93 protein-coding genes (1 of these 93 running past the window's edge) are annotated in these 114206 nt (G+C 70.7%); 57 read left to right on the forward strand and 36 right to left on the reverse strand.

Annotation, left to right across the window (positions count from 1 at the left end; translation table 11 throughout):
• The 4 genes from tssI to G4D86_RS15425 all read left to right on the forward strand — a co-directional run.
• The coding region (gene tssI / locus G4D86_RS15410) for a type VI secretion system tip protein TssI/VgrG (protein ID WP_163994240.1) at positions 1 to 1523 on the forward strand (1523 nt) is incomplete at its 5' end.
• A gap of 2 nt (positions 1524 to 1525) precedes the next feature.
• Positions 1526 to 2998 carry a hypothetical protein gene (locus tag G4D86_RS15415; protein WP_163994242.1) on the forward strand — a complete coding sequence of 491 codons (1473 nt, stop codon included), beginning with the start codon at positions 1526 to 1528 and terminating at the stop codon, positions 2996 to 2998.
• A 449-nt stretch (positions 2999 to 3447) separates the two neighbouring features.
• Complete coding sequence (locus G4D86_RS15420) at positions 3448 to 3753, forward strand: hypothetical protein (protein ID WP_163994244.1); 306 nt, start codon at positions 3448 to 3450, stop codon at positions 3751 to 3753.
• Complete coding sequence (locus G4D86_RS15425) at positions 3753 to 4121, forward strand: hypothetical protein (RefSeq protein ID WP_163994246.1); 369 nt, start codon at positions 3753 to 3755, stop codon at positions 4119 to 4121. The genes G4D86_RS15420 and G4D86_RS15425 overlap by 1 nt, the downstream gene beginning before the upstream one ends.
• Here the strand turns inward: G4D86_RS15425 and G4D86_RS15430 are convergent.
• The gene (locus tag G4D86_RS15430; protein ID WP_163994248.1) at positions 4099 to 5541 is read right to left on the reverse strand and encodes a pyridoxal phosphate-dependent decarboxylase family protein; all 1443 of its coding nucleotides are present in this window, start codon (positions 5539 to 5541) and stop codon (positions 4099 to 4101) included. The genes G4D86_RS15425 and G4D86_RS15430 overlap by 23 nt on opposite strands.
• Positions 5542 to 5749: 208 nt before the next feature.
• Here G4D86_RS15430 and G4D86_RS52110 point away from each other — a divergent pair, with 208 nt between their 5' ends.
• On the forward strand, positions 5750 to 5986 hold the full coding sequence (locus G4D86_RS52110; protein ID WP_240360268.1) for a SelT/SelW/SelH family protein: 237 nt from the start codon (positions 5750 to 5752) through the stop codon (positions 5984 to 5986).
• A 77-nt stretch (positions 5987 to 6063) separates the two neighbouring features.
• Here the strand turns inward: G4D86_RS52110 and G4D86_RS15435 are convergent, their stop codons facing one another.
• Positions 6064 to 7737: a DUF1501 domain-containing protein gene (locus G4D86_RS15435; RefSeq protein WP_163994250.1), complete on the reverse strand. Its 1674-nt coding sequence runs from the start codon at positions 7735 to 7737 to the stop codon at positions 6064 to 6066.
• The gene (locus tag G4D86_RS15440) at positions 7734 to 10118 is read right to left on the reverse strand and encodes a carbohydrate-binding domain-containing protein (protein ID WP_163994252.1); all 2385 of its coding nucleotides are present in this window, start codon (positions 10116 to 10118) and stop codon (positions 7734 to 7736) included. Before G4D86_RS15440 ends, G4D86_RS15435 begins: the two co-directional genes overlap by 4 nt.
• 215 nt (positions 10119 to 10333) lie before the next feature.
• Here G4D86_RS15440 and G4D86_RS15445 point away from each other — a divergent pair, with 215 nt between their 5' ends.
• From G4D86_RS15445 to G4D86_RS15455, 3 genes are all read left to right on the forward strand, one after another.
• Positions 10334 to 10654 (forward strand): hypothetical protein, encoded by a 321-nt coding sequence (locus G4D86_RS15445; protein ID WP_240360269.1) that lies wholly within the window; start codon positions 10334 to 10336, stop codon positions 10652 to 10654.
• A 78-nt stretch (positions 10655 to 10732) separates the two neighbouring features.
• Positions 10733 to 11569: a 2,3,4,5-tetrahydropyridine-2,6-dicarboxylate N-succinyltransferase gene (locus G4D86_RS15450; protein WP_163994258.1), complete on the forward strand. Its 837-nt coding sequence runs from the start codon at positions 10733 to 10735 to the stop codon at positions 11567 to 11569.
• 64 nt (positions 11570 to 11633) lie between these two features.
• On the forward strand, positions 11634 to 12269 hold the full coding sequence (locus G4D86_RS15455) for a cupin domain-containing protein (RefSeq protein ID WP_163994260.1): 636 nt from the start codon (positions 11634 to 11636) through the stop codon (positions 12267 to 12269).
• Positions 12270 to 12282: 13 nt separating this feature from the next.
• On the opposite strand, the gene G4D86_RS15460 is transcribed toward G4D86_RS15455, so the two are convergent.
• Complete coding sequence (locus tag G4D86_RS15460) at positions 12283 to 13713, reverse strand: ankyrin repeat domain-containing protein (RefSeq protein ID WP_163994263.1); 1431 nt, start codon at positions 13711 to 13713, stop codon at positions 12283 to 12285.
• Between the two features lie 191 nt (positions 13714 to 13904).
• Between G4D86_RS15460 and G4D86_RS15465 the strand changes: the two genes are divergently transcribed.
• The 6 genes from G4D86_RS15465 to G4D86_RS15490 all read left to right on the forward strand — a co-directional run bounded on the left by G4D86_RS15465 (position 13905) and on the right by G4D86_RS15490 (position 19427).
• Positions 13905 to 14477: a hypothetical protein gene (locus G4D86_RS15465; RefSeq protein ID WP_163994266.1), complete on the forward strand. Its 573-nt coding sequence runs from the start codon at positions 13905 to 13907 to the stop codon at positions 14475 to 14477.
• Positions 14478 to 14597: 120 nt separating this feature from the next.
• Positions 14598 to 15686, forward strand: a complete 1089-nt coding sequence (gene dapE, locus G4D86_RS15470) for a succinyl-diaminopimelate desuccinylase (RefSeq protein WP_163994268.1) — start codon at positions 14598 to 14600, stop codon at positions 15684 to 15686.
• A 44-nt stretch (positions 15687 to 15730) separates the two neighbouring features.
• A complete protein-coding gene (locus G4D86_RS15475) occupies positions 15731 to 16828 on the forward strand; it encodes a sensor histidine kinase (RefSeq protein ID WP_163994270.1) in 1098 nt (365 codons plus the stop codon).
• The gene (locus G4D86_RS15480; protein WP_163994273.1) at positions 16825 to 17589 is read left to right on the forward strand and encodes a LytR/AlgR family response regulator transcription factor; all 765 of its coding nucleotides are present in this window, start codon (positions 16825 to 16827) and stop codon (positions 17587 to 17589) included. Before G4D86_RS15475 ends, G4D86_RS15480 begins: the two co-directional genes overlap by 4 nt.
• A gap of 145 nt (positions 17590 to 17734) precedes the next feature.
• Positions 17735 to 18865 carry a tetratricopeptide repeat protein gene (locus tag G4D86_RS15485; protein ID WP_163994274.1) on the forward strand — a complete coding sequence of 377 codons (1131 nt, stop codon included), beginning with the start codon at positions 17735 to 17737 and terminating at the stop codon, positions 18863 to 18865.
• A 124-nt stretch (positions 18866 to 18989) separates the two neighbouring features.
• Positions 18990 to 19427: a cell envelope biogenesis protein TolA gene (locus G4D86_RS15490; RefSeq protein ID WP_163994277.1), complete on the forward strand. Its 438-nt coding sequence runs from the start codon at positions 18990 to 18992 to the stop codon at positions 19425 to 19427.
• Between the two features lie 186 nt (positions 19428 to 19613).
• Here G4D86_RS15490 and G4D86_RS15495 read toward each other — a convergent pair whose 3' ends face one another.
• Together G4D86_RS15495 and G4D86_RS15500 are read right to left on the reverse strand one after the other, a co-directional pair.
• The gene (locus G4D86_RS15495; protein WP_163994280.1) at positions 19614 to 21191 is read right to left on the reverse strand and encodes a hypothetical protein; all 1578 of its coding nucleotides are present in this window, start codon (positions 21189 to 21191) and stop codon (positions 19614 to 19616) included.
• 216 nt (positions 21192 to 21407) lie between these two features.
• Entirely contained in the window at positions 21408 to 24983 is a 3576-nt protein-coding gene (locus G4D86_RS15500) for a DEAD/DEAH box helicase (RefSeq protein ID WP_163994283.1), read from the reverse strand.
• Between the two features lie 208 nt (positions 24984 to 25191).
• On the opposite strand from G4D86_RS15500, the gene G4D86_RS52115 reads away from it, so the two are divergent.
• From G4D86_RS52115 to G4D86_RS15520, 4 genes are read left to right on the forward strand one after another with little or no spacing between them, the layout of a single operon-like run.
• Positions 25192 to 27051, forward strand: a complete 1860-nt coding sequence (locus G4D86_RS52115) for a serine/threonine protein kinase (protein ID WP_240360270.1) — start codon at positions 25192 to 25194, stop codon at positions 27049 to 27051.
• Complete coding sequence (locus G4D86_RS15510; protein ID WP_163994286.1) at positions 27048 to 28061, forward strand: PEGA domain-containing protein; 1014 nt, start codon at positions 27048 to 27050, stop codon at positions 28059 to 28061. Before G4D86_RS52115 ends, G4D86_RS15510 begins: the two co-directional genes overlap by 4 nt.
• A 25-nt stretch (positions 28062 to 28086) precedes the next feature.
• A complete protein-coding gene (locus tag G4D86_RS15515) occupies positions 28087 to 28467 on the forward strand; it encodes a hypothetical protein (RefSeq protein ID WP_163994288.1) in 381 nt (126 codons plus the stop codon).
• A gap of 44 nt (positions 28468 to 28511) precedes the next feature.
• Positions 28512 to 29753, forward strand: a complete 1242-nt coding sequence (locus G4D86_RS15520; protein ID WP_163994291.1) for a hypothetical protein — start codon at positions 28512 to 28514, stop codon at positions 29751 to 29753.
• Between the two features lie 36 nt (positions 29754 to 29789).
• On the opposite strand, the gene G4D86_RS15525 is transcribed toward G4D86_RS15520, so the two are convergent.
• Positions 29790 to 30644 carry an alpha/beta fold hydrolase gene (locus tag G4D86_RS15525; protein WP_240360271.1) on the reverse strand — a complete coding sequence of 285 codons (855 nt, stop codon included), beginning with the start codon at positions 30642 to 30644 and terminating at the stop codon, positions 29790 to 29792.
• A 239-nt stretch (positions 30645 to 30883) separates the two neighbouring features.
• Between G4D86_RS15525 and G4D86_RS15530 the strand changes: the two genes are divergently transcribed.
• Entirely contained in the window at positions 30884 to 31468 is a 585-nt protein-coding gene (locus tag G4D86_RS15530; protein WP_163994295.1) for a Uma2 family endonuclease, read from the forward strand.
• A 12-nt stretch (positions 31469 to 31480) separates the two neighbouring features.
• Here G4D86_RS15530 and G4D86_RS15535 read toward each other — a convergent pair whose 3' ends face one another.
• The 6 genes from G4D86_RS15535 to G4D86_RS15560 all read right to left on the reverse strand — a co-directional run bounded on the left by G4D86_RS15535 (position 31481) and on the right by G4D86_RS15560 (position 38625).
• Complete coding sequence (locus G4D86_RS15535) at positions 31481 to 32335, reverse strand: DMT family transporter (RefSeq protein WP_163994297.1); 855 nt, start codon at positions 32333 to 32335, stop codon at positions 31481 to 31483.
• On the reverse strand, positions 32335 to 33597 hold the full coding sequence (locus G4D86_RS15540; protein ID WP_163994300.1) for a hypothetical protein: 1263 nt from the start codon (positions 33595 to 33597) through the stop codon (positions 32335 to 32337). Before G4D86_RS15540 ends, G4D86_RS15535 begins: the two co-directional genes overlap by 1 nt.
• Complete coding sequence (locus G4D86_RS15545; protein WP_163994302.1) at positions 33594 to 33905, reverse strand: 4a-hydroxytetrahydrobiopterin dehydratase; 312 nt, start codon at positions 33903 to 33905, stop codon at positions 33594 to 33596. The genes G4D86_RS15540 and G4D86_RS15545 overlap by 4 nt, the downstream gene beginning before the upstream one ends.
• Before the next feature lie 52 nt (positions 33906 to 33957).
• Positions 33958 to 35343 carry a hypothetical protein gene (locus tag G4D86_RS15550; protein WP_163994304.1) on the reverse strand — a complete coding sequence of 462 codons (1386 nt, stop codon included), beginning with the start codon at positions 35341 to 35343 and terminating at the stop codon, positions 33958 to 33960.
• Positions 35343 to 36833, reverse strand: coding sequence for a glycerol kinase GlpK (gene glpK, locus G4D86_RS15555; RefSeq protein WP_163994307.1), 1491 nt, complete (start codon positions 36831 to 36833; stop codon positions 35343 to 35345). Before glpK ends, G4D86_RS15550 begins: the two co-directional genes overlap by 1 nt.
• 166 nt (positions 36834 to 36999) lie before the next feature.
• Positions 37000 to 38625, reverse strand: coding sequence for a ligand-binding sensor domain-containing protein (locus tag G4D86_RS15560; protein WP_240360272.1), 1626 nt, complete (start codon positions 38623 to 38625; stop codon positions 37000 to 37002).
• Positions 38626 to 39064: 439 nt separating this feature from the next.
• On the opposite strand from G4D86_RS15560, the gene G4D86_RS15565 reads away from it, so the two are divergent.
• Positions 39065 to 40030, forward strand: coding sequence for an MBL fold metallo-hydrolase (locus G4D86_RS15565; RefSeq protein ID WP_163994313.1), 966 nt, complete (start codon positions 39065 to 39067; stop codon positions 40028 to 40030).
• On the opposite strand, the gene G4D86_RS15570 is transcribed toward G4D86_RS15565, so the two are convergent.
• Both G4D86_RS15570 and G4D86_RS15575 read right to left on the reverse strand, forming a co-directional pair.
• Positions 40005 to 40844, reverse strand: a complete 840-nt coding sequence (locus tag G4D86_RS15570) for an AraC family transcriptional regulator (RefSeq protein ID WP_163994317.1) — start codon at positions 40842 to 40844, stop codon at positions 40005 to 40007. The two genes, G4D86_RS15565 and G4D86_RS15570, sit on opposite strands and share 26 nt — an antisense overlap.
• A gap of 154 nt (positions 40845 to 40998) precedes the next feature.
• The gene (locus tag G4D86_RS15575) at positions 40999 to 42690 is read right to left on the reverse strand and encodes a hypothetical protein (protein ID WP_163994320.1); all 1692 of its coding nucleotides are present in this window, start codon (positions 42688 to 42690) and stop codon (positions 40999 to 41001) included.
• Positions 42691 to 42908: 218 nt separating this feature from the next.
• On the opposite strand from G4D86_RS15575, the gene G4D86_RS15580 reads away from it, so the two are divergent.
• On the forward strand, positions 42909 to 45281 hold the full coding sequence (locus G4D86_RS15580; RefSeq protein ID WP_163994322.1) for a tetratricopeptide repeat protein: 2373 nt from the start codon (positions 42909 to 42911) through the stop codon (positions 45279 to 45281).
• 39 nt (positions 45282 to 45320) lie between these two features.
• Here the strand turns inward: G4D86_RS15580 and G4D86_RS15585 are convergent, their stop codons facing one another.
• The 4 genes from G4D86_RS15585 to G4D86_RS15600 all read right to left on the reverse strand — a co-directional run bounded on the left by G4D86_RS15585 (position 45321) and on the right by G4D86_RS15600 (position 50702).
• Positions 45321 to 46580, reverse strand: a complete 1260-nt coding sequence (locus G4D86_RS15585) for a lipocalin-like domain-containing protein (RefSeq protein WP_163994325.1) — start codon at positions 46578 to 46580, stop codon at positions 45321 to 45323.
• Between the two features lie 3 nt (positions 46581 to 46583).
• Positions 46584 to 49124, reverse strand: a complete 2541-nt coding sequence (locus tag G4D86_RS15590) for an FtsX-like permease family protein (RefSeq protein ID WP_163994328.1) — start codon at positions 49122 to 49124, stop codon at positions 46584 to 46586.
• Positions 49121 to 49837 carry an ABC transporter ATP-binding protein gene (locus tag G4D86_RS15595; RefSeq protein ID WP_163994330.1) on the reverse strand — a complete coding sequence of 239 codons (717 nt, stop codon included), beginning with the start codon at positions 49835 to 49837 and terminating at the stop codon, positions 49121 to 49123. The genes G4D86_RS15590 and G4D86_RS15595 overlap by 4 nt, the downstream gene beginning before the upstream one ends.
• 64 nt (positions 49838 to 49901) lie before the next feature.
• Positions 49902 to 50702, reverse strand: a complete 801-nt coding sequence (locus tag G4D86_RS15600) for an alpha/beta hydrolase (RefSeq protein WP_163994333.1) — start codon at positions 50700 to 50702, stop codon at positions 49902 to 49904.
• Between the two features lie 81 nt (positions 50703 to 50783).
• On the opposite strand from G4D86_RS15600, the gene G4D86_RS15605 reads away from it, so the two are divergent.
• A complete protein-coding gene (locus G4D86_RS15605; RefSeq protein ID WP_163995127.1) occupies positions 50784 to 51074 on the forward strand; it encodes a DUF3467 domain-containing protein in 291 nt (96 codons plus the stop codon).
• 15 nt (positions 51075 to 51089) lie between these two features.
• Here G4D86_RS15605 and G4D86_RS15610 read toward each other — a convergent pair whose 3' ends face one another.
• The gene (locus tag G4D86_RS15610; RefSeq protein WP_163994336.1) at positions 51090 to 51830 is read right to left on the reverse strand and encodes a hypothetical protein; all 741 of its coding nucleotides are present in this window, start codon (positions 51828 to 51830) and stop codon (positions 51090 to 51092) included.
• Between the two features lie 227 nt (positions 51831 to 52057).
• Here G4D86_RS15610 and G4D86_RS15615 point away from each other — a divergent pair, with 227 nt between their 5' ends.
• The 8 genes from G4D86_RS15615 (at position 52058) to G4D86_RS15650 (ending at position 58104) form a co-directional block, all read left to right on the forward strand.
• Complete coding sequence (locus G4D86_RS15615) at positions 52058 to 52801, forward strand: hypothetical protein (RefSeq protein ID WP_163995128.1); 744 nt, start codon at positions 52058 to 52060, stop codon at positions 52799 to 52801.
• Positions 52802 to 52883: 82 nt separating this feature from the next.
• Entirely contained in the window at positions 52884 to 53735 is an 852-nt protein-coding gene (locus G4D86_RS15620; protein WP_163994338.1) for a TolB family protein, read from the forward strand.
• A 25-nt stretch (positions 53736 to 53760) separates the two neighbouring features.
• A complete protein-coding gene (gene hemF / locus G4D86_RS15625; protein WP_163994341.1) occupies positions 53761 to 54669 on the forward strand; it encodes an oxygen-dependent coproporphyrinogen oxidase in 909 nt (302 codons plus the stop codon).
• Between the two features lie 93 nt (positions 54670 to 54762).
• Positions 54763 to 55185 (forward strand): hypothetical protein, encoded by a 423-nt coding sequence (locus G4D86_RS15630; RefSeq protein ID WP_240360311.1) that lies wholly within the window; start codon positions 54763 to 54765, stop codon positions 55183 to 55185.
• Between the two features lie 137 nt (positions 55186 to 55322).
• Complete coding sequence (locus tag G4D86_RS15635; protein ID WP_163994347.1) at positions 55323 to 56231, forward strand: Immediate early protein ICP0; 909 nt, start codon at positions 55323 to 55325, stop codon at positions 56229 to 56231.
• A gap of 76 nt (positions 56232 to 56307) precedes the next feature.
• Complete coding sequence (locus G4D86_RS15640) at positions 56308 to 56922, forward strand: RNA polymerase sigma factor (protein WP_163994350.1); 615 nt, start codon at positions 56308 to 56310, stop codon at positions 56920 to 56922.
• Positions 56923 to 56995: 73 nt separating this feature from the next.
• Positions 56996 to 57652 (forward strand): anti-sigma factor family protein, encoded by a 657-nt coding sequence (locus G4D86_RS15645; RefSeq protein ID WP_163994353.1) that lies wholly within the window; start codon positions 56996 to 56998, stop codon positions 57650 to 57652.
• The gene (locus tag G4D86_RS15650; protein WP_163994356.1) at positions 57649 to 58104 is read left to right on the forward strand and encodes a hypothetical protein; all 456 of its coding nucleotides are present in this window, start codon (positions 57649 to 57651) and stop codon (positions 58102 to 58104) included. The genes G4D86_RS15645 and G4D86_RS15650 overlap by 4 nt, the downstream gene beginning before the upstream one ends.
• 62 nt (positions 58105 to 58166) lie before the next feature.
• Here G4D86_RS15650 and G4D86_RS15655 read toward each other — a convergent pair whose 3' ends face one another.
• Positions 58167 to 58985: a hypothetical protein gene (locus tag G4D86_RS15655; protein WP_163994358.1), complete on the reverse strand. Its 819-nt coding sequence runs from the start codon at positions 58983 to 58985 to the stop codon at positions 58167 to 58169.
• Between the two features lie 104 nt (positions 58986 to 59089).
• Positions 59090 to 59662 (reverse strand): hypothetical protein, encoded by a 573-nt coding sequence (locus tag G4D86_RS15660; RefSeq protein WP_163994361.1) that lies wholly within the window; start codon positions 59660 to 59662, stop codon positions 59090 to 59092.
• A gap of 983 nt (positions 59663 to 60645) precedes the next feature.
• Here G4D86_RS15660 and G4D86_RS15665 point away from each other — a divergent pair.
• The 9 genes from G4D86_RS15665 (at position 60646) to G4D86_RS15705 (ending at position 72753) form a co-directional block, all read left to right on the forward strand.
• Positions 60646 to 60885 (forward strand): chaperonin, encoded by a 240-nt coding sequence (locus tag G4D86_RS15665; RefSeq protein WP_163994363.1) that lies wholly within the window; start codon positions 60646 to 60648, stop codon positions 60883 to 60885.
• 71 nt (positions 60886 to 60956) lie between these two features.
• Positions 60957 to 62558 (forward strand): phospholipase D-like domain-containing protein, encoded by a 1602-nt coding sequence (locus G4D86_RS15670; RefSeq protein ID WP_163994366.1) that lies wholly within the window; start codon positions 60957 to 60959, stop codon positions 62556 to 62558.
• A gap of 377 nt (positions 62559 to 62935) precedes the next feature.
• Positions 62936 to 64348: a hypothetical protein gene (locus G4D86_RS15675; protein WP_163994368.1), complete on the forward strand. Its 1413-nt coding sequence runs from the start codon at positions 62936 to 62938 to the stop codon at positions 64346 to 64348.
• Positions 64349 to 64378: 30 nt separating this feature from the next.
• Positions 64379 to 65047: a hypothetical protein gene (locus tag G4D86_RS15680; RefSeq protein WP_163994371.1), complete on the forward strand. Its 669-nt coding sequence runs from the start codon at positions 64379 to 64381 to the stop codon at positions 65045 to 65047.
• Between the two features lie 129 nt (positions 65048 to 65176).
• Positions 65177 to 65560 carry a BlaI/MecI/CopY family transcriptional regulator gene (locus G4D86_RS15685; protein WP_163994373.1) on the forward strand — a complete coding sequence of 128 codons (384 nt, stop codon included), beginning with the start codon at positions 65177 to 65179 and terminating at the stop codon, positions 65558 to 65560.
• Between the two features lie 4 nt (positions 65561 to 65564).
• Positions 65565 to 67742 carry a M56 family metallopeptidase gene (locus tag G4D86_RS15690; protein WP_163994376.1) on the forward strand — a complete coding sequence of 726 codons (2178 nt, stop codon included), beginning with the start codon at positions 65565 to 65567 and terminating at the stop codon, positions 67740 to 67742.
• A gap of 81 nt (positions 67743 to 67823) precedes the next feature.
• Positions 67824 to 69542, forward strand: a complete 1719-nt coding sequence (locus G4D86_RS15695; RefSeq protein WP_163994380.1) for an aldehyde dehydrogenase family protein — start codon at positions 67824 to 67826, stop codon at positions 69540 to 69542.
• An 89-nt stretch (positions 69543 to 69631) separates the two neighbouring features.
• The gene (locus G4D86_RS15700) at positions 69632 to 70801 is read left to right on the forward strand and encodes a tetratricopeptide repeat protein (RefSeq protein WP_163994382.1); all 1170 of its coding nucleotides are present in this window, start codon (positions 69632 to 69634) and stop codon (positions 70799 to 70801) included.
• 173 nt (positions 70802 to 70974) lie between these two features.
• Positions 70975 to 72753 carry a cation:proton antiporter gene (locus tag G4D86_RS15705; protein WP_163994385.1) on the forward strand — a complete coding sequence of 593 codons (1779 nt, stop codon included), beginning with the start codon at positions 70975 to 70977 and terminating at the stop codon, positions 72751 to 72753.
• Between the two features lie 10 nt (positions 72754 to 72763).
• On the opposite strand, the gene G4D86_RS15710 is transcribed toward G4D86_RS15705, so the two are convergent.
• The 3 genes from G4D86_RS15710 to G4D86_RS15720 form a co-directional block, all read right to left on the reverse strand.
• The gene (locus G4D86_RS15710) at positions 72764 to 73897 is read right to left on the reverse strand and encodes an NAD-binding protein (protein ID WP_163994388.1); all 1134 of its coding nucleotides are present in this window, start codon (positions 73895 to 73897) and stop codon (positions 72764 to 72766) included.
• Positions 73894 to 75480, reverse strand: coding sequence for a cation:proton antiporter (locus G4D86_RS15715; RefSeq protein WP_240360273.1), 1587 nt, complete (start codon positions 75478 to 75480; stop codon positions 73894 to 73896). Before G4D86_RS15715 ends, G4D86_RS15710 begins: the two co-directional genes overlap by 4 nt.
• A gap of 78 nt (positions 75481 to 75558) precedes the next feature.
• The gene (locus G4D86_RS15720) at positions 75559 to 76725 is read right to left on the reverse strand and encodes a PQQ-dependent sugar dehydrogenase (RefSeq protein WP_163994391.1); all 1167 of its coding nucleotides are present in this window, start codon (positions 76723 to 76725) and stop codon (positions 75559 to 75561) included.
• A gap of 213 nt (positions 76726 to 76938) precedes the next feature.
• Between G4D86_RS15720 and G4D86_RS15725 the strand changes: the two genes are divergently transcribed.
• The 5 genes from G4D86_RS15725 to G4D86_RS15745 all read left to right on the forward strand — a co-directional run bounded on the left by G4D86_RS15725 (position 76939) and on the right by G4D86_RS15745 (position 82202).
• Positions 76939 to 78321, forward strand: coding sequence for a hypothetical protein (locus G4D86_RS15725; RefSeq protein ID WP_163994393.1), 1383 nt, complete (start codon positions 76939 to 76941; stop codon positions 78319 to 78321).
• Entirely contained in the window at positions 78311 to 79225 is a 915-nt protein-coding gene (locus G4D86_RS15730) for a DUF2380 domain-containing protein (protein ID WP_163994394.1), read from the forward strand. Before G4D86_RS15725 ends, G4D86_RS15730 begins: the two co-directional genes overlap by 11 nt.
• A complete protein-coding gene (locus G4D86_RS15735) occupies positions 79222 to 79692 on the forward strand; it encodes an NUDIX hydrolase (RefSeq protein WP_163994397.1) in 471 nt (156 codons plus the stop codon). The genes G4D86_RS15730 and G4D86_RS15735 overlap by 4 nt, the downstream gene beginning before the upstream one ends.
• Before the next feature lie 339 nt (positions 79693 to 80031).
• Positions 80032 to 80613 (forward strand): type 1 glutamine amidotransferase domain-containing protein, encoded by a 582-nt coding sequence (locus tag G4D86_RS15740; protein ID WP_163994398.1) that lies wholly within the window; start codon positions 80032 to 80034, stop codon positions 80611 to 80613.
• Between the two features lie 188 nt (positions 80614 to 80801).
• Positions 80802 to 82202 carry a hypothetical protein gene (locus G4D86_RS15745; RefSeq protein ID WP_163994401.1) on the forward strand — a complete coding sequence of 467 codons (1401 nt, stop codon included), beginning with the start codon at positions 80802 to 80804 and terminating at the stop codon, positions 82200 to 82202.
• A gap of 21 nt (positions 82203 to 82223) precedes the next feature.
• On the opposite strand, the gene yjjJ is transcribed toward G4D86_RS15745, so the two are convergent.
• Entirely contained in the window at positions 82224 to 83525 is a 1302-nt protein-coding gene (gene yjjJ / locus G4D86_RS15750) for a type II toxin-antitoxin system HipA family toxin YjjJ (RefSeq protein WP_163994404.1), read from the reverse strand.
• A 24-nt stretch (positions 83526 to 83549) separates the two neighbouring features.
• The gene (locus G4D86_RS15755) at positions 83550 to 84488 is read right to left on the reverse strand and encodes a DUF1684 domain-containing protein (RefSeq protein WP_163994407.1); all 939 of its coding nucleotides are present in this window, start codon (positions 84486 to 84488) and stop codon (positions 83550 to 83552) included.
• Between the two features lie 139 nt (positions 84489 to 84627).
• Here G4D86_RS15755 and G4D86_RS15760 point away from each other — a divergent pair, with 139 nt between their 5' ends.
• From G4D86_RS15760 to G4D86_RS15775, 4 genes are all read left to right on the forward strand, one after another.
• Positions 84628 to 85509: a 2-oxo acid dehydrogenase subunit E2 gene (locus tag G4D86_RS15760; RefSeq protein WP_163994409.1), complete on the forward strand. Its 882-nt coding sequence runs from the start codon at positions 84628 to 84630 to the stop codon at positions 85507 to 85509.
• 31 nt (positions 85510 to 85540) lie between these two features.
• Positions 85541 to 85774 (forward strand): hypothetical protein, encoded by a 234-nt coding sequence (locus tag G4D86_RS15765; protein WP_163994411.1) that lies wholly within the window; start codon positions 85541 to 85543, stop codon positions 85772 to 85774.
• A 78-nt stretch (positions 85775 to 85852) separates the two neighbouring features.
• Positions 85853 to 86188, forward strand: a complete 336-nt coding sequence (locus tag G4D86_RS15770) for a TipAS antibiotic-recognition domain-containing protein (RefSeq protein WP_163994413.1) — start codon at positions 85853 to 85855, stop codon at positions 86186 to 86188.
• 84 nt (positions 86189 to 86272) lie between these two features.
• Entirely contained in the window at positions 86273 to 86578 is a 306-nt protein-coding gene (locus G4D86_RS15775) for a cyclic-phosphate processing receiver domain-containing protein (RefSeq protein WP_163994415.1), read from the forward strand.
• 93 nt (positions 86579 to 86671) lie between these two features.
• Here the strand turns inward: G4D86_RS15775 and G4D86_RS52895 are convergent, their stop codons facing one another.
• Positions 86672 to 87766 carry a hypothetical protein gene (locus G4D86_RS52895; RefSeq protein ID WP_240360274.1) on the reverse strand — a complete coding sequence of 365 codons (1095 nt, stop codon included), beginning with the start codon at positions 87764 to 87766 and terminating at the stop codon, positions 86672 to 86674.
• A gap of 202 nt (positions 87767 to 87968) precedes the next feature.
• Between G4D86_RS52895 and G4D86_RS15785 the strand changes: the two genes are divergently transcribed.
• From G4D86_RS15785 to G4D86_RS15795, 3 genes are read left to right on the forward strand one after another with little or no spacing between them, the layout of a single operon-like run.
• A complete protein-coding gene (locus tag G4D86_RS15785) occupies positions 87969 to 88334 on the forward strand; it encodes an ArsR/SmtB family transcription factor (RefSeq protein ID WP_163994417.1) in 366 nt (121 codons plus the stop codon).
• 11 nt (positions 88335 to 88345) lie between these two features.
• Positions 88346 to 89479 carry an ACR3 family arsenite efflux transporter gene (gene arsB / locus G4D86_RS15790; RefSeq protein WP_163994419.1) on the forward strand — a complete coding sequence of 378 codons (1134 nt, stop codon included), beginning with the start codon at positions 88346 to 88348 and terminating at the stop codon, positions 89477 to 89479.
• Positions 89476 to 89907: an arsenate reductase ArsC gene (locus tag G4D86_RS15795; protein WP_163994420.1), complete on the forward strand. Its 432-nt coding sequence runs from the start codon at positions 89476 to 89478 to the stop codon at positions 89905 to 89907. The genes arsB and G4D86_RS15795 overlap by 4 nt, the downstream gene beginning before the upstream one ends.
• Before the next feature lie 11 nt (positions 89908 to 89918).
• On the opposite strand, the gene G4D86_RS15800 is transcribed toward G4D86_RS15795, so the two are convergent.
• Entirely contained in the window at positions 89919 to 92237 is a 2319-nt protein-coding gene (locus G4D86_RS15800; protein WP_163994422.1) for a TonB-dependent receptor, read from the reverse strand.
• A gap of 208 nt (positions 92238 to 92445) precedes the next feature.
• Between G4D86_RS15800 and G4D86_RS15805 the strand changes: the two genes are divergently transcribed.
• The 3 genes from G4D86_RS15805 (at position 92446) to G4D86_RS15815 (ending at position 103026) form a co-directional block, all read left to right on the forward strand.
• Complete coding sequence (locus G4D86_RS15805) at positions 92446 to 93312, forward strand: hypothetical protein (RefSeq protein ID WP_338050608.1); 867 nt, start codon at positions 92446 to 92448, stop codon at positions 93310 to 93312.
• A 200-nt stretch (positions 93313 to 93512) separates the two neighbouring features.
• The gene (locus G4D86_RS15810; protein ID WP_163994426.1) at positions 93513 to 100946 is read left to right on the forward strand and encodes a HAMP domain-containing protein; all 7434 of its coding nucleotides are present in this window, start codon (positions 93513 to 93515) and stop codon (positions 100944 to 100946) included.
• A 97-nt stretch (positions 100947 to 101043) separates the two neighbouring features.
• A complete protein-coding gene (locus G4D86_RS15815) occupies positions 101044 to 103026 on the forward strand; it encodes a hybrid sensor histidine kinase/response regulator (RefSeq protein ID WP_163994429.1) in 1983 nt (660 codons plus the stop codon).
• A gap of 15 nt (positions 103027 to 103041) precedes the next feature.
• Here G4D86_RS15815 and G4D86_RS15820 read toward each other — a convergent pair whose 3' ends face one another.
• From G4D86_RS15820 to G4D86_RS15830, 3 genes are all read right to left on the reverse strand, one after another.
• Positions 103042 to 103329 (reverse strand): hypothetical protein, encoded by a 288-nt coding sequence (locus G4D86_RS15820; RefSeq protein ID WP_163994431.1) that lies wholly within the window; start codon positions 103327 to 103329, stop codon positions 103042 to 103044.
• 2 nt (positions 103330 to 103331) lie between these two features.
• On the reverse strand, positions 103332 to 103604 hold the full coding sequence (locus G4D86_RS15825) for a hypothetical protein (protein WP_163994434.1): 273 nt from the start codon (positions 103602 to 103604) through the stop codon (positions 103332 to 103334).
• A 213-nt stretch (positions 103605 to 103817) separates the two neighbouring features.
• Complete coding sequence (locus G4D86_RS15830; protein WP_163994436.1) at positions 103818 to 104138, reverse strand: type II toxin-antitoxin system RelE family toxin; 321 nt, start codon at positions 104136 to 104138, stop codon at positions 103818 to 103820.
• 273 nt (positions 104139 to 104411) lie between these two features.
• Here G4D86_RS15830 and G4D86_RS15835 point away from each other — a divergent pair, with 273 nt between their 5' ends.
• A complete protein-coding gene (locus G4D86_RS15835; protein ID WP_163994439.1) occupies positions 104412 to 107402 on the forward strand; it encodes a PAS domain-containing protein in 2991 nt (996 codons plus the stop codon).
• A 9-nt stretch (positions 107403 to 107411) separates the two neighbouring features.
• Here G4D86_RS15835 and G4D86_RS15840 read toward each other — a convergent pair whose 3' ends face one another.
• Complete coding sequence (locus G4D86_RS15840) at positions 107412 to 108260, reverse strand: hypothetical protein (RefSeq protein WP_163994440.1); 849 nt, start codon at positions 108258 to 108260, stop codon at positions 107412 to 107414.
• A gap of 141 nt (positions 108261 to 108401) precedes the next feature.
• Here G4D86_RS15840 and G4D86_RS15845 point away from each other — a divergent pair, with 141 nt between their 5' ends.
• The gene (locus G4D86_RS15845; RefSeq protein ID WP_163994443.1) at positions 108402 to 108689 is read left to right on the forward strand and encodes a hypothetical protein; all 288 of its coding nucleotides are present in this window, start codon (positions 108402 to 108404) and stop codon (positions 108687 to 108689) included.
• A gap of 56 nt (positions 108690 to 108745) precedes the next feature.
• Here the strand turns inward: G4D86_RS15845 and G4D86_RS15850 are convergent, their stop codons facing one another.
• Positions 108746 to 110047 carry a Kelch repeat-containing protein gene (locus tag G4D86_RS15850; RefSeq protein WP_163994446.1) on the reverse strand — a complete coding sequence of 434 codons (1302 nt, stop codon included), beginning with the start codon at positions 110045 to 110047 and terminating at the stop codon, positions 108746 to 108748.
• A 207-nt stretch (positions 110048 to 110254) separates the two neighbouring features.
• Complete coding sequence (yedA, locus tag G4D86_RS15855) at positions 110255 to 111247, reverse strand: drug/metabolite exporter YedA (protein ID WP_163994449.1); 993 nt, start codon at positions 111245 to 111247, stop codon at positions 110255 to 110257.
• A gap of 233 nt (positions 111248 to 111480) precedes the next feature.
• Here yedA and hrcA point away from each other — a divergent pair, with 233 nt between their 5' ends.
• Positions 111481 to 112515: a heat-inducible transcriptional repressor HrcA gene (gene hrcA / locus G4D86_RS15860; RefSeq protein WP_163994452.1), complete on the forward strand. Its 1035-nt coding sequence runs from the start codon at positions 111481 to 111483 to the stop codon at positions 112513 to 112515.
• Between the two features lie 6 nt (positions 112516 to 112521).
• Here hrcA and G4D86_RS15865 read toward each other — a convergent pair whose 3' ends face one another.
• Positions 112522 to 114206: the 3' portion of a carboxypeptidase regulatory-like domain-containing protein gene (locus tag G4D86_RS15865; RefSeq protein ID WP_240360275.1), read on the reverse strand. It continues 1168 nt past the right edge of the window; the window shows 1685 of its 2853 coding nt (coding positions 1169-2853); its start codon lies beyond the right edge, outside the window; it ends in the stop codon at positions 112522 to 112524.

A 114206-nucleotide genomic window follows, 5' to 3' on the forward strand; every position in this document is an offset into this window, starting at 1 on the left:
ACGTGTCGGGAGGCAGCGAGTCGTTGCAGGGCCTGTACCGCAACCAGTTCCACCTGCTGCCCAAGGCGGTGCCCTTCCGGCCGCGCCGGCTGACGCCGCTGCCGCAGATTGCCGGCCCGCAGACGGCCACGGTGACGGGCCCCGCGGGCGAGGAAATCCACACCGACGCGCACGGGCGCATCAAGGCGCAGTTCCACTGGGACCGCGAGGGCAAGAGGGACGAGAAGTCCTCGTGCTGGGTGCGGGTGGGCCAGCCGTGGGGCGGGCCGGCGTGGGGCGACGTGTGGCTGCCGCGCATCGGCCAGGAGGTGATTGTCCGCTTCCTGGAGGGAGACCCGGACCGGCCGCTGGTGGCGGGGGCCGTCTACAACGGCACCAATTCGGTGCCGTACGCGCTGCCGGACGAGAAGACGAAGTCGACGCGCAAGAGCGCCTCCAGCCTGGGCAGCGACGGCTTCAACGAGGTCCGCATCGAAGACGCGGCGGGCGAGGAGGAGGTCTTCACCCACGCGCAGAAGGATGAGGACCTGCTCACCGAGAACGACAAGGACCAGGAGGTGCGCGGGTACGAAGACCTCCTGGTGAAGAAGGACCGCAAGCGCACGGTGGAGGGCAACCAGAAGCTGCGCGTCTCGTTGGATGACGTGAGCGTAGTGGAGGGCAACCAGACGCTGCTGGTGCAGCAGAACCGTCGTACCCAAACCAAGGAAAGTCACTCGGAAGCCGTGGAAGGCAACCAGTCCATCACCATCGCCAAGAACGAGAAGGTCGCCGTTTCCCAGGCCGCGTTTACTTCCGTGGGAGCTGCAAGCGCACTGACAATCGGCGGCGCCTATTCCGTCAACGTGGCACTGGCGTCCAACGTGGCAGTCGGCGGAGTGAGTTCCGTCGAGGTTGGAGCTGCGCACATCGAGTACGTCCGCGGGACACGCCAGCTCGCGGTCTCCAAGGATTACGAAGTCAAGACGGGAGCCGATAACATCATCAAGGTCGCCCAGGGCATGAACCTCGTCGTGGGAAAGGACCTGCGGGAGGAGATTAGCCGGGACTACCTCACCCAGACTCGCCAGCCAGCCGCATGGCTGGCGAAGACTTTCGAACTCAAGGCAGACACCTTCTCGCTTATCGTGAACGATCAGCTCATCTTCAAGGTCGAAAAGTCAGGGAACGTGCAGCTTTTCGGGAAGACCCTTACCTTGGAAGGCTCTTCGATTTCAATCAAGGGAGCCAAGGTCCAGAAGCTGGGGGCCGGCTCCATTCCAAAAGACAAGCGTACGCTGGAAACAGAGCCAAAGCTCTACAATGCCCAGTTCTGTGCCGTGGATCAGGGCTCTGGCAAGCCATTGGCGGGTCTTCCATATCATCTTGAATTGCCTGATGGAACGACCCTGACCGGGGTCACCGATGAGGAGGGCATGACCATGCAGATTGCCACGGCGGCTCCAGAGTCGATCAAGCTCTACTGGGATGTGGTAGCTGAGGACGACGATTCTGACGACCTCGTGGCTGGGGAGGGTTGCTGAGCATGACCACGTCGCCCGATGCCAAGGCCCAGACGAGCATTGCACAAACGCCTGTCCAAAAAGTCGCGGTCACTCCCAAGCGCAAGGTTACCTATTCCTTCGAGTTCCCCAACGATAAAAACAAGCTTGACAAGGTGAGACTGCCCTATGCAGTGGCGATCAATGGCAAGGCGGTCAGCGCTGCGAAGCCCAAGAGGGTTGAGACGAGTTTCACGGTCATGGTGGAACCGGGCAGCCAGGTCAGCCTGTTTTTAAATAGTGATGCCCATCCGGCATACCGTAAGCAGTCGGTTTATGCAGTCACGCCAAAAGACAGGGATGTCCACGTCCAGATCAAGCAGAAATGGGGCAAGCACTCCAACTCGGACACGCCGCGTCTCGAGAAAACCGTCGGCGAGGTGGACTACTACTCGGCACTCCTGACAGGGGACATATGGATGAAGGTGTCGCACAAATACACAGAGCAGGAAGCCGATGCCTTCATGCCATCCGGCATTGACTCAGGGATTCGTGAGGCCGTGTTATCCATTTATCGCGGGCTGAAGCAGAGCCCGCTCATCGTGGCATGCACCGGGAATGCCGCAGCCCGTATCCCGGAAATCCTTCGCCCGCCTTCCTCTCTACCTTGGGAAGGGAAAGCCCGGCCGGCTCAAAACCCACTTCTTGAATGGACAATGCCATTGCTGTTCAACCCGGGTTCAGGTGCCCAGAAGAAGGCCCCGGCCGACTCAGGCAAGAGTCAAGCGATTCACAAAATCACGGTTGAGTTCGAGAATGCAGATAACCCGAAGAACAACATCACGCAGTTTTCGCTGCTGACCGATGGACTCTCCCGGGTGCATCCCCGGTGCTTTCTGGCGCTGTTTTCCTCGGCATTCGAGGCGAAAATTACTCAGATAGAGGTCTCGTCCAACTGGCGGCCCCTGATTGGGAGTATCGCCCATCGAGCAGGGCTCGGATTGGATGTGACCTACATAGAGAATGCAAATAGCAATCTCCACATAGTCCGATCAAAAGCGGCGCACCTGAATGCTCAGCAGGCGGAAGAGGCGAGTCGAATCGAAAAGACATATATTCAAGCGAAGCAGGCAGAGAAGGTGGCCAACAAGGCATGGCGGGATGCCGAAACGGCATACAAGTTGGCAAAGCTCGATCCGACCAAGGTTGTCGATGCGCAAAAAGTCAGAGACGTTGCTCTCCAAGAAAAGGGCTCGGCCATTGCGAAACGAGAAGAGTCGTGGAAGGCATGGCAAGAGGCCCGAACGGCGCACCTTCCTGCGGTATTGCGCTCGTTTCGTGCAGCTTTACAGGAGAAACATGATTTGGTTTATCAGGTGTTCGATCCGTGGCTCATGGACAGCGAAACCAGGGATGATACCCCTCCCGCTACCAATTTGATTCGACCCAAAAACAGCCTTGAGTGGACCCATAGACACCATCTGCATTTAACGGCGGTCGAGCCGGATGTGCTATGAGCCGCACGCCGAGCCAGGTCAGTCATGACGTGGCTATCCGCTAGCGAAGGCGATGGTGCGCACCGAGTGCTGACGCAAGTCCTGGCGCCTCCATCGCCCATCCAGGTCCGCATCGGTGGTGAGCGGGTTGATGAGGGTGATGCGTAGGTACCCTCTCTCTTGGGCAGTTTCGTGTGCACGAGGTAGCAGTCCTCGCGCGTGAGCCCCTTGAAGACACCGATGACGAGCACCCCGCCGAGCGCCTCGCCGCGCCGGGCGGCTGTCCTGTTCGCCGCGACCTGTGGCGGCGCGGTCCTCGCCGGCTGCCTCGTAGCCGCAGTTCATGGCGTCCCGGCCGCCCTGTGGGCGTGCAACGCCGGCGCGTGGATTGTCGGCGCCCTCCTGGCCACTGTGCTTGCAGGACCGCCACACCGCCCGCGGCACGGGTCTTCCTGCCGCCGGCCGCGGCCGTGATTGCGGCGACGCTCCTCAGTGGCGGGCTCTCGGGCGTGCACCGCTGGATTGGCTTCGGCCCGGTGAGGCCCAACGCCGCCGAGCTGTTCCTGCCGATGACGTTCGTTGCCTGGACGCATGTGGCCGCGCGGCGACACCCGTTGTGGCTCTTGGCGCCTGTGATTGCCATCATCCTGGCGCTCCAGCCCGATGCCTCACAGGCGGTGGCGCTGGCTGGCGCCGTCATCGCGGTGCTGCTCGCCCACCCGTTGCCCCATTCCTTCAGGCTCATGGCGGCGGTCATCCCGTGGCGGCGGCGGTGATGGCGGTCTTCCGTCCGGACCCGCTGCAGCCCGTGCCCGAGGTCGAGGGCATCATTGGCCTGGCCCTGGAGACGTCTCCGGCCCTGGCGCTGCTGGCGGTGCCGACGTTGGCCGGCGCGGTCCTGTCGCCGCTGGCAGCGGCTGGTGCCTCCCGTGCGGCGGCCCTCGGGCGCACCGTCTACTTCGCGCTCTCCGCGCTGGCGCCCTGTCTCGGAGCCTTCCCCATCCCGCTCGTAGGCATGGGAGTCAGCCCCATCCTCGGGGCGCGGTGCGGCCTGGGATTGCTGGTGGCCCTGGGCAGTCGCCAGACCTCCGGCGAGGCGCGCCCCATCGTGAGTAGGGCGCCTACCGCCGCGCCGCCGTCCTGAGCGCCTCCATCAACCCATCCAGGTCCGCGTCGGTGGTGAGCGGGTTGATGAGGGTGACGCGCAGGTACACGCCCTTCGGCAGCTTCGTCTGTACGAGATAGAAGTCCCCACGCGTCACCAGCCGCTCGCGCAGCCGTGCCTGCAACGCGTCCCACTCCTCCGCCGGTACATGCGCCGGGGTGTGGCGGAAGCAGAGGATGTTGCAGTCCGGTTGCACCGCCACCTCGAAGTCTCCAGAGGCGGCCAGGCGCTTCGCGAACCTGCGGGCCTGGTCATACGACTCCGTCACCGCGTCGGAGAACAGGCGCGTGCCCAGCACCGCGAGGCAGGCGTACACCTTCAGCGCCATCATCTCCTTGGTGCACTCCATCGTGCGCATGCCCACGTCGCTCCACGGCCGCTCTCCGTCACCGTGGAACAGGTAGCTGGCCTCCTGCGCGAACGCCTCGTACGAGCGCGCCCCGTCGCGGAAGAGCACCGCCGTCACCAGCGCCGGCATCAACAGACCCTTGTGCGCGTCCCACACCACCGAGTCCGCCCGGTCGATGCCGCGCACCAGGTGCCGGTGCGTGGGACTCAGCACCGCCGACGCTCCGTGCGCCCCGTCCACGTGGAACCACAGCCCACGCTGCTCGCAGAAGTCCGCCACCGGCTCCAGCGGGTCGAACGCACCCGTGGCCGTGGACCCGGCGCTCGCCACCACCGCAATCACCTTGCGCCCCGCCAGCGTCGCCGTCTTGAAGGCGGCGTCCAGTGACTCCGGACGCAGGCGGAAGTGCTCGTCCACCGCGACGGGCGTCACGCCGCCCTCGCCCCAGCCCATGATGCGCGTGGCGCGCGAGACGCAGTAGTGCGCCGTCTTCGCGACCAGCACCGTGAGCGGCGGGCCCGCGTGCGCGCCCTGGTTCCACGCGTCGTAGCCCGCCTTCGCCTGCCTCGCGGCGAGCAGCGCGGTGAGGTTGCCCAGCGAGCCTCCCGACGTCAGCACGCCGTCTGTACTCTCCGGCAGCCCCAGCCGCGCCGCCATCCACCGCAGCACGTTGCGCTCCATGGCGGTGGAGACGGGGCCCATCTCGTACACGGCCATGCCGTTGTTGAGCAGCGACGACACCGCGTCGCACAGGGCGGCCAGCGGCACCGGCGCCGTCACCTGGTGGCCCACGTAGCGCGGGTGGTGCAGGTGGTTGGAGCCCGACAGCACCCGGGCCACCAGGTCCGCGAAGTCGCCATTGGGCTCCTCGGGGAAGGCGGCGGCGAAGCGGTCCACATTCACGGCGGGCGCGGCCCAGGGCAGCACCGGCCCCTCGCCCCGCTCCGTCCCGGCGAGGTAGCCCGCCAGGGTGTCCACCAGCCGGTGCCCCTCGCGGCGGAACGTCTCTGCGTCGTATGCGGCGGCAACCCGCTCACGGAAGTCCGTCATGGCGCGCGGAACCTAGCCGCGCCACCACCACCGGGGGAATGCACCCTCCGTCCGTTTCCAAGAGTCCGGGACTCTCCCGTTAGGTGAGTTCTTGAGCGGGCGCGGACAGGAGCGAGCAGGCGGGCTGGCGTGGCGCCCGGAGGCGCACTAATTCAGGGGAGCGGGTGCACGCGCCGTGCGCCCCGTGTGCACGCAAAGGAGGCCCCTCATGGCCGACCCGAAGGTGTCGATTACGTACTGCAACTCCTGAGGCTACAAGCCCCGGGCCGCCCGTGCGGCGGCCGCATTGAAGGACGAGCTGGACCTGGAAGCGGAGCTGAAGACAGGCGCGTCGGGTATCTACGAGGTCGCTGTCGACGGCAAGGTGGTCATCCAGAAGCAGACGCTGGCGTTCCCCACCGAGCAGGAAATCGTGGACGCCGTGTCGAAGGTGCTGGGGAGGTAGCCCCGCTGACGGAGCCCAGGCTCGCGGCCGGCACGTCCCTCTCGGGCTTGCCGGCCGCGTCCGTTTGCAGCAGGGCCTCAGGGCTTCTTGATGAACTTCAGCGCCGGCCTGTCGTTGCGCCCCTTGCCCGCGGCCTTGAGCGCGGCCGGGTCCAGGCCCGACAGGTACAGCGCCGTCGAGTACAGGTGGCCCGCGTCGGTGATGAAGCTGGTGGTGCTCTTCGTGCGGCCGGGGACGAGCAGGCCGGTGTCCGGGTCATACGCCGGGTCCAACGTGCCGTCCGGCATGAGGGGGATGCCCTCCAGCGACGTGCGGCCCACGCGGCCGAACTGCGTGTTGCCGCGCACGGTGCCGCCGAGGAAGGCCGCGCTGCTGACGCGCCAGTGCTGGCAGCAGTCCTGGGCCAGGATTTCGTCGTACTTCTGCGTGTCCGTCAGGCCCGTGTTGGCGAGGATGGACTCCACGTCGCCGGAGATGGTGCGGCCCATCTCCGAGGCGAGGACGATGGTGGTGAAGTCGTAGTAGCTCTTCCCCGTCGTCTCGTACGGCGTGGACTTGAGCTTCGACACCAGCGTCTTCAGCGGGAGCCAGAGGTTGCGGCGCATGGTGTCGCGCTGGTCCGCCTGTCCCTTGTTGCTCATGATGAAGCGGCGGTCTCGGTGCGAGTCGAAGTGGCGCAGGCCCCGGTTCTCGATGAAGAAGCCGATGGACAGCCCCTTCGTCATCAGCTCGTAGGTCATCAGCGCCTGCACGTTGGTGTTGGGCGTCTCCTTCGAGCGGGCGGGATTGCCGTTGATGGACGAGGAGTCCGTCGCCTCGTCCGCCGCGGTGACGCCGAACTCGCTGCGCAGCGCGGCGTCGGTGAAGAGGGTGCGCGGGTCCAGGTTGATGCTGCCGCCCGCGGTGAGCGAGCGGTGGATTTCCAGCGCGGAGGCGAAGGCCTTCACCGACTCGCTGTTCTTCTCGTCGAGGAAGTTCTGCTGGAGGTTGTCGGTGAACTGGCGGATGCGCGCGTCGCGCTGGCCCTGGGCCACGCTGCCCAGCGAGGACAGGCGCTCGCGCATGGCGGCCGGCGTCTTGCCGTAGATGGTGTGCGCGTGCACCGGGCCCAGCCGCTCGTAGTAGCCGGTGCCGTCCGGATAGGACGGAATGGACAGCTCACCGTCCGACAGCCACCGGTGCCATGACACGTGCGGCAAGAGGAAGCCGTTGCCGTAGGCCTCGCAGAAGGCCTGCATGACGGTGCGCTCGTCCGTGCCGCGCTTGCCGGACAGGGACGCGCTGTACTTGCCGTAGTGGTACTCCCACCGACCGCCCGAGTGGAACGTGTTGCCGTTGTGGCTGGAGACCACAGACAGGTCGGGGAACAGCTCCAGCCCGTCCTGCGCGAGGTAGCCGTACTGGATGTTGCCCGACGTCTTCGGCGGGTCCAGCGGCGAGGCGCCGTAGCCCTTCGGACGGTACAGGTGCTGGCTCCACGTGGGGACGGGGCGCAGCTCGCCCGCGGGGATGACGCGGATGCCGTCGTTGGGCGTGTGGACGGGGTTGAACATGCTGTACCCGTCCCAGCCTCCCTCCTGAAACCAGTAGATGAGGAAGTGTGGAGCGGCGGCCTCGGCGGCGGCGGCCTCGGCCAGACCCAGCTCCTTCTTCGTGCCCGGGACACCGAAGGCCCGGAAGAAGCGGAGCCAGTCCAGGGCGCTGATGGCGGTTCCGGCGGCGGCGCCGGCGAGGAATTGGCGGCGGTTCATCGCAGGTACTCCGGTGAGGTGGCGACGGCCTTGAGCACGGCCTTCAGGTTGCCGTGGCTCTCCTGGGTGACATCCCAGAGACGCTTGTAGACGACGCGCTCGTCCTGCGTGTGGCGCATCTCCCGGCCGAAGAAGAGGGCGAACTGCGCATTGAGGGTGCGGCGCACGAAGGCCTCCTTCTTCACCGCCTGCGTGGCGAAGGCCTCCATGCCCTGGCCCTTGTACGAGTAGACGCCCACCAGCCCGCGGTCGCTGTCGTCCAGCGGCTTCCCCTCGATGTCCGTCGTGCGGTAGTTGCCCTCGTCGTCCCACTTGAGGCGCTGGTGCGCCAGCGGCGTGAGCGTCTGGTGGCAGGCGAAGCAGATGCTGTTGGGGTCCACCGTGGACGCGGCGGTGGCGGCGCCGCGCATGTCGAAGACTTCCGAGGGCACCTCGTACAGGGCGCCCATGAAGTCCGTCATCACCCGCGCCGCGTAGTTGTAGTGCGGCAGGCCGGGCTTGTTCTTGATGAAGCCCTTCATGGTGAGCAGGCCCGTCTTCCCGTGCTCCGGCGTGCGCGCCACCTGCTTGAAGCCGTCATCCACCGAGTAGTCGCCGGTGAGCAGTTCCTGGAAGGGCTTCTCCTCCAGCACGAGGTGCGTCCACATGCGCGCGGGCTCGTCCGTGTCGGGCGTGCCCTCGCTCTCCGTGCGCACCCGCATCCGCTGGAAGTAGTACGTCTTGAAGTCGGGCGACTCGAGGTAGTCGTCGACCATGCCCTCCCACGTCTTCGTGCCGCTCTCCAGCGCGGTGAACTCGGCGGCGGTGGGCGGGCGGCCCATCAAGTCCTGCGCCAGCTTCACCAGGAGCAGCCTGTCGCGCTCCTTGCCGCTCAGCACCTCGTAGGAGGGCGGCAGGGTGAAGAGGAAGTCGGGGGCGCGCATCAGCCCCTCGCACAGGCCGCTCCACGCCTTGGGGAGGTTGGGCTCGAAGTCGTTGAGGTCCCTCACCAGCGCGTAGCCGTTGGTGCGCTCCGTGGCGGTGGCGGCGCGGTACAGCATGCGCCGGTAGAGGGTGTCCACCTTCGCCTTCGCCGCGTCCGCGCGCTGCGTGCCGGTGGCGGCCTCCGTGGGGCCGTACACCTGGAGCGCGTCCACGTGCAGGTTGCGGTCGCAGACGCCCGTCTCGCCGTAGTCGTTGGTGAAGTGCACCGACAGCACGTGGCCGCCGGCCGCCACCGCCTGCGCGTGGACGAAGTCCGCGTAGGCCGTGTTGTTGGGCACGTCCCACTCCTTCACGATGACGCCGTCCACCTTGAGCTGCAGGTGCGGCAGGTCCGGGCCGCACAAGTCGCCCTTCGCCTTCACCGTGAAGCGGTACGTGTTGCTGGTGGGGAAGGGGTAGGGCTGGGCCGTGGCCAGGCTGCCCGTGGTGTAGAGGTTCCACCCGGTGGTGCCCGACTTTCCTCCGGTGCTGGCCAGAATCTGCGTGCCCGCGGGGATGGTGGTGGCGTCCGTGCGCACGGCGGCCTCCATCTCGTACTGCTTCGTCGAGGGAGCGGGCACGTCCACCAGCGGCTGCGCCAGGTCCAGCCCGGCGAAGGGGCCCGTCTTGTTGGTGGCCGCCATGAGGCACACGTCCCGGGACAAATCATCCAGGCCGAGGAAGAAGTCCGCGGTGGCCACGCGCGCCTCGACGAAGTGGTCCTTGTAGTCCACGCCCCCGAAGACGCCCACGTTCTGCGCGAAGCGGTCCACGCCGCCGCGCACCCACGCGTCGTTGAAGACGGACTTCACCTTCCCCTTGAGCTGGTCGAAGCCGAGGAAGGGGTTGTCATACGTGGCGACGGACGGGCCGGTGTAGGGCTGGAGGAGGGCCGGGGGGAACTCCTCGTCCGGCTTCGCCGCGGGCTGGCGCGCCTCCACCGCCGCCAACTGGCAGGTGAGGCGGGCGACGTCGGCGATCTCCTGCTTGCTCCACGCCGGCTGGGCCTTGGGCATGCGCACCGCCTCGTCCAGGGTGGCGAGGCGCGAGAGCAGCGAGCCGGACTCCGGCTTCATGAAGCCGGCCGCGCGCGCGGCGTAGAACGTCTCCACGCCCTCGTAGCTCACCTTGAAGAGGCGGGCGGTGGTGGTGGAGTGGCAGGAGATGCAGCCGGACGTCTCGCGCACCATGGCCGGGTGCACCGTCCGCGCGAAGTCCTCCGCGATGCCCTGCAGCGTCACGCTCTCGGGGACGACGCCCAGGTCGCAGTCCAGGGAGCCGTCCTGCTGCACGGGTGGGTCTTCATCGCCGGGCGTGTCGCCCTGCATGTCGAGGGACGCCTGGCCGTAGCAGCCAGCGGTGGACAGCGCGAGCACAGCGAGGGCACGGCACCACGGGCGCAGGGGGGATGCGCGCATGAGCCCTCCGGGTGGGGGGTGGGGGGTGACCCTAGGGTCTCATGATTGTCGAGTTCCGAACCAGTAGGGTTGCGTCGGAAAAATAAGTAATTCCCGCAAAATCTCTGGAACTTTTCAGTTGAAAGCATGGCGGGCAGGTGGGGAGACAGGCGCTGGCCGAGTGCTCGCGGCCGGGCGGGTGGGGCCCCAGCTTGAGAGGGCAGGAGGTGACAGCCATGGCGTGGCCAGACTCGGCGTCGCCGTACGAGCGGCGCTCCATCATCCAGGGCATGCGGGTGCGCGACGAGGACGGGAAGAAGCTGGGACACGTGGCCGTCATCGGTCAGGAGCACCTGTACGTGCGGCGCTGGCCCTTCAGCCCGCACTGGACGGAGCTGCCGCTGTCCCGGGTGCGGCACGTGGCGCGGGGCGAGGTGTTGCTGGAGGGGCGGAGCGCGGGCCGGCGGGTGGCGGCGGACAAGGGGCTGCACGGGGAGATTCCCACGCTGACGCACCCGCTGACGGAGCCGGCGGGGTGGGGCGAAGCGCGTCCGTGAGGCTGCATGGGGCAGTGCATACGCGGGCCCTCACGCGGGTGCGGCACGGCGCGCCAAAGTGTGATTCAAGGAGCCGCCATGTCTTCCTCCCTGTCACCCATTGACGAGCTGTCGCAGAGGGTGTCCGCCGCGTTCGCGGATCGGACGAAGCTGAAGGATTCGACCCACGTGGCCGCCGTGCGCGAGACGCTGGCGCGGCTGGACTCGGGCGAGCTCCGCGTGGCGGAGAAGGGCCCGGACGGGTGGAAGGTGAACGCCTGGGTGAAGGAGGCCATCCTCCTGTTCTTCGCGGTGTCGGAGATGCAGGTGATGGAGGTGGGCCCCTTCGAGTTCTACGACAAGGTGCCGCTGAAGAAGGGCCTGGAGGCGGCGGGCGTGCGCGTGGTGCCCCCGGGCACGGTGCGCTACGGCGCCTTCGTGGAGCGGGGCGCGGTGGTGATGCCCGGCTACGTCAACATCGGCGCGCGAGTGGGCGCGGGCACCATGGTGGACACCTGGGCCACCGTCGGCAGCTGCGCGCAGGTGGGCAAGCACGTGCACCTGTCCGGCGGCGTGGGGCTGGGCGGCGTGCTCGAGCCGCCCACCGCGTCTCCGGTCATCATCGAGGACGGCGCCTTCCTGGGCAGCCGCAGCATCGTGGTGGAGGGCGTGGTGGTGGAGGAGGAGGCGGTGCTGGGCGCCAACGTGGTGCTCACCGCGTCCACGCAAATCATCGACGTCACGGGCCCGGAGGAGAAGGTCTACAAGGGGAGGGTGCCCGCACGCAGCGTGGTGATTCCGGGCATGCGGGAGAAGCAGTTCCCCGCCGGGAAATACATGGTGCCGTGCGCGCTCATCATCGGACAGCGCAAGCAGTCCACCGACCAGAAGACCAGCCTCAACGCCGCCCTGCGCGACTTCGCCGTGTCCGTGTAGCCGAGCGTGAAATCCAACCGGGACCGCATTCCGTAGATAGGGTGGAGTGGGGTGGAATGTGACGATGAAGCACGTGGACGACATCCTGCCTGAGTGGGCGCTGGGCACCCTGGATGCTGGGGCCCGGGAGGCCGCCGAGCGGCACCTGGCCGAGTGTGCCCGGTGCCGTGCCGAGGCGGCCCGGCTGCTGCCCGTGCGTGAGGGCCTCACCGCCCTGGTCGTCCCCGTGGAGCCTCCGCCCGAGGTGCTGGCGCGGGTGATGGCGCAGATGGAAGGCCCGGGGCGGCTGGCCCGCTTCGCGGACCGCGTGGCCGCGTTCTTCGACCTGACGCGCGAGAAGGCGCTCGCGGTGCTGGAGTCCGTGAGCGACCCGTCCGCGTGGATGCCGGGGCCGGTGGACGGCTCGGAGCTGATACCGGTGGAGGTGGGGCCCGCGCGCGAGGGGATGCTGGCCGGCATCCTCCGGCTGAACCCGGGTGTGCGCTACCCGCGCCACACGCACCACGGCCGCGAGTGGAACCTGGTGCTGGAGGGCGGCTTCCGCGAGGACGACGGCCACGAGGTGTGGCCGGGCGAGGAGCAGGAGAAGTCGGAGAGCAGCGTGCACGGCTTCACCGCGCTGGACGGCCCGGCCTGCCTCTGCGCGTCCCTGCTGGAGGGCGTGACGAGCTTCGAAGAGGAAGTCGCTTCGCCCGCGTGAGCGGTGCTCCGCGTCAGGGCCGTTCGCGGAAGACGGGCAGGCCCTTGCGCAGGCGGTCGAAGAGCCCGAACTTGTCGAGCCGGGCCGGCTCTTCCTCCTCTTCCGCCTCGAACACCTCATCGACGAACAGCTCCTTCAGGCGCTCGGGCACCCCTTCGCCGTAGCCCTGGCTGTACGTGTCCATGTCGAAGTGATGCTCGGCCTGGACGGACGCCATGATGCCGTGGTCGTCCTCGATGACGACGCGCGCGTGGATGGTGCCAGCGGCCAGCGTGTGGTCGTTGTAATAGGCGTAGACGACGTCGCGCGCGTGGAGGTCTCCCTGGATGTTGATCTCCCCGTCCGTGTAGAGCGCGTGGCAGCGCACGTCCCCGAGCACGTTGACCTTCGAGTCGTTGTCCTGGTCCTTCAGCACGCCGTGGACGGTGAGGTTGCCCGTGACGCCGAAGGTCCTGCCGATGTCGAGGTCGCCGTCCACCTCCAGGTCGCCGTGGTGGAAGAAGGGCTGGTCCAGCCTCAGCGGGCCCGCGAGGCGCAGGGGCCGCGGCGGCACTCCGACCGTATCCCGCAGCGCCGTCAGGAGGGCCAGGGCCCGCTCGGGCTCGCCGTAGCCTTGGATTCCGGAGACGAGCTCCTGCGCCGAGTCCACCTCGTGCTCGAAGGGGAACCGGTTCTTCGGCACGGCGGCGCGCAGCGCGGCGCTGTCGACGGGGAGGGGGGCGAACGGGTCCGTCTCGCTCCGGGCGTAGGGGACGCGTGGCTGGCCTCCGGCGCGCTCCAGCAGGGCGATGGTGGCCTTGAAGCCCGCGGTGCGGTTGTTGGCCTTGACCCAGGGCTGGTCTCGCTGGCGCAGCGCGAGGCCGAGCGGGGTGCGGCCGAGCTTGTCGAGCGCGTTCACCTCGGCGCCCCGCGCGAGGAGCAGCTCGGTGATGGGCGCGTACCCATATGAGGCCGCGCTGTGCAGCGGAGTCCCTCCGCCGTTGTCGCGCGCGTCCACCGGGGCGCCCGCGTCGAGCAGTTCCTTGTAGAGCGCCGCGCCGCTGAGACGGAATGCCCCCGAGTGGGAGTCCTTCACGTCGGAGGGCACCGTCGCCCCCGCCGCGCGCAGCACTGCGATGAGCTCCAGGGCGTGCCGCTCGTAGGCGGTGTCCTCGTTGAGGGGGACGGCACGGAGGAGCGGTGTCTGGGCGTGCTCGTCGCGGGCATTGGGGTCCGCGCCCGCGGCGAGCAGCACGCGCACCACGTCGAGGCTGGGGTGCGGGTCTGACTTCGAGTAGGGCGCGAGCACGGCGGAGTGCAGCGGCGTCGAGCCATACTGGCCGCGCCCGTTCACGTCGGCGCCCTGGGCCAGCAGCTCACGCACGGCCGCCGCGCTCAGCTCCGCCTTCCAGCGTCGCTTGTCTTCACACAGGGAGAGCAGGGCCTGGGTCGCGTTCTCGGACATGCCACTGGATTACATTGCTGTCGCACCCCTGTCACAGGGAAACAGGCGCGGTGTCACGCCGTGCGGAGCGCGTGTTTCCCTCTGTCGTGACGGCTTCGGGCTTGTGCACGGGGGTTGCACATGGGGTGGCCGGCGCACGCGAGTGCCGGCGCACGCGCTCCTTTCCCACCGGCAGACCCAAGAAGACTTCCATGCGTCTTTCTTCCCTCATCGCCGCCTGCGGCTTCGGCCTGCTCTCCCTCGTTGCCACGGAGGCCCGCGCGGAGGACTGCGCCACCATGCTCCAGCCGCACCTCGAGTGGGTGCGCACCGGCGACGTCAACAGCCGCCTCTACGACGTGAATGTGCACGCCGTGTCCATCGTCAACGTGAGCGGCGGTGGCGCCCGCGGCCTCGCGTCGTCGCTCACCGGGCAGCTCACCACCTATACCGGCTCCATCTGCCGAATCGTGGGCGGCTACTGGAGCTGCTCCCCGGCGAAGATTGGCAGCAGCTCGGCCAATTCCAGCCAGGTCTTCAGCGACCGGGGCTACTGGACGGGTGACTGGAGCGTGGGCTACCAGGACTTCTCGGCGTACGCCAAGGACTCGTGGACCCTCTCCGTCAACTCGACGGGCGTGGTGACGATGCAGTCGAACACGTGGGGCTTCACCACCTCGGTGACGCCGACGGCCTGCGCGAATGGCGTGCTGTACGGCTTCGAGACGGGCGGCACCACGTTCTGGTCCTTCACCTTCGAGGACGTGAACAACACCATCTACTGAGTCACGCCGCGCGCACGCGGGGGCCGGGTGTCCCCGCGTGTCGCGCTCCGCTCACTCCGGCGCCGGGGGACGCGAGGCCAACTGCACTCCCGGGCGCCACGGCGGTATGGTGCCCGCCGCATGTCTTCCACCGAACTGGCCACCCGGCTCGCTCGCACCACGCTCGAGCTGTGCCGCATCCCCAGCCCCATCACCCATGAGGGCCCCATCGCCGACCACGTCGAGCGCTGGGCCCTCCAGCACTTCAAGCGCGACGAGGTGTTCCGCGTCGGGCACACGCTGCTCCTTGGACACCTGGAGGACTCGCGCCCCACGGTGGCGCTCATCGGCCACCTGGACACCGTGCCCGCGCACCCGAGCGACCAGGGCCGCGAGCCGCGCATCGAGGGTGAGCGCATCTTCGGGCTCGGCGCCTCCGACATGAAGGGCGGCCTCGCGGTGATGATGGCGCTGGCCGAGGACCTCCGCCGCGACACGCTCCCCGTCAACCTCGCCTTCCTCTTCTACGAGCGCGAGGAGGGCGCCTACGCGGAGAGCGGCCTCATTCCGCTGTTCGCCCAGCGCCCGGACCTCGCGCGGGTGAAGTTCGGCATCGCCATGGAGCCCACGGACAGCGTGGTGCAGGTGGGCTGCGTCGGCTCCATGCAGGTGACGGTGCGCTTCACCGGGCGCAGCGCGCACTCGGCGCGGCCGTGGCAGGGGGAGAACGCCATCCACAAGGCGGGGCCGTTCCTCACGGAGTTGCTCGGCCGCCAGCGGGTGGAGGTGAATGTCGCCGGCTTCCCCTTCTACGAGGTCATCAACGCCACGCTGGCCAAGGGCGGCCGCGCGCGCAACGTCATCCCCGAGGCGTTCGAGCTGAACCTCAACTACCGCTTCGCGCCGGGCAAGAGCATCGAGCAGGCGAAGGCGGACGTGCAGGCGCTCGTCGCCGGCCGCGCGGAGGTGGAGTTCACCGACGCCTCGCCCAGCGGCCCCGTGGCGGCCGACAACCCGTTGTTCAAGAAGCTGCTGGCGCTCACGGCCCTGCCCGCCGCGTCCAAGCAGGCGTGGACGGACGTGGCCCGCTTCGGCGAGTGGGGCGTGGACGCGGTGAACTACGGGCCCGGTGAGACGGCCCAGGCCCACCAGGCCAACGAGAGCGCGCCCATTCCTCCGCTGGCCGTGGCGTACGAGAAGCTCGCCGCGTTCCTCAAGGGCGCGGGCTGAGCGTGTCCCGGCCCTCGTGGCTGTTGCGTCTCGCGCCCGGGGGATTGAGAGCTGGCGTCCCACGACGCTGGCTCGGGCCCGCGCTGGTGCTGGCCGGATACACGGTGCTGGTGCTCGTCTACACCGCGCAGCTGTCCGTCTACCGCGCGTCGCGGGGCGAGCCCTCCGGCTTCGGCGACACGTTCGTCGTGGGCGCCGTCGAGTGGTACAGCTGGGCGCTCCTCACCCCGTTCATCCTCGCCGTCGCGCGGCGGGTGCGCGCCACCGGGCGACCGTGGCCCGTGCAGCTCGCGCTCCACCTGCTACCGGGGCTCCTCTTCGCCGTGGCGCACATGGCCCTGCACGCGGTGCTGCGCCAGGTGCTGCTGGCGCCCGTGGGCGGCTGGCCCGCCACGTGGACGTACTTCACGTACATGCTGTCGAAGACCACTGACTTCGACCTGCTCATCTACCTCTCCGTGGTGGGGCTGGACGCGGCCGTGCGCTACTCGCGGCAGGTGCGCGAGGAGGCCGTGCGCGCTTCGCAGCTCGAAGCCCAGCTCGCGCAGGCGCAGCTCCATCTGCTGCGCAGCCAGCTCCGCCCGCACTTCCTGTTCAACACCCTGCACGCCATCTCCGCCCTCATGCACCGCGACGTGGAGGCCGCGGACCGCATGGTGGGCCAGCTCAGTGAGCTGCTGCGCGCCAGCCTGGAGCGCGACGGCCGCCACGAGGTGCCCCTCTCGGAGGAGCTGGACCTGCTCGCGCCGTACCTCGACATCGAGCGCACCCGCTTCTCCGACCGGCTCCACGTGGAGGTGGACGTGGCGCCCGAGGCCCGGGACGCGCTGGTGCCGCCGCTCCTGCTCCAGCCGCTGGTGGAGAACGCCATCCGCCACGGCATCGCCCCTCGCCGGGGGCCTGGGCGGGTGTGGGTCCGGGCGGTTCGCTCCGGGGAGCGACTGTCCGTGGAGGTCCGTGATGACGGCGTCGGGCCACCGTCCTCGGGACTGGAGGGCCTGCGCGAGGGCATCGGGCTGGGGAGCACCCGCGCCCGGCTGGAGCGGCTCCATGGGGCCGCGCATTCGATGACGCTGGCGGCCAATGCGCCGCGCGGGTTCTCCGTGTCCCTCTCGCTGCCGTACCGGAGCGCCCGGCCATGACGGTCCGCACCCTCATCGTCGATGACGAGCCCCTGGCCCGCGAGCGGCTGCGCACCCTGCTGGCCTCGGAGACGGACCTGCACCCGCTGGCCGAGTGTGGCGACGGGGAGGAGGCGCGCTCCGTCATCGCCCGCGAGCGTCCGGCGCTGGTGTTCCTCGACGTGGAGATGCCGGAGCGGGATGGCTTTGGCGTGCTCGCGGAGACGGCGGGGACACCTCCGCCCGTGGTCGTCTTCGTCACGGCGTGGCCGCAGCATGCGGTGCGCGCGTTCGAGGCCGCCGCCGTGGACTATCTCCTCAAGCCCTTCACGGTGGAGCGCTTCCGGCGCACCCTGGTCCGCGTCCGCGAGCGCCTGGCCTCGCCTCCGGTGGATTTGAAGCAGCAGCTCGCGCACCTGCTTCAGGAGCTGCGGCCCGTGGCTCCGGGCTCCGAGCGCCTGGTGGTGAAGTCCGGTGCGCAGACGTTGCTGGTGCCGGTGGAGGACATCGACTGGGTGGAGTCCGCCGGCAACTACGTCACCCTGCACGTGGGCCGTGAGGAACACCTGCTGCGCGAGACGATGGCGGAGATGGAGGCCCGGCTCGCGTCGCGCCGCTTCGCGCGCGTCCACCGCTCGGCGCTCGTCAATGTGGACCGCATCCACTCGCTGTCGCCCACGCTGTCCGGGGACCACCGGCTGCTGCTGCGCGATGGGCGGGAGCTGACGCTGAGCCGGACGTACCGTGCGCGGCTGGAGCAGGTGCTCGGTCATCCCCTGTAGAGAGGCCGGGCCCGCCCCGTCCCGTCACCCGGGGCATGCGGCTCGTCCCTTCCTTCCGCGCCTCGTCCCACGGGCGCCCTTCCCGTCGGGCGTCTCCGTAGCTTCCCAGGCGTAGGGAGGCCGGGCGCCTCCCCGGGAGGAAGACATGCGGTGCATCATCGCTGTGGGACTGCTGGGACTCGCCACCGGCTGCGCGGCCGGGCGGGCGGAGCGGGGGAGCTCCACCTTCGCTCCGTCCGCCGTCGCCGTCATGCAGGCATATGACCTGGAGAGCCGCTTCCACGAGGCCACGGACCTGGGGCGCTTCGCCATCGAACGGGCCCGGCTGCTGAAGGACGCAGCCGGTGAGGCCCGCCTCCAGGCGGAGCTGGGCCGGGTCCTCACGCGTCAGCTTCGCCATGAGCCGGGGATGAAGGAGGCCGACGTGCTCGCCGTCCTCCTGCGCGCGCGGCAGCTCGCGGAGGCGTCGGGGGACCGGAGCGCGCTGGCCGCCGCGCTCGATGCGCACGGCATGTTCCTCTACTGGGACAAGGTCGTCGCGGGGCGAGGCGAATGGGCGCCGGTGGTCTCCCTCTTCGAGCGGGCCCATGCCCTGTCGGAGGAGGCCGGGGACATCCGTGGCGCCACCGAGATGCTCTTCCACCTGGGCCTCACGCGGCAGATGCGCGGCGACGCCGCCGGGGCGCGCGGCTTCTACGAGCGCTCCCTCGCGCTCGCGCGGGAGTCCGGAGACGCGCTCATGCAGTCGTATGGCCTGCGGCACCTGGGCGACCTCTCCGAGAAGGACGGGGACCTGGACACGGCGCTCGCGCGGCACCGGGAGTGCGTGCGTCTGCGCGAGCAGGTGGGCTTCCGCACCGGCCAGGTGTTCGCGCTGATTGCCATGGCCCAGGTGCTCACCCTGCGCGAGCCCCTCAGTGAGGAAGCGCTCTCCGCCGTGCAGCAGGCGCTGCGCATCGCCGAGGAGGCGAAGGACCCGGCGAGCCTGCGCGAGTCCCACGCCGCCCTGGGCCGCGTCCACCTGCGCCGCCAGGATGCCGCGGCCGCGCTCTCACACCTGGAGCAGGCCATGGCCAACGCCGAGGCCCATCAGGACTGGCTCACGCTGGTGGATGTGCAGCTCGACGTGGCGCGGACACATGCCCTGCGGGGCGATACGGCGCGCGTCGAGGAGTGGCTCCGTCGCGCCTGGGCCATCACGACGGCGCGAGGGCTGGACGTCGTGCTTGAAGACGTGGAGCGGCTCGGTCGCGAGCTCGGCGTCGCGCTTCGCTGAGCGGCGCCGCGCGCGTCATTCGTCCGCTGTCGTTCATCTGTATGGGTTCGCTGCACTGCTCGTGAGGGAATGGGCGTACCCTGCGCTGGCTTCACACGCTGTCTTCTCTTCCGGAGCCGATTGCATGACGAATGAGACCCTCGTGAACTCGCAGATCACCGACGCCGTGGCGTCCACCCCCAGCGCGGGCGGCACCGCCGGCACGGGAGGCACCACGCGGCGCCGTGGCACCTCGTCGCGCCGCACCACCCGCAAGACCTCCACCCGCGCCGCGGGTGCCCGCAAGGGCGCGCGCAAGACCTCCGCGAAGCGCACCACCACGCGTGGCAAGACGGCCGCCCGCGGCAAGACGGCCGCTCGCGGCAAGACGGCCACCCGCAAGAGCGCTGCTCGCAAGACCCCCCGCGTGGCGGGCCGGGGCGCTCGCAAGGCCACCACGCGGAAGACGGCCGCCGCTGGGAGGACGGCTCGCAAGACCACGACTCGCAAGACCCCGGCTCGCGGTGGCGCCCGCAAGAGCGCTGCTCGCCGCACCACCGCGCGCAAGAGCACGCGCCGCTAGAGCGCGGCCGCGAGGGCCTGGCCCCGCCTTCCGCCGGAAACACGAAGGGCCACGGGTCGCGGACATTCGCCGCGCACCGTGGCCCTCGACCCCGCGCGGGCGCCCCCAGCGGAGCGTCCGGACGTGTCGCGAATCGCACGGAACTGGGCTCCGACGCGGCCGGCTTCCGGAAGCGGTCGCCGGACGTCAGCGCTTGAGGCGCAGGAGGAAGATGTCTCCCCGGGCCGCGGAGCGACGGCCGGGGCCGAAGTCGCTCTCACGGTCCGTGTGGCCGAAGAGGAGGGCGTCGCCTCCCGGCAGCACCGCCACGTTGGGCATCGCCTCCAGGCCGGCCAGCTCACCCCGTGGCTGGGGCGGGTCCGAGAGGAACAGGCGGGTGGCCACCACCGCGCCGGTGGCGTCGTAGCGCAGGGCCACCGGTTGCGAGGAACCCATGCCGTCCGAGCTGGCGGCGCCGTCCTCGATGCGGTTGTAGGTGAAGCCTCCCACCACCACCTCGCCCGCGGAGTCCACCGCGAGTGCGCCCGCCTGGAGCCCGTCACCGAGGTTGCGGCCCCAGCGCTCCTGGCCGCCCGACTGCGTGGAGAGGAGGAAGGGGCTGTAGCGGTAGGGGTGGCCCTGGAGCTTCTTGCCCGCCCAGTCCACGGTGCCCAGGAAGGGGCCGGTGGCCACCACCTCGCCCTGGCCGTCCAGTCCCACCGCCGTCACGGAGCCGCGTGCGTGCTGCAGCGCCCTGGCCCATGTCAGCGCGCCGTCCGAATAGAGCGCGAAGAAGGGGCTGCCGTCGCGGGTGGACGCCACGCGCTGGTTGCCGAAGCGCACCGCGCCCACGTAGCGGCCGCCCACCGCCATCCGCCCACGGCCGTCCGCCGCCAGGGTGGTCAACTCGACGGCGTCCTCCTGCCCCTCGGGCCTGCCGATGGAGAGGGAGTGCTCCGCCTGCCCGTCCGTCGAGTACGTCACCACCACGGCGCCTGAGCCATGCGTGCCGCCGCCGAAGTCCGCGCCGCCGGGGCTGTTGAAGGCCACCAGCGCGCGGCCCTGCGCGTCCACCGCGAGGTCCACCACGGTGAGGCCGTTGCCCGAGGGCCTGCTCGCCCAGACGAGGGTGCCATTCGCGTCCAGCCGGGCCACGAAGGCGCCGTCGCCCAGCTCGCGCGTCTCGAAGTCCAGCAGGCCCTTCACGTTGCCCGCCAGGTAGAGGCCGCCCGCGGGGTCCACGGCCACCTGGGCGCGCACGTCGGCGTGCAGCTCCGCGGGTGTCTCGGGGGCGCGCACCTCGAAGGTCCGCTGCCAGCGCGTCTCGCCGTCGGCCGAGCGCCGCGTGAGCACCAGCGACACCTTGTCATCCGACCGGTTGCGGGTGTCCAGGTCGTCGATGCCATGGACGGCCGCCGTGAAGATGTCGCCGGTGGCGTCCACCGCCGCGTCCAGCGCCAGGTCGTCCTGCGGCGTGCCCTCGCGCGCCTCCCACAGCGTGGCGCCCGGGCCCGGCGGAGGTGGCAGTGGCTCCGGTGTGGGGTCCTGGCTGGTGTCCCCAGGATCCTCTTCCTGGGGTGGCTCTTCGACAGGCTGCGGGATGTCGCCACCGTCGTTCGGAGCCGGCTCGGGCGCCGCGGAGCAGTCCCCGTCGACCGTGTCCTCGCAGGCTCCCGTGTCGGGAGGCGCCTGCACCTCGCCGCTGCTGCAAGCCGTCAGCATCCCCACCCAACCCAGCACCGTCATCCCGATGACGGTCCGGGCCCAACGCCACCCCAGACGCATGATGAAAACCCCCTCCGCCGAGGAGGAGGGTCCGCATGCCACACGGTGCCAGCAACAAGGGGCTCGACGTCTGCCCGCCTGCCCGCTTCGCCGCGGAAGGCCGCCGCATCCCGAGTGGAACGAACGTTCCTTCCACCGCACCCCGCCGCGCCACAGGTGGGGCGCGTGCTTTACCCACCCCGGGCGCGCGCGGTCCGTGCGTACCCCCGCTCCACCTCAGTGACGGGTGGGCGGCGGCTCATCCCCCGACGGGGCCGGAGGGGCGAGCTTCTGGGAGAGGAGGGCGAGCAGCTCCTTCGTGGTGAGCCGGCCCGCCTGGTCCTTGCCTTCGAGCACGCCGGCCACCAGCGCGCGCTTGTGCTCGTGCAGCGCGAGCATCTGCTCCTCCAGGGTGCCGCGCGCCACCAGCCGGTAGACGGTGACGGGACGCTCCTGGCCGATGCGGTGGGCGCGGTCGGAGGCCTGGTCCTCCACGGCCGGGTTCCACCACGGGTCCAGGTGGATGACGCTGGTGGCGGCGGTGAGGTTGAGGCCGAAGCCGCCGGCCTTGAGGGAGATGAGGAACAGCGGCGCGGTGCCCTCCTGGAAGGCCCGCACCCGCTCCGCCCGCGCGCCCTGGGGGGTCTGGCCGTCGAGGTACTCGTACCGGATGCCCTGCGCGTCCAGCACCTCGCGCACCAGCGCCAGGTGCGAGGTGAACTGGCTGAAGACGAGCGTCCGCTGCCCTTCCGCCCGCAGCTCCTCCACCAGCTCCATGAAGCGCTTCAGCTTGGAGGACTCCAGCGTGGAGGACGGGTCATACAGGCGCGGGTGCGAGGCGAGCAGCCGCAGCCGGGTGAGCGCGGCCAGGACTTCGATGCGGCGCTCCTGCTCGCGCAGCTTCGCCTTGCGCGTCTCCAAATCCGAGAGCGCCGCGAGCCGCGCGTCCTCGTAGAGCTGCCACTCCGCGGAGGAGAAGACCACGGGCACGCGCACGTCGGTGCGCGGGGGCAGCTGCGCCTCCACCTGGGCCTTGGTGCGCCGGAGCAGGAAGGGTTGCAGCACGCGGGCCAGAGCGGGCGCGGCGGTGGGGTCGATGCCCTTTTCAATCGGCGAGGCGAAGCGCTCGCGGAAGGCCTCCCAGCTTCCGAGCAGCTCCGGGAAGACGACGGCGAAGAGGGCCCACAGCTCGCCAAGGTGGTTCTCCAGCGGCGTGCCGGAGAGGGCGAAGCGGAAGTCCGCCTCGAGCAGCCGCGCGGCGCGGAAGCGGTGCGTCGTCGCGTTCTTCAGCGTCTGGGCCTCGTCGAAGACGACGGTGGAGAAGCGCAGGGAGGACAGCCGCTCGATGTCGCGCGTGAGCAGGCCGTAGCTGAGCACGAGGACGTCCCTGGGCCCCAGGCGCTCCAGCGTGCCGCCCCGGTCCTCCGAGTCCGCGTACATGTGCATCCGCAGGGAGGGGGCGAAGCGCTTCGCCTCGTCCATCCAGTTGAAGGCCACGGAGGTGGGGGCCAGCACCAGCGCGGGGCCGAGCTTGCTCCTGTCCAACAGCACGGCCAGGGCCTGCACCGTCTTGCCCAGGCCCATGTCGTCCGCGAGCACGCCGCCCGCGTTCCACGAGGCCAGCCGGGTGAGCCAGCGGAAGCCGTCGAGCTGGTAGTGGCGCAGCTCCGTCTTCAGCGTCGCGGGCACGCGGGGGCGCAGCTCCTTCGCGGCGAAGATGCGCTCCACGAGCTTCTGCCACGCAGCGTCCGACTCCACCTTCGCGCCCGAGGCGCCGAGCGCGCTCAGGGCCTCGGCGGCGGACGGGCCCACCTCCAGGCCGTGGCGCGAGAGGTACGCGTGGTCCGACAGCTGCTCCAGGTGCTGGCGCAGGGCGTCTTCAATCTCCACGTAGGACTGCGCGGAGACGTGGATGAAGCGCTCCTTGCGGCGGGCCGCGTCCAGCAGCCGCGCCAGCTCCACGCGCTCTCCGTCCACGGACAGCCCGCCGAGCACGCCGAACCAGTGGCGCCTGCGCTCGATGGTGACCCTGAGGGCTGCGGGCCCGCGTCCGGCGAGCAGTCGCAGGGGCGCGCCGGTCCACTCCAGCTCGGGCTTCGGCTCCAGCGAGGCGCAGACCTTGAGCAGCGTCAGCGCGCCGTGGGCGCTGGTGTAGAGGAAGGTATAGGGGAAGACCTCATCCGGACTGGCGGTGTCGAGCGGGAGGCGGGCCAGGAGCGCCTCGGCGGCCTCGCGCTCCTGGACGAAGTTGCGCACCGCATGGAAGGGCGTGGTGCCGCGCCGCACGTGCACGTCGCGGGAGCCCTCACCCGGGATGAACGCTCCGCTGTCGGGAAGCGGACGCGTGCGGACCTCCAGGCGCACGCCGCCGCCGTGCTGGGCCTCGAGCCGTAGCACCATGAGGTTGCGCGTGGGGAGGGCCTCGCCCATGACGCTGCGGGGCATGGCCACGGGCAGGCGCTGCGAGAACTTCGAGAGGCGCTCCAGCAGCGCGCCGTGGCTCTCCGGAGGGAAGGCGTTGCCGTGGCGCTGGAGCACCCCGAGGACGGCGCGGGCCTCGGCGCTGACGTCGAGCACGGTGAGCCGGCGCGAGCCCTCGTCCCACAGGAAGAGGGCCTCATCGGGCTTCGACTTGCGCACGCGCTCCAGCAGCGTCGGAGGAAGTGTCGCGCCGTCAACGCCCGCGGCGACGATGACGGTGCCGTCGCGGTCCTCGGCGACGAGCCCCACCCGGGCGCGCTCGACGCGCACGAGCTCCGGGGTGTCCTCCAGGAAGATGCGCGGGTGGTTGGCCAGCTCGAAGAGCAGCTCACGAGAGGCGGGGGCCGCGGTCTCCGGCAGCAGCGCGGCGAGGCGTGCGTCGGTGGGGGACAGCAGCGAGCCGTACTCCTGGAGGAGCCGCCGCCGCGTGAGGCGCGAGCCGGTGCTGAGCTGTCCCTTCTTGTTGCGGCGGTGGAGGTAGGGGGCGAGCTCCACGCCGTAGCTCGGGATGACCTCCAGGCGCCAGGAGAGCTCCGAGCCCGTCGCGGCGCTCGGGCTCTCCTCGACGGCGCGCTCCAGGGCGCGCAGCGTGCGCTCCCAGGCGGGACGGACCAGCTCTTCGAGCAGGTCGCCGAGCTCGTCCGTCCAGGGCTGGCGCAGCCAGAGGAGGGCGGTGTCGATGGCGGCCAGGATGTGCACGCACGCCGTGGCGCCGCAGGAGCAGTCCGCCTTCACCTCCGTGGGGGAGAAGGTGAGGCGTGCCTCAGGGAGGATGAAGCCGGCCACGGCTCCGAGCGGAAGCTCCGAGCAGCGCGCCTCCTTGAGCTTGAAGCCGGGCAGGACGGCGTCGTGCTGGAGGCTCTCCGGGGAAAGCCAGCGCCGTGGGCGGGCAGCGATGGTGTCGGGGATTCGGGCGCGCAGGTCCACGAGGAGGCAGTGGACGGGGTGCGTGCGGGCTTCTTCGGGAGGACGGAGGCGCTCGGGGATGGAGGCGCGGGCGTCCTCGGCGGCGGCGCGCTCGTCTTCCAGGAAGCGGCAGGCGAGGCGGGGGAGCAGGTCCCGCATCTTCGGGGACGGTTGGACCTCGGAGGTCCAGCGCGCCACGGACTCCACGCTTGCCAGCTCGACGAGCCTGCGTCCGGCGATGGCCATGCGGAACTGCGGCACCAGCGGGGCCTCCACGCGGGGGCCGAGCATGACGAGGCTGAGGCGGGTGACGTGCTCGATGCCGTGCGCCCGCAGCCACGTGAGCAGCGCGCCATCCGTGTCGAAGGGAGGGCCTCCGGCCTCCTGCGAAGGGCGGGGGGAGGACGGCGCGGGCTCGGGAGGCATGCGGTGGCTGTTTCTTCAGGATGCGCGGGCGAATGGCAAGCAACCAGGCCCGGGTGTCACGACCATGTAACGGCGACGGCCGTGAATCTACCTCGGTAACGGAGAGGTAACGATCATGTAAACACAGCGGCCCCGCACTGGCCCTCATGCGTCACCGCTCTGTAAAAGCAGCCTATTCGCAGTCTGCGAATTTTACGGAGAGGTAACAGTGTCGGCCCCGCGTGATGCATCCACCCGCGCCAATCTGCTGGGCAGATACGAGCTCGTCACCGAGCTGGGTCAAGGCGGGATGGCAAAGGTGTACCGGGCGCGTGCCGCTGGCCCGGGAGGCTTCGAGAAGACGCTGGTGGTGAAGTGCATCCTGCCGCACCTGGCGCAGGACCCCCAGTTCGTCGAGATGTTCCTGGCCGAGGCCCGGCTGGCGGCGCGGCTCAACCATCCCAACCTCGTGCAGATTTTCGACTTCGGCGAGGCGGCGGGCGCGTACTTCCTGGCGATGGAGTACATCGACGGGCCGACGCTGCGCGCGCTGCTGCGGCGGCTGGCCGCGCAGGGCCAGGCGATACCGTATCCCCTCTGTGCGCGCATCGCGTCGGCGGTGTGCGAAGGGCTCACGTTCGCGCACGAGTTCTCTGATCCGGACACCGGCGAGGCGCTGCGGATGATCCACCGCGACGTCAGCCCCGACAACATCCTGTTGTCGCGCAGCGGCAACGTGAAGCTGGTGGACTTCGGCATCGCCAAGGCCACCAGCCAGGCGCCGCAGACGCAGGTGGGCACGCTCAAGGGCAAGGTGCCGTACATGGCGCCCGAGCAGCTGCGCAACGAGCCGCTGGACCCGCGCACGGACGTGTACGCGCTGGGGGTGGTGCTCTACGAGATGGTGGCGGGTGCCAAGCCCTTCGAGGCCAGCAACGAAGCGGCGCTGATGCGTGCCATCCTCTTCGAGCCCTTCATTCCCGTGGCCGCGCGGCGAGAAGGCGCACCCGAGGCCCTGCTGCGCATCATCCAGCGCGCCCTCGCGAAGGACCGCGAGACGCGGTACGCGGACTGCCGGCAGATGCAGGCGGACCTGGACCGGTACCTGCTGAGCTGCGGGCACCCGGTGGGCGCGCAGCACATGGCCCAGCTCATCAGCCGCGCCGGCGTGCCCGTCGGTGGGAGCCCCGTCGTGGGCACCCCCGTCTCCGGCGGGGTCAGCGTGCCGCGTGACGCGTCGCCGGGCTCCGGCCTGTCGCGGCCCGCCACCGGGCCGTCCATGCGCGCCCCGACGGAGGTCAACCCGGAGCCGCAGCCCACCGGGCCCACGCAGCCCCTGTTCCTGACGCGAGGCCGGGGTGTGCTCCTGCTCGCGGTGGGCGTCGGCGCGCTGCTGGCGGGCGCCGTCGCCGTGGTCTTGCGCCCCAGCGGTCATGACCTTCCGCCCTCCGCTCCCGTGGCCGCCAACACGCTGCCCTCCACGGGCGTCCCCGCCGCGACGACCTCCGCGCCCGGGGCCCACGGCGCGGGGCCCTCCACGGGAGGGGTGCCGGGCACGGCCCCCGCGGGCACGAACGCGGAAGGAACCGTCGTTCCGCCCACCGGCGTCGCCGCGGCCGTGCAGGGCGCCACCGCGGAAGGAACCGTCGTTCCGCCCGCCGGGGCCACGGGTCAGGCCCCCGCCGAGCCGACGGAGGTGGAGCTGCAGGTGACGGTGACGCCGCGCAAGGCCCAACTCCGCCTGGATGACCGGCCGCTGGAGGGCACCCCCTTCTCGGACACCTTCCCCCGGGATGACCGCGTGCACACGCTGCGTGTCTCCGCCCCCGGCTACACGACCGTGGTGAAGGAGCTGCGCCTCGACCGCGACCTGGCGCTCGACATCACCCTGTCCCGGCGCGGCCAGGAGTCGCGCCGTCCCGCCGTCGTGGAGACCCCGGCTCGCGAGCCGGCCCAGGTCCAGTCGCAGGAGCCGGACTTCGCCGAGCTGCCCGCGAAGCCGACCCGGCGCAAGCCGCCCCGGCGCACCCTCGACTCGGACAACCCCTGGGCCGAGCAGGGCGGCACCTCTTCCTCGGAAACCCCATGAACTCCATCTCGATGTGTCATCCGAAGCGGCTCGCCCTCGTGCTCCTGGTGGCGATGGCGGCGGGCAGCGCCAGCGCCGCCGCCCCTGCTCGAAAGACTCCCAGCGCGCGCACCCAGCAGATGGAGGAGGCACAGCGGCGCTACGAGCGCGGCAAGGAGTTCTACGAGGAGAGCGACTTCAGCGCGGCGCTCGTGGAGTTCCAGCGCGCCTACGAGCTGGCTCCGAGCTACCGGCTCCTCTACAGCATCGCCCAGGTCCAGTATCAGCTGCAGGACTACCCGGGCGCGCTGCGCAGCTTCCAGCAGTACCTGCAGGAGGGCCAGGCGGACATCACCGCCCAGCGCCGCGAGGAGGTGCAGCGCGAGGTGGAGCGCCTGCGCTCGCGCGTGGCGTTCCTGGACATCGTCACCCAGCCGGTGGGCGCGCGGGTGTCGGTGGATGACCAGCCGGTGGGGCGCACCCCGCTGTCCGAGCCGGTGATGGTGAGCGCCGGCCGGCGCAAGGTGACGGCCGAGCTTCCCGGTGAGCCTCCAGTGACGCGCATGGTGGACGTCGCGGGCCAGGACAGCGTGCAGGTGAAGCTGGACTTCGCGCCTCCGCCCGTCCAGAAGCCCGCCGCCGTCACGGAGTCCGTGGCCTCCACCCCCGTGGCGGCGACTCCCGGCCTTGCGGCCCGGGCCGAGCCGCGCGGCGTCCCCTGGAAGATGTGGACCGCCACCGGCGCGCTGGCGGTGGGCGCGGGTGTCACCGCCGTGCTCGCCAACGGCGCGGCCAGTGACTTGAAGACCCAGCGGGACACCTTTGGCGTGACGCGCGCCCAGCTGGACGACGCCAGCAGCAAGGCGAAGACGCTGGCCCTCACCAGCGACATCCTCACCGGGGCCACGGTGGTGGCCGCCGGCATCTCCGCCTTCATGACCTTCTCCGGCGGCTCCTCCTCCAACGCCTCCGCCCCGTCCGTGACGGTGGGCGTGGGCCCCGGCAGCGTCGGTGTCGCCGGTGCCTTCTAGCCTTCAGCCTTCCAGAGCCACACCCATGCCTTTGCCTTCCTTCTCCCGGAGCGGCCCCGCCCGGCTTCGTGCTTCCTCCTCCTTCCGCCGGGCGCGCCGCGTCCTGCTCGCCCCGGTACTGCTGATGGCGGCCTCCGGCTGCTCGCTGGCCCTGGATACAGAGTCCGCGCAGTGCTCCACGGACGCGGACTGCGAGCGCTTCGGCACCTACCCCATCTGCCAGGAGGGGGTGTGCCTGCCGTCCGGGCTCGGCCCGCAGGGCTGCTTCCGGGGTGCCGCCACCAGCGAGGAGCAGTTCCTCAACCAGTGCACCCGCGCCGACTGCGTGCCCTTCGACAACTGCGCGCGCCTGGGGCGGTGCAATCCCGACGAGGCGCTGCCCGACCTCGTTCCCCGGCCTCCCTGAGCCGCTCCGTCCTCTTCCCGCTCCCCTTCCGAAGACTGCCACCCATGAGACCTTCCGCCCTCCTCGGCGGCCCGGCGCGCGCGCTGGCGCTGCTCCTCGCCGCGCTCGCTGTCCCGGCCGCCCACGCGCAGACGAACACGCCCACCATCTCCTGCCCCTCCACCCAGGTTGTCTACGTGGCGGGCTCGTCGGCCGTCCGCTCCTTCCTCACGGTGGTGGCGCCGCTGCTCGCCCAGGACACGCCCGCCTACAGCATCGTCTACCAGTCCCAGGGCTCGTGTACGGGCGTCACCGCCATCTTCAGCACGGACCCGACGAAGCGGGTGATGAAGGACATCCCCGCCGCGGGGACGCGGGCCGCCAACTACGCCATCCTGCTCAAGGCGGATGGCTCGGCGCAGGAGTGCTCGCTGCCGCCGGAGGGCGTGCTGGTGGACATCGGCGTGTCGGACGTCTTCGCCTCCACGTGCGGCGTGGAGGCTCCCGCCGGGGTGCAGACCGCCGATTACGAGGGCCCCGTCCAGCCGATGACCTTCGTGGTGCCGGTGAACTCCACGCAGAAGAGCATCAGCGCGGAGGCGGCGTACATGGCCTTCGGCATGGGCGGCAATGCGGGCAAGGCCACGCCCTGGCTGGACGCCTCGCTGTTCTTCGTGCGCAACGCCAGCTCCGGCACGCAGCAGATGATTGCCCGGGCCATCAGCGTGCCGGCCGACAAGTGGTGGGGCGTGGACCGCGGCGGCAGCGACGGCGTGCGCAAGAACATGAAGCTGCTGCTGGACGCGAGCTCCTCGGAGAAGGCCATCGGCATCCTGTCCACGGACGTGGCGGACGAGGAGCGCTCCAATCTGCGCATCCTCGCCTTCCAGGCCCGGGGACAGAAGTGCGGCTTCCTGCCGGACTCCACCCCGTTCGCCAAGGACAAGGCGAACGTGCGCGACGGCCACTACCCCATCTGGGGGCCGGTGCACTTCTACACGCGGGTGGAGAACGGGCTGCCCACGGCCGCCGCGGGGGCGCTGGTGAGCCGCTTCGCCGCCCCGCAGCTCGAGCAGCCGCTGCTGGAGGCCATCATCAACAAGCACCTGGTGCCCAAGTGCGCCATGAAGGTGAAGCGCACCGCGGAGATGGGGCCGCTGTCGCCCGTCACCTCCGGCCTGCGCTGCGGGTGCTTCTTCGACAAGGTGGCCAACGGCGCGTCCTCGTGCACGCCGTGCGGTGGCCCCGGGGACTGCCCTTCCTCGGCGCCCTCCTGTAACTACGGCTATTGCGAGCAGGGCGGCTGAGGTCGCCGGGGCAGGGGCTTTCGGGAAGGAGCCTCCTCAGCCCCTGGCGATGCGCGTGGCGGAGTGGGAGTCCTGTTCCGCGCGCTCCAGGTGCTCCACCAGGAGGGCGTTGACCTCCGTGGCGCGGGTGATGGTCATGGCGTGGGCGGTGCCGCTCAGCTCGACGTAGCGCGCGCCTGGAATCCCCTGCGCGAGCTCTCGGCCAGAGGCGGGCGTGGCGATGCGGTCATGCTCCGCGCTCGCGACGAGCGTGGGGATGCCGGCGAGTTCGGAGAGGAACGGCCGTGCGTCCGCGCGGGCCATGGTCTTCACCTGCTGCATCAGGATGGGCGGCGACTCCGCGAGGTCGCGGTCGAAGAGCGTGCCGAGCTTCTTCGCCATGGCGTCGGGGTCGACGGTCGCCAGCTCCTCGTGGGTGAGCACCATCTCCATGAAGGCGCGCTGTCGCATGCGCCGCGTGCCAATGCGGGTGCGCAGGCCGACGCGCACCAGCCACGGCGTCAGCTTGGAGGGTGCCTTGCCATTCGCGAACGTGCACAGGAGCGCGAGGCTGCGCACGCGTGCCTTCGCGCGCCGGGCCACGTACTGCGCGATGAGCCCGCCCATCGAGTGCCCGACGAGGTGCGCGCTCTCCCAGCCCTGGGCGTCCATCAACGCGAGGACGTCCTCGGCCATGAGCTCGAGGGAGAGGGGCTCGGCGGAAGGAACGCTCCTTCCATAGGCGCGGTTGTCGAAGCACAGGAGCTGGAAGCGCGGCGTCAGCGCATCGAGTTGAGGCAGCCACCCATTCGCGCCGACGCCCGAGCCCTGGATGAGCACGACGGGCGTGCCCTGGCCCTCAATGAGCCAGCTCAGGTTGCAGCCCCGGTGCATCGTCGCGCGTCGTTCCACGAGCCTCTCCTCCGGTAGATGGAAATGACGCTGGCACGGCCCGGCGGAGCATTGCGAACAGGCGGCCATGGGCACGTCATGGCAGCCAGTAGGCGACGTGAGGAGGAGGGTGGAACTGAGGTGGTGTCAGACCCCTGGGGTAGGAAGTAGTGGACACGCAGTAGAGGGTGGGGTTCCACTCCAGGGAGGCAGGGTCGATGATGGAAGGGTGGGGAGTTGGCGGCCTGGGGAGTTCCGAGATGAGCAAGGAGACGAAGCGCCCGGCGACGTATGCCGACCTGGAGGCGCTGCCCGAGCACATGGTCGGGCAGATCATCGACGGCGAGCTCATTGCCATGCCGCGGCCGGCAGGTCCGCATACGGTGGCGCACACCGTGCTGATTGGTGAGCTGTACACACCCTTCCAGCGAGGAAGTGGCGGGCCCGGAGGGTGGTGGTTCATGACGGAGCCGGAGTTGCACTTCGGCGACGACGTCCTTGTTCCAGACATCGCGGGTTGGCGCATTGAGCGAATGCCGGAGGACCAGGAGGCTCCCTACTTCAGCCTTCCCCCGGACTGGGTCTGCGAGGTGCTTTCTCCCTCCACCGCGAAGCTGGACCGCCATCGCAAGAGTGAGATCTACGCACGCGAAGGCGTAGGGCACGTGTGGCTGTTGGACCCGGTCTCACGGACGCTGGAGGTGTTCCAGTTGAGGGACGGACAGTGGGTGCGGCGCGGAACCTGGTCGGGTGAGGTGAGTGCCAGGGCCGAGCCCTTCGAGGAGCTCGAACTGGAGCTCGCGAGACTGTGGCCGCGAATGCCTCAGTCACCGCAGCCTCCGTGACTCACGCCCGCGTCACGGGCGCACGGGCGCTGCCTTCGCCGAGAGCGCCAGCAGCACACCCACCAGCAGCGCCGCTCCCGCCAGGACCAGGCGCTGAGTCACGCTCTCACCGAGCAGCAACACGCCGCCCACCGCCGCCAGCACCGGCACGCAGAGCTGAACGATGGCGGCCCGTGTCGCCGTCAGGTGCGGCAGCGCCGCGTACCACAGGCTGTAGCCCACGCCCGACGCCAGTGCCCCCGAGCCCACCGCCAGCGCGACGCCGTGCCCCGTCGCATGCGGCGCCCCCTGCACCAGCATCCCCACGCCCGAAAGCGCCGCCGCCAGGGGCACGGAGCGCAGGAAGTTGTCCGCCGTCGCGGCCAGCGGATTGCGATTGCCCCGCCCCCGCAGCGAGTACACGCCCCACGCCACCCCCGCGCCCGCCATCAGCGCCGCGCCCACCGGGTCCGGCGCGGACACGCCGGGCGCCGTCAGCCCCACCAGCCCGCCCAGCGCCAGCACCAGCCCCGCCACCTCGCGCCCCTTCGGGCGCTCACCGCGCACCAGCCCCGTGCCCAGCATCGTCGCCTGCACGCAGCCGAACAGCAGCAGCGCCCCCACGCCCGCCGGGATGCGCACGTACGCCAGCGAGAAGCCCGCCGCGTACACGAAGAGCGCCAGCGCCGAGGGCCACGAGCCGCCCGTGTGCCGCCCACCCCGCGTCCACAGCAGCAATGCCAGCACCACCGCGCCGGACACCAGCCGCACCCCGGTGAAGGACGCCGCGTCGATGAGCCGCCCGCCTCCCGCCAGCGCCGCGCGGCACAGCAGCGAGTTGGCCGCGAAGCCCAGCAGCGCCAGCACCGTGAGCAGTCCCGTCCGCATCACCGCCAGAATCCCACGGACAGGCCCACGTTGGTGTACCGGCGCGCCAGGTCGAAGGACGCGGCAATCGCCCAGTCCTCCCAGTAGCGCAGGACGAACACCTCGAAGCCGCCCGTGACGTGCGGCCGCGCCGGCCTGCCGTCGAACGGCGAGGGCTCCGCGTAGATGCCCGCGCGCAGGCGAACCATGCCCGGCACCGTGTCGTGCTCCACGCCGATGCGGGGCGCGAACTCGGAGGCGTGGCCCACCGACTCCGTCTCCGCCGTGGAGGCGAACGAGCGCAACGGCACCGCGTTGTCCACGCCCGAGAAGAGGTCCACCTGCGCGCTGAGCAGCCACCGCCCCGCGGGGGCGTCCTTTGGCACCTCGTCCGGTACCGGCAGCGCGTCTCCCTCCACCACCAACTGCCGCCGTGCCGCCGGAGACAGGCGGTTGTAGCGCTCGGAGCCCTCGCCGAAGCGCCAGCTCGCCCCGAGTGAAAGCACCGCCGGCGCCACTACCGCGCCGAAGAGCGTGCGCCCCGCGAGCACCGGCGCCTGGCCCTCTTCCGCGCGCAGGTCCGCCACCACCTCCGGCCGCACCGTCACGCCCAGCCGCCACGCGCGCCCGTGCGGCCGGTACAGCATGTCCACCTCCACGCCCGTGTCGCCGTAGCGAATCTCGTCACCACCCGAGGAGAGGCGGAAGGACGCCTGCGCCGCGAACAGCCCCAGCGCGAGGATGAAGTCGTCCTGCCCGAAGGCCACCGCCCCCGCCAGCACCGACTGCGTCAGCGACACGCGGATGCGCTCACTGTCCCCGTTGCACGCGGCCGTGGCGCAGTAGGACACCTCGCTGTTGCGCAGCGCGAAGCCGATGCCGAAGCGCTTGTACTGCAGCAGCAGCCCGCCCAGCAGCTGCCGGCTGTCCTCGGACTCATCCGGCCGCCCGTCGTTGTCCAAATCCCGCTTGCGCCCACCCGTGAAGGGCAGGTCCAGCCAGGTCAGCGTGACGCCCAAATCCCAGTCCTTCTCCAGCGTGGCGCTCCGGTGCGCCAGCGCCGCCAGGTTGCTGGGGAAGCCCGCGGCGCCCTCGGCGATGCCCACGTACGCGCCGCCCAGCGCCACCACGCGCGCGGAGCCCAGCAGCGCGCCCGGGTTGAAGTACAGCCGCTCCGGGCGCGGCGCCTGGGGCTCTTCGTCCTGAGCCCACGCCGCTGGAGCGCCGCACAGCACCGCCGCGCAGAGGAGTGCCAGGCCGTACCTGTACGCCCCGGTGCTCACTTCGCCCGCACCACCTCCGCGAAGAGTCGGTCGGCCTCGGCGGCCAGGCCGGTGTCGCGGAAGGTGAGGCCCCCGGCGTCGTGGGTGACGAGCGCCAGCGTCACCTTCCTCCAGCGGATGTCGATGTCCGGGTGGTGGTTCTCCTTCTCCGCCGCCTGCGCCACCTTCTCCACGAAGGCGATGCCGGCGAGGAAGGAGGGCGCCTCGTACGTGCGGCGAATCATCCCGCCCTCGTGCTTCCACTCGGGGTGCTGGGAGAGGAAGGACTGGAGCGCCTCGGGAGCGAGCAGCGTGCGGTCATAGGCCATGCCCGCTTTCTACCCGCTCCCGCGCCCGAGGGAAGCCGTCAGTGCCGCGCCGTCAGCGGGTGGACGACCGCGGGTACACCGCCAGGCCGCTTCCATCGCGTGCGACCACCCAGATGAAGTGTTCATGGATGTGGGGCGACTCAAGCCCCGTCGGCGAGGGCCCCAGCTCCAGCTCCACCCGCCCATTCTCCGGGTTCCAGCGCAGCGCCACGTAGGCGCCGACGGCGCCCATCGCCCCCAGGTAGGGCAGCGAGGGGCCCGGGCGCAACGCGGTCGGGAAGCTGACGAGCTGTCCTTCCAGCGACAGCGCGCCGGTCTCCACCAGCCGGTCGCCCGTGACGGCGAAGCGGCGGAGCGTCTCCAGCAGCACCGACGATGACGTGTCGAAGGTCCGGGTCCACACCACGCCCTCCTCGTAGCCCACGGGCTCGCCCGGCAGGTCATGGCAGGCCTCGCCCGGCACGGAGACGTAGCCTCCCGCGGTGCCGGGCTGGAACGGGCAGGCCTGTGCCCGCGTCTCGAAGGTCCTCGGGTCCTGGATGAGGCCCACCACGAGCAGCCGTGGGCCCGCGCGCACCAGCACCCCGCCCACGGAGTCGTTGCCGAAGTAGCGCGTGTCTCCCGAGCGTCCCCATCCCGCCGTGGGCCCGGTGGCGAGGCCCCCGGCCTCGGTGAAGGTGTAGCGGTGCAGCAGCGAGTCGCTCAGCAGCGCCAGTTCATCCGGGGTGGCGAGCCGCGCGTGGGGGCCCGGATACGTGGAGCCAGGCGGGTTCGCGCCGGGAGGGTAGGGCGCGGTGCCGGCGGGCTCGAGCGCGCCGACGCCGGTGTCGACGTAGCGGCGCACCGTGTCCCCGTCCACCGTCCACACCACGTCTCCCGCCACCGCCGTGGTGACCGGCCGGGTGCTGAGTGACTGGGGCTCCGTGTCCGACTCCCGCCAGGCCTGGTTGCCACACACCCAGGTGCCTCGCGTGGTGCGGTCCAGGTTCAGGCATGACGGGGAGAAGGGGACGCGCGCCAGCTCGGGCTCGCCGCGGCGGTCCTTCACGATGAAGACGCCGAACTGGTGGAGGCTGCCCACCGGCGCGAAGGAGACGATGACGTGGTGGCGCCCCTCCACCGTGCCCGTGAAGCGGATGGTGGCCAACCTGCCACCCGGGTCCAGCACCGCCGTGGCGGGCACGGGCCGGTTCTCCGGGTCCTTGACCTCCACGGTGACGGACTCCGGCGCCCGCACCACCCCGTCCGCGTTGCAGGCCCGAACCAGGTCGGCGAGGACGTCGAAGGCCACTTCCTTGCCCACGCCGAAGACGCGCGCCTCTGGCCGCTGCGGCGGCGCACCGCCGCCCAAGCACTGCACGGGCTCGGCCGGGCAGCCGGTGCCGCCGCCCAGCGCGAGCAGGGCGGCCATGAGGCCCATCCAGCGCGGGGCCTTCATCACGCCCGCTCCACCGCTCGCTTCCACTTCGCCAGGTGCCGCTCGCGCACGTCGCCCTTCATCTTCGGCTTGAACACCTTGTCCGCCTTCCACGCGCGGCGGATGGCGTCCGGGCTGTCCCAGACGCCCGCGCCCAGGCCGCCGAGGAACGCGGCGCCCAGGCTGGTCGTCTCGAGATTCCGCGGCCGGACCACCGGCACGCCGAGGATGTCCGCCTGGTACTGCATGAGGAGGTTGTTGGCCGCCGCGCCGCCGTCCACCTTGAAGACGGGAATGTCCCGCCCGCTGTCGCGGCGCATGGCGTCCGCGAGGTCATGAAGCTGCAGGGCAATGCCCTCCAGCAGCGCGCGCGCGAGGTGGGCCACGGTGGTGGAGCGGTCGATGCCGGCGAAGAGGCCGCGCGCCTCGGGACGCCAGTGCGGCGCGCCCAGGCCCGCCAGCGCCGGGACGAACACCACGTCCCCGGAGTCCTTCACGCTGGCGGCGAGCGCCTCGATGTCCGGCGCGCGCTTGATGACCTTGAGCCCGTCGCGCATCCACTGCACCGCCGCGCCGGCGATGAAGCTGCTGCCCTCCAGCGCGTACGTGGTGGTGCCGGTGCCGCCCAGCCGCCATGCCACCGTGGTGAGCAGGCCGGAGTTGGAGCGCACCGGCGTGTTGCCGGTGTTCATCAAGAGGAAGGCGCCGGTGCCGTACGTGCACTTGGACTCGCCGGGCTCGAAGCACGCCTGTCCGAAGAGGGCCGCCTGCTGGTCTCCGGCCATGCCCGCCACGGGCACGCCGTCCGGCAGGCTGCGCATGCCGCGCGTGGTGCCGTACACCTCCGCGGAGCCGCGAATCTGCGGCAGGCACGCGGCGGGCACCGACAGCAGCGAGCGCATGTCGTCGTTCCACTGCAGCGTCTTCAAGTCCATCAGCAGCGTGCGGCTGGCGTTGGACACGTCGGTGACGTGCGCGGAGCCGCCGGTGAGCTTGTAGACGAGCCACGTGTCGATGGTGCCGAAGCACACGTCGCCCTTCTCCGCCCGGGCGCGCGCGCCCTTCAGGTGCTCGAAGAGCCAGGTGAGCTTGGTGCCGGAGAAGTACGGGTCCACGACGAGCCCCGTCACCTCGCGCACGCGCGGCTCCACGCCCTGCTCCTTGAGCCGCCGGCACATCTCCGACGTGCGCCGGTCCTGCCAGACAATGGCCCTGGCCAGCGGCTTGCCGGTGCCGCGCATCCACAGGCCCGTCGTCTCGCGCTGGTTGGTGATGCCCACCGCGGAGATGTCCCGGCCGTTGAGGCCCGCGTCCTTCAGGGCCCGGGCGATGCACCACTCGCTGGTGGCCCAGATTTCGTCCAGGTCGTGCTCCACCCAAGACGGCTTGGGGAAGTGCTGGGTGAACTCCTTGTAGGAGCGGCCCACCACCTGGAGCTTCGAGTCGAGGATGGAGACGTGGGTTCCGGTGGTGCCCTGGTCCAGGGCCAGCACGTACTTCGCCTTCGGCATGGGGTGAGTCCTCCCAACGGCAGACGGCCAGATGGGAGGAACCTACTCCAGCCTGGGGGCCGGACAGGCGACGTTCCTGTCCGGCGGGGGGCGAGTCGACGTACGGATGACGTTCCCGGTCGGCGCACCCTCCAGGGCCCACAGGCGGCCCCGGAGGGTGGCAACCTCACTTGCCGGTGTAGATGCCGACGGCGCCCCGGTGGACGATGTTGCCCGCCGAGTCCCGGTAGGCGGCGAAGGCCACCAGCACCTTGCGGGTGTCCCCGCTGCCCACCGTGCGGATGTCCCAGACGGGCAGGCCGGAGAGGTTGCCCAGCACGCTGTTGTGGCTGACGAAGCTGCCCTCGGCGTGCATCCGCATCAGGCCCCGGCCCCAGCGGTGGCCAATCCACAGGCTGCCGTCGCGGGGGTCTCGCTCGATGGAGGAGATGAAGCGGTCCTGCACGCCGTCCAGGTAGTACGCCGTCACCTGGCCCGCGTCGTTCATCTTCGCCAGGCCCCACGCGAAGCTGGAGAACCACACCGTGCCGTCCGGCATGAGCACCAGGTCGCTGACGAGGTCGTCCTTGCGCTGCTCACGGGTGGGAACCTGCGGCTCGGCCACCGCGTCCGGCCAGAGGTCGATGCGGTTGGCCTTGTACTTCTTCTCCTCCGACTGCTTGCGCGCCATCTCGAAGTTCCACGGCGCGCCGGTGCCGACGTGGCCCACCGCGTTGGTCATGATCTTGAAGCGCGAGCTGCGGATGTGGGTGCCCATCCAGATGTCGCCGTCGGGCCGCACCGCCACGCCCCACACGTCACCTGCGAGCCGGTGGGACTCGTCGGTGCTGTCGTCGCTCATTGCGATGGCCGGGTGCACGTGCTCCATGACGCCGAACTTGCAGCGCTGGCGCGTCTCGCGGCCCGTCTCGTTCCCCTGCGCGTCCTTGTAGATGTAGACCCACTCGTTGGCGGCGCGAATCGCCGGGTCCTGGCACTCCGTGCCGCCCTCGTAGTCCGGCTCACCCCAGGCAAGGCCATGGTTGGAGGCGAACCAGAGGCTGTTGCGCTGCTTGTCCCAGAGGATGCGATTCACCGAGCAGAGCTTCTCGCGGTGGCCGTAGCCGGGCACCGTGTGCTCCACCGAGTGGATGTCGTAGTGCACCACGCGAAGCGTGCCGTCACCCTGGAGCAGCACGCGGTCCGCGTCGCCGCTCTTGTAGATGGCGGGGTCCTCGTACTCGCCGGGGACCTTGTAGAACTCGCTCTCGCAGTTGGGGCGGCCTTCGTAGCCGACCCAGACGGTGCCCGCGGGGCCGCCCGTCACCGCCGTCACCTTGAGGTAGCGCTTCTCCGGCGCGGGGTCCTTGCCCTTCCACGGCGCCCACGGCTTCAGGCCGTCCGCCATGGTGTAGCAGCGGAAGGTGGCCGCGCCCGGACGCAGCAGGCACAGGCCGTCCTCGCCGCCGGCCACCCAGAGGTTGCCGCCCTCGTCCTCGGTGACGCCGAGCACCTCGCGCGGAGCGCCCTCGGCGGCGCCCAGGAAGCGCCAGTCCTTCGCGCTCGGCGGCACGTTGTCCCCGCCGTTCGGGTTGCCCGTGCCGCCATCCGGCGTGCCGGAGTCGGGAGTACCGGAGTCAGGTGTACCGGAGTCGGGCGTGCCCGAGTCCGGGGTGCCCGAGTCGGGCGCCCCGGCATCGGGCTCCTCCTTCGGAGGTGGCTCCTCTTCGTCGGGAGGCGGCTCCTCTTCGTCGGGAGGCGGAGTCGAATCATCTCCGGGGCTCTCATCGGGAGTCCCCGAGGGGTCTTCCACCGCGGGACGCGTCTCCGGTGTGCCGCCTCCGCCGCACGCCGCCCATAACGCCGCCCCCAGCAACCCCGCCCACCACCTGCTTCGTCCCAGCCAGCGCATACCCGGGTCCGCCTCCAACGTCCGACGTCGGACGTTCCACTCGTAGCCACTGAGCCCAGAGGCAAGCGGGGTGCCAGGGGTTGACGCGGGGTGAAGGGCGCTACACGCCGCAACGAGGGAAGCGCGCGGGGTGGAGTGGGGCGCCGCGTTTCCCACGCGCGGAAGTCCCGCGCCTGACCCGGCGGTGCTGGAGGTGCGTCCGGTGGAGGCACGCGGCGGGTTGGCGGATGGGAACAAATCCACGGCGGATGCGCGCAAGCACGCCAGGGGCCCGGAAGGCATCTTCCGCCTCGCTCGCCGGGACATGTGGCCCCGGCACTTCGACACGAGGACTGGGAACATGGCCTTCACGATGAAGCAGGTGGTGCTGTCGCTGGGTGCGGTGCTGGTGGTGGGGTGCGCGGGCTCGAGGGCGAACCTCGCGGACGCGGACGTGGCCCGGTACACGAGCGACGCGAGCGCGTTCGACACGCACTCGTTCTTCTATGACACGGGCGCGGAAGTGGTGGTCTTCGACGCGCAGTTCACCGAGGCGCAGGCGGAGAAGGCGCTCGCCGCCATCCGGGCGAAGACGGGCAACCCCATCCGCTACGTGGTGGTGACGCATCCGAATCCGGACAAGTTCAACGGCGTGGGCGTCTTCCAGCGCGAGGGCGCGAAGGTGGTGGCGAGCGAGGCCACCGCCGCGGCCATCCCCGCCGTCCACGCGTACAAGAAGTACTTCTGGGTCAACGTGGTGAAGGCCTTCACCGAGGACACGTACCCCGCGCAGGCGAAGGTGGACGTCACCTTCAGCGGCACGTACGCGCTGCCGCTGGAGGGCGGGGCGAAGGTGGAGCTGTCCGAGCTGAAGCACGCGGGCGTCGCCACGACGCAGACGGTGGCGTACGTGCCGGGCCGCAAGGCGCTCATCGTGGGAGACCTGGTGCACCACAAGGCGCATTCGTGGCTGGAGGGCGGCCTGCGCGACGGCAAGGCGGTGCCGGACGTGGCCGCGTGGAAGGCGGCGCTGGACGAGTTGGCCGCGTGGCCCGACGCCACGGTGTACGGCGGCCGGGGCGAGGCCGCGCCGGTGGCGGAGGCCATTGCCCAGGAGAAGCGCTACCTGGACGGCATGGTGGCCCTGGTGAACGCGTACGCGGCGGAGCTGGGCGGCCGCAAGGCGGAGCTGTGCGGTGACGCGGCGGCGCCGCACTACGCGGAGCTGGAGCAGCGCGCGGCGGCGGCCTTCCCGGAGTACGCGCTGAAGTACATGGTGGGGTACGGCGTGTACGGGCTGGTCAACCACCTCGCCTGCGGCGGGTAGTGGGGGCGGCCCGGGGCGGCAGCGTCACGCCCCGGGCGACGCGCTGGCGGAAGTCGCGGGGACGCTCGCCGGTGAAGGCGGTGAACGCGTGGGTGAAGGCGGCGAGGCTCTCGAAGCCCACCGCGTAGGCCGTCTGGGTGACACGGGCGCCGTCCTCGGCCAGCAGCTCCATGGCGCGCAGCATGCGGGCGTCGTGCAGGAAGCGGCGCCACGAGGTGCCGGCCTCGTCCTCGAAGCGCCGCGCGAGGGTGCGCTGGGACAGTCCCGCCGCCTTCGCCGCGCCCGCGAGGGTGGCGGGGCCGGTGAGCCGGGACAGCGTGTAGGTCATTGCCCGCTCCAGCTCCGGCGTGCGGGCGCGAGGCAGCCTCCACTCGCGAGGCTCCGCGGCCCACTCCGTGAGCAGGTGGGCGAGCGCGGAGAAGAAGCTCTCCGCCACCGCGTCGCGGGGCGCGCGCTCCGGTCCCCAGCGGGTGGAGTAGTGCAGCATCTCCCGCGCGAGCGGCGGCAGGACGAAGACGCGGCACTCACCCTCCGGCGCGGCGGGCACGCGCGAGGGCTCCAGGTACACGGTGCACAGCGTGGCGGGCTGCGTGGCGCTCACGCGGTGGCGGGTGCCTCCCGCGAGCCACGCGGCGCGCTGCGGCGGGAGCAGCCACTGCGCGTGGGCCACCTCGAGATGCAGAGCGCCCCGTGCCGCATAGAGGAGCTGGTGGCGGCGGTGCGCGTGCCAGCCGGTCGCGAAGGGCGTCAGCTCATCGGTGAGGCAGAAGACGGATGCGGGCACCGCATCCACGTCCACCAGGGGCTTGGGCAACCGGTCCTCCCTCCTCGCGCGTCGAGTCCCGCGAAGCGCGCGCGGCCGAGCAGGCCGGGAGTATATGTGGCCCCGCTCGCGCTCGGACGGTGAGCACCCCCGGCCTTCATCGCCATCGAAGGCCAGGGGTGGTGCAGCGGCAACCGGCCGCCGCTCAGCGCCTGCGGTAGTAGCTGCTCTCGCAGCCGTTGGCCCGGGTGGCGAACACCTTCCTGCTGTCGGCGCCGGAGCTCCACTTCGACTGGAACGCCAGGCAGCGGGCCTCCGGGTACTGGTAGCAGGTCAGCGGGAAGATGCAGTCCATGACGTCCCGGATGTGGCTCTCCATGGCCGTGGTGAAGCCGACCGCCGCCGCCGGGTTGCGCCCCGCCGCGCCCATGATGTCGCCGCCGGGCTGCGCCACGTTGACGGCGATGCGCCCGCCGTTGGTGCTGCCGAGGTAGCACCCCGTGTTGCCCGTGCAGCCCAGGCCGATGTTGTACTTCGTCACCGACGCGGGGATGCACGTGCGCCCGCCGTAGTACGCCAGGTCCGGGCTGCTCAGCCCGCCCAGCCAGAGGCACTGCGGGCTGCTCCCGCTCGCCTCGTGGGCCTGGCACGTCGCCGTGTCGTAGGTCCAGCAGGCCGCGTTCGGGTCCGCCGCCATCGCGGTGATGAGGTTGGTCACCGTCAGCGACGAGCTGCACCACGACGAACAGCCGGGCGCGTCCGTGTTGGGAGACCGCATCGTCAGCAGCGTCGCCCTCGCGTCCCACGGCAGGATGTATTCCTCCGTGAGCTGGCCGATGCCGTGGCCCATGAACTCGTGCTGGAGGATGCCTCGGGAGAAGTCGTAGTCCCACGCGCCGGAGGACGGACGCGGCAACTCGCCGCTGAAGCTCGTGGCGCCGTATGAGGCATACGAGCCCGTCTTGACGGAAATCTGCGCGTCGATGTTCGCGCAGTACAGGAAGCCCTTGGCCGCGCGCGGGTCCGTCGCCGGGTTCTCCACCGCGACGTAGAAGTTCATCTGTCCGTAGTACGCGTCATACGGCACCGTCTGGTCGAGCGGCGCCGTCGGCCGGCCCCCGGGCGCGGGCGGGCCGCTCGGGTCCTCGAGGACGCGGCGGAGGTTGTCCTTGAGCGCGGTGAGCGACGCGTCCGCCGTGTAGTCCGTCCAGAAGGAGCCCGTCGGTCCGGCGGTCCCCGTCTCCTGGACGATGACGTTGAAGTAGTTGCGCGGGTTCCAGGCCGTCTTCTCGGTGCCCACCACCTTGCAGCGCGCGGGGCACAGGACGTTGGTCGTCGGGGACGGGTACCACTCCTTCGTCTCCTCCACCGTGCCGTTCAGCATGAACATCACGTCGTCCTTCTTGGCGGGGAAGGCGAGCGACTGGATGGAGTCGGCGGTGAACATCCGGCCGTGCTCGTAGCGGGAGTTGTTGAGGACGAGCTGCGCGCTACCGCTCCAGCCGCCGTACTTCGAGGTCAGCTCCAGGTAGTAGTAGCGCCCGTGCTGGAGCGACACGCCGAGCGCGAAGTTGAACCAGTCCTGCTGGGGGCCGCTCAGCGTGAGGGCGAGCGGGTGGGTGCGCGAGAAGACCTCGTTGAGGCAGCCGTCGAGGACGCGGATGCGCAGCCAGTCGTCCTGCTTGGTCGCGTACACGGGACCGGCGAAGCGCAGCCAGACGTCGTCCAGGCGGTCCACGTGGTTCATGAAGAGCTGCAGGACGGGCCGGTCCGGAGTGAAGCCGACATAGGTCCGCGAGTTGTCGGGGCTGGCGTTGTAGTTGGTCCGGCTCACCGGCGCGGCCACGCTCATCATCGGCATCATCAGGACACATGCCACCGCGAGGAAACGACGCATGGAATGACTCCTCCTTCAGGGGTGCCCACCCTGAACGAGTCCCCCGGATTTCCTTCAGCGCGATTCACTCGGTGAAACAACGCGCGCGAGCTCGGCCAGGAGTCACCCATGACTCGGCCGTGGACCGGGAGGCCACTTCACCGGGCTGCTCGGGTAGAGTTCCTGCCCTTCTTTTGGCTCGTGCTCGCACCCGCGTCCCAATACCCGGAAGCTCCTCCATGCGTCTGCTTCACACCCTCCTGCTCCTGTTGGCCGTGCCCGCCTGTGTGACGGACCGTGCCGCCCGTGACTTCGTGAATCCGTGCGACGGCTCCGACGCCGCCGCCTGCGCCCGCTTCGTCGCGGCCGTGCGCGGTGCCGACACGGAGCAGCTCTCCGTCGAGCAGCAGGTGGTCCGCGCCTGCCTGGCCGGTGACGTCGAGGCCTGCCACCTCCACGCGAACACCCTCATGCGGAAGGACCGGAGTGAGCACGAGGAGGAGGCCCGCAGCGGCTTCATGCTCGCGAGCCGCCTCTGCGAGGAGGGCCATGCTCCGGCCTGCCTCAGCGCGGGCAGCTCGCCGCTGTGCGAGGTCGCCGCGGACTGCGCCGCCCTGCTCGGACGCGCGTGCGACGCGGGCGAGGGCCGGGCCTGTACCTTCATGGCCCACCAAGGCGTGGAGGAGGCGCGGCAGGTGGCCCTGCTCGGCCAGGCCTGCTCCGCGAACCGCCCGGATGCGCTCGCGTGCTACTCGCTCGGGAGCTGGTACCGGAGCCGCGAGCCCGCGGCCCCGGAGCGCGCGAAGGCCGCACCCCTGCTCGAGCGGGCCTGTAGCCTCGGAGTGCCCGCCGCGTGCCACGAGCTCGCGAAGCTGCTGCTCGAGTCGCCCGAGGGCGCCGGGCGGGCCGCGTCGCTCCTGGCGCGCGCGTGCGCGGCGGGGGAGGAGGCCGCGTGTGGCGAGGCCTTCCTCGAGCCCTGCCGCCGGGGAGAGGCGGCGGCGTGCCGCCGTCTCGGCGCGGTCCAGGTGAAGGACGAGGAGTCGATGAAGAGTCGCACCCAGGTGCTCGAGGCGGCCTGCTCCCGCGACGTGGCCGAGGCGTGTGCCGCGCTGGCCCGGCAGGGACGCGGAGGATGGGACCGCGCCTGCGAGCTGGGGGATGCGAGGGCCTGCATCGAGGCGGCGCGGAAGCTCCGCGTGGCGGGACCCAGAGCCTCGACGGAGTGGGAGCAGCCCGGCCTCGCGCTCCTCGAGAAGGGCTGTGCCTCCGAGCATCCGTCGCGGGCCGACGCCTGCGTGGAGCTCTCGGGCCTGCTCCTCGAGGGGGAACTGACTGCCAACCCGAAGCGCGCCGTGGAGCTGCTCACGCGCGGCTGCCAGGCGGGACACGCGCGCTCGTGCGAGGCGCTCGGAAGCGCCTGGTGGTCCGCCCGAGGTGTCGAGCGCGACCGGATGAAGGGGCTCGAGTACCTCGCACGGCACTGCGAGCTCCAGCCCGACAGCTGCGATGACGCCATCGTGGACTTCCGTGAGCGCTCCCAGTCGTGCGAGGAGGGCTCCGCGCGCGGGTGCCTCCAGCTCGGCAAGCTCCTCGATGCACACGGCGAGGTGCTGAAGGCGGAGGACCTGGCGACGGTCAGCAAGGCCTTCCAGCGGGCGTGTGAGCTGGGCGAGGCCGAGGGGTGCATGGCGCTGGCCCAGGCCTCCGTCGAGGGGCGCGGGCAGGACCGCTCGGTGGCTGGCGTCATCCAGGCCTATGCGCGCGCGTGCAAGCTCGGCGACGTGGAGGGGTGCGCCGAGGAGCAGGCGCTCGCGGCCATCCAGACGGGGTGCGCGGCGAACACGCCCGCCGAGTGCCGGAAGCTCGCCGACTTCCTGCTCGAAAAGCCGGCGAGTCCGGCCGACCAGGAGCGCGGGCTGAAGCTCCTGGAGCGCTTCTGCCAGCAGGGCGAGTTCACGGCGTGCCTGCGGCTGGCGGAGTTGTTCGAGTCGGACTCGTGGGGGTTCGAGCCCGACCTCCACCGCTCCCTGGGCTATGAGGAGCGGGCCCTGAAGGCGGGCGGCGGGTCCTACTTCAAGTCCATGGCGAAGGACGTGCAGGCCCGGCGCACCCGCTGTGACGCGGGGGATGCGGAGGCGTGCGGCACGCTGGCCGAGGTCTACCTCAAGCCGTTGCAGTGGGTGAGCAAACCGTCCACGTCCACGTCCCCTGACTGGGCGCATGCGAAGGCGGCGCTCGAGAAGTCCTGCACTCCGGGCCGCGCGGAGTCCTGCCTGACGCTGGCCCGCCTGCTGCTCACCGGCGCGCGCTCTGTCCTCGAGCCCACCCGGGGGCTGGCGTTGCTGGAGGCCCACTGCACGCAGGTCCCGCGTGCCTGTGCGCCCATGCTCGAGGCGCTCACGAGGGGGGAGCTGCCCGGCGCCTCTTCCCAGCAGACGCTCGGCCTGTTGCGCAAGGCGTGCGACGCCGGGGGAGGCAAGGCCTGCTTCCTGCTCGGTACCGCTCAGGAGGAAGGGCGGCTCGGCCTGAAGCCAGACGCGCCCTCCGCGACGGAGTCGTTCCGGAAGGGCTGCGACGCGCGCGACACCAGCGCCTGCGCGCGCGTGCGGTAGCAGCTCGCGCGCGGTGCACCGCTTCCGGGGGGACGCCGGTTACTTCACGGGGCTGCTCGCTGCGGCCTCGGCTTCCGGTGTCCCGCGCGCGCGTGTCCCGGCGCGCCCGGGAGCGTGCGTGTCCGCGTACCCCGTCAGCTCCACGTAGCCACGGCCCGTGAGCGGCTTCCCTTCGCGCGTGCCCTCCAGGCTCACGGCGCCTTCCCAATACAGCACGCTGACGGGCAGCTCCTGGTCCGCCAGCTTCGGCGTCACCGTGACGTCGAGCCCCAACTTCTCCACACGCAGGCGCCAGCGCGACGGGTACTGGCCGCCGCTGCGAGGGCTCTTCCACGTGTCCAGCACTTCGACTCGCACGTCCTCGCGCGACACGCGCACGGGCTCGCTCGAGGCCGCGCCCGGCGGAGGCACCCACGTGCCCGAGCTGAACCGGTCCGACGTGCCGTCCTTGCGGCGGAGCTGGTAGTACATCAGCTCGCTCCCGTCGGAGAGCTGCAGCGAGAACCAATCCCAGCCCACCTGGTCCGCGCCGAGCGCGCTGGTGCTCCACTCGCGGTCCATCCAGCTCTCGCCCTTCACCTCGTACGTCCGCCCGTCCACCCGCACCGTGCCCCGCGAGGGCATGCGCGTCATCGAGTAGTAGTAGGACGCGTTGCCCCGCTCCGGCCCCTTCTGGCTCAGGCCCCTGTCTCCCTGGAGCACCGGCGGCTTGCCCGGCTCCAGCAGCAACTCCAGCGCGACTTCGTCCGTCTCCGCGTGCAGCCGTACGGGCCACGTGGCCTCGCCCACGCTGGCGGCCTGCCAGTCCTCCAGCCACACCTTGAAGGGCCGCGCGCTGGCTCCGGCCAATTCCAGCGCGGAGCGGCTGAAGCGCTCCGAGGCATGGAACCCACTGCCCGCCACGTCCGACACGGTGAAGTGCCCCAGGTACACCTGCCGCGCGCCCCATGCGGACGCGCGCTGTGGGGCCTCGGGGGCGAGCGCGCTGCGGAACAGGGTGAACTGGTAGCCGAAGGCGCGCCCGTCCTCCGTCTCCAGATTGCCCGTCCAGTACCACCACTCGGTGCGGAACTCAGGGTGCGGGCCGTGGTCCTCGGGGAACTGGAACGCGCGGGGCTCCACCGCGCGCGCATAGCCCGCCGCGCTCGTGTCGCTCCCGCCAAGCGCGCCGCTCACCGTGAGCGTTCCACCGGTTGGCAGCGCGGGCGGTGCCGACTCGCGCGTGACGATGGCCACGGCCACCGCCAATCCCACCAGCACCACTACCGTCCCGATGACGAGCCCTCGGCCGCCGCTCATGCCTCACTCCTCCCGCAACGCGAGCGCGGGGTTGGCGCGCGCCATCTTCCACGCCGGGTACAGCCCGGCCAGCGCCGACGCCACCAGCGCCAGCAGCACCGCCTGCACCAACGTCGCCGGAGTCACCGCGAGCTGCAGCGTCCACCCGAAGGAGCGCTGGTTGATGACGTGCACCAGCACGTACGCCAGCGCCACGCCGAGCGGCACGGAGAACAGCCCCGCGAGCAGCCCCAGCAGGCCCGTCTGCAGGGACACCAGCCCCCAGAGCTGTCCCGGCGTCAGCCCGGTGGCGCGCAGCACCGCCAGCTCCCGGGCGCGCTCCAGCTGAAGCGACATCAGCGCGCTGAGCACACCCACGAAGGCCACGCCGATGGCCAGCAGCCGGAGCACCTGCGTAATCGTGAAGGTGCGGTCGAACACCTCCATGGACGCCTGCCGCAGCGAGCGGTTGGCGCGCACCAGCAGCGCCTGTGTGTCCCCGGCCCGCTCGCGCACCGACGCCACCAGCGCGTCCACGTCCTGCCCGGGCGCGGCGTACAGCGCGACGCCACTCACACCCCGGTCGTCGTACCAGCGCTCGTACGTGGAGCGCGGCATCAGCATCGTCCCCACGTCCGAGCCGTAGTCGAAGTACACGCCCACCACGCGGAAGTCGTGCGGCCCCTTGTCTGTCGCGAGTTGCACCGTGCTGCCCACGTCCACGTGGCGGTGGAAGCTGAAGGGCTCGGACACGAGGATGGCGTCCGGTGTCGCCTCCAGCTCGCGCCACACCGAGGCCGCGTCTCCCTGCTTGAAGCGATAGGGCCGCGTCTGCGTCCGCGAGAAGTCGATGGCCACCAGGTCCGTGGGCACGCCGTCCGCGCGCGTCGTCGTCACGCGGATGGTGCTGCTCGCGGCGACACCGGGCGTGGAGCGCAGGCGCTCATCCAGGCCCGGCATCAGCGTGGCGGTGCCGCGCCGTGCCACCAGCGACGGCGGGGAGATGAACACGTCCGCCTGCAGTGACGTGTCCAGCCACGACACCACCGTGCCACGGAAGCTGGACACCATGAGGCCCACGCCCACCGTGGTGGCCACCGCCACCATCAGCGCCGCCAGCGCCACCGCCGTGCGACTGAGGCTGGTGCGCACGCTGCGCGCCGCCATGCGTCCCATCAACCCGAAGGCCAGGCCCAGTGGCGCCGCGGCGGCCACCGACAGTCGCTCCGTCACCCATGGCACCAGCAGCGCCGCGCCCAGCAGCACGGAGAAGAGGCCCCCGTACGCCGGCAGCAGCGCCTGCGTGGGCCACGCCAGCAGCGCCGTGCCCGCGGCCAGCACTCCCAGGCCCAGCAGCGCCAGCTTCGGCGCGCGGCTTCGCGACACGTCCTCCACCGTGGAGCGCCGCATCGTCGTCACCGGCGGAGAGCGCGCCGCCTCCCACGCGGGCACCAGCGCGGCCAGCACCGTGGCGCCCAGGCCCAGCAGCAGGCCCTTGGCCAGCGTGAAGGGCTCCAGCGCCAGCCCGCGCACGCTCACCACGAAGTACAAGTCATTGAACGTCTGCGTGACGAGCCCCACCAGCCCGCGCGCCAGCAGCACGCCGAGCAGCAGCCCCGCCACCGTGCCCACGGCGCCGAGCACCGCCGCCTCGCCCAGCACCAGCCCGAAGAGCTCGCTCCGGGTGATGCCAATCGCGCGCAGCCGTCCCAGCAGCCCGCGCCGCTGCACCACGGAGAACGTCATCGTGTTGTAGATGAGGAACATCCCCACCACGAGCGCCAGCAGCGACAGCGCGGTGAGGTTGGTGCGGAAGGCCCGCGTCATCTGCTCCACCGTGCCCGCCCGCGCGGAGGCGCGCACCAACTCCGTGCCCGTGGGCAGCGTCGCCTCCAGCCGCTTCGCCTCCGCGTCGTCGCGCATCCGCAGGTCCACGCGCGTCAGCCGCCCCACCTTCCCGAGCACCTCCTGCGCGGTGGACACGTCCGTGAGCACCAGCGCCTCCAGCGCCCGCGCGGTGTCCGGGTCCGACGGCTCCAGCAGCGCCGACACGCGCAGCTTCTTGTCCAGGCCCTCCACGCGCACCGGCAATTCGCCCCCGGCGGAGACGCCCAGCGCCCGCGCGGCCCGGGCGCTCAGCAGCACCGAGCCCGGCTCGGTGAGCAGCGCGCCCACGTCGCCCACGGCCTCGCCCTTCGCGTACTCGCGGAAGGGAGCTTCGGCAAACGGGTCCACGCCCAGCACGGTGAGCGTGCGCTTGTCGCCCACCGCGGCCTGCACGTAGCCCTCCACCACCGGCGCGGACACCGGCGCGTCGCGGCGCAGGCGTAGGTCCCGGTACACGCGCTCGTCCACGCCCTGGGAGCCCGCGCCCACGAGCTGGTGCGTGGCCCGGCCGGCCACCGCGTCCGTGGAGCGCTCGAAGGCGCGCAGCGCGCTGTCGCTCGCGAGGTCGATGGACACCACCACCGCCACGCCCAACGCAATCCCCAACAGCGACAGCGCCGTCAGCCACGGGTGGCCGCCCAGGTGGCGCAGGCTGGAGCGGACCAGCAGCCCCTTCACCGCGCCTCCCTTCGCGCGTGCTCGCGCTCCACCAGCCGTCCGCCCTCCATCTGCAGCACGCGGTCCGCGCGCGCCACCAGCCCCGGCTCATGCGTCACCATGAGCGCGCACGCGTTGCCCTGCCGCGTGAGTCCCTCCAGCAAATCCAGCACCTGCCGCGCCGTCGTCTCGTCCAGGTTGCCGGTGGGCTCGTCCGCGAGCAGCAGCGGCGGCGAATGTGCCAGCGCGCGCGCCACCGCCACGCGTTGCTGCTCGCCGCCGGACAGCCGGTCCGGGAAGCTGCTCGCGCGCGCCGCCAGCCCCACGCGCTCCAGCAGCGCCCGCGCCTTCGCGCTGGACTCCGCGGCGCCGTGCCCGTTGAGCTCCAGGGGCAGCCGCACGTTCTCCTCCACCGTCAGCGTGGGCAGCAGGTTGAAGGCCTGGAAGATGAAGCCGATGCGCTCGCGCCGCAGCAGCGTGCGCTCGCGCTCGCTCAGCCGGCCCAGGTCCCTGCCGTCCACGCGCACCTCGCCCTGGCTGGGCACATCAATGCCGCTGATGAGGTTGAGCAGCGTGGATTTCCCCGAGCCGCTGCGGCCCAGCAGCACCACGAACTCACCCCGGTGCAGGGAGAGGCGGACGCCGGAGAGCACCTCTCGCACGGTGTCGCCTTCGGCATAGGCCTTCGTTACATCGCGCAGCTCGACGAGGGGCGGAGTGTCGGACGCAGGCATGGACGCGTCTCAAATACACGCATGGTCACCGGGCCGCCGTGTTTTGTGTCCCCCGTGCTGGAGTTCAGGCGCCCACGTGCCGGGCGTCCCATAAGTCCGAGTAGCGCCACTGCTCCAGGAAGCCCGCCACCTCCGACGCCAGCAGCGGGCCCGCCGTGTCCCGGGGGATGATGTGGTAGCCGTCGCGCAGGGAGAGGAAGCGCACCGCCGGGCTCGCCGTCAGCCGCCGGGCGAGCCACCGCCCGCCCTCCGGGTCCACCACGTGGTCCTGCTCCGCCACCGCCACCAGCGTGGGGCAGCGCACGTGCGCCACGTCCCGCACCGCCAGGTTCTGCAGGGTGCACAAGTCACGCAGCCGCGCCACCGGGAAGGCCGGGAGGACGGGCGCCTGGGCCAGCGCCTCCGGGTCCGAGAGGTCCGTGGCCGTCTTCTCCACCCAGGGGTGGGCCCACTCCAGCACCGGGGTGCGAGCCAGCTGCTTGATGAGGAACATGCGAGGCCCCCGGAAGCGCACCGCCGGGGCCACCAGCGCCAGGGCCTTCACGGTCTCCGGGTGCCGGGCCGCCAGCCCCAGTGCCAGCAGCGCGCCCATGGACAGGCCCGCGACGAAGATGTTCCGGTGGCCGTGCAGCGCGAGCAGCGCGCTGTCCGCCGCGGCCTGCCAGTCGCGCCAGTTGACGTGCAGCAGCGCCTGGGGCGTGGTGCCGTGCCCCGGCAGCCGGGGCGCCACCACGCGCATTCCGCGCGCGGCCAGGGCCTCCCCCAGCGGGCGCACGTCCCACGGGCTGCCGGTGAAGCCGTGCAGCAGCAGACACACGTCCTCGCCCTTGCCCAGGTCGAAGGGCGCCGTCTTCCGCGGGTCCATGGGCTCGGGGGGTGGCTCTGGCGTGGCGCTCACCCCGTGACGCTGGCCACGAACGGGCGCAGGCGCTATGCCCTCTGCCTCATGGCGGACACTCCGAAGCCCCCGGACATGCAGTTGCAGATACAGATAGACGAGGACGTGGCCAATGGTCAGTACGTGAACATGGCCCTGGTGAACCACTCCGACACCGAGTTCACCCTGGACTTCATCTACGTCCAGCCCCAGGTCCCCAAGGCCCGGGTCCGCTCCCGCATCATCACCAACCCCAAGCACATGAAGCGCCTGGTGGCGGCCATGCAGGACAACATCGCTCGCTACGAGGCGAAGTACGGCGCCATCGTCCTGCGCGAGGACGACAGCGGCATGCACTGACGGACGTCCGGCGCCCTACGAGTGCTGCTCGGCCGGCTGCCGGGGCGCGGCCGCGCCTTCCGGCGGCTGCTGTGTGGGCAGCGGCGGGGCGTCGGGCACCTCTTGCGGGGGCAGCTCATGCACCCCCTCTTCCTCCTCCTCCCGCATGGAAGGGTGCTGGCGCTCGGCGAGGTACGCGTCGACGCGCCGCTCCAGGTAGGAGGCCATCTCCGGGGACACCCGGGCCAGCAGGGCCCACTCGAAGTCGCCGGCGCGGTAGAGGTGGGGCTTCGTCGGGGACATGGGCTCACCCATCACATACGAGCCGGCCTGTCCCGAGGAGCCGGCGTTGCTCTTGCTGCCGCCTCCCTCGGACCCGCCCTCCTTGCCCTCCCGCGTGCCGGCGAAGCTGCCCGGGTGCGAGGGCGCCAGGCCGTTGGTGGTGTAGGCCATGCGGTACGCGCGCACCATGGTGCGGCCGTTCTCCAGCCGGACCGCCTGCACCAGCATGCGCGACCAGCTCGCGCCTATCTCGATGCTGCCCTCAATCTTCCACGAGGTGTGCACGTAGAGCGGGTCGGAGCTGGGGAGCAGCCGATACCCCCGCTCGCTGAGGATTTCCCGCGACGCCGTCAGCAGGGCCTCCGGCGGGAGCTTGTAGACGGCGTGGCTGCCGGTCCCCTCCAGCAACTCCTGGCGAGGGTCCCGGGTCGTGGCGCAGCCCGAGGCTCCCAGCACGAGCCCGACGGCCACCAGCAGTACGAGACGCCGCTTCATGACAGACCCACCTTGTCCCCGGCCCGGGGTGGAAAGGAATCCGGCGGCCTGGGGAGGCGGAGCCGGATGGCCTCGGATAGAACGCTCGGCCCCACGAAACATATCGCACAAGCCGCGCCCGTTTCCCCAATCACAGCGTGGCGCGGCGCACCGCGCTCACGGCGCCCGGGACACTCCCGGCCGCTGCCCCCTGGCCACACGGCCCGGGCCGGCGCAGACTCGGGGGTATCGTGCTCCGAATCCTCGTGCCGCTCTTCGTGCTGCTGTGCGCCTCTTCCGCGTCCGCCCAATGCCTGGGAGACGGCGTGCAGCTCTTCCCCACGCCGGGCGCCATCGTCCCCACCAACACGCGCTTCCTGCTGGAGGGCGTGGGCACCGCGCGCCCGCAGGTGGCGGCGCTGGTGGGCAAGAAGCTGCGGCTGGTGGCCGACAAGCACGTGGTGGAGGTGAAGGCGCTGCGCGGCTGGGAGAGCAGCCTGGGCCGGGCCACCGTCATCCTCAAGGTGAGCGGGAAGCTGGAGCCGGACACGCGCTACACGCTGCGTGTGGACGAGGTGATTCCCAACGTCATGGTGCTCAACGGCCCCAGCACGGTGCTGCCCGAGTGGCGCACGGGCAAGGGCCCCGACGGCTTCGCCCCGAAGTGGCTGAAGCGGCCCGCCGTGTCCGAGGGCATCCTCCGGCGCACGCCCCAGGGCACCGCCCGCTTCGTCCGGCTCAACCTGTCCTTGCGCGAGGAGAGCCCCGCCTACCTCGTGGTGAAGCTGGAGCCCCGGCGTCCGGGCCCCAGCGTCCAGCAGTACGTGGTGCCGGTGCACAACAACACCGCCTTCATCGGCCACGAGGCGTGCAGCGGCACCTTCGCCATGGAGGACGGGCGCAGCTACCGCGCCCGAATCGAGGCCTTCGACTCCGCGGGCCAGATGGCCCCACCCGTACCGCCCGTGGACTTCGAGGCCCCCGCGGAATGAGGCGGGGCGGGGGAGGTGACTCCCGCTACCGTAGGGGTGCGAAGATGCGGCGCTCCCTCTTCACACCCCGAGGTCTCCGTTCATGTCGCAGCGTCCCTTCCGCTTCCTCGCCGCCCTGTCCACCGCGTTCCTGCTCGCCGCCTGTGGTGGAGATGACGACGGCGACGGGGACTCCGGCGAGCCCACCCGCACCACGCTGAAGGCCGCGGCCGACCAGTACTGGGGCGCGCCGCGCTTCTCGCCGGACAGCTCCCGCATCGCCTTCGTGCGCGCGCTCCAGCAGGGCGACACGTACGAGGTGGCGGTGATGAAGGCGGATGGCACCGACGTCCGCATGCTGGCCGGCGACGGCACCTACCTGACGGGCCTCGCGTGGAGCCCGGACGGCACCCGCGTCTACTACTCCGGCGACGAGGGCATCTTCAGCATCCCCGCCGTGGGCGGCACGGCGGTGCGCGAGTACGACGCCTTCGCCGCGTCGGCGCTGGACGTGTCGCCGGACGGCAAGAAGCTCGTCTACGGCGTCAATGGCAGCGGGCTGTCCATCCTCGACCTGACCACGCACACGGTGCAGTCGCTCAACGACGACGGCTCGGCGCCGGCCTTCTCGCCGGACGGCAAGCGGCTGGCGTACGTCGACAGCCCGGAGTTCGACGTGCATGAGGTTCGCGTCCTCACGCTCGCCACGGGAGAGAGCACCCTGGTGTCGGCCGACGCCAGCTACCTGTCCACGGCGGACTGGCTGCCCGACGGCCGGCTCGCCGCCCTCACCGGGGACGGCATCTCGCTCTTCGACCTGTCGGGCGCGACGCCGCAGGGCACGCTGGTGCGCGACCAGTTCGCGGCGAAGGAGCTGGATGTCTCCCCGGACGGCAAGAAGATGGTGTACGCCATCAACGGGCAGGCCGACCTCTACGTGCTGACGGGCTTCTGAGCGGCGGGCCTTCCCCGGAGGGTGCATGACGACGGTGGACGTGGAGAGCCTCAAGCAGCGGATGGCCGCCTTCACGCTGACGCTGCAGGACGAAATCTGCGGCGCGCTGGAGCGGCTGGATGGCACGGCGCGCTTTCGCGAGGACCCGTGGACCCGTCCCGGCGGCGGCGGCGGGCGCAGCCGCGTGCTGGAGGACGGCGCCGTGCTGGAGAAGGCCGGCGTCAACACGTCCATCGTGTACGGCGAGTTGGAGGAGCAGTTCGCCCAGAAGCTCCAGGGAGAGGGCCGCACCTTCTGGGCGGGTGGCATCTCCCTGGTGCTGCACCCGCGCAACCCGCATGTGCCCACCGTGCACGCCAACTACCGCTTCATCCACCAGGGCGGGAAGGCGTGGTTCGGCGGTGGCGCGGACCTGACGCCGTACTACCTCTATGAAGAGGACGCGGCGCACTTCCACCGCACGCACAAGGCCGCGTGCGACAGGCACGACCCGGCGTACTACCCGCGCTTCAAGGCCGCGTGTGACAAGTACTTCCACCTGCGCCACCGCGAGGAGTCGCGCGGCGTGGGCGGCATCTTCTTCGAGAACATGGGCGGCGACTTGGAGAAGGAGTTCGCCTTCGTGCAGGACTGCGGCCGGGCCTTCCTCGCCGCTTACCTGCCCATCGCCGAGCGGCGCAAGGACACGCCCGTCACCGAGGCCCAGCGCTTCTGGCAGGAAGTGCGGCGCGGGCGCTACGTGGAGTTCAACCTCGTCTATGACCGGGGCACCGTCTTCGGCCTGGAGACGCGCGGGCGCACGGAGTCCATCCTCATGTCGCTGCCGCCGCAGGTGCGCTGGCGCTATGACCACCATCCGGAGCCCGGTTCCTGGGAGGCGCGGCTGGTGGAGGTGCTCCGCCACCCGCGTGACTGGGCGGGGCAGGGGGGCTGAAGGCGCATGCGCTCGCGCAAGAAGCTGATGGCCATCGTCGCCGGGCTGGTGGTGCTGGGCCTCGCCGTCTGGGGCTGGCTCTACTACCGGGGCATGCGCGCGCTGGGCGAGGGCCTGGCCAATGACGGCCGGGGCGGTGGCCTCTTCAAGGCCGACAAGCCCACCGACACGGAGGCGCGCATCAACGTGCTCGCGCTGTGTGACGCGGTGCAGAGCTACCGCGACGAGCACGGCACATACGTCGTCGCGGGCCCCACGCCGAAGGAGGTGCCGCGCGGCGGCACGCCGGTGCCCTTCCCCAAGGAGGAGCCCTTCCAGCACATCGGCTTCGAGCCGGGCGAGGAGGTGCGCTTCCAGTATGAGGTGGTGGTGCAGGAGAGCCCGGTGGGCGAGCCCGAGGTGTCCTGCCTCGCGCGCGGCGACTTCGATGGGGACGGGCAGAACTCCGTCTACCGCGTCCGTCTGGATTCGAACGGAATGACGACGCCCGTCGAAGTCGAGCACGAGGGCGAGTAGCCCGCCGCCGCAACCCCGGGCACGCTCCGCCCGAGAATCCGGCAACGGACCCTCTCGAAATGTCCGGTAACGGCACGGCACTCCCGCGGGAGTTAGGCTCCAGGCGTCCACTCTCCGCGGCTGGTGAGGCATCCCCCATGTCTGCCTTCCGAATCCCCTCCGCCCTCGGGCGCCTCCTCACCACCTCCCTGGGAGGCGGTGACGCCGCGCAGCGCGTCCCCCAGCCGAAAGAGGCCGCGCCCCGCCCGCGCCAGGGCGACATCTTCCGCAACCAGCCGCCCCCGCCCGCGGGCCGTCCCCCGCTGGCCGGTGACGAGCGCCCCCCGGTGAAGTCCGTGGAGGAGCTGGTGCCGCCCGGCCTGGAGGAGACGGCCGGCCAGGAGGAGCTGGGCCACCGCTTCGGCTCGGACGCCGCGCTGCTCGCCGCGCACCTCAAGCCCTCGCAGCTGTCCGGCTCGGAGCGCGCCACGCGCCTGTGGGCCTTCTTCGCCGCCTACGCGGAGACGGCCGCGGCCAAACCTCCTCAAGAGGAGGCGAAGGCCGCCTTCAAGGAGGCACTCGAGAGTCAGGGCTTCGCCGAGCTGCGCGACGCGCACACCCAGGAGAACGGCGTGGACCGGGGGCTGTGGGTGCTCAACGCCCGCTCCCCGGACGAGGCCCGCGAGCGCGCCGCCAGCGTCCGCCTGGAGCCCCCTCCGGACGTCCGCCACTCCGAGGCCGCCTCCCGTCAGGACAGCCCGGCGGCCGACCAGGCGACCGCTCTCCCGTCCGGCGCCCGCGCTTCAGAGGCCCTGAGGGGCATGCACGTCCCCATCGCCCTGGAGGCCCGCGAGGCGAACGTGGAAGCGGAGGACCCCGAGGAGGTCCACAAGCGGAAGACGAACCGCCGGCTGGGGAAGCGGATGCTGTGGAACGTGCTCCACCGCTTCCGCGCGGACCCGGAGGACGGCGCCGTGGCCGATGCCAACTGGGACCGGGCGACCTTTGGAGCCATGCTCGCCCTGGCCGCCATCGCCCTCATGGTGGCCGCGCTCGTGAGCCTCTAGGGCCGCCCACCGGCGAACCCCCCGCTCGCGCGAATCACTATGGCGGACGCCGGCTTGTGGTACGTTGCCGCACCCATTGGCTACCGACGACCTTACACTCGTCAAGCGCGTCCGGAGCGGCGACCAACGCGCATTCAAGCTCCTCGTCGAGCGTTACCAGCGCAAGGTGTACGCCGTTGCCCTGGGCATGCTGAAGGACAAGGAAGAAGCGATGGACGTCTCCCAGGAGGCGTTCGTCAAGGTCTACAAGTACCTGGACCACTTCAAGGGCGACTCGTCCTTCTACACCTGGCTCTACCGCATCACCGTCAACATCTGCATTGACGTGATTCGCAAGCGCGGCGGAGGCGGTGAGCACGTCGAGTTCGACGAGACGCAGGACATGGACCTGTCCGAGGCCCGCATCGGCGCGCTCGGCAGCCGCCTGGGCACCAACCCCCAGAAGAGCGCCCTGCGCCGCGAACTGGCGGAGAAAATCCAGGAGGCCCTGGCCACCGTGCCGGAGAAGCACCGCGCCATCCTCCTGCTCCGGGAGATCGAGGGAATGTCCTACGAGGACCTGGCCCGGACGTTGGATATCCCCAAGGGCACGGTGATGAGCCGCCTGTTCCATGCCCGGGCCAAGGTTCAGAAAATCCTGAGTGAATACCTGGAGTTGGACGAAGCGAAGAGCGGAGTGGGGAACGAGTGAGCGGGCCTCGAATATCTGAGGGAGCCCTGCGTCCCAATTTTCGCACTCCCCACCAGGAAGCAGGGTGAAGGTCATGGCCGGAAATCCCGCGTGTGAGCGTTTCGTCCCAATGCTCTCCCCGTACGTCGACGGGGAACTGACGCCCGCCGAGCGCATCAACGTGGAGCGTCACCTGGGCGCGTGTCGCGACTGCACCGGGCGCACGGCGGACCTGCGGGCCGAGTCGGGACTGCTCCGGGTGGGCCTGGACATGGCCGTGGACGACGTCGACTTCAAGGACTTCGCCCAGAAGGTCATGGCCCGGGTGACGCCGGAGAAGCCGCCCCTCATCGAGCGGATGAAGCTGGCGCTGTCGGAGATGTTCCTCTACCAGCGCACGGCGATGATTTCGTCGCTCGCCACCGCCGCCGTGCTGGTGCTGGTGGCGCTGCCGCTGCTGATGAGTGACAGGGCCCCGGTGGGCTACGCGGCCGAGCGCATGACGGTGAAGTCCATCCAGCCCTACCAGAACGCGAACGCGCGCGTCGCGCCGGTGGTGATGGAGACGGACAACGGCGGTACCATCATCTGGCTGGTGGATGAGGAGTCGGGTGACACCTCGTCTTCCGGCAAGGACGACGAGGAGCTGGAGGAGGAGATTGGCGGCGGCATGTCTCCGGACGGTGACGGGCTCAAGCGGCCCGCGCGCCCGGGGACGGACGCCCCACGGCCGTCGGGAGGTCCCCTGTGAGAATGCACGCTGTGTCGAGTCGCCTGGTGCTGGCCCTGCTGGGAGTCGGGTTGCTCTTGCCCGTGGCGGCCCGCGCCCAGGACGAGAAGGTCCAGGTCCAGGCGGAGGTGGTGCTCGCCTCGAAGAAGGGCTCCGAGGTGGAGCCCCCCGAGCTGGCGAAGATGAAGGAGCAGTTCCAGAAGCAGAGCCTGAACTTCACGTCCTTCAAGCGCCTGTCGCTGCAGGTGCTCGAGGTGTCGGCGAAGCAGCCCACCGAGCTGAAGCTGCCCAACGGCACCAACGCGACGCTGCAGCTGCTGGGCATGAAGGACGGCATCGCCACGGTGCGCATGTCCATCCCGCGCAAGGCCACGCTGGACGTGGAGCTGGGGCGGCAGGGCACCGTCTATCAGATGGCCGGCAAGTACGTGGGCGGCGAGCTCATCCTCGTCCTGGCCCCGCCGGCGAAGTAGTCGTTGCTCCCCGCGCGCCGCGTCCCTTCCAAAGGCGATGCGGCGCCCGGAGAGAGGGCCCTTCAGGCGGCGCGGTGGACGGAGACGTCCCGCACCCGGGGGCTCGGCGCCTCGTCCTCGTCCGTCAGGTCCACGTCGAGCTCCTCGGCGTCGTCTCGCGTCTCCAGCACCAATGGAGGCGGCAGCGGGACCTGGCGCGCGGCCACCGGCTCCTCGGCGCGCTCGCGCTCCAGATGGATGCGCAGCCCGTCGAACATCAAATCGAATGCGCCGTAGATGCGCTCCACCATGGCCAGCGCGTCGGCGCGGATGGCGGGCGCCAGCTCCATGGACTCCAGCTCCGCCGCCAGCTCCTCCTCGAACATGGCGTGCTGCGCCTCCGCCTTCATGTGGTGGTCGGAGAAGTACTTCAGCCGGTCGTCCGCGCCCTGCACCGCGGAGATGGTGGCGGTGCGGCCGAAGAAGACGTGGCTGGTGGACTCCAGCGCCCACAGCAGGACGATGCGCAGCCGGTCATCCACCTGGCGGTACACCTCGCTGATGATGGCGTAGGCCGCGTCGCGCGTCTTCACGTGCGCCTTGCCGTACATGGTGCCGATGCTCAGCGAGCCGCCGGTGAGCGCGGCGATGTCCTCCTCGAACCACTGGTCGTGGCCGCTCTCCTCCGAGTGGTGCCGCGTGGCGAGCGCCTTGAGGTGCGCGTCCTGGATGAAGTGCGCGTTGAGGCGCAGCACGTCCTGGAACGTCATCACCCAGAAGGTCAGGCGGGGGGCGAATGCCATCACCTGCTCGATGGGGCGGTCCATCTTCAAGTCGGAGAAGAACGGGTGTGAGGCGAACCGCGCCTCGCAAACGGCGATGTGTTGGAGCACGGCCTTCATGGTGATTCCTCACGGTGTTGGGTCTCCGCCCCGGCCAGGCGGAGATGTCGGGAGCACTCACCCGCCGCGGGGAGCAGAGCGGGCGTCAAGGCGTGCGGCGTGCGCTACCAGTTGACGGTGTACGAGCAGGAACCGTCTCCCCGGCGCCGGCAGCTCTTGGGGTCATGTTCAATACGCACCCAGAGCGAATCCTTGGGGCGGAACCTGTCACCAATGGCTTCGATGAGGCCCAGGTCCAAATCACATGGATAGGGATTGTCACACACCATGCGCGCGTTGCGCTTGTCGACGGGCTCGAAGCGGTAGCCGCCGATGGCGCCCTTGCCGCGGTGGTTCATCCGGTACGCCACGTCGATGGCGCGCAGCCCCTTCTCCAGCGTGTCGATGTCGGGAGGGAAGTGCGCGCTGTCGGGAATCTTCCTGCCAATCGTTCTCACGGTGCTCGGTCCAATCTTCTCGAAGACGAGCTGGAAGGACTTCAGCAGGGCCGGCATCGGGTACCACGCGTCCGCTTTCAGCGGGCTGATGCCGTTCTCCGCCAGGATTCTCAGCGCGCGCGATTGCGCGAGCTCCATTCCATTAACGATGGCCAGGATGGACTGCCCGATGACCTCTACACCCTGGTAGGCCATGGGCTGGAGCGTGACTGCGGTGACGGGGGGGGTCTTCAAATCCATACGGTGTACGCCCTCGCAATGAGTGCGAGACATTGAACCGGTTTTTTCCAATCTTTTCAAATTGACTGAGATGTCTGTAATTTTCCGGCGGAGGGACTAAGGGGAATCCCGCAGGTGTGGTTTTGACTCGCGCGCGCTGTGCAGCCGCGCTCGCCCGAGTCGCGCTGGAAGTATGGGCGGGCGGGCCGGCGAAGCATGTCTGGCTATGTCGGTGAGCCGCGCTCCGGTGTGTGTCGAATGCAGTGACAGTCGCTCGCGTGCAGCGGTGCTGTGCTGGCGTGACGGATGTCGGTGGTGCGCGCAGATGTCACCGTGTTGCGTGTGCCGGTGCCGGTGTCGCGCGCGGTTCACGCGGCGGCGCAGGCGGTCCGTGCAGCCGGTGTCGGGAGTCCCTGTGGGGTGCGCGCGGCGGTGTTGGGGGTCCATACCTCCGGTGTCGGAAGTCCGTGTGGGGTGCGCGCGGCGGTGCGGGGGGCCATACCTCCGGTGTCGGAAGTCCGTGCACGTGGGTGCCGGAGCTCCAGGCACCCGGTGTCGGGCGACCACCACGGGGCGCGGCCCACGTACGCGGGGCCGTGCGGCCGTGCATGCGGGTTTCGCACGCCAGGCGTGCGGTTCTGGCAGTCGCGTGTGCGGTGCAGTCGCTCCCGCCCGCGGCGGCGGTGGCTCATGCGTGCGGTGCAGGCGCCTGGGGCCCGCGGTGTGCCGTGGTGGGGCGTGCGTGTACCGCGCGTGGGAGCGGGTGTACGGGGCTGGGACGCCGGGCCCGGCGCGGGGGCGGACGTTTCGTCGGGCTTTCCGGACAGGGGCTGAAAAAAGGTCAGACTTTCCGTGCCCGGCAGGGGGTAGGCAGGCGGGCGACCCTCGTAATCCCGAGGGTTTAGTGCTCGGCATGGGCGTTGCTCTGAGGGAGAGGCGTGCAGGGCGGCGGCGGCGGGCTGATCGCAGGACTGGCAGACACCCTCAACCTTGGAGATGAAATCATGGCGAAGACGACTCAGCGTGGGCAGGTCATCCGTCGTAAGGCCCGGCAGGTGAAGGTGACGACGGCGCGTGCGGTGAAGGGCGCTGGCCGGAGCGCGCGTCAGGTGCAGGTGACGCTGGGCGACCTCATCGCCGCCGCGTTCGACACGGTGGGCGGCGAGGTGAAGAAGGTGGCCCAGGTGATGTCCTCCACGGACATGACGCTGGCCACCGGCAAGCACATCGTCTTCGTCGGCTGACACGCGGGCTTCGTGATGTGCGCCACCCCGTGGCGCCAGGGCGTTGGTGGCGACGGTAAGGGGTTGCACGGGTGAGACGCGTCATCATTCCTGGACGGAATTGCTGGACGGTAGAGGAGGCGAGCGACGCGGGCGTACTGGTGGACGCGCGCGCCTACTATCGGGAGCTGTACCGGGCCGCGCAGAAGGCCCGACGCTACATCGCGATTACGGGCTGGCAGTTCGACAGCGACGTGGCGCTGCTGCGAGGCGACGACCTCGGCGAGGCGCGCGGCGAAGTGCGGCTGCTGCCGATGCTGGACGAGCTGTGTCGTGCCAACCCGGAGCTGCACGTCTACGTGCTGGCCTGGGACTTCAGTCTGCTGCTCGCGATGGAACGCGAGTGGATGCAGCACCTCATCTTCAACTGGACGACGAACGAGCGCGTGCGCTTCCGCTTCGATGCGTCCAGTCCGCTGTACGGCGCGCACCACCAGAAGCTGGTGGTCATCGACGGCGTGGTGGCCTTTACCGGCGGCATGGATGTCTGTGATTGCCGCTGGGACGACAGAGACCATCCGGTGCGCTCGCCGCTGCGCTGTGACAGCGGGAGGGACCCGCACGGTCCCTATCACGACGTGCAGTCCGTGCTCACCGGGCCGGTGGTGGACAAGCTCTCGGAGCTGTTCGAGGCGCGCTGGGCGCACTCGGGCGGCGGTGAGCTGAAGCTGCCGAAGGTGGCGCGCGACGACGTGGGCTTCACCCCGAGCATTCCGGCGCCGCCGGGGCCGGTGGCCATCAGCCGGACCTTCGGCAAGACGCTGCTGCCTCCGCAGGAAGCCGTGCAGGAGGTGCGCGCCCTGTTCCTGGACGCCATCGCCTCGGCCGAGCGCTTCATCTACATCGAGAACCAGTACTTCTCCTCGCGCGCCATCTACCAGGCCCTGGTGAAGCGCATGCGCGAGCCGGGACGCGGCCGCCTCCAGGTCATGCTGGTGCTGCCGCAGCAACCCGAGGCGCTGCGCGAGCAACTGGCCATGGGCATTGCCCAGGTGCGCCTCTTGCGCGCGCTGGAGCGCGTGGCGCGGGAGATGGGCCATGACTTCGGCGCGTACTGCTCCGCGGGACGCGACGAGCAGAGCGGCGCGGACGTCTACACGTACATCCACTCGAAGGTGATGGTGGTGGATGACCGGTTCCTCACGCTGGGCTCGGCCAACACCACCAACCGCAGCCTGGGGCTGGACTCGGAGCTGAACCTGAGCTGGGAGGCGGAGGAGGACGGCGACGCGGTGTCGCGCGCCATCCGCCGCATCCGCGTGTCGCTGATGGCGGAGCACGCGGGCCTGGAGGGCGTGGAGTCCGTGCGCGTGCTGGCTCGCGCCGACGGCGACCTCGTGGACTGGCTGGACGGCATGGCGGCCGCGGGCCTGTACCGGCTCCGCCCGCACCCGATGCAGACGGTGTTCGACCAGAGCCCGCTGCTCAAGTCGCTGGAGCCGGAGGAGCTCATCATCGACCCGGAGGAGTCCGTGCTGGACGAGTCCCTCTTCGAGGCGCTCCACCGCGCGGAGGACGGACTCTTCGCCTCCGGTATCCGCCTGCTGTCCCGCTGGCTGGTGGGCACGGGCACCGAGCGGCCGCACCGCGCCATCTGCCCGACCAACTCGGAGGATGGTCGCTCCAGCGGCTGAGCCGGCTGTCCGTGAGTCCCGGGTGAAGCTCCGGGGACGAGGCGGATGCGAGCGCCCGTCCGCCCGGATGCCCTGGGGCGGGCCCGGAAGCGCGGGCTCGTGCGCCGGGTTGTTCGAGCCTCGTGGGTCGCCAACTTGTCGGGAGAGCCCTCTCGAGGCGTCCGACGTGGTGGACAACGCGCGCCGGGACCGCCAGGGCGCGCCCACCGTCTATGACGGCGAGGCGGCGGCCTCTAGCAGGTCGCTCCCGGCACGTGTCACCCGTCAGGTCTCCGGACACGGCGGGTGTGCGTGTGCCCACGCACCGCAGTGTCACCCACACGTTGCGCGGGTCGGTTGCTTCGTCCGACGGCGCGGCCGGGTAGAGTCGGGGGACGATGACTGGCGCCCCCTTCTTCGTCCTTCTCGCCCTCGTTTCCACCCAGCAACCCGAGGCTGGTTCCACCATCGAGGAGGTCCCCAACGAGGAGGCCCCCTCTTCCGGAGGCGGGGCTTCGTCCGTCACCACGGCACGGCTGGACGAGCCCGCTCCGCCGGGCGCGCGCACCGGTGGCGAGGGCTTCGGCTTCAGCGCCCAGCTGGAAGCGGGCGCGCTGAGCTTTCCCTCGGGCACGCCAGGGGGCGGGCAGGACCTGTTCGCGCGGGTGTACCCGGCGCTGGGGCTGACGAAGGGGGAGACCTTCGTGCTGCGGCTGGGTGCCAACCTGCGCCTGCGGGTGGTGGACGCGGAGCCGAAGCAGCAGGAGCTGGACTACGGCGGGTACCTGCGCCGCGAGGACTGGGATGAGCTGAGCGACGCCGGGCAGGTGGTGCGCATGCTGCGCATCGGCCAGGAGGGCCGGCCGTTCTTCCTGCGCGTGGAGCCCTTCGTCGACGAGACGCTGGGGCGCGGCTACCTGGTGAATCGCTACAGCAACGTGCTGTCGCCGGACTACCACCCGGCGGGTGGCACGGTGACCTTCGTCAAGGGCGCGGTGCGCGCGGAGGTGCTGGCCAGCGACGTGCTCGCCGCGCGCATCTTCGCGGCCGAGGCGCTGCTGGACATCGGCCGCATGGCCAGCGAGGACGCGAAGCGGTTCGACCGCTACCTGCTGCGCCTGTCCGCCGCGCACGAGGCGGGTCGCGCGGGCGGGACGTCGCCGACGATGACGCTGGCGTCGGTGGGCGGCGACGTGGCGCTCTACAAGGGCGAGCGCCTGCGCACGTGGGCGCTGCTCGGTGGCGGCGCGCGCTTCTCGGAAGGGCACACGCCGGACTTCGGCGGGCTGCTCGGCCTGGCGATGGAAGGGCAGACGTCGAGCGGCACGCAGCTCAGCGTCACCCTGCAGGGGCGGAAGCAGGGTGGCACCTTCCGCTTCGGCATGTTCGGGCCGGACTACGAGCTGGGGCGCTTCTCCGGCGTGGGCCTGTCGGAAGTGCCCCTGGCGGAGGAGGTGCTGCCCTCGGGCTTCTCCGGCTACCTGGAGCTGAGCGTGGCGCAGGGCGGCCCGGACCGGTTGATGCTGCTCGGCAGCCTGGCGGCGCAGTACTTCGGCTTCGGCCGCACGGACGCGGACGTGTCCGCGGGCTTCGAGCTGCCGGGCGCCCGGACGCGTGTCCTGGCGCACGCGGTGCTGACGGCGGTGGGGGACCGGCCCCGTTACTCGTTGGGCCTGGAGGTGCGCCAGCGTGTCCTCAACCACTTCTATGCCTGGGGCTCCGGCGGGACGGTGCACTTCCCGCAGCCGGACGGCACGCTCGTGCGAGGCGTCACCGCGGGCCTTGGCGTGGGCGTGGACTTCCAGCGCTGAGGCGCTGCGCCTTCACCGCGGAGGTCGGTGGTGAGGGCCTTCGCGGCGTGGCGCCTGGGCGCGTTGCTCGTGGCCGTGTCGGGCCCGGCGTGGGGTGAGCCCGAGGAGCACCCGCGCGAGGACTACCTGCGCACGCTGGAGCGCTTCGAGCAGGGCTGGGGCTTCTCGCTGGAGCGCGTCTTCGACTCCGGGCTCGTCGCGGCCCGTGCCCTCCGGGAAGGTCCGCCCGCGCCGCTGCCGGGCTTCCTCGTCAACGACGAGGATGCGCTCGACTTCCGGCCGGACCCCCGCTTCTTCCTCGACCTGGCGAAGCGGCGGGGCACCGAGGTCGACCAGGAGTTCTTCTCGCTGCTGGGCCGCACCTACGCCCATGACGGCGTGTCGCGGCTGTACCACGCGCCCGGCGGCTGCGACGCCTTCGACCACCCGGAGCTGGAGCCCCTCTACCGGAACTGGACGCGCTTCTGGGCCACGCACCCGCGCGCGTACACGGAGGCGGTGGACCGCGAGGTGGCGGCGCTGGAGGACCTGGTCGCCCGGAGCACCTGCGCCTGCGGCGACCGCGAGTCCGTGGAGGCCGGGCTGGAGCGCTTCCTGAAATCATTCCCGCGCTCGCCCGTAGCCCCCGATGTCCGCGCCCGCCTGGAGCAGGTGCGCGCGGGGACCAGCGACTTCCGCTTCCGCTGCCAGCCGGGCTGAAGCCGCTGCTTTGCGGGTGAGCACGTGCCTCCCCGCCTCGCGCGACACCCCCACAGAAGTCGACTTGACTACGACTGTAGTCACGCGTACCTTGCTTCGTGACTACAGTTGTCGTCACGGGAAGGTCGCATGAAGAAGCCGGTGGGAGACCAGGAGCTGACGGTGCTGCGGTACGTGGCGGAGCACGGCCCGGCCACCGTGGGCGAGGTGGCCGAGCGCTTCGGCGAGCCGCAGGGGCTGGCGCGCTCCACCATCCTCACGGTGATGGAGCGGCTGCGGCTGAAGGGGTACCTGACGCGGCACAAGGTGGAGGGCGTGTTCCAGTACGCCTCGCCGGTGCCGGCGACGGAGCTGCTGCGGGACGTGGTGGGGGACTTCGTGCAGCGGCAGCTGTCCGGCTCCCTGTCGCCGTTCGCCGCCTACCTGTCCGAGGCCGATGACGTCACCGACGAGGAGCTGGCGCAGCTCCAGGACGTGGTGGCGCGGCTGCGCTCGAAGAAGCGGAAGGAGTAGCCACATGGATACGGGCTGGCTGTCTCACGTCGGGGAGTGGGCGTCCGCGTGGCCCGCGGGGCTGTGGCGGGCCTCGTGGCAGGGCGCGCTGTGTGCCGCGCTGGTGTGGGCGCTGACGAGGTCCTGGTCGAAGATGCCGGCCTCGCTGCGCGCCGGGCTGTGGTGGCTGGTGGCGTTGAAGTTCGTGGTGTCGCTGGGCTGGCTGCGGCCCGTGCCGCTGCCGGTGCTGCCCGCGTCGCTCGCCACGCTGGTGCCGGGTGTGGAGGCGATGCCGTCCCCGGTGCGCGCGGAGGGTGCGCTGCCCGCGTTGGCGAGTGGAGTGGTGACGGCCGGGCGCGAAGAGGCGGCTGGCGCGGTGACGGGGGGGCAGGGCGCGCGGGGAGCTGTCCCTGTCGTGAGCTCCGCGCCGCGAGCCGCGAGCCCGTCGTCGCGTCCGGCGGGTCTGCCCGTCGTCAGCATCGTGACGGACGAGCGCATGGAGTCGCCGGGCAACACCGTCTCCGTTCCCGCCGCGCGCTCCTTCAGCAACAGCATGCAGTCGGTGCCCTGGAGCCGGGTGCTGGCGTGGGTGCTCCTGGCGGCGTGGGTGGCGGGCGTGGTGTGGCAGCTCCGGAGCCACGTGAGGGGCTGGGCCAGCATGCGGCGTCTTCGCCGGAGCGCCCGCCCGCTGGTGCACCCGGTGCTGGAGTCGGAGGTGCGCGAGCTCTCCGCCACCGCGAAGCTGTGGCGGACGCCGAGGCTGCTGGTGTCGGAGTCGGTGGTGAGCCCGTTGGCCACGGGGCTGTTGGACCCGGTGGTGGTGCTGCCGGCGAAGGCGGTGCGGCGGCTGCCGGTGGAGGCGCTGCGCATGGCGCTCGCGCACGAGCTGGCGCACCTGCGGCGGGGAGACCTGTGGCTCGGCTGGGTGCCGGCGCTCGCGGAGGCGCTCCTCTTCTTCCATCCCCTCGCGCGCCGTGCCGCGCGGGAGTACTCGCTGGCGCGGGAGGAGGCGTGTGACGCCGAGGCCCTCCGGCTCACCGGCGCGGAGCCCGCCGACTACGGCGAGCTGCTGATTGCCTTCGGTGTCGCCCGAGGCGCCGGTACCGCCGCCGCCATGGGCGCGTCGGCCCACATTCACGCATTGCACAGGAGGTTGAGCATGTTGGAGCACGTCGATGCAGTCCCCGCCCGTTCCCGGCGCCTGTTGAAGGTGGCGCTCTCCGCCCTCGGCCTCGCGGCCCTGGTGCCCTTCCAGGTCGTCGCGCAGGAGCCCGCCGCGAAGGCCGGGACGCCCGCGGGTGCAGCGCAGGCGAAGCCCGCCGCTCCGGCCTCCGCCGCGTCGGAGTCCAACGCCTCGTCAAAGGGAGCCAAGGTGCCCGTGCCCCCGGCGCCTCCCGCACCTCGCGTGGCCGGCGTGCCCCCTGCGCCGCCCGCACCTCGCGTGGCCGGCGTGCCTCCGGTTCCGCCCGTCCCGCGCGTGGCCGCGGTGGCCCCCGTGCCTCCCGTCCCGCCCGCGCCTCCTCGGGGCCGCGATGATGACGACGACGACAGCAGCTACGTGCTGCTGGCGGACAACATGGCGATGATGAACGGCAGCTCCGTGGACCTGAACCTCGCCGGCATGTTCAAGCAGCCGGGCAAGGAGCTGCTCTACGTGCGCCGCAAGGGCGAGGCGTTCATCATCCGCGACCCGGCCACGCTGAAGGCCGTGCGCACGGCGCTCGAGCCCACGCGCGAGCTGGGCAAGGCCCAGGGAGACCTGGGTGGGAAGCAGGGCGAGCTGGGCGGGAAGCAGGGCGAGCTCGGGCAGAAGCAGGGTGAGCTGGGAATGAAGCAGGGCGAGCTGGGCATCAAGCAGGCCGAGCTGGCGCACAAGCAGGCCGGGCTCAACCTGGAGGAGATGCGCCTGGAGCGCCTCCCCGAGGCCGAGCGCGACCGCCGCCAGGCGGAGCTGCGCAAGCAGGAGCAGGCGCTGGAGCAGGAGATGAAGGTCCTGGAGAAGCAGCAGGAGGCCCTCGGGGAGCAGCAGGAGGCGCTGGGCCGCGAGCAGGAGAAGCTTGGCGAGGAGCAGGAGGCGCTGGGCCGCGAGCAGGAGAAGCTCGGCGAGCAGCAGGAGGCGCAGTCGAACGAGGCCGAGAAGAAGGTGCGCGTCCTCATCGACGAGGCGCTCCGCAAGGGGCTCGGGCAGCCGCTGCCCACCTGAGGACGCTTCGCGGCGCGGGCCCGTGACGCCGGGGGCATCGCTCCTCTAACTTGAGGAGTTCCTCGCCCCCCGGAGGTCCCGATGAGCCTCGCCGCCGTTCCCCAGGCCACTCCCAGCAGCACGCTCGACTCGGTGGTGCAGCGTGTGAAGGAGGGCTCGCGCGCCTGGGTGAAGCTGGGCCTGCGCGAGCGAATCGCGCTGCTGGAAACCCTGCGCCGCGCCTTCGCCACCGTCGCCGAGCCGAGCGTCCGCGCCGCCTGCGAGGCCAAGGGCATCGACCCGGACAGCCCGCTGGCCGGCGAGGAGTGGCTGGGCGGTCCGCTGGTGGTGCTGCGCAACATGCGCCTGCTGGTGGACGCGCTGAAGGACATCGAGAAGCACGGCGCGCCGTACATCCCCGCCTCCCACCTGCGCACGCTGGAAGACGGACGGCTGGCGGCGCGCATCTACCCGAAGGACGCGCTGGACGGGATGCTCCTTCCGCGCAACGTGGGCGAGGTCTACTTCCTCCCCGGCGTCACCGCGTCCAACCTCCGCGAGCACCAGGCCTCGTTCTACCGCAAGCCCCACGGCGGGAAGGTCTGCGCGGTGCTGGGCGGCGGCAACGTCAACTCGATTCCGCCCGCGGACTGCCTCTACAAGCTCTTCGTCGAGGGCACCGCGTGCGTGCTCAAGATGAACCCCGTCAATGCCTACCTCGGGCCCTTCCTCGAGCAGGCCTTCGCCCCGCTGGCGAAGCACAACGTCTTCGCCGTCGTCTACGGCGGCACGGAGGAGGGCTCCGCGCTGGTGAACCACCCGGCGGTGGACGAGGTCCACGTCACCGGCAGCGACAGGACGCACGACGCGCTGGTGTGGGGCCCGCCCGGCCCCGAGTCGGAAGCGCGCCGCGCCCGCAACGCGCCGCTGATGACGAAGCCCTTCTCCAGCGAGCTGGGCAACATCTCCCCCGTGGTGGTGGTGCCCGGGCCGTACTCGGAAGGCGAGCTGCGCTACCAGACGGACAACATCGCCGGCATGGTGGCCAACAACGCGTCCTTCAACTGCAACTCCGCCAAGCTGCTGGTGCAGCCGAAGGAGTGGGCGCGCCGCTCGCAGGTCATGGACGGGGTGCAGGCCGGCCTGGGCAAGGCCGCCGTGCGCCGCGCGTACTACCCGGGCGCCGAGCAGCGCTGGAAGCAATTCACCGACGGCCGCGCGCGCCTGCGCCTGGTGGGCAACGCGAATTCGGGCGAGCTGCCCTACGCGCTGCTTCCGGACGTGGACCCGTCCGAGGCGCAGGACCGCGTCTTCCGTCAGGAGCCCTGGTGCACGGTGCTGTCGGAGACGGGCCTGCCCGGCTCGGATGACCCGGTGGCCTTCCTGGACAGGGTGGTGCCCTTTCTCAACGAGAAGGTGTGGGGCACCCTCAACGCCACGCTCATCGTCCACCCGAAGTCGCTCAAGGACCCGGCCGTCCACGCCGCCGTGGAGCGCGCCATCCGCGAGCTGCGCTACGGCACGGTGGCGGTGAATACGTGGCCCGCCGCGGGCTACGCGCTCGTCTCGCTGCCGTGGGGCGGCCACCCGTCCTCGTCCGCGCAGGACATCCAGAGCGGCCTGGGGTGGGTGCACAACACGTTCATGCTCGAGGACATCGAGAAGGCCGTCATCCGCGCGCCGCTGACGAACCTGCCGGCGCCGCCGTGGGTGCCGGGGCACCGGGGCATGCGGGACCTGGCGCGCAAGCTGGTGGAGTTCGAGCTGGGGCCGTCCTGGCTGAAGGTGCCGGGCATCGCCACGGCGGCCCTGCGGCGGTAGGCCCGGGGCGCAGGTGCCCCCTGGGGGCCCGGGCGGCCGGCCGGGCCTCGGACTGCGTGGACGCGGCGCCCCATGGTAAACCCGGGCGCATGGCATCAATGCACGCACGGGAAGGCGGGCAGTTCCTTCAGCAGGGGCGCCCCGAGGAAGCGGTGAAGAGCTTCCAGAAGGGGCTCTCCCTCGACCCGGATGACGTGGACTGTCTTCTGGGGCTTGTCCGCACGCACCTGAGCACCGGCGCGGCGGGCGACGCGGAGGCCGCCACGCTGCGGCTCCTGAAGGTGAAGCCGGACCACGCGGAGGCGCAGGCCCACCTGGCCATGCTGCGCGCGCAGGCCGGTGACGCCGAGGCGCTGGAGGCCCTCAAGACGCTGGCCGCGGCCCCCACCGCCGGCTACTTCGAGCGCTTCAACCTGGGCGGGCTCCTGCTGGACCGCGGCGACCTGGCCGGGGCGCGCGCGGCCTACGAGTCCGCGCTGGACGTCGCGCCCGGCAGCGCGCACGTGCACTTCGAGCTGGGCCGCATCCACCTCCAGCAGGGCAGCGTGGACGGCGCGGCGGCGCACTTCCAGAAGGCCTCGGAGTTCGCCCCTGCCGAGCCCATGCCGCTGCTGATGCTGTCGCGCGCGCACGCCGCCCGCGGGGCCCTGGGGCTGGCCATTCAAGCGGGCACCCACGCGCTGGAGAGCGCCCAGGGGGGCATGCGTCGCTCGGTGCTGGAGGACCTCTTCCGGCTGTACCTGACGGCGGGCAACCCGGAGGCCGCGAAGCGCACGGTGATGGAGTTGCGGCAGCTGGTGCCCGCCAATCACAACTACGTCTATCTGCACGGGCTGGCGGTGATGAGCGCCGGGGTCTTCCGCGAGGCGCAGGGCCTCTTCGAGGAGGCGCTGCGCATGGCTCCTCGGAGCTGGCAGGCGCTGCAGGCGCTGGCCCAGGTGCACCTCGCGCTGATGGAGCGGGGGCTCGCCCGGAAGCGGCTGGAGGAGGCGGTGGCGCTGGTGCCCACGGAGCCCGGGCCCGCCAATGACCTGGCGCTGCTGCTCCTGCAGGACGAGGCGCACGAGCGCGTCCGGCCGGTGCTGGAGCCCGTGCTGGCCGCGCACCCCCAGGACGCGGTGACGCACCTCAACCTGGCGGTGTCCTGGTTCCCCACCGACAAGGCGGCATGCGTCCGCCACGCGCGGCAGGCGCTCGCCCAGGGTGACGGCCCCGTGCGTGAGCAGGCGGAGCGGCTCTTGAAGCAGCTCGGCGGCTGAGGCCAGCGGTGCTCCGTGCCCTGCGGACGGCCCGGCCCCCGAGCCGAGGGCTGCCGGTGTCGGGGCGAGGTGCACCCTCGTGGCGTGTTACCCCATGAAGGGGGGAGCCTCGGCGCGGAGTTTGTGACGGACGCGCGTGTCCTCTCGCCCGGGGCATGGGGAGGCCCTCCGCCATGGAAGTCCCGGCGGTCCTCCAGGAACTGGTGGTGGTGCTCGGCGTCGCCGTGGCGGTGGTGCTCGTGCTGAGCCATGTGCGGCTGCCCACCATCGCCGGCCTCATCGCGGCGGGGGCGCTCATCGGCCCGGGTGGGCTGGGGCTGGTGCGCGACGCGGCCCGCATCACCGTGCTCGCGGAGATTGGCGTGGTGCTGCTGCTGTTCAGCATCGGCCTGGAGTTCTCCCTGGCGAGGCTGCGGCGGCTGTGGCGGGTGCTGCTGCTGGGCGGCGGGCTCCAGGTGGGGCTCACCGCGCTGGGCGTGCTGGCCGGCGCGCTGGCGCTGGGCGTCCCGCCGGCCCGGGGCCTCTTCTTCGGCTTCCTGGTGGCGCTGTCCAGCACGGCCATCGTCCTGCGCGCGCTGACGGAGCGGCACGAGGTGGACGCGCCGCACGGGCGGCTCATCATCGGCGCGCTCATCTTCCAGGACCTGTGCGTGGTGCCGATGATGCTCGCGATTCCGCTGCTGGCCGGTCAGCGGGGCGGGGCGGGGGCGCTCCTCGCGGTGCTCGTCAAGGCGACGCTGCTGGTGGTGGCGACGGCGGTGCTGGGGCGCACGGTGGTGCCCCGCTTCCTCAAGGACGTGGCGGCCACGCGACGGCGCGAGGTGTTCATCCTCGCCGTGCTGGGGTTGTGCGTGGGCATCGCCTGGGTGTCCGCGCTGGCGGGACTGTCGCTGGCGCTGGGCGCCTTCCTCGCGGGCATCGCCCTGGCGGATGGGGACTACGGGCACCAGGCGCTGGCGGACGTGCTGCCGCTGCGCGAGACGCTCTCCAGCTTCTTCTTCATCTCCGTGGGCATGCTGCTGGACGTGCGGGTGCTGATGGAGCGGCCGCTGCTGGTGGCCGCGCTGGTGCTCGGCGTGCTGGTGCTGAAGGCGCTGGTGGGCGCGGTGAGCGCCATGGTGATGCGCTTCCCGCCATGGGTCGCGGTGCTGGCGGGGCTGGGCCTGGCGCAGATTGGCGAGTTCTCCTTCGTGCTCGCGCACGAGGGGGCGGCGGCGGGGCTGCTGAGCGCGGACGAGCAGCGGCTGTTCATCACCATGAGCGTGCTGACGATGGCGGTGACGCCGGTGGCGCTGCACTTCGGGCCGAGGCTGGCTGCGGGGGCGGCGCACCTCAAGCGCCTGGAGGCGCTCATCGGCGCGCACGGGCCGCACCACCTGGAGCAGTCGCACAGCGAGGCGCTGAGCAACCACTACATCATCGGCGGGCTGGGCACGGCGGGGAAGCTGGTGACGCGGGCGCTGCGGGAGAGCCAGGTGCCGCACGTGTGCATCGACCTGGACCCGGAGGTGGTCACCGAGGCGCGGCGGCGGGGCGAGTCGCTGTACTACGGCGACATCACCAGCGCGGAGATTCTGGAGCGGGCGGGCATCCACCGGGCCAGGGCGCTGGTGCTGCTGCTGGACGACCCGGTGGGCGCGGCGAGGGCGGTGTCCACCGCGCGGCGGCTGCACGCGAGCGTGCCCATCCTGGTGCGGGTGCAGCGGCTGGGAGACATCGCGGACCTTCGCGAGCGCGGGGCCAGCGAGGTGCTCGCGGGAGAATTGGAAACGGCGCTGGAGGCGGTGTCGCGCGTGCTGAAGTCCACGGACCTGCCGGAGGAGGTGGTGGTGCGGCTCCTGGAGACGCTGCGGAAGGACCATCCGCACGGCCCGGAGTCGAACGGGCCACCTCCTCCCACGCTGCCTCCGCCGCCGAAGGGCCTGCCGGAGCGGACGGAGTACCGGCACTGAAGCAAGGCCGCTACCGCCCGAACAACCCCCGCTTCTTCTGCGGCTTTCCGCCCTGCGCGCGGGACAGGCGCTCGCCGAGGATGCGGCTCATCTCCAGCGCCACGGCCGGGTTCGCCATCACCACGCTGCGGAAGTCCTCGCGGCCCACCGCCGCCAGCTCGCACGCGGCGGCCGTCACCGCCGTCGCCGTGCGCGGCTCGCCCGTCAAGAGCGCCAGCTCGCCGAAGAAGCCGCCCGGCTTCACCGTGGCCACCACCTGCGCCGCCGAGTCCTTCAGCTGCACCTCGCCCGACAGCACCACGAAGAACGTCTCCCCCGGGTCACCCTGGCGGAACAGCTCCGTGCCTCCGGGGTGGTGCAGGTGCTCCGCGCCGCGCGCCACCGCCTCCAGTTCCTCGTCCCGCAGCGGTGCGAGGAAGTCCACCTTGCGCAGCGTGGCCGCCAGCACCGAGCCCACCCCCGCGCCCAGCGGCGGCTCGGCGCTGAGGAAGTCCACCGCCGCCCCGAGCTGCGAGCGCCGGGACACCATGATGACGGTGTGCCCCGCGCGCAGCATCGTGCTCCCCTCCGGCAGCGTCGCGTGGCCCTGCGGGTCCACCACGCCAATGAAGACGCACTCGCGCGGGAAGCCCGACGTGGCGCGCACCTGCGCCACCGTCTGCCCCGCCACCCGCGCGCGCATCGGGAGGGCCAGCTCGAACAGCAGCGTGTCCCCGTCTCCCAGGGGCAGCGTGCCCGCCACCTGCGGGAAGTCGATGGCCGTGGTCATCTTCGCCACCACCACCTCCGCCTCCGCCACCAATTCCTTCACGCCCGCCAGCCGGTAGGCCTCGCGGTAGCTCGTGTCCAGCATGCGCACCATGAGGCGCGCCCCGGACGTGCTGCGCACCAGCATGGCGAAGGCCAGGTTCTCCGAGTCGCGCGCCAGCACCCCCGCCGCCACGTCCGCCGTGCCGATGCCCGCCGCCTCCAGCACCCGCGGGTTGGTGGCGTCCCCGCACACCGTCACCGCGCCCACCTCCTCGAAGATGCGGTGGCAGACGGTGGCGTCCCGCTCGATGACGGTGACGGTGTGCTGCTCGGCCACCAGCCGCGCTGCCAGCACGCTGCCCACCCGGCCTCCACCCGCGATGACGATTTTCACGACGCCTTCCTCCCGTGGCCCGCGTCCCCTGTGTCGCCGTGCAGCACCTTCTCCAGCGAGAGCGTCCGCTCATCCAGCTGCGCCAGCATGTGCTCGGCCGTGGCCTCGGGGATGAGGCCGTTGCGCCGCGCCCCCTGCAGCGCGGTGCGCTCCGCGTCGATGAGCCGCCGCCGCATGGAGATGAGGTCCCTGGCGCCCTGCGCGAGGTGCTGCTCGTTGAGGCGCCGCAGCTCGCGCTCGGCGCGGGCGATGTTGACCTGGTACTCGCTGCGCAGGTGGTCATACGCGGCGCGGGGCACCAGCCCCTGCTCGTGCAGCACCTCCAGCTCCTGGTGCGCCGCGCGGCTGGCGATGAGGCGCCCGCGCTGCTCCGCCATGGACAGGGCCACCTCGTCCTGGTGGAAGAGGCCCAGCCACTTGAGCACCTGGCTGAGCATCAGCCCCTGGCCCACCAGCGACACCAGCGTGACGCCGAAGGCGATGGCCACCAGCTTCTCGCGCGCGGGCGTGGCCTCCGGGAGGCCCAGCGCGAGGCCGATGGACAGCGCGCCCTTGATGTTGCCGGCGATGAACACGTGCTGCCAGCGCAAGGGGAGCGCCTCGGCGGGGCGCAGCCAGCGCAAGAGCAGGAAGGGGATGTAGGCGCCCACCGCGCGCCCGGCGAAGACGCAGGCCACCGCCAGCAGCGTCTCCGGCACGTAGCCGCTCAGCGTCTCCGGCTTCGTGGTGAGCCCCACCGCCAGGAAGAGGAAGGTGTTCACCCCGAAGGTGGCGTACTCCCAGAAGGTGTGGATGGCCACCTGGCTCTGCGGGGCCACCTCGCGCCGCAGGGTGACGCCCACCGCGAGGCCCGCGACGACGGCGGAGATGGCGCCGGACAGGTGGAGCTGCTCGGCCACCACGAACGAGGCGAGCGCCACCGCCGTCGTCACCATGATTTCCGCCAGCGGGTCCTCGATGCGGCGGATGACGAAGCCGCCCAGCAGGCCCAGCGCCAGCCCGACCACGCCCCCGCCCACCGAAGCGAGCAGCACCCGCGCGCTCATGGTGGCGATGGACGGCGCCGCCTCCCCGGCCACCACGCTGGCGATGGCCGCGTAGACCACCAGCGCGGTGCCGTCGTTGAAGAGGCTCTCACCCTGCATGATGCCGGCCAGACGCGGCGGCACCGGGGCGCGGCGGAAGGCGTAGAGGATGGAGACGGTGTCGGTGACGGACAGCAGCGCGCCCAGCAGCAGCGCCGGCCACACCGGCAGGCCCACGGTGAAGTGGAGCGCGGTGCCCGTGGCGCCAATGGCCAGCACCATGCCCAGCGTGGACAAGAGGAAGATGGGCAGTGCGTTGGCGCGGATGCCGGACAGGTCCGCGGTGATGCCGCCTTCAAATAGCAGCGCCGGCAGGCAGACGAGGAACACCACCTCCGGGTTGAGAGGTGGGACGCCGGGCAGCAGGTGGCCCACGGAGATGACGAGCCCTCCCACCACCAGCGCGACGTTGTACGGCAAGCGCGCGCGCTTGGCCGCGACGGCCAGGACAATCGCCGCCACCATCAACCCGATGACCAGGGGCATCTCGACGTGCACGGCCGGAGTCTTCCAGAACCGGCGCGCCAGCGCACGGGGGGATGTGGAGGAACCCGCGTGCTGTCCTGACGGAAACCTTCAGCGCTTCAGGCGGAGGATGAGGTCCTTGCGCGGGCCACAGTCGCCGCGTCCGTCGCAGTTGCTGGTGGTGACGTACAGATGGCCGTCCGGACCCATGTTGACCTCGCGCAGCCGGCCGTAGGTGTCGCGCAGGTACACCTCGTGGCGAGCCACGCGGGCGGGGTTGTCCTGGGCGAACTCCACGCGGTGCAGGTGCTTGGAGCCCAGCGTGCCGATGAGCAGCGAGCCCTTCCACTCGGCAATCGCGGTGCCGGTGTAGAGCGCGGCGCCGCCCGGGGGCATGGCGTCCTCGAAGGTGAGCGACGGCGTCACCTGCCCCTGGCGCGTCTCGCACGCGTAGATGCCGGGCCAGCCCAGGTTGTCCCCGCGCCGCGCGAGGCTCACCTCGTCATGGCCCCGGCGCATCGTCTCACCGCTGGGTCCGTGGTCGGTGAGGTAGAGCGTCGTCGCGTCCTTCCAGGCCCAGCCTTGGAGGTTGCGGATGCCGGTGAGGAACGCGGGGGAGTTGGGGAACGGGTTGTCCTGTGGCACCTGTCCCTCGGGCGTCAGGCGCAGCAGCTTGCCGGCGGGGTCATTCACGTCCTGCGAGCGGTCCGGCTCTCGCGAGTCGCCCGTGCCCACGTAGAGCATGCCGTCCGGGCCGAAGTGGATGCGACCGCCGTCATGGTACGTGGCGGAGGAGATGCCGCCGAGGATGACCCGGTCGAAGGTGGCCGTGGCGTGGTCCTCGGACAGCGTCCACCGCTCCACGCGGTTCTCATCGCGGCCGCTCGCGTCGGTGGTGACGTACACGTAGAACTGCCGGTTCGTGGCGAAGTCCGGGTGCGCGGCGATGCCGAGCAGGCCGCCCTCGGCGGTGCTCGTCGTGCGGAGGGTGGCCACGGGATTCGGCTGGAGGGCGCCGGCCTTGAGCAGGCGCACGCGGCCGGGGCGCTCGGTGACGAGCGCGTCGCCGCCGGGCAGCCAGGCGATGCCCCAGGGCACCTCCAGTCCCTCCGCCACCACCTCCACGTCGAAGGGCACGGTGCCGTCGGCGCCCCAGCCGTCCTCCACCAGGATGCAGTCCTGCGGGGAGGCGGTGCCCTGGGCCTGACTCTTCCGGCAGGCGGACGCGAAGGAGGCGAGGACGACGAGGGAGGAGAGCAGCAGGCGGGGGGCGCGCATGCGGGGATTGATGTCAGCCCGGCGGCGGGCGCGCCAGCGTCACTTGACGCCGGCGTCATGCGGCTGACGAGCCCGCGCTCCAGCCTGGGGGCCGGTAGGGCGGGCGGACCACCCAGCGCGGGCCAGGACGACCGGACCGGCCCGACGCCGCCGAGCTGGGCGTCAGACGTGTGTCGTTTCGTCCCTCGGCTGGGGCATTCACAGGGGACGTGTATGCGCGTGAAGCGAAGTTGGGCCGCTGCGTTGCTGCTGCTCTTGCCGGGCGTCGCTTGGACGCAGGAGGAGGATGCCCCGGCCATCGAGTCACCGGAGGAAACGTCTCCCGCATCGGAGCCGGAGACGGACGAGCCAGACGCGCTGCCCCCGACGCGCCAGTGGCACTACCTGAAGCGACTGGATACGACGACGTGGGCGTTGCTGCCTCGCGCGGGCGTGGGGCGTGACGAAGGGTTCGTGCAAATCGAGCCCACGCTCATCATCGACGGCGGCGAGGAGTTCGGCGTCAACGTGGGCGCCCCGGTGCGGCTGCGTCTGTGGGGAGGTGGAGAGGGCGCGGGCCTCGTGCGGCGAGAGGACTGGGACACGCTCTCCGACTGGGGACAGCTCTTCCGTGGTCTGAAGTTCGGCTCGGACACCGCACCTCTGGCCGTGTGGTTCGGAGGGCTGGAGAACTACACCCTCCTGTCCGGCCATCTCGTGCGGCGCTACTCCAACCGGACGAATCCGGACTACCACCCGGCGGGAGGCTTCCTCCTCGGCACGCTGGGGCCCCTCTACACGGAAGCCTTCGCCTCGGATGTGCTGGGAGCGCGTCTCATGGGCGTGGAGCTCTCCCTGGACCTGGAGCATGTCTTCTTCGGAAAGCCGCGCATGCCCGCCTGCTACACGCTGGCTCTGTCGGCGGTGCATGACTGGGGGCGTGCCGGAGGACGCTCGCCCTCGCTGACGCTTGCGCACCTCGACGCGATGGTCGTCTTCCTGGTGCGTCCGACGTACGAGGCCTTCGTGTCCGCGGGTTGGGGAGGACGGCCCGGAGAAGGCGGCGCGTGGGGCGCGGTGGTTGGCGCTGGAATCGACGTGCTGACGTCCACGCTGGACATGAAGCTGCGGCTGGAGGGACGGCGCCAGCACGGCGGCTTCCGGCATGGCGTCTTCGGCCCCGAATATGAGCTGGCGCGCTTCCAGGCCTCGGGCGCGGACGGCATGCCGCGGGTGGCCGCCCCCTTCCCGGACGGCCATTCCCTCTACGCCGAGGCGGACGTGGGTTGGGATGCCGTCAGCTACGGCGGGCTCCAGAAGCACCTGAGCCTGTCGCTGGGAGTGGAGGCCTTCACCTGGGGCCGACTCGACGTGGACGGGCGCGTCGCGGTGCAACTGTTCCGGCGCAACCTGGAGCTGGCCGTGAAGGGACTGGGCGTGGTCATGGGGAAGTCTGGGGCGCGCTACCTCGGCGCGGCTGAGGCGCGGTGGCGCTTCCTCGGCGGGAAGCTCTACGCCATGGGCACGGGAGGCACGCTCCTCTTCCCTGGAGCGGAAGGGATGCTGCGTCCTGGAGCCTTCGCCTCCGTGGGCCTGGGGATGGACGATGCGCGCTAACGCCGTGCTCCGCGAGTGCTCCGCCTACAGCGCCGAGCAGCTCCTCATGGACCTGGAGCGCGTACAGAGGCGGATGGAGCCCACCCTGGCGGCGTTCGCTTCAGGAGACGCGGAGCAGGTGGAGGAAGCGGCCACTGCGATGCCCGAGCTGATGGGGCAGCTCACCCGCGAGTTCGGTGCCATCCGCGACGGCGCACGCAAGGCCACCGAGCAGAACGGGAAGTTCATGGCGGCGGCGCAGGCGATGGAGATGCTCACCCTGGTTTCGACGCTGAAGATGTCGCTGCCTCGCCTGCCGCCCGCCGCTCCCGCCACTGTCGGCGTGGGCCTCGTCATGGGCCCAGGCGGAGTGATGGCCGGCTCGCAGCTTGTCGTCTCCGCCGAGTGGGTGGAGATGATTCGGCGGCTGGCGCAGGCAGGCGTCATCTCCATCCCCGCCGTCAGCGCCGCCGTCCGGATTCACGGCGGGCAGGTGATGATGGCGCAGGCGAACGGGGACCTGCCGGAGGGGCTGCGCGACGCGCTGGGCGACAGCCCCGAGGTGCGCGGCATGAAGGTGACGGGCAAAGCCGGCGCGGGCATGTCCGAGCATCCGAAGCACCACGTCATGCCGAAAGAGCGCCGCACATGGTTCGAGGAGCGCGGCTTCAAGGGCGACATGGACATCGACCAGTTCTGCGTTCGGCTGGAGTGGGCACACCACGAGGCGATTCACGGAGGCGGCAACTGGCGCCTGGGACGCACGTGGCCCAACGAATGGAACCGGATGATCATGGAGGCGCTACAGCAAGCCGAGCGCAGGGCTGGCCAGATGTTGACGCGAAACGAGATCCTCAACATCGTCGCATCTCGAATGAAGCGCTACGACATCCCGATGAAGTTCACTCAAGGGAGGAGGCGATGACCGATGGACGTTCCTGGCGGGGAGATTGGAAGGCACGCCTGTATGAGCGCGTCCGCGAACGCGGTTACGACTCGCTCACCGCATTTGCCGAGGCACGTCCTGCCGTCCCGCTGAACCAGCTCGCCGAGGAGCTTGGCAAGGACGACGTCGCTGGGGTGCAGGTGTTGGGCGGATTGCATGCAGAGGCAGAGCAGCGCAGGAAGGTCACACGTTTCGTGCGCGACGTGCTCGTGCGTGAGCTGTCGGAGACCCTCCCAAATGGCTGGCCGGTCGTGCTGGACCGTGACTCCCGATTCGCGGTCGCCAAGGCGCTCGGCTGCTGGTACGCCGACACCCCTGATACTCACAAGGAGCGCGTTGACCGGGTTGGCGATGCGCTCTTCGCCAATCCACCGCCCGCTGGCTGGCGCCCGCTTGGCCCCGACGACGAGATTCTCCGGACGCTCTTGCCGGACGAAGAAGCCTGAGCGGCACCGGCGACCCCGCTCGCTGAAGAGCGGCGCTGCTCATTGCCCTCCTTGGTAACCGTTCACCGGCTCAAGCAGCGCTCGCGGGCTGAAGCCTTTCCGGAGTGCGCAGGAGCTGCCGCGGCAAGGGTCCGTGTCGGCTGTGCATCGCTGGCCCTGAATCGGGTGGCTCGATGGCACCCCTCGGCCTCCGCCCTCCAGCCCGGGGGGCCGGGGAGCGGGCAGGCGGGCGACCCTCCCGAGGCCGGCCCGCCCGCTGCCTCGTTGGTGCGCGCCGGGGCCGTGGGCACCTTGTCCGAACGGATCAGCACCACCACCCACATTTCAGGGAGACACCCCATGGCGCGCATCGCGTTCATCGTGGCCAATGACTTCGAGGACTCCGAGTTCCGCGTCCCCTACGACGCCGTCAAGAAGGCGGGGCACGAGGCGGTCATCATCGGCGTGGAGGCAGGCAAGGAGCTCAAGGGCAAGAAGGGCAAGGAGACCCTCAAGGCCGAGAAGGCCGTGAAGCAGGTGTCCGCGAAGGACTTCGACGCGCTGGTGATTCCGGGCGGCTACTCGCCGGACCACCTGCGCACGGACATCGGCATCGTGGGCTTCGTGCGGGACTTCTTCCGCGCGGACAAGCCCATCGCCGCCGTGTGCCATGCGGGCTCGCTGCTGGTGGAGGCGGACGTCGTGGACGGGCGCACCGTCACCTCGTGGCCGTCCATCAAGACGGACCTGCTCAACGCGGGCGCGCGCTGGGTGGACCGCGAGGTGGTGGAGGACGGCGGCATCATCACCTCGCGCAACCCCGGAGACCTGCCGGCCTTCAGCCAGGCGCTGCTACGTCAGGTGTCTGGAGGCATCGCCCCGCGCCTGGAGTCGCCGCTCGCGCCCGAGGCCGTGTCGGACCAGCCGCCCACCGTGCACTGACGGACGGGGCGCCTCTCCCGGCGTGAGACGGTGAGGCGCCGCGCGCTCGTCCGTTGTTGGAGGACGTGGGGCCTGCCCCGGGGAACAGGGGGCCGGCCGTACGGGCCATGGACACCCATTCGCACTGCCGGCGCCCGGGCTCTCCGGGCCGCCGGCTTTTTCGTTTCGTGCGGGTGGGAGGTAGCGGGATGCGGGCGACGGTGGGGTGGGCGCTGGCGGTGGTGCTGGCGGGGTGTGGAGGGACGCTGGAGCAGGATGCGGTTCCCCTCCACGAGGAGTCGCTGGGCACCATGCGGCAGGCCGAAGACTCCGGCGGCCCGGTGACATGGGTGCGCTTCGGCCGGGGCGAGGGACCGCAGCTCGGCTCGGCCGTCACGCAGGACCGGGACGGCAACGTGCTCACCACCGTGCTCTTCTCCGGGGGCGCGGACCTGGGGACGGGGCCGCTGGGCCTGGACGACCCGGAGGTGCCGGGCGTCGTGCTCGCGAAGCACGCTTCAGACGGGCGGCTGCTCTGGACGCGCGTGTTCCAGGGGCGCAAGGGCGGGTTGTTGTCCGTGAATGCGCTGGGCACGGACCGCGAGCGCAACGTGCTGCTCGCGGGCTGGAGTGAAGCGGGCGCGGAGTTGAGCGCGAGTGAAGGCGCGGCGCCCGTGAAGGTGGAGGGCGCCTTCTTCATGAAGCTGGACCGCGCCGGGAGGGTGCTCTGGACGAAGAGGCTGGCGGGGCATGGCGCCCTGTTGGCGAACGGGCTGGTGACGGACCACGCGGGCAACGTGTTCATGTCGGGCTCGCTGTACGACGGGAGCCTGGACTTCGGCGGGCAGGTGCTGAGCGCTGTCGGGCTGCGGGCCTTCCTGGCGAAGTACGGGGCGGATGGGACGCTGAAGTGGCTCCACGCGGAAGGCGAGTCCTCGCAGGGCGGAGGTGTCGCGCTGGACGAGCAGGGCGATGCGTACTTCTGCGGCACGGCGCCGAGCGAGTCCTCGGAGGAGCCGAGCACGGGGACGCGGACGGGGCTGCGGCGCCTTGGCTCGGAGACGGGGGCGGTGGTGTGGGCGCAGGAGCTGGAGGACGGGGACTGCTCGGGCGTCGCGGTGCATGGCAACCGCGTGGTGATGACGGGGAGCTTCCTGGGGGCCTTCACCTTCGGTGGGAGGACGTATCGCGCGTCGGACACGCCGGGTGTGTTGGACGCGGATGCCTTCCTGGTGGCGTACACGCTGGCGGGCGAGGAGCGCTGGGCGCGCCACTTCGCGCGGGCGAGCACCGGCGTGGCGATGGACCAGGCGGACGGGGTGCTCGTCACCGGGCACTACGAAGGCGGGGACAGGGTGGGGCGCACGGTGCTGCCGGGAGCGGCGGGCTCCTTCGACAACATCTTCGTGGCGAAGCTGGACCGCATCGACGGGACGCTGCGGTGGGTACGGGGCTTCCCCTCGACGGCGGCGCTGGCGCTGGACGTCTCCGTCACGCGGGAGGGCGAGGGCGCCCTCGTGGGCGCCTTCGGTGGACCCACGGACTTCGGTGCGGGGAGGGTGGGGCCGGAGGGCGGCTATGACGCCTTCATCCTCCGGCTCGGGAAGTAAGGCCCGGCTCCGGGCGCTGGTCTACACCGGCGCCCGTTGCGCGAGCGTCGTGACTGCATCGCGATTGCGCGCGCAGTGCTCACGAAGCTCGCCGCTGAGCGCGGGCTCCCGGGCCAGCCGGGCCCAGTACTCCACCGCGTGACGGGCGGCGTCGGGCCAGACGTCGAGGGTGTCTTCAGTAGGGGGCAGCGGCTCGAAGATGCGCACGATGACATTCGTGCTCACGGGCGCGAACACCATCGGCAGCATGTCGTAGACCGGCGCGAGCCGGAACTGCTTCGGGCCCTCCACGAAGAAGGACAGGTTGCCGAAGTGACGGTCCGTATTGCCGGTGAGCTGTCCGAAGGTGTCGAGCCAGCGGATGCGCCGTGCGTCCTCCTCGGAGATGATTCCGGCGTCGAGCATCCGCCGCGCCGCGCGAGTCCACGTGTCGCGGTGGCCGAAGTACTCATCGTCGATGGCGCCGAGCGACAGCAGCGCCTTTCTTCCCCGCACGCCGACGCGGTCGAAGCGCTCGGCCTCCAGGAACCGCAGGGCCCCCAGGTCCAGCGTGCGCGTGGACGAGGCCGGAATCCCGGCGGCGCGGACCGCCTCGTGCGCGAGGTGCTCGCAGGTCAGCAGGTCCTTCCACCTTCGCGCGGCCGTGCTGTCATCGCCTCCCGCGAACTTCACCAGGACGTGGCGGCCCTCCGCGTACGTGAGGAACTTGGGCTGCTCGCCTCCCGCCGAGGAGCCGGGCTGCCCCGCGAGCGAGGCCCGGGCCAGCTCGGGGTAGCTGTCGCGGCGGACCGTGCGTGGCTCCTCCGCGAGGAACCGGCTCAGCGACTCGTCGCCCAGGATGAGGTCGCCGACGCAGTCTTCGCCTCGGCGCGCCAGGGCGATGAGGCGGTGGTCGTCGTTCCAATCCGTGATGCGGACGGGGAGGCCCAGCTCCGGATGGCGCGACGTGAAGCTGCGGCCCACGTAGCCCTGCGGGCTCATGTCCGCGGCGAAGGGAGGCAGTCCCTCGAAGAGCTCGCCTTCGCCCGTCTCCCGTTCAAGGCAGTGCTGGCCGGCCGTGAGCAGGTGCAGCACTCCGTACTTCCGCGCGTGCCCCGCCTCATCCACCTGATGGACGGGGAGCTGCGTCCCCAGCCCCGGTAGCGCCCGGGTGCGCGCGTACCGTCTCGCCGGGCCCTGTCCCACCTGGAGAACGGCCTCCCCGGCCTCGGCGATGAGCCGCGTCAGCACCGGCTCGGAGATGCCGAGCTGGAGGGCCAGCGCGTCGGCCTGGACCATGGCCTGACGACCCAGCACGGAGAGGAGCTGCTCCACGGAGGCCATGAACGGTTTCCTGTCGCCGCGCCCTCAGTGGTCCCCGTAACGCTTCTCACCCGCCTCCACGCGGGCGGCGAGCCGGTTGCCGCGCGGGGGCAGGGGGCAGGTGGCGAAGCGCGTGAAGGCGCAGGGCGGGTTGTAGGCGCGGTTGAAGTCCAGCACCACGTGCCCGTCCTTCGGCGCGTCCGCGTAGAGGAAGCGGCCCGCGCCGTAGGTGGCGTCGCGGTTCGTCTCGTCCGCGAAGATGATGAAGAGCTTGTCGTCCTCCTCCACGGGCGTCAGCCGGTGCTCCTTGCCATTCACGGTGAAGACCAGCGTGCCCGGCACCTTCATCGCTTCTTCCGTGCCCAGCACGTTGGGCACCTGGATGGTGCGCGGCGTCTCCGAGGGCTCGAAGCGCGCGTCGAGGCGCCACGCCGCATTCGCCGGGTAGGTGGCGATGCCGTGGAACTGCTTGCGCGCGGGCGCCTCCTTGTCCTTCACGCGCACGCCCAGCTTGTCGCCGCGCAGAATCACCTGGAGGCTCATGCTGCCGAGCTTCAGCACGTCCGGAGCGCCCGTCTCATCCGACTTGAGCGCGCCCCCGGTGAAGGGCTTCCCGCCGAGCGTGAACGCGACGCCGGGCGCGGGCTGCAAGCTGGCGGTGTTCCCCTTGCGCGTGAAGGTGCCCAGCTTCGCGGGCGTGCCCTCCGGGAAGTCGAGGTCGCTCTCCGGCGCGGAGCCGGCGGTCTGCTCGCCCTCCTTCAGCCAGAACAGGCCCACCAGGGTGAGCCAGCCCTCCTCGGACTGGAGGTTCTTGAGGCGCTCGTCCTGCCAGGCGCGGGTGGACGTGGCGATGTCTTCGGTAGCAGCGGGCTTCGGAGAGGCGGTCATGGTCTTGTCGGCTGCGGGACGGGGCTGCGCGGGCGCGGCCTTCGCGGCCGGCGCGGCGTGGAGGGCGAGAGACAGGGCCAGGGCGAACGGCGTCATGTCGGGTGCCTCGGAAGGGGGAGCCTCAATTTGCGGCTCCGGTGGACCCCTGTCTAACAGGACGCCGGGCGCGGCGCAGGCGCTCGGTGCCGGCCACGGTTGCACGGCGCACACCCTCCGTGCGAAGCCGGGCTTTCGCGTGGACCTCGACCTGAAGCCAGCGCCGCCGCCCGGTGCCTTCCGCAAGCTCGCGCTGGGCACGTGGCGCTCGCCGAGAGACCCCAGCGCGTACGCGGCGCTGGAGGTGCGCATGGAGCGGGCGCTCGCGTACCTGGAGGCGTACCGCGCGCTCACTGGACGGCGCCTCACGGTGACGCATCTGGTGGCCAAGGCCGCCGCGGATGCGCTGCGCCAGTACCCCGAGGCCAACGTGCTGCTGCGGTGGAACCGGCCCTCGCTGCGCAGGGACGTGGGGGTCTGCGTGCTGGTGGTGCAGCCCGCGGAGACGGGCCGCGCGGACCTGACCACGGCCACCGTGCACCGCGCGGACACGCTGTCGCTGGGCGCCTTCGTGGAGGAGATGGAGTCGCGCATCTCCGACGTGCGCGCGCGCCGGGACGCCGTCATCGAGCGGGGCAAGCGCCGCTCCTACCGCATCCCCGGGCTGTTCATGGGGCTGGCGCTGCGGCTGCTGTCCTTCGTCTGGTTCACGCTGAACGTGGACCTGCGGTGGGTGGGGATGCCGAGGGACCCGTTCGGCTCCGTGGCGGTGACGAGCCTGGGCTCGCTGGGGCTGGAGCGGGGCTACGTGGCGATGGTGCCGTACACGCGGGTGCCGCTGCTGCTGGCCCCGGGCGCGGTGCGGCGCGTCCCCGTGGTGGAGGACGGCGTGCTGGTGCCAGGCCGTCAGATGGCGCTCACCTGCACGTGGGACGCGCGCCTCCTCGATGTGGAGCTGATTGCCCGGGTGCTGCGCCACATCGGCGCGACGCTGGAGGACCCGGAAGGCACGTGGGGGGCGCCGACCGCGGCTCCCGGTGGGGAACCCCGGGGGGCTGCGAGCGGGACGGCGGTGGGGTAGAAAGGGGCTCGTCGCTCCTGGAGGTACCGTCATGCCCGTGGATACGAACCGACGCATCAACTCCGCCCGCCCCGTGGGTCGCGCGCTGGGTGGGCAGGACCGCTACGAGAAGGAGGCCATCGAGGGCCCGGCCGAGGGCTCGCTCGCGATGACCCGCCGGCAGCGTCTGGCCGGGGGCCCCGTGAAGGCGGGCGAGGAGAGCCCCTTCGCCGCGAAGCTGCGGCGGCTCGCGGGTGGGACGCCCTCGGATGACGAGGGGCGCTGAACCCCTTGAGCCTCACGTGACGTGAGGGTGTACCTGGCTCGTTCCGCCGCACCGTCGTGGCGGGATGAGGTGGCGACCATGTTCGAGAAGCACGACTCCCCCTCGAGGGAGACTCGCGGCAAGGTGCTGGACGACGCGTCCCTCCACGAGGTCATGACCGAGTGGCCTCGGGTCATCGCGAGTGTTCGCGAGGAGATGGACCGGGGCACCGACCCCGCGCACGCCTCGGTGCGTTCCCTGGCAGAGCGGTGGATGGAATTGGTGCGGGTCTTCACTGGCGGAGACCCCGGCCTCGAGTCGTGGCTGCGCGCGGTGCATCAGCAGGAACCCGGTAGGGCCGCGAAGCATGGAGTGGACCCGAAGCTCTTCGGCTATCTCGGCAAGGCGATGGCGAGCCTGGATGAGCCGGAGTAGGGCCGCAGGTCAGCCGCCGTGTGCCGGGACGTCCCTGGACACCGGGCTGGGAGCGTCACGCTCCTGGCGGAGGAGTGGACGGCGATGAAGGTCTACCTGGATGACGAGCGCCCCACGCCCGAGGGATGGGTGCCGGTGCGGTGGCCCGAGGAGGCCATCACGTTGCTCGAAGGCGGGCAGGTGACGGAGCTGAGCCTGGACCATGACCTCGGGGATGACGCGCACGGCACCGGGTACGACGTTCTGCTCTGGGTGGAGGAGGCCGTGGCGACGCGGGGCTTCGTGCCGCCGCGCCTGCGCGTGCACTCGGCGAACAGCTCCGCGCGCACGAAGATGGAGTTGGCCATCGAGCGCATCGAGCGCTTCTTCCGTGAGCGCGGGGAAGGGTGAGGGTGTTCCTGAAAGAAGCCTCCGGGGCGCCAGGAGGGTCGACAGCTCCCTCCTGGCGGCCCGGAGTGGGACGCGCGTGGGGCGCGCTTCACTTCATCGGGTCCGGGGCCTGACCTGCCGGTTCTGGGGGGCCTGCGGGGCCTGCGGGACGACCTGGATGCGGGTCGCGTAGCTGTCGCCGTCGGCGGCGAGGTTGAACGAGGCCTGGACGGGAGTGCCCGCGCGGAGGCTCTGCACGGAGATGCTCCGGCCGCCTTGCGTGGCGCGCGTCTTGTCACCCACGAACAGCGTGTAGAGGTCGCCGGTCTCCGAGTCACGGAGCTGGATGCGGTCCTTCGACGTGGCGGCCACCTGGCCCTGCATGAGGACGCTCGCCACCACGGTGGTGTTCGGGTCCGCCGCGGGCGCCGAGCCCGCCGTGCCCGAGCCACCGGTGCCCGTGGCCGTGGAGGTCGTGCGTCGCAGCTCGTCCACTTGCCGCTGGAGCTCCTGCACCTGGGCGCGGAGTCGGGCCAGCTCTTGCGAGTCGCGGGTCATGCCGGCCGCCGCTGCACCCGCGGCGCTCGCGCTGCCACCGCTCGCTCCGCCACCGCCAGTGCCACCGCTCCCTGCCGCTCCGCCGCTGGCGCCGCCACCCGTTGCACCGCCACTGGTACCGCCACCCGTAGCGCCGCCGGACGCGCCTCCGCCGGTCGCGCCGCCACTCGTTCCTCCGCCGGTTGCGCCACCGCTGGTGCCGCCACCACCCGTGCCAGTGCCAGTCGTGCCAGTGCCAGTCGTGCCGGTGCCAGTCGTGCCGGTGCCAGTCGTACCAGTGCCAGTCGTGCCGGTGCCGCTCACGTCCGAGCTGCTAGTGCCCGAGCCGCCCGTGCCAGTGCCGCTCGCATCCGCGTCGCTGGTGCCCGAGCCGCCCGTGCCAGTGCCGCTCACATCCGAGTCACGGGTACCCGAGCCGCCCGTGCCGGTCGTCGCGCCCGTGCTCGTCCCCGCGCCCGTGGTGCCTGTCGTGCCCTGCGGTTCCGTCGTCTGGGATGTGCCCGCGCCACCCTGGGTGCCAGCGGCACCGCCGCTCGTGGCTCCACCTGCGGCCGCGCCGCCGCTTGAGCTGCCGCCTGCTGATTGGGCGAGCCCCACGGTCGAGAGCAAGAAGCTGAAGGCGAGGGCCGCAGTGGTAATCGCGCGTCGCATGGTCGGTTCCTTTCCCTTCCCCTCGCAAAGGTGAGGTCCGGGAGCGGGGCGACAAGCGCGCATCGAACGCGCCATGCGACAGCACGGCCGCATGCCAGGCCTCGGAGCGGGAGTCACACGGCCTGCGCTGGGGCACCTGTCACGCAGATGTGACACCCCGCTCCGTTGCCGAACCACGACATTCCAATATGCTCATGTCGTCATGCCAGCCGCCATCGCCGCCCTGGATGTTCGCTCCGCCTCCCGTCTCTTCAAGGCACTGGGAGACGAGACCCGCCTGCGCATCGTCGCGCTGCTCAGCCACGGCGAGTTGTGCGTCTGCCACTTCGAGTCCGCGCTCGGACTGACGCAGTCGAACACCTCCCGGCAGCTCGCGGTGCTGAAGAACGCCGGCATCGTCGAGGCCCGCCGTGAAGGGAGCTGGGTCTACTACCAGCTCGCGCCCCAACTGGACGAAGTGTGCAGGGCACAGCTCAAGGCGCTCGTGGCCGCCTTCTCCAGACGGGACGTGCTCCGCGAGGACGTGAAGCGCCTGCTCGAATCCCGCGGCCCCAACGCCTGCAAGTGACGAAGGACCCCATGAGCACCTCCGCTCCCGCCGACAGCATCGTCAGGAAGCTCTCCGTCATCGACCGGCTGCTGCCGGTGTGGATTTTCGCCGCCATGGCCCTGGGCATCGGGCTGGGCCGGGCCTTCCCGGACCTGGGCGCGCGGCTGGACACGGTGAAGCTGGACACCGTGTCGCTGCCCATCGCCATCGGCCTCTTGTGGATGATGTACCCGGTGCTGGCCAAGGTGCGCTACGGCGAGCTGGGCCGGCTGCGCGCGCGCGGCAGGCTCTTCACCACGTCGCTGGTGCTCAACTGGGTGGTGGGGCCGGTGCTGATGTTCGCGCTGGCGTGGCTCTTCCTTCCGGACCTGCCGCACTACCGCAACGGGCTCATCCTCATCGGCCTGGCCCGCTGCATCGCCATGGTCCTCATCTGGAACATGCTGGCCTGCGGCAGCAACGAGGTGGCCGCCGTGCTGGTCGCCCTCAACTCCGTCTTCCAGATTCTCTTCTATTCAGTGCTGGGCTGGCTCTTCCTCACCATCATCCCGGGCGCCCTTGGCGCGGATGTCACGGCCTTCGACGTGTCCATGGGGAGCATCGCGAAGAGCGTGCTCATCTTCCTGGGCGTGCCGCTGGTGGCCGGAGCGCTGACGCGGCTCGGGCTCACGCGACTCAAGGGCGAGGCCTGGTACGAGCAGCGCTTCCTACCTCGCCTGGGGCCCACGGCGTTGCTCGGGCTGCTCTACACCATCGTCCTCATGTTCGCGATGCAGGGGGACAAGCTCACGCGCCTGCCGCTGGACGTGGTGCGCATCTCGCTGCCGCTGCTCGTCTACTTCGGCATCATGTTCACCAGCGCGTTCTTCCTCTCGCGCCGGCTGGGCTTCAGCTACGAGGAGACGGCGTCCCTCTCCTTCACGGCGGCGGGCAACAACTTCGAGCTGGCCATCGCGGTGGCGGTGGGCGTCTTCGGCATGGCCTCGGGGGAAGCCCTGGCGGGCGTGGTGGGGCCGCTCATCGAGGTGCCCGCGCTCATCGCCCTCGTGTACCTCTCGCTGTGGCTCAAGCGCCGGCTCTTCCCCGCGTCGGGCGAGGCCGTCCTGCCCCGCCGCTTCGACGACAAGGCGCCACCGTCCCATACGAGTGAGGTCTCACGATGAGCACGGTCATCTTCGCCTGCGTGCACAACGCCGGCCGCTCGCAGATGGCGGCGGCCTTCTTCAATGCGCTGGCGGACCCGGAGAAGGCCCGCGCCGTGTCCGCTGGCACGCAGCCCGGCGAGCGGGTGCACCCGGAGGTGCAGGCCGCGATGGCGGAGGTGGGCATCGACTTGTCGGGTGCCCGGCCCCAGCGCCTCACGGACGAGCTGGCCCGGGACGCCCGGTGGCTCATCACCATGGGCTGCGGTGAGGCCTGTCCCTACGTGCCGGGACTGAAGCGCGAGGACTGGCCGCTCGAGGACCCCAAGGGCAAGCCCGTGGAGCACGTGCGGAAAATCCGCGACGAGGTGGCCTCGCGTATCGCGCGCTTCGTGGAGCGCGAGGGCTGGAGCCGCGAGGGACGGAGTGTCCCCGTGCGTCCCGAGTAGCCTCGCGAGCCTCAGAAGTCGTACCGCATCCCGAAGCGCACCTGACGTGGCGCCTGGTAGCGTACGGTGACGGGAGCCACACCCTCCGAGGCGTCACGCGCCTCCGCCTGGGCTGGCTCCTGGGCGTTGAGGACGTTGAACGCGTCGAGCCGGAACGTCACGTCATGTCCCTTGCGGAGTGCGTACCGCACGCCGAGATACACATCCAACGACTGCACCCACGGCGTGCGTTTCTCGGCGCCCTCCAGCAGCAGGCCCGACGCTCCCAGGTACGAAGCGCCCACGTCAGCCCGCAGCTTGTCATCGGGGCCGAAGCGGAACTCCCGGGCCCCGTAGGCGCGAATGACGTGGGGCCTGTCCAGCGGCAGTCGCTGTATCGGCGCGAGTCCGTCCCACACCGCGAACGGGCTCACGAAATTGCCGGTCAGCTTCGACCACGTGTAGCCCACCCGTCCCAGCCAGCCGTCGATGTAGGGCAGGCGCAGCTCCACGGTCACCGCATGATAGGTGCGAGCCGTGCGCTGCGAATCCGCGGCGAGTCCGGCGCCGGGATTGCCGAGCACGACACCGCTTCCATCCGTGCGGGGCACGAGCGCGAGCCCGTTCTCCAGCTCCCGGTACGTATAGGTTCCGCCGAGGACGGCCGTCGGCAGGACTTCGTACTCGAGTCCCGTGACGACCTCGTGGGAGGCCATGGGGGCGAGGTCCGGGTCCAGCGTCACCTCCGCCACCGGGTCGGACCCGCTGGCCGGTGCGTCCAGGAGCCCCAGCGGAATCAGCCCCTGGAACCTCCCGTAGTGGGCGAACACCTTCATCCAGCCGTTGCCCCCCGGGTCGAGAACCAGGCCCACGCGGGGCGACAGCCGGGAGCTGGTGACGGGGTCCGAGCCGGCCGCACCGCCTTCGAGGCGCTGCATGTCGTAGCGGGCGCCGACATTCAGGGTGAGGCGGTTGGCGAGGCTCCAACTGTCCTGCACGAAGCCGCCAAGGACGGTGCTGGGAGTCCGCGAACCCGCCCGCTCGTAGACGAGCCATTCCGTGTCCACGCCTGCCTTCACCGTGTGCGTTCCCAGCCATCGTGCCCACCAGAGGACCCTGGCATTGGCCTGATAGCGGTCCAGCGTGGGGTCCCCCATGCCGGTCACCCGCTGGGACAGCCAGCCCGCGTGGACATCGAGCAGCACCTTCTTGTCCACGAGCGCGCCGCTGTGGTGAAGCGCCGTCAGCATCGACTGTGCGCTCCAGTCCTCCCGCGAGGAGGGCGCGGTGACGAGTGTCAGCGACACGTTGTGGTCCTGGTTGATGAGATACGTCAGCTTGCCCACGGCCTGGAGGCTGCGCGCGTCGTCGAACGTGCGCGAGCTGCTCCCATCCTCGCCCGGAGCCTGGAGGATGCGCGTTCGCTCCACGCGGCTCAGTGCCGGGGTGACTCCCGCGAAGAACCAGAGCGTGTCCTCGAGCACCGGGCCGCCGAGGGTGGCACCGAAGTCCCCCTGGTGTTTGAGTGTGTCCTGGCTCGCGAGTCCTCTGCTCGCACGGCGCCCCTCCAGCAGGCCCGGCGTCCAGAAGGCGAAGACGGAGCCGTGCAGCTCGTTGGAGCCCGACCGGGTCATCGTCTCCAGGCGCCCACCTGTGGCATGGCCGGACTCCGGCAGGTATCCACCCGTGACGATGCTGCCAGCCCAGGTCAGCTCGGTGCCCAGGGAGAGGGCATTGAGTCCCAGCACCGCGTCGCGGATGGACAGGCCGTCCAGCCGGTACTCGTTCTCGAAGACGGAGGCGCCGTTGATGGACAGGCCCTCCGTCACGTCCAGCACGCCGGGGACGAATGGAGCGAGGTCTTCGGCCGAGCGCGCCGCGCCGAGAGGTCCCGAGGGCCTGCTCACCACACCGTAGAGGTCGAACTCGAGGAAGAGATCCTGGCCCGTCTTCGTGCTGCCGACGTCGATCGTCGGTGGGCCACAGCCAAACTCGACCTCTTCTCCGAGAGTTTCAGGAATGAGCGACGCGTCGAGGCGCGTGGAGTACCCCTCCCGTATCAGCACATCGGCTCGTGCGTAGGGCCGGAGCAGCTCCTTCTCGAACCGGACGGTGTACGTCCCCGGAGGCAGTCCCGGAATCCGGTACTCCCCCAGCGCATCCGTCACCACGGTCTGCTCTCCCTGCATCGACGGTGAGGTCGCCGTGATGACGACGTCGGCGACGGGAACCCACGTCGCGGCATCCTTCACCGTGCCGAAGATGACCCCGTGCCCCTCGGCGCCGAGCGCCCCGGACGCCAGGAACACCGCCAGGACTCCCACGGCCCGGCACCACTCCCACATGCGCATGCTCGAATCCCTTTCTGCGGACCGCGAGCGTGCTCCCGCGTGAGGGACGCATTCCTCACCGTTCCATCACGGTTGCCTCACGAAACCCGCAAGCAGCCAGGCATTTACGGGCGCCCACCGAGAGCCTTCGCGCCCGTTCTGTGCTGTCCTGCATGGGCGCGCGAGTGGACGCGACACAGGAGCCGCCGTGACGGGACGGGAGGGGCCGGTGACCGGGAGCAGGAAGGGAGGCCGCGCCTCCGCGAGGGCCGTGCGCCTGCTCAGCGCCCGTCCCTGGCCGCTCACCATCGCCATCGCCGCCACGCTCGGGCTGCTCATCTACACCGCCACCACCAGCCTGCCCTACCTCATCTCCTCGCCCACCACGGACCCGCACTTCGGCGCGCTCAACGACTGTCTCTCCCGCGCGCTGCCCGCGCCAAGGCTCGGCTGGGCCGTGTCTCCGGATGCCTCGCGCGCCGCCGTCTACGGCCCCCGCGCCGTGGCGGTCTGCGGCCCTGACGGAGTCCCCACGCGGATGGACGTGGCGGGCGCGCTCGCCGCCACCTTCGCCGGAGACAACCGGCTCTGGGTCTCCGCCGGAGGCCGCCTGCTGCGCGAGGAGCGTGGCGCCCTTCGTCCGGTAGGCGACTTCGCGCCCGTTTCACTCTCCGGCCATGCGGGCGGGGTGCTCGCCCTGGATGAGGCCGGGCAGCTCGTCTCCGTCTCGTCCGAGGGGAGTGTGCTCGGGCAGGCGACCGTCCCCGGTGCCGGAGCCCGGCTCTCCGTGGGAGCCTCCGGCACCCTGGCCGCAGTGCTCGACCACGGAGTCCTCCGCGTCTTCGACGCCCGCACGCTCGCCCCCCTTCCCGCCGAGCCCCCGTGCCCCGTGTCGGGCCTGTGGTGGCTGGATGCGCCGGACCGGCTGCTGATCGGCTGCGCGCCAGAGGGGATTCCGGCCTTCACGTTGGACCTGCGCACCGGGACACATGCCGCGGCGCCAGGCACCCCCTCGGTGCCTGCCCGCCGGCTCCTCGGCCGGGCCCTCTATGTCGAGGGTTGTGACGGTTTTCCATGCACGGCTCCGGCCCCCTGAGATGTTGGTAGAGGGTTCTGGCACCCCATGTTTCACGGGGTGTCCGAGCGTGTGAGCCGTCAGGGTTCACTACCGGACGGACAGGCGCCCTCGGGCCCGGCTTGGAATCGACAAGCCCGCGAACTCCCTGGAGATTCGCCCCCGTCGGGCGCCGCTCAGAGCACTGCTGCAGCGTTCATCCCGATCAGAGGTTTTACAGCGTGGACGACACCAAGCTCCCCAATCCCAACGCCAACGGCCGCAAGCGCGCCTCGCGGAAGTCTCCCAACAATGGGTCTTCCCAATCCGAGGCCCCCTCCAGCGCCGGCTCCGAGCGAGAGAATGTCGCGGCCAACCGGCTGCGGGCCGAGCGTGCGCGCACCCGCGCCGCCGAGCCGAAGGCCGAGGAGCCTGTCATTGGCCGTGGCGGCGGCGCCCGCACGCCTGGCACGGGAGCGCGCACGCGCAATGGCCACCCCATGCAGCCGCTGCTCGCCGCGCTCAGGTCGGTGCAGTCCGGTGACTTCTCCGTGCGCCTGCCCGGCGGCGGCGTTGACGCGGTGATGGACGAGATTGCTCGCGCCTTCAACGCGGTGGTGACGCTCAACTCCGCGATGACGCAGGAGATGGTCCGCGTGGAGCGCGTCGTCGGCCGCGAGGGCCGCATGGGTGAGCGCGTCTCGCTCGGCGACGTCCGGGGCGACTGGGCCACGAGCATCAACTCCATCAACGCGCTCATCGGCGACCTGGTGCAGCCGACCACGGAAGTCGCGCGCGTGCTGGTGGCGGTGGCCGAAGGCGACCTCACCCAGAAGATGGCCCTCGAAATCGACGGCCAGCCGGTGAAGGGCGAGTTCCTCCGCATCGGCACCACCGTGAACGCGATGGTGGACCAGCTCAACTCGTTCGCCGCCGAAGTGACGCGCGTCGCGAAGGAAGTGGGCAGCGACGGCAAGCTGGGTGGCCAGGCCGACGTGAAGGGCGTGTCCGGCGTGTGGAAGGACCTCACGGACAACGTGAACCTGATGGCCAACAACCTCACGGCCCAGGTGCGAAACATCGCCGAGGTGTCGACGGCCGTCGCCAACGGCGACCTGTCCAAGAAGATCACGGTCGACGCGCGCGGAGAGGTCTTCGAGCTGAAGAGCACCATCAACACGATGGTGGACCAGCTCAACGGCTTCGCCTCGGAAGTGACCCGCGTGGCCCGCGAGGTGGGCACCGAGGGGAAGCTGGGTGGTCAGGCCGCGGTGCCCGGTGTGTCCGGCACGTGGAAGGACCTCACGGACAACGTGAACTTCATGGCGTCCAACCTCACCACCCAGGTGCGCGGCATCGTCAAGGTGGTGACGGCCGTCGCGAACGGTGACCTCACCCAGAAGCTGATGGTGCCGTCGCAGGGTGAGATTGCCGCGCTGGGCGCGACGCTCAACAACATGACGGACACGCTCAACGTGTTCGCGCAGCAGGTGACCAGCGTCGCCCGCACGGTGGGTGTCGAGGGCAAGCTGGGCGCCCAGGCCCAGGTGCCCGGCGCCGCCGGCACGTGGAAGGACCTCACCGACAACGTGAACCTGATGGCCAACAACCTCACGGCCCAGGTCCGCAACATCGCCGAGGTCACGACGGCCGTCGCGAAGGGCGACCTGTCCAAGAAGATCACCGTGGACGTGAAGGGCGAGGTGATGGAGCTGAAGGACACCATCAACACGATGGTGGACCAGCTCCGCGCCTTCGCCTCCGAAGTGACGCGCGTGGCCCGCGAGGTGGGCACCGACGGAAAGCTCGGTGGCCAGGCCGACGTGAAGGGCGTTGCCGGCGTCTGGAAGGACCTCACGGACAACGTGAACTACATGGCCTCCAACCTCACCACGCAGGTGCGAAACATCGCGCTGGTGACGACCTCGGTGGCCAATGGTGACCTGTCCAAGAAGATCACCGTCGACGCTCGCGGCGAGATTCTGGAGCTGAAGAACACCATCAACACGATGGTGGACCAGCTGAACTCGTTCGCCTCGGAAGTGACGCGCGTCGCTCGTGAAGTCGGTACGCACGGCAAGCTGGGTGGTCAGGCGGAAGTGCGCGGCGTGTCCGGCACGTGGAAGGACCTCACGGACAACGTGAACGTGATGGCCGTCAACCTCACCACCCAGGTGCGTGGCATCGCCAAGGTGGTGACGGCCGTCGCGAACGGTGACCTCACCCAGCGCCTGAAGATGGAGGCCAAGGGCGAGGTGGCCGAGCTGGCCGACACCATCAACGCGATGACGCAGACGCTGTCCATCTTCGCCCAGCAGGTGACGGACGTCGCCCGCACGGTGGGCGTGGAAGGGAAGCTGGGCGCCCAGGCGGTGGTGCCCGGAGTGGCCGGCACGTGGAAGGACCTCACGAACAACGTGAACCTCCTCGCGAACAACCTCACCGACCAGGTTCGTAACATCGCCGAGGTGACGACGGCCGTCGCGAAGGGTGACCTGTCGCGCAAGATCACGGTCGACGCGAAGGGCGAGGTGCTGGAACTGAAGAGCACCATCAACACGATGGTGGACCAGCTCCGCGCGTTCGCTTCCGAAGTGACGCGCGTCGCGAAGGAAGTCGGTACGGAAGGGAAGCTCGGCGGTCAGGCCGACGTGAAGGGCGTGTCCGGCGTCTGGAAGGACCTGACGGACAACGTGAACTTCATGGCGTCCAACCTCACCAGCCAGGTGCGCGGCATCGTGCGCGTGGTGACGGCCGTTGCCAACGGCGACCTGAGCCAGAAGCTGACGATGGAAGCGAAGGGCGAGATTGCCGCCCTCGCGGACACCATCAACGCGATGACGCAGACGCTGTCCATCTTCGCCCAGCAGGTGACGGACGTCGCCCGCACGGTGGGCGTGGAAGGCAAGCTGGGCGCCCAGGCGGAGGTGCCGGGCGTCGCGGGCACGTGGAAGGACCTCACGAACAACGTGAACCTGCTCGCGAACAACCTCACCGCGCAGGTGCGAAACATCGCGGAAGTCACCACCGCCGTCGCGAATGGTGACCTCTCCAAGAAGATCACCGTCGATGCGAAGGGCGAGGTGCTGGAGCTGAAGAGCACCATCAACACGATGGTGGACCAGCTCCGCGCGTTCGCCGCCGAAGTGACTCGCGTCGCCAAGGAAGTCGGTACGGAAGGCAAGCTGGGCGGCCAGGCCGACGTGAAGGGCGTGTCCGGCGTCTGGAAGGACCTCACGGACAACGTGAACGTCCTCGCCGGCAACCTCACCGACCAGGTGCGAAACATCGCCAAGGTCACGACAGCCGTCGCCAACGGCGACCTGTCGCAGAAGATCACCGTGTCCGTGAAGGGCGAGGTGCTCGAGCTGAAGAACACCATCAACACGATGGTGGACCAGCTCCGCGCGTTCGCCTCCGAGGTGACTCGCGTCGCCAAGGAAGTCGGCACGGAAGGCAAGCTGGGCGGTCAGGCCGCGGTGCCCGGAGTCGCGGGCGTGTGGAAGGACCTCACGGACAACGTGAACGTCCTCGCCGGCAACCTCACCGACCAGGTGCGAAACATCGCGAAGGTCACGACGGCCGTCGCGAATGGCGACCTGTCGCAGAAGATCTCCGTCGAGGCGCGCGGCGAAATCCTCGAGCTGAAGAGCACCATCAACACGATGGTGGACCAGCTCCGCGCCTTCGCCGCCGAAGTGACTCGCGTCGCCAAGGAAGTGGGTACGGACGGCAAGCTGGGTGGTCAGGCCGCGGTGCCCGGAGTCGCCGGCACGTGGAAGGACCTCACGGACAACGTGAACAGCATGGCCTCCAACCTCACCGCGCAGGTGCGAAACATCGCGCTGGTGACGACGGCGGTTGCCAACGGTGACCTGTCCAAGAAGATCACGGTCGATGCGAAGGGCGAAATCCTGGAGCTGAAGGACACCATCAACATCATGGTGGACCAGCTCAACAGCTTCGCTTCCGAAGTGACGCGCGTCGCTCGTGAAGTCGGTACGGAAGGCAAGCTGGGTGGTCAGGCGGAAGTGCGCGGCGTGTCCGGCGTCTGGAAGGACCTGACGGACAACGTGAACTTCATGGCCCGCAACCTCACCACGCAGGTGCGCGGCATCGTCAAGGTCGTGACGGCCGTCGCCAACGGCGACCTGAAGCAGAAGCTCGTCGTGGAAGCGAAGGGCGAGGTGGCCGCGCTCGCGGAGACCATCAACAACATGACGGACACGCTCGGCACCTTCGCCGAGCAGGTGTCCACGGTGGCCCGCGAGGTGGGTGTCGAAGGGAAGCTCGGCGGTCAGGCCCGCGTGCCCGGTGTGGCCGGCACGTGGAAGGACCTCACCGACAACGTGAACTTCATGGCGTCCAACCTCACCACCCAGGTGCGCGGCATCGTGCGCGTGGTGACGGCGGTTGCGAATGGCGACCTGACCCAGAAGCTCATCGTCGACGCGAAGGGCGAGGTGGCCGCGCTCGCGGACACCATCAACAACATGACGGACACGCTGGGCACCTTCGCCGAGCAGGTGTCCACGGTGGCCCGCGAGGTGGGTATCGAAGGAAAGCTGGGCGGCCAGGCCCGCGTGCCCGGTGCGCGCGGCACGTGGCGGCAGCTGACCGACAACGTGAACCAGCTCGCCGGTACTCTCACCAGCCAGCTGCGCGCCATCTCCGACGTCGCCACCGCGGTGACGAAGGGCGATTTGACTCGCAGCATCACCGTCGTCGCGGAAGGCGAAGTCGCCGCGCTGAAGGACAACATCAACCAGATGATCGTCAACCTGCGTGAGACCACGCAGAAGAACCAGGAGCAGGACTGGCTCAAGACGAACCTGGCGAAGTTCTCCGGCATGATGCAGGGCCAGAAGAGCCTGGACGCCGTCAGCCGCCTCATCATGAGCGAGCTGACGCCGCTGGTCTCCGCCCACCACGGCGCCTTCTTCCTCGTGGACGGCGAGTCCGGCACGCCGCTGCTCAAGCTCACCAGCACCTACGCGTACCGGGAGCGCAAGCACATCGCCAACCGGTTCCGCCTGGGCGAGGGGCTCGTCGGTCAGGCCGCCCTGGAGCGGAAGACCATCCTGCTCACCAAGGTGCCCTCGGACTACATCACCATCTCCTCGGGCCTGGGTGAGTCCGCGCCGCTCAACATCATCGTCCTGCCCGTCCTCTTCGAGGGCGAGGTCAAGGCGGTCATCGAGCTGGCGTCGTTCCACCCGTTCAGCGCCATCCACCAGATCTTCCTGGACCAGCTCACCGAGAGCATCGGCGTGGTCCTGAACATGATCATCGCCAACATGCGCACGGAGCAGCTGCTGCTCCAGTCGCAGGGCCTGACGCAGGAGCTGCAGAGCCAGTCCAAGGAGCTCACGCAGCAGCAGGACCAGCTCAAGCGCACCAACATCGAGCTGGAGGAGAAGGCGAAGCTGCTCGAGGAGCAGAACCGGCGCGTCGAGGAGAAGAACAACGAGGTGGAGCGCGCCCGCGTCAGCCTCGAGGAGAAGGCGGAGCAGCTCACCGTCATCTCCAAGTACAAGAGCGAGTTCCTGGCCAACATGAGCCACGAGCTGCGCACGCCGCTCAACTCGCTGCTCATCCTCGCCAAGCTCCTGGCGGACAACAAGGACGGCAACCTCAGCAACAAGCAGGTCGAGTACGCCAACACCATCTACGCGTCCGGCGGAGACCTGCTCAGCCTCATCAACGAGATTCTGGACCTCTCCAAGGTGGAGGCCGGGAAGATGCAGGTGGAGCCGCGGGACATCGTCCTGTCGGAGCTCAACCAGTTCATCGACCGCGGCTTCCGCCCGGTGGCGGAGCAGAAGGGGCTGGCCTTCACGGTGGAGGTGGCACCGGGCTCGCCGCGGCACATCCGCACGGACCCGCAGCGCCTGCAGCAGGTGCTGAAGAACCTGCTGTCCAACGCCTTCAAGTTCACCGACGAGGGCAGCGTCCGGATGAAGGTGTCGCTGGCCGAGAAGACGGTGCGGTTCGACCACGAGGTGCTCAGGCGCTCGCGGCACGTCCTGGCCTTCTCGGTGACGGACACCGGCATCGGCATCGCCAAGGACAAGCAGCGCCTCATCTTCGAGGCGTTCCAGCAGGCGGACGGCTCCACCGCGCGCAAGTACGGCGGCACCGGCCTGGGCCTGTCCATCAGTCGCGAAATCGCCAAGCTGCTGGGCGGCGAAATCCACGTGCAGAGCGAGCCGAAGAAGGGCAGCACCTTCACGCTGTACCTGCCGCCCGAGTACGTCGGTCCGGAGGATGACGGCCTGCCGCCGCTGTCCGGTTCCGGTGACGGCATCCCCCGCGTGCCCGCGGCGCTCGAGCCCCTGTCCTCGGTCACCGTGTCGCCGGCTCCGGCCCTGTCCCTGGCCCCCGTGACACCGACCGCGGCGGAGAGCAGCCACGTGCTGGACGCGGCCCTGCCGCCGCAGGTGGAGTCCTCGCTCGCGCCCGTCGCGGTGGAGGATGACCGCGAGCACATCCGCGAGGGGGACCGCGTCCTCCTCGTCATCGAAGACGACGTGAAGTTCGCCCGCATCATGGTGCAGATGGCGCGGGAGAAGGGCTTCAAGGCGCTGGTCGCCACCCGCGGTGATACCGGCCTGTCCATGGCCAACGAGTACCAGCCGCACGCGATTACGTTGGACATCCAGCTGCCCGTGGTGGACGGCTGGAGCGTGCTGGACCGCCTCAAGCGCAACCCGCGCACGCGGCACATCCCGGTGCACGTCATCAGCGTCATGGACAAGCACCAGGGCAACGCGCAGGGCGCCTTCGGCTACCTCACCAAGCCCGTCAGCAAGGAGGGCCTGGAGCGCGTCTTCAACCAGCTCTCCAGCTTCCTGGAGCGCAAGGAGCGCAGGCTGCTGCTGGTGGAGGACGACGACGTCCAGCGCGACAGCCTCGTGAAGCTGCTCAGCGAGGGCGGCGACGTGGCCGTCACCGCCGTGGCCACCGGTGAAGAGGTCCTCCAGAAGCTGGAGGAGCACGAGTACGACTGCCTCGTCATCGACCTGCTCCTGCCCGACACGGACGGCACCAAGCTGGTGGAAGAGGTGAAGACGCAGCAGCGCTTCCGCGATTTGCCCATCGTCGTCTACACGGGCAAGGAGCTGACGCCCAAGGACGAGGCCCGGCTGCGCCGCTACACCGGCAGCGTCATCCTCAAGAGCGGCTCCAAGAGCCCGGAGCTTTTGCTCAGCGACACGGCGCTCTTCCTCCACCGCCTGGACCAGAACCTGCCGCCCCGCGCGCGGGCCGCCCTGTCCCAGCGCAACGAGAAGGACTCGGAGCTCACCGCCCGGAAGGTGCTCGTCGTCGACGACGACATGCGCAACATCTTCGCCCTCACCAGCGTGCTGGAGAACCACGGCATGCAGGTGGTCTTCGCGGAGAACGGGCGCGCCGCCATCGAGATGCTGGAGCAGCACCGCGACGTCGACATCGTCCTCATGGACGTGATGATGCCGGAGATGGACGGCTATGAGACCATGCGTGCGATTCGCAAGGACCTCAAGTACGCCAGCCTCCCCATCATCGCCGTCACGGCCAAGGCGCTGAAGGACGACCGCGAGAAGTGCATGGCCGCCGGGGCGAGCGACTACCTGCCCAAGCCGGTGGACACCGACAAGCTTCTGGAGCTCATCCGTCTGTGGGTGAGCGCCTGACAGCCTGAGTGATGGCTAGCACACGGCTCGTCTCCGTCGGGCTTGGGCCCGACGGAGGCTGCGCCTAGCCTGTGCCCCATCCCTTCATCCCATCTCCATGACGCCTAGCGAACACATCCCGGCCGAACGCACCCAGGACGGCGCCGCACGCCCACGGGCGAGCATCCTGATGGTGGACGACCACCCGTCCAACCTGCTCGCGCTGGAGGCCATCCTCGATCCGCTGGGGCAGGAGCTGGTGAAGGCCACCAGCGGTGAGGAAGCGCTCAAGTACCTGCTCAAGCGCGACTTCGCCGTCATCCTGATGGACGTGCAGATGCCGGGGCTGGACGGCTTCCAGACGGCGACCATCATCAAGCAGCGCGAGCGCACGCGCACCATTCCCATCATCTTCCTCACCGCGCTCAGCCGCGACGCGGCCCATGTCTTCAAGGGCTACGCGCACGGCGCGGTGGACTACCTGCTCAAGCCGTTCGACCCTGAAATCCTCCGCTCCAAGGTCAGCGTCTTCGTCGACCTGTTCCTCAAGGAGCAGCAGATTCAGCGGCAGGCGGCGCAGCTGCGCCAGCGCGAGCGCGAGGCCCTGGAGCGGCAGAGCGAGTTGCGCTACCGGCGGCTCACCGAGTCGCTGCCCGAGGTGATGTGGGCCGCGCGGCCGGACGGCTCGTTCACCTACGCCAACCGCGCCGGGCGCGACTACACCGGCATCGGGGAGGACGAGCCGCTGTCGCTGTCCACCTTCCTGGACTTCGTCCACCCCACGGACCGCGAGGACATGCGCAACGTGTGGGAGCAGGCCATCCGCCTGGGCCAGCGCGTGGAGCGCGAGTTCCGGCTGCGCCGCTTCGACGGCGTCTACCGCTGGCACCTGGCGCGCGCGGTACCCGAGCGCGACGAGACGGGCCAATTGGTGGGCTGGATTGCCATCGCCACGGACATCGACGACAAGCGCCGGGCGGAAGAGGCGCTGGGGCGCTTCAAGACGACGCTGGACGCCACGCTGGACTGCGTCCTGATGTTCTCCCCGGACTCGCTGACGCTCACCTATGCCAACGCGGGCGCGGCCAAGCAGCTCGTTGGCTCCGTGGACGAACTGGTGGGGCTGTGCGTGCTGGAGGTGGAGGGCGCCTTCGACGAGGCGGGCTTCCGCAAGCTGCTGGCCCCGCTGCTCAGCGGCACGCTGCCGAGCCAGACGTACTCCACCACCCACCGCCGCCGCGACGGCAGCGAGGTGCCGGTGGAGGTGGTGCTCCAGTACGTGGGCGCCGACGAGGGACCGGGCCGCTTCATCTCCGTGGCGCGCGACATCACCGAGCGGCAGCGCGCGGAGACGGCGCTGCGGCTGGCCAGCGAGGCCAAGGACGCCTTCCTCGCCGCGGCCAGCCACGAGCTGCGCACCCCGCTGGCGGCGGCCAAGGGCCACGCGCACCTGGCGCTGCTCAAGCTGGGCAACGAGACGGAGGCCGGCCCGGGCAAGTCGCTCAAAATCATCAACCGGCAGATAGACCGGATGGCCAAGCTGGTGGAGGACCTGCTCGACATCAGCCGGCTGCAGGCGGGCCGCCTGTCGCTGGAGCTGGAGCGGTTCGACATGAGCGACCTCGTGCGCGAGACGAGAGACCGCATGGCGGTGCTGTCCCAGGGCCACGAGCTGCACGTGGAGACGCCGGAGCACCTGGAGGGCACGTGGGACCGCGGGCGCCTGGACCAGGTGCTCACCAACCTCCTGTCCAACGCCATTCGCTACTCCCCCGAGGGCGGGCCGGTGCTGGTGCGGCTCAACGGCGAGGGCGACGAGGGCGTGCACCTGGCCGTGAAGGACCGCGGCGTGGGCATCCCCAAGGAGAAGCAGTCGCTCATCTTCGAGCGCTTCGGCCGCGCGCACGGCAGCAAGTACGGCGGGCTGGGGCTGGGGCTCACCATCAGCCAGGGCATCGTCGAGCAGCACGGCGGCCGCATCTGGGTGGAGTCCGCGGGCCAGCCCGGCGAGGGCTCCACCTTCCACGTGTGGCTGCCGCGCGAGACGGAGCCGCAGCTGGCCACCGTGCATCAGGCGTCCAGCACCCGCACCGCGAGCTGAGGGGCGGAAAACGCGCTACTGCACCCGGGGCGGGCCCCCGGGGCGCAGCGGGCTCACGCCCGTCACCCACAGCACCCGCGTGGAGGGCTCCAGCCGGTACGTCACCACGTGGCCGGAGCCGCGCAGCTCGAACTCCTCCGCCGCCTCCTCGTCGCTGACCCACTGGCGCAGGCCCACCGTCGCGGCGACTCCCGCGAGGAGCGAGTCCAGCACCGCGCGGTCCACCGGGGCCAGCGCCAGCCACGCGGCACGCGCCTCCCACGCCGTGGCGACCCGCCACGCTCCGCCCTTCTGCCGTCCCATGCTCACCTGGACTCGGGAGGGCGGCGGATGTCCACCAGGGTGAGCGTCCGCATCGAGTCGTCCCGCTCGTAGGTCACCACCAGCGTGGCCACGGTGAGGTGCTGCCGGGCAGGCTGCTCGGCGACGTTCAACCTTCCGTACTTCGCGGCCAGGTCATCCACGGCGTGCTGGAACGCGTCGAAGAGCGCGGTGGGCATCAGCCCGATTTCCTTCCACGTCTGAGGCGTGAAGACGACGCGGTAGGGGCTGGTGGCTCTGGGAAGGGTGCGGTGCATGGTGCGGGTCGGGCTGCGGGGACGCGGGCTGCCATCAGGGGGACCCGGTCCCCGACTCCCCGGCCACTGAGGGAAGTCGGTTTCCGGGCGACGGCTGTCATCAGGTGACTTCAGAGGGGGAGTGGCAACATCCGCCGGGTCCGGGTGGGAACATCCGCCCACCCGGTGGCGGGGCGATTCCGGCCGGCTTCTGGCCGGGTCGCGGGGCCCGCGCTACCGGGGGCCTGACGGGGGCGGAATGGTGGTCAGCCGGAGCGTGACTTCCGTCAGCCGGATGGCGGCCCGCGCGGAGTCCACCTGGTAGAGGAGGACGAAGTCCCCCACGATGAGCGACAGCGCCGTGTCCACCCCGGCCTCCGCGATGACGCGTGGATCCGGCAGCCGCCCTTCGGAGGCGAGCGTCGCCAGCGCCGTCAGCCGTTGCTGGAGGACGCCATAGTCTTGATGGGAGAGGTGGCCGAGCTGACGCCATGCGGACGGCGCGACCTCGACTGCGTACGAGGAGGAGAGTGAGTGGGGTGTGGGGGATTCCATGCGCACCCACCCCCTAAGCAACCTCCGCACCACCGTGAAGGTGCCAGGAATCAGACGTTTGGCGCGTGCCCGGTGGCCAGGGCCTGTAGGAATTCCGGAGCCGCTCGCGAGGGAGTCTGTAACTTTTGCGATTCGCGTGTCTCCGGAGCGCGGTTCGGCCCCGTGAGGCTGTTGCCTCGCGGACAGGCGGAAGATTTTGGGGTGCTTCGCCGCTCCCGCCGCGCGGCGCCGGCCCAATCATCCCCTGCCAGGCGCAGGGCCATCCGCTTCCGTATGCCGAGCATCGCCGACCTCATCGACCACCACCGAGAGCTGCTCGTGCGGCGCTTCCTGGAGGAAGCCAGCAAACTGGAGAGCGCCAGGGACCTGAGGCCCGCCGAGGTCATCAACACGTTTCCCGAGTACCTCTCCACGCTCTCCGCCATCTCCCGCCAGGGACACCGCGGGGACGCGGCGCGGACGAAGCAGCGGCTGGAGGACACGCACATCAACGGGCGCCTGCGGCTGGGCTACAACCAGGACGAGGTGACGAGCGAGTACGTCCTCATGGGCCGGCTCATCGCCGGGCTCTGGGAGGAGCTCCCGCTGGAGGCGCAGCCCTCGCCAGAGGACTCGCAGCTGCTCTTCACGGAGCTGGACGCCGCCATGGACTCCACGGTGGCCGTCTTCACCGGCTACTCCGTGGAGGACCGGCAGCGCGAGAAGCGCACCCTGCGGCGGCTGGAGGCGCTGGCACCCAAGGCGCTGGGGCGCGACGAGTCGGTGAGTCCCCACGTGATGCCCATGGTGCGGCTCATCCAGGAGGCGCTGGAGGCGGACGGGGCGGAGCTGTTCCTCGTCGGCGCGCCGGGGACGCTGCGGCACGTCGCCTCCACTGGCCGGTGCGAGGGGCTCACCGGCCCGGAGCGGGTGGTGCCTCTCGACGGGGACACCTTCCTCGCCCGGGTGGTGCGCTCCGAGGAGCCGCTCGTGCTGGCGGGCACGTCCGAGTCCCCCGCCGCTCTGCGCGAGGGGCTGTGCGGCGGCGGGCTGTCCACGCTGATGGGGCTGCGGCTGTGGCCGCACGGCGAGCTGATGGGCGTCATCTACGTCGGCGTCGCCCGTGCCCGGCCCTTCCAGCCGCAGGCCAAGCGCTACCTGGAGACGCTGGTGGAGTACCTCTCCGGCATCCTGGACCGGGCCCTCCTCTTCGGGCAGCTCCGCGACGCGCACGCGCGCCTGGGCACCTCCGAGGAGCGCTACCGGCTGGCCACCCGCGCCATCACCGACGCCATCTGGGACTGGGACCTCTCCACCAACACCCTCTTCTGGAATGAGGGCGTGGAGATGCTGCTCGGCTTCCTCGCGCACGAGGTGTCGCCCCACATCGACTGGTGGACGTCGCGCATCCACCCCGACGAGCGCGAGCGCGTGGTGAGGGACCTGCACCGGGCCGTCGAAGGAGGCCTGGCGCGCTGGCGCAGTGAGTACCGCTTCCTCCACCGGGACGGCCACTACGTGCACGTCACCGACCATGGCGTCATCGCCCGGGACGCTTCGGGCCGGGCGGTGCGCATGGTGGGCGCGATGCAGGACATCAGCGTGCGCAAGCAGGCGGAGGAGGCGCGCTCGCGGCTGCTCAAGCGCGAGAGCCAGCGCGCCGAGCAGCTGCGCGGGCTGGCGGCCGCGTCGGTGACCATCAGCGGCACGGCCTCGCTGGACGCGCTGCTGCGGGTCATCACCGAGCGGGCCCGGGAAATCATCGGCGCGCACCAGGCGGTGACGTCCATGACGGTGAAGGGGCGCGCGGGCGCGTCCATGCAGGCCGTCTCGCTCTCCGACAAGTACGCCGCGTGGCGTGCGGGCCCGGCACCGCTGGATGAGGGTGGCCTCTACACGTACGTGGCGCGGACGCTCCGGCCGGTGCGCCTGACGCAGGCCCAGCTGGATACGCACCCGTACTGGAAGAGCGCGGGCCCGCGGGCTGGCGGCCGCCCGCCGATGCGCGGGTGGCTGGCCGCGCCGCTCATCGCCCGCGACGGCACCCGCCTGGGGCTCGTCCAGCTCTCCGACAAGTACGAGGGCGAGTTCACCGAGGAGGACGAGGCCATCCTCATGCAGCTGGCGCAGCTGTCGAGCGTGGCCATTGAAAACGTCCAGCTCTACACCGCGCTGAGCGAGAGCGAGGACCGGGTGCGGCTGGCGCTGATGGCGGCGCGGCTGGGCACGTGGGATTTGGACCCGGTGTCGGGGGTGCTGCGCTGGGACGAGCGCTGCAAGGCGCTCTTCGGCCTGTCCGCGGACGCGGAGGTGACGTGGGAGACGTTCCTCTCCGGGCTCCATCCGGAGGACCGCGAGCCCACGGTGCTGGGCGTCCAGCGGGCGCTCGCGGGAGAGGCGGGCGGAGTCTTCAACCTCGAGTACCGCACCCTGGGCCGGGAGGACGGCGTCGAGCGCTGGCTGTCGGCGCACGGCCAGGCCTTCCTGGATGCACGGGGCCAGGCGGTGCGCTTCATCGGCACGGTGCTGGACGTCACCGAGCGCAAGCGCCTGGACGCGCAGCTGCTGCGGCGCGAGGAGGAGCTGCAGCGGCGCGCGGACCTGGAGGAGAAGCTCATCGGCATCGTCAGCCATGACCTGCGCAACCCGCTCAACGCGATTGGCTTCTCCACCACGCTGCTGCTGCGCCGCACGGACCTGGACGAGGCCGCGAAGCGAGGCATCGACCGCATCCGCAACGCCAGCGGACGCGCGGACCGGATGATTCGCGACCTGCTCGACTTCACCCAGGCGCGGCTCGGCGGGGGCATTCCCATCTTCCGCAAGCCGGCGGACCTCAATGAATTGGTGCGCACGGTGGTGGAGGAGGTGCGGCTCGCCAACCCGGGGCATCGCATCGACGTCACCACGGAAGGCAGCGGCGCGGGCGAGTGGGACACGGACCGGCTGGCCCAGGTCGTTACCAACCTCCTGAGCAATGCGCTGCGCTACGGCGCGGAGGACGCGCCCGTGCAGGTGCGGACGCGGGCGGAGGACGGCGTGCTGGAGCTGTGCGTGCACAACGCGGGAGAGCCCATCCACCCGGAGGTGCTGCCCATCCTCTTCCAGCCGATGAAGCGGGGGACGGGGCGCGAGCACGCGACGAGCCGTGGCCTGGGGCTGGGGCTCTACATCGTGGACCGCATCGTCCACGCGCACGAGGGCTCCGTCACCGTGAAGTCCACCGCGGAGGAGGGGACCACCTTCTCCGTGCTCCTGCCCCGGCGCGCGGGCCACCCGGGCTGAAGGCGCGCTTCAGTCCGGGCCGCAGCCGAGCCGCTGCCGGGAAATGGCCAGGTCGTCCAGCCACCAGTCGGTGGGCACCGTGAGCCCCTGGTAGAGGACGACGCCGGTCTCCAACACGGTGAAGTCAGTGGCCTTCTCGCGCACCGGCGGCGTGGCCGTGGGCGGGTCGGAGAAGACGAACTGCTCGGGCCAGCCGAGCTCGACGCCGTCGAGCCACACGCGCGGCGTGGCGGCCTCCGCGTGGGTGCCGTTGGCGCCGTCGAACTGCCACTCCAGGCAGGCCCAGGCGTCGAGCACGAGCGGCGTGCCGGAGACCTGCACCCACTCCGGGAAGCCCGGCGGCTCCGGGGGATGCCAGATGGCCATGTACTTCTGCTGGTACGTGGCGACCTCGTACCAGTCGAGGGTGTCGAAGGCTCCGCCCGCGCGGCCCGGCCGGGGATAGCGCGCGCTGAAGAGGCCCGCGTGCGACATGGGGCGCGCGGGCGTCGTGTACACCCAGACCCGGCCCCAGAGCACCGGCCCGAAGTGGGCGGGCAAATCGAAGCGGAGCGTCTTCTTGGGCCCGCCCTGCGTGCCCTCCCTACCTCCGGACAGCGCCTTCGCGTGCAGCGCGTACCGGCCCCGGTGCGCCCGCGTGTCGTCCACGAGCAGCTGGCCGCTGAACTCGTCGCGATGCGTCGTCCAGCCGGCCGGCACTGCGCCCTCCTCGAAGTCCCAGCACAGCGCTCCCGTCGCCGCGCAACCGGTGGCGGGGCCCGGGGCTTCATTGCCGCTCCGCGTTGATGGGCCATGGGCGCAGGCGGCCGCGAAGGTGAGGATGAGCAGTGCGCTCGAGGTTGTGATTGGGGTGTGCAATGCGGCCATCTCTTTCCCGTGTGACTCCCACCGCTGAGTCATTCGGTGTCTGTGATAAATGTATGGTGAATTGCAATTGTGTCAGAGCGGGTTCGTAATGTTTCCGCGACCCGCACTGGTGCGGGCGAACAGGGAGACACGATGAAGAACCTGCGAGGGTTGTTGTTCATGGTGGCGCTGTCTGTCGTCGGCTGCGGAGGCGCTCCCATGGAGCTGGAGGAGGAGACCCCCACGGAGGGCTCCGTGTCGACGCTGCCCGCTGGTGAGGTGTCGCAGTCCGCCGTGACGTGCACGGAGACCTACGGCCAGTGTCGCGTGGGACAGTGCGAGCTGGGCGCGAACGACACCTTCCAGGTCTACACCAAGACGTGTTGTGACTCGGCGACGGGCGCCTGCACGACGCAGCGCCTCCGCATCTGCGGCTGCTAGCGACGCCGTGCTTCGTGACTCACGGGGCCTGGGCTCCGTGAGTCTGGCGCGCGCCGCTATGGCGCAACCCGGGTCGTGGACCAGACCTCCGGGTTGCGCTGCATGGTGGGGGCGCTCGTCGTACCGCCGAGGACGTAGACGCGGCCTTTGGGGTCGCTCGCGGTGGCGAAGCCGTCCACGAGGTGATGGAGGCGAGAGGCCTGCCGCCAGTCCTTCACGGTGCCGTCCGGCTGGAGGCTCGCGGTGAGCGTCAGGCCCCGGGGCATCAGGAGGAGCAGCGTGTCGTGCAGCGCCACGAGGCGGACCAGGTGATGCCCGGAGGCGCCGAAGTCCACGCTCCCCTTCCAGGGCGGTGAGGGCTCCGCGCGCCAGTCCCGCCCCGCGTCGAGCGCGACGGAGGAGAGCTGCCCGCGGCCGTCCACGGCGTAGAGCCGCCCGCCCGAGAGCGCCACGCCCTGGTCGTAGTGGGGCGGGAAGGGTGCCTCGAGGGCCTCCCAGCGGGAGACGCGCGCGCCGGAGTCCGAGGAGACCTTCGCGCGCCAGAGCTGGCGTGTGCCCCGGGTGAAGTCCGCCTTGTCGAGTGTGCCCGCGATGACCCACAGCTCCCTGCCGTGGGCCACGAGCGAGTGCCAGGCGCGGGGCTGGGGCAGCGGGGCTTCCTCGCGCCACGGGCCCAGCGTGCCGTCCCCCTGGATGGGCGCGGAGACGACCTCGGCCGTGAAGTCACCCTGCCGCTGTCCCCCCGCGATGAACAGGCGTCCCGCGAGCACGGCCATTCCATGGTGGATGACGGGCACCGGAAGCGTGCCGCTCTTCGTCCATTCGCCGAGGCCGCCCTCCGCCAGGAGCGGCGCGGAGAACACCTTCGCGTTCTCCTCCAGGCTTGCGCCCGAGCCCGAAATCGCCTGGATGTGCAGCCCGCCGGAGACGAGCAGGCGCTCCGGGGTGGCGGTGGCCGCGTGGTAGTAGAGGTCGGCGGGCATGGCGCGCTCTTGCCGCCACGGCGCGAGGCCGCCCTCGGCGGGCCAGGGGATTCCGCCCGGTCCCCGCTCGGGGCAGTCCTTGCCGGCACACAGGCAGAGCGGGAGCTGTGCTTCGCCCGTGTCGCTGACGCCCACGGTGCGGCGCACGCATTTCTCGCCCTGGCCGCAGGCCCCATCGTCGCAGATGCGGTGGCAGCGCAGGTCTCCCGTCTGCGGCGTGTCGCAGCTGCCCGACACGCAGAGGAGGTCATACGCCGTGTAGTCACAGCCCTCGCCGTAGTCGCAGCCTCCGGCCGTCTTGCGGGGACAGGGGCGGAAGGAGGACGGCCGCGGCCCCTGCCAGGTCGGGGCCTCCGCTGGAGGCGAGGGGCTCACGGCCAGGCTACCGGCGTCGCTTGGAGCGACAGGCGCGGGGGAACTGGCGGGGAGGGGCCGGCTTCCGCTCGTGCAGGCGCTGAACCCCAGGAGGCCCAGGAGCAGGAGCCGGACACCGGTGGAGAGGCGTGGAGGCATGGCCGCAGCGTAGTCCAGTCACGTCACGTGACGCGCAGGGACCCCAACCGCACCAGCTCCCCCTGAACGTCAGCGCTTGCGCGTCAGCAGCACCACCGCGCCGAGGATGGCGCCCATGGCCACCCAGGCCGTGGGCTTCATCGTCTCGCCCGCGAGCACGCCGCCGAGGAACACCGCCACCACCGGGTTGACGTACGCATAGCTGGTGGCCAGCGACGGGCGCGCGTTGCGCAGCAGGTAGCCGTAGGCGCTGTAGCCCACCAGCGAGCCGAAGGTGACGAGGTAGAAGTACGCGAAGAGGGCGCGCGTGCTCGGCATCGTCGTCGGCAGGTGCTCGCCCGTCACCAGGCCGAAGCAGTACATCATCGCGCCGCCGCACAGCATCTGCGCCGCGGTGGACATCAGCCCCTGCGGCATCGGCAGGCGGCGGCTCCAGATGGAGCCGAACGCCCAGCTCAGCGGCGACAGCAGCATCGCCACCGTGGGCAGCCAGTGGCCGCCCAGGTTGCCGCCGAGGTTGAGCACCACGATTCCGCCGAAGCCCAGCGCCAGGCCCCAGCGCTCCGCGCGCCCCGGCCACTGGCCGAAGAGGCCGCCGAAGAGCGCCGTCCACATGGGCAGGCTGCCCACCACCAGCGCCGCCACGCCCGACGGCACCCATTGCTGCGCGAAGACGAGGCCCCCGTTGCCGATGCCCAGCAGCAGCAGGCCCACCACCGCGCTGGACGCCCACTGTCGGGCCGTGGGCACTGGCGCACCCCGCAACCACAGCACTGCGAACAGCACACTGCCCGCCAGCATGAAGCGGCTGCCCGACATCAGGAACGGCGGCAGGCCCCCCTCCAGGCCGAAGCGGATGGCCAGGTAGGTGGAACCCCAGATGAGGTACAGCGTCACCAGGCTGGTGATGAGCCAGCCCCGGGAGGCCCCCGAAGCGCCAACGTCCCCCACGGGCAGGACAGAGGGAGTGGACGGGGCGGAAACCAGGGGCTGTACGGGCGAAGAGACGGACACGATGCCGCCGCTTGTAGCGCCCGCTTCAGAGCGGGGCCATGTGCGCATTGCCGTACCCCACAGTCGGCGCGCTCGCAGTGGGGTACAGTGCGGAGGGGCATGCTCCCGGGCGCAGCGGCGCCTGCCTGCCCTCCTGCTGCCCTGGTATCAGGAATGTCTCCGCCACCTGGACGTACGGACATGGGGAACGCGCATTGAACGGCCGAGCCCGCTTTCTTAAACTTCCGGTGGAGCCGCGGCGGGCATCGTGCCGGGCCGCCGGCTCTGGAGTGTGAGCAGGGATGCCGTCCGAAGAGCTGGGAGAACGAGAGAAGGAAGTCCTCCGCGCGGTGGTGCAGGAGTACATCACCACGGGCGGGCCGGTGGGCAGTCAACAGCTCACCCGGCGGCCCGGGTTCGAGGTCTCCTCGGCCACCATGCGCAACGTGCTCGCCGACCTGGAGGAGCTCGGCTTCCTGGAGAAGCCGCACACCTCGGCCGGCCGGGTACCCACGGACCAGGGCTACCGGTTCTATGTCGACACGCTCGTCAAGCTGAAGGACCCGACGCCCCGTGACAGGGAGCTCATCCACGCGGGCCTCATCCAGGAGGCCAACCTGGAAGAGGTGCTGGGCGAGGCCAGCCGCATCCTCCACTCTCTCACGCGGCACGCCGGGGTCGTCGTCACGCCGCGCCCCGACGCGTCCGTGTTCCACCGCATCGAGTTCGTCCGCCTGCGCGAGGACCGGGTGCTCGCCATCCTGGTGGGGCAGAGCGGCCAGGTGCACAACAAGGCGATTACCGTCGAGTTCCCCATCACCTCGGACGAATTGCTCAAGGCGAGCAACTACCTGTCCGAGCTGTTGCGCGAAGTCCCGCTGGAGGAGGCGCGCGAGCGCATCCGCACGGAGATGGACCAGGAGCAGGCGCTCTACAACGCGCTGACGGCCAAGGCGCTGAAGCTGGGCGCGGCGGCCACGGATTTGCCCACCACGGAGCGGGTGCTCATCCAGGGCACGGGCTCGTTCCTGGAGGCGCCGGAGTTCGCGGACGTGGAGCGCATGCGCGCGCTCTTCAAGGCGCTGGACGAGAAGCACAAGCTGCTGTCGCTGCTGGACCGCGTCCAGCGCGCCAACGAGATGCAGATCTTCATCGGCGCGGAGAGCGACTTCTCCGCGGCCGGCGACGTCTCCGTCATCGCCAGCCCGTACGGAAACCAGGAGCAGGTGTTGGGCACGGTGGGCGTCATCGGCCCCACGCGCATGGACTACCGGCGCGTGATTCCGCTGGTGAACTTCACCGCGCAGGTGCTCTCGCGCGTGCTGGAGAAGGTGTAGCGCTTCCTACTCCGCGCGGGTGACGAGCAGCTCGTGCTCGCCGCCCGTGCGCCGCAGCTGGAGGCGCACCGGAGAGCCGGGCACGCCCTTGGTGCGGGACTCGGCCTCCGTCCTGTCGCGCACCACCAGCCCGTCCACCGCGAGCAGCCGGTCTCCCACGGAGACGCCCGCGCGCGCGGCGGGCCCGTCCGGCGTCAGCCAGGCGAACGTCACCAGGCCCCTGTCTTCACTGAAGCCCGCGCCCAGGGTGCCGGGCGCGGCGCGGCGCGGGGACACGGTGATGTCGCCCAGCTCGCTGGCCTCCGCCTCCACCACCTTCACCGTGCGCGTCTCCGTGCGTCCCTCGGGAGGCATGAGCCGCACGGTGTGCGCGCCGGGGCGCACGTCGTCGAGGCGGAAGCGGCCGTCCGCGCCGGTGCGCGCGTCCGGCTGCGCCGTCACCGTCCGGTCCAGGAACACCGCCACGCCCGGGGCCGGCCCGCCGCCCCGGCTCCATACCGCGCGCCCGGAGATGGAGGACGCGCCGCCGGTGAGGGGCACCTCCACCTCCGCGGAGCCGCCCGGCGTCAACGTCACCTGGGCCTCGCCCGTGCGGCCGTCTGCGGCGCGCACGGAGAGCTGGAGGCGCTGACCGGGCGCGTCCGGCAGGAAGAAGGTGTCGCCGGGGAAGCGCCGCGCGGTGGGGGACGCGCCGGCCCACGGCAGCTCCTCGCCATCCGGCTCGTGCAGCTCCAGGACGAAGCCGTCCGGCGGCGTGCCACCGGCGGACACCACGCGTCCGCGCAGCGTGGCCGCGGGCTGGAGGCGCAGGCTCTGGGGGCCCTGGTCCTCCTTCACGCCGGTGAGGCGGCCCACGCGTCCGCCGTTGTGCGCCACCAGCGTCAGGGGCGCGGCATTCTGGGGGCGCGGGAGCAGCTGGAAGTGGCCGGACTCGTCCGCACGCACTGTCAGGTTGATGGCGAACTCCCCGGGCTGGACGGCGACCACCACCGCGAGCGGGCTGGGTGCCCCCGAGGGCTCCAGCACGGTGCCGGAGAGGCCGTCGTGCTCCCTCAGCGTGAGGTCCAGCCGCAGGTTGCTTCCCGCCGTCACCGTCACCGCCGGGTCGTTCTCCACGTGGAAGAAGAGGGTGGGCTCCGCGCGCGCCTGCGTGGAGAACTGGTACACGCCTTCGGGCAGCTCCACCTGGTAGTGGCCCCGGGCATCCGTCTCCACCGTGGCCGCGCCCAGGCTGCCCTTGGGAATCGCGTGCACCAGGATGCTCCCCTCCAGGGGCGCGCCCGACGGCCGCGTCACCTGGCCCCAGACGATGCCGGACTCCGGCAGGGTGAAGTCCACGCGCGTGGTGACGTTGGCCTGGAGCGTCTCCAGCCGGAGGGTCCACCGGGAGGAGCGCTCGCGCCGGACCTTCACCGAGGACAGCCCCGCCTCCAGTCCCTCCAGCCGGTACGCGCCCGCGGCGTCCGTCAGCGTGGTGCGCGCGCTGCCTTCGCGCTGGCGGAGCGCCACGGCCACCTGGGCACCCGGGACGGGCCTGCCCTCCGTGTCCACCACCGTGCCCTCCACCACCGCCGTCGCGGGCACCAGCTTCACGTCGAGCGGCGTGTAGCGCTCCGCGATGACGACCACCGCGTCCGCCACCTGGCCCGTCATCCCCGGGGCCCGCGCGGCCACGTCGTACTCGCCCGGCG

It is taken from the genome of Pyxidicoccus caerfyrddinensis (assembly GCF_010894405.1).
GTDB lineage: Bacteria > Myxococcota > Myxococcia > Myxococcales > Myxococcaceae > Myxococcus > Myxococcus caerfyrddinensis.

What these genes read in the sequence shown, in the direction of transcription:
- G4D86_RS15460 (WP_163994263.1), bottom strand. Translation starts at nt 13,713, where the DNA reads ATGTCCGAGAACGCGACCCAGGCCCTGCTCTCCCTGTGTGAAGACAAG.
- G4D86_RS15830 (WP_163994436.1), bottom strand. Translation starts at nt 104,138, where the DNA reads ATGGAATCCCCCACACCCCACTCACTCTCCTCCTCGTACGCAGTCGAG.
- G4D86_RS15495 (WP_163994280.1), bottom strand. Translation starts at nt 21,191, where the DNA reads ATGCGTCTGGGGTGGCGTTGGGCCCGGACCGTCATCGGGATGACGGTG.
- G4D86_RS15795 (WP_163994420.1), top strand. Translation starts at nt 89,476, where the DNA reads ATGAGCACGGTCATCTTCGCCTGCGTGCACAACGCCGGCCGCTCGCAG.
- G4D86_RS15610 (WP_163994336.1), bottom strand. Translation starts at nt 51,830, where the DNA reads ATGAAGCGGCGTCTCGTACTGCTGGTGGCCGTCGGGCTCGTGCTGGGA.
- G4D86_RS15730 (WP_163994394.1), top strand. Translation starts at nt 78,311, where the DNA reads ATGCGCGCTAACGCCGTGCTCCGCGAGTGCTCCGCCTACAGCGCCGAG.
- G4D86_RS15425 (WP_163994246.1), top strand. Translation starts at nt 3,753, where the DNA reads ATGGCGGTCTTCCGTCCGGACCCGCTGCAGCCCGTGCCCGAGGTCGAG.
- G4D86_RS15605 (WP_163995127.1), top strand. Translation starts at nt 50,784, where the DNA reads ATGGCGGACACTCCGAAGCCCCCGGACATGCAGTTGCAGATACAGATA.
- G4D86_RS15575 (WP_163994320.1), bottom strand. Translation starts at nt 42,690, where the DNA reads ATGCGTCGTTTCCTCGCGGTGGCATGTGTCCTGATGATGCCGATGATG.
- G4D86_RS52895 (WP_240360274.1), bottom strand. Translation starts at nt 87,766, where the DNA reads ATGCGACGCGCGATTACCACTGCGGCCCTCGCCTTCAGCTTCTTGCTC.
- G4D86_RS15800 (WP_163994422.1), bottom strand. Translation starts at nt 92,237, where the DNA reads ATGCGCATGTGGGAGTGGTGCCGGGCCGTGGGAGTCCTGGCGGTGTTC.
- G4D86_RS15545 (WP_163994302.1), bottom strand. Translation starts at nt 33,905, where the DNA reads ATGGCCTATGACCGCACGCTGCTCGCTCCCGAGGCGCTCCAGTCCTTC.
- G4D86_RS15745 (WP_163994401.1), top strand. Translation starts at nt 80,802, where the DNA reads ATGCGGGCGACGGTGGGGTGGGCGCTGGCGGTGGTGCTGGCGGGGTGT.
- G4D86_RS15815 (WP_163994429.1), top strand. Translation starts at nt 101,044, where the DNA reads ATGACGCCTAGCGAACACATCCCGGCCGAACGCACCCAGGACGGCGCC.
- hrcA (WP_163994452.1), top strand. Translation starts at nt 111,481, where the DNA reads ATGCCGTCCGAAGAGCTGGGAGAACGAGAGAAGGAAGTCCTCCGCGCG.
- G4D86_RS15700 (WP_163994382.1), top strand. Translation starts at nt 69,632, where the DNA reads ATGGCATCAATGCACGCACGGGAAGGCGGGCAGTTCCTTCAGCAGGGG.
- G4D86_RS15720 (WP_163994391.1), bottom strand. Translation starts at nt 76,725, where the DNA reads ATGCGCGCCCCCCGCCTGCTGCTCTCCTCCCTCGTCGTCCTCGCCTCC.
- hemF (WP_163994341.1), top strand. Translation starts at nt 53,761, where the DNA reads ATGACGACGGTGGACGTGGAGAGCCTCAAGCAGCGGATGGCCGCCTTC.
- G4D86_RS15845 (WP_163994443.1), top strand. Translation starts at nt 108,402, where the DNA reads ATGAAGAACCTGCGAGGGTTGTTGTTCATGGTGGCGCTGTCTGTCGTC.
- G4D86_RS15755 (WP_163994407.1), bottom strand. Translation starts at nt 84,488, where the DNA reads ATGACGCCGTTCGCCCTGGCCCTGTCTCTCGCCCTCCACGCCGCGCCG.
- G4D86_RS15500 (WP_163994283.1), bottom strand. Translation starts at nt 24,983, where the DNA reads ATGCCTCCCGAGCCCGCGCCGTCCTCCCCCCGCCCTTCGCAGGAGGCC.
- G4D86_RS15435 (WP_163994250.1), bottom strand. Translation starts at nt 7,737, where the DNA reads ATGAACCGCCGCCAATTCCTCGCCGGCGCCGCCGCCGGAACCGCCATC.
- G4D86_RS15440 (WP_163994252.1), bottom strand. Translation starts at nt 10,118, where the DNA reads ATGCGCGCATCCCCCCTGCGCCCGTGGTGCCGTGCCCTCGCTGTGCTC.
- G4D86_RS15600 (WP_163994333.1), bottom strand. Translation starts at nt 50,702, where the DNA reads ATGGACCCGCGGAAGACGGCGCCCTTCGACCTGGGCAAGGGCGAGGAC.
- G4D86_RS15655 (WP_163994358.1), bottom strand. Translation starts at nt 58,985, where the DNA reads ATGAAGGCCGTGCTCCAACACATCGCCGTTTGCGAGGCGCGGTTCGCC.
- G4D86_RS15450 (WP_163994258.1), top strand. Translation starts at nt 10,733, where the DNA reads ATGTCTTCCTCCCTGTCACCCATTGACGAGCTGTCGCAGAGGGTGTCC.
- G4D86_RS15535 (WP_163994297.1), bottom strand. Translation starts at nt 32,335, where the DNA reads ATGCGGACGGGACTGCTCACGGTGCTGGCGCTGCTGGGCTTCGCGGCC.
- G4D86_RS15415 (WP_163994242.1), top strand. Translation starts at nt 1,526, where the DNA reads ATGACCACGTCGCCCGATGCCAAGGCCCAGACGAGCATTGCACAAACG.
- G4D86_RS15665 (WP_163994363.1), top strand. Translation starts at nt 60,646, where the DNA reads ATGGCGAAGACGACTCAGCGTGGGCAGGTCATCCGTCGTAAGGCCCGG.
- G4D86_RS15515 (WP_163994288.1), top strand. Translation starts at nt 28,087, where the DNA reads ATGCCTTTGCCTTCCTTCTCCCGGAGCGGCCCCGCCCGGCTTCGTGCT.
- G4D86_RS15445 (WP_240360269.1), top strand. Translation starts at nt 10,334, where the DNA reads ATGGCGTGGCCAGACTCGGCGTCGCCGTACGAGCGGCGCTCCATCATC.
- G4D86_RS15740 (WP_163994398.1), top strand. Translation starts at nt 80,032, where the DNA reads ATGGCGCGCATCGCGTTCATCGTGGCCAATGACTTCGAGGACTCCGAG.
- G4D86_RS15725 (WP_163994393.1), top strand. Translation starts at nt 76,939, where the DNA reads ATGCGCGTGAAGCGAAGTTGGGCCGCTGCGTTGCTGCTGCTCTTGCCG.
- G4D86_RS15630 (WP_240360311.1), top strand. Translation starts at nt 54,763, where the DNA reads ATGCGCGCGCTGGGCGAGGGCCTGGCCAATGACGGCCGGGGCGGTGGC.
- G4D86_RS15695 (WP_163994380.1), top strand. Translation starts at nt 67,824, where the DNA reads ATGAGCCTCGCCGCCGTTCCCCAGGCCACTCCCAGCAGCACGCTCGAC.
- G4D86_RS15490 (WP_163994277.1), top strand. Translation starts at nt 18,990, where the DNA reads ATGACGAATGAGACCCTCGTGAACTCGCAGATCACCGACGCCGTGGCG.
- G4D86_RS15485 (WP_163994274.1), top strand. Translation starts at nt 17,735, where the DNA reads ATGCGGTGCATCATCGCTGTGGGACTGCTGGGACTCGCCACCGGCTGC.
- G4D86_RS15660 (WP_163994361.1), bottom strand. Translation starts at nt 59,662, where the DNA reads ATGGATTTGAAGACCCCCCCCGTCACCGCAGTCACGCTCCAGCCCATG.
- glpK (WP_163994307.1), bottom strand. Translation starts at nt 36,833, where the DNA reads ATGCCGAAGGCGAAGTACGTGCTGGCCCTGGACCAGGGCACCACCGGA.
- G4D86_RS15510 (WP_163994286.1), top strand. Translation starts at nt 27,048, where the DNA reads ATGAACTCCATCTCGATGTGTCATCCGAAGCGGCTCGCCCTCGTGCTC.
- G4D86_RS15620 (WP_163994338.1), top strand. Translation starts at nt 52,884, where the DNA reads ATGTCGCAGCGTCCCTTCCGCTTCCTCGCCGCCCTGTCCACCGCGTTC.
- G4D86_RS15770 (WP_163994413.1), top strand. Translation starts at nt 85,853, where the DNA reads ATGTTCGAGAAGCACGACTCCCCCTCGAGGGAGACTCGCGGCAAGGTG.
- G4D86_RS15785 (WP_163994417.1), top strand. Translation starts at nt 87,969, where the DNA reads ATGCCAGCCGCCATCGCCGCCCTGGATGTTCGCTCCGCCTCCCGTCTC.
- G4D86_RS15835 (WP_163994439.1), top strand. Translation starts at nt 104,412, where the DNA reads ATGCCGAGCATCGCCGACCTCATCGACCACCACCGAGAGCTGCTCGTG.
- G4D86_RS15825 (WP_163994434.1), bottom strand. Translation starts at nt 103,604, where the DNA reads ATGCACCGCACCCTTCCCAGAGCCACCAGCCCCTACCGCGTCGTCTTC.
- G4D86_RS15690 (WP_163994376.1), top strand. Translation starts at nt 65,565, where the DNA reads ATGGATACGGGCTGGCTGTCTCACGTCGGGGAGTGGGCGTCCGCGTGG.
- G4D86_RS15520 (WP_163994291.1), top strand. Translation starts at nt 28,512, where the DNA reads ATGAGACCTTCCGCCCTCCTCGGCGGCCCGGCGCGCGCGCTGGCGCTG.
- G4D86_RS15775 (WP_163994415.1), top strand. Translation starts at nt 86,273, where the DNA reads ATGAAGGTCTACCTGGATGACGAGCGCCCCACGCCCGAGGGATGGGTG.
- G4D86_RS15465 (WP_163994266.1), top strand. Translation starts at nt 13,905, where the DNA reads ATGCGTCTTTCTTCCCTCATCGCCGCCTGCGGCTTCGGCCTGCTCTCC.
- G4D86_RS15705 (WP_163994385.1), top strand. Translation starts at nt 70,975, where the DNA reads ATGGAAGTCCCGGCGGTCCTCCAGGAACTGGTGGTGGTGCTCGGCGTC.
- G4D86_RS15645 (WP_163994353.1), top strand. Translation starts at nt 56,996, where the DNA reads ATGGCCGGAAATCCCGCGTGTGAGCGTTTCGTCCCAATGCTCTCCCCG.
- G4D86_RS15585 (WP_163994325.1), bottom strand. Translation starts at nt 46,580, where the DNA reads ATGAGCGGCGGCCGAGGGCTCGTCATCGGGACGGTAGTGGTGCTGGTG.
- G4D86_RS15675 (WP_163994368.1), top strand. Translation starts at nt 62,936, where the DNA reads ATGACTGGCGCCCCCTTCTTCGTCCTTCTCGCCCTCGTTTCCACCCAG.
- G4D86_RS15480 (WP_163994273.1), top strand. Translation starts at nt 16,825, where the DNA reads ATGACGGTCCGCACCCTCATCGTCGATGACGAGCCCCTGGCCCGCGAG.
- yjjJ (WP_163994404.1), bottom strand. Translation starts at nt 83,525, where the DNA reads ATGGCCTCCGTGGAGCAGCTCCTCTCCGTGCTGGGTCGTCAGGCCATG.
- G4D86_RS15430 (WP_163994248.1), bottom strand. Translation starts at nt 5,541, where the DNA reads ATGACGGACTTCCGTGAGCGGGTTGCCGCCGCATACGACGCAGAGACG.
- dapE (WP_163994268.1), top strand. Translation starts at nt 14,598, where the DNA reads ATGTCTTCCACCGAACTGGCCACCCGGCTCGCTCGCACCACGCTCGAG.
- yedA (WP_163994449.1), bottom strand. Translation starts at nt 111,247, where the DNA reads ATGCGCACATGGCCCCGCTCTGAAGCGGGCGCTACAAGCGGCGGCATC.
- G4D86_RS15595 (WP_163994330.1), bottom strand. Translation starts at nt 49,837, where the DNA reads ATGCCTGCGTCCGACACTCCGCCCCTCGTCGAGCTGCGCGATGTAACG.
- G4D86_RS15530 (WP_163994295.1), top strand. Translation starts at nt 30,884, where the DNA reads ATGAGCAAGGAGACGAAGCGCCCGGCGACGTATGCCGACCTGGAGGCG.
- G4D86_RS15820 (WP_163994431.1), bottom strand. Translation starts at nt 103,329, where the DNA reads ATGGGACGGCAGAAGGGCGGAGCGTGGCGGGTCGCCACGGCGTGGGAG.
- G4D86_RS15565 (WP_163994313.1), top strand. Translation starts at nt 39,065, where the DNA reads ATGGCCTTCACGATGAAGCAGGTGGTGCTGTCGCTGGGTGCGGTGCTG.
- G4D86_RS15765 (WP_163994411.1), top strand. Translation starts at nt 85,541, where the DNA reads ATGCCCGTGGATACGAACCGACGCATCAACTCCGCCCGCCCCGTGGGT.
- G4D86_RS15635 (WP_163994347.1), top strand. Translation starts at nt 55,323, where the DNA reads ATGTCTGCCTTCCGAATCCCCTCCGCCCTCGGGCGCCTCCTCACCACC.
- G4D86_RS15685 (WP_163994373.1), top strand. Translation starts at nt 65,177, where the DNA reads ATGAAGAAGCCGGTGGGAGACCAGGAGCTGACGGTGCTGCGGTACGTG.
- G4D86_RS15550 (WP_163994304.1), bottom strand. Translation starts at nt 35,343, where the DNA reads ATGAAGGCCCCGCGCTGGATGGGCCTCATGGCCGCCCTGCTCGCGCTG.
- G4D86_RS15735 (WP_163994397.1), top strand. Translation starts at nt 79,222, where the DNA reads ATGACCGATGGACGTTCCTGGCGGGGAGATTGGAAGGCACGCCTGTAT.
- arsB (WP_163994419.1), top strand. Translation starts at nt 88,346, where the DNA reads ATGAGCACCTCCGCTCCCGCCGACAGCATCGTCAGGAAGCTCTCCGTC.
- G4D86_RS15455 (WP_163994260.1), top strand. Translation starts at nt 11,634, where the DNA reads ATGAAGCACGTGGACGACATCCTGCCTGAGTGGGCGCTGGGCACCCTG.
- G4D86_RS15580 (WP_163994322.1), top strand. Translation starts at nt 42,909, where the DNA reads ATGCGTCTGCTTCACACCCTCCTGCTCCTGTTGGCCGTGCCCGCCTGT.